Here is a 115,343-nt window from a genome sequence, read left to right on the forward strand (position 1 = left end):
CCAGAGCCAGAGCCAGAGCCAGAGCCAGAGCCAGAGCCAGAGCCAGAGCCAGAGCCAGAGCCAGAGCCAGAGCCAGAGCCAGAATTACAGCTACAATACTCGGAGCCAGAAACGTACCAGTTTCAAGAAACATATCCGCCAGAGTTGGAAGCTCCAAACCTGGAAGATGTTCAAAGGCTATTAAGTCAGCTTGAAGCAAGCAACCCAGTGGCTGAGTTGGATATTGATAGTATTCTTGAACAAAATACGATTGATATTGCAGCAGAGATAAAAGCGGCTGAGCCTGAGGTACAAACCTTTAGTGAGGTGCCTGAGCTTCAGGGTGTTGAGGAAATACAAGACTGGGTGATTGATGAGCCAGTTTTTGAGGAAGCGCAACCAGAGGTGGATGAACCTCACGCAGTGATCGAACAAAGTATCAATATAGAATCGAACGTCGATACTGAACTCGAAACACAAGCAGATTCCGATATACCAACGGTCTGGGAAAGCACGAAGCGAAGTGAGGACTTCCAAGTTCTTTACTTTGATGTGAATGGTGTCACGTTTGCTGTACCTCTTGATGAGTTAGGTGGTATTCATCGCATTAGCGAGCTTAACCATTTGATAGGAAAACCCGCCTGGTATTTGGGGCTACAAACAAATCGCGAGCAACAGTTTGATGTCGTCGATACCGCGAAATGGGTGATGGCAGATAAGCTTCGTGATGATAGCTATAAAGATAACTACCAATATGTCGTCATGCTTGGTGAGAGCATGTGGGGGTTGGCCAGTAACCAATTAATGGGGACGGAAACGCTTAATATCGACAAGGTTCGCTGGCGTGAGCAGGCGGGTAAACGCCCTTGGCTAGCGGGCATGGTAAAAGAAAAAATGTGTGCCTTAATTCATGTCCAGGCGCTCATTGACATGCTAAACGCCGGTTTAGATGTCAAATCACTGAATTAGATTTAAGTCGGGAACGACATTAACGAGGATTAACTATGTCTCAAGCTTTTGAAGTAGAAGTGAAGAAAGATGCATCGAATGACGAAGTTCTTCAGTGGGTGACGTTCCAGCTAGAAGAAGAAACGTACGGCATCAACGTAATGCAAGTTCGTGAAGTACTTCGTTATACTGAAATTGCCCCTGTTCCAGGTGCACCAGATTATGTACTTGGTATCATCAACCTACGCGGTAATGTAGTTACTGTTATCGATACACGTTCACGTTTTGGCCTGATGGAAGGCGAAGTCACCGACAACACTCGTATTATTGTGATCGAGTCTGAGCGTCAAGTGATTGGTATCTTAGTAGATAGCGTGGCAGAAGTCGTTTATCTGCGTTCTTCTGAAATTGATACGACGCCTTCAGTTGGTACCGACGAGAGTGCGAAGTTCATCCAGGGTGTGAGCAACCGTGACGGCAAGCTTCTTATCCTTGTGGATTTGAACAAGCTGCTAACAGATGACGAGTGGGACGAGATGGCTCACCTTTAATGGCTGAATGATGATGGCTGAAGAGACTCTTTTATCTGCCCCATTCCTTGCGGGTGGCGTTGCTTTTATCGTGTTGGTATTGGTTGTTTTGCAACTGCGGATTCGCTCGGGGTTACAAAAGCAGTTAGATCAACAACGAGCTCAATCTCGACACGCAGATAAAGAAGTGCAAAAGTTGAGTAAGCAGTTACTCGAAGTGCGCTCGGTTGTTGTTGGTCTTGGACAAAAAGTGACCGAGCAACAAGACATTATTCAGCACTTAAACGAGAGAATTCGCGAACTCGAACACGCTGATACTGATGGTCGCTTGTACAGTCGCGCTTCTAAAATGGTACAGCTTGGCGCTGATATCAACGAGCTGATTGAAGAGTGCGAACTACCAAAAGCCGAAGCTGAGTTGATGCTTTCACTGCAGAAGAAACTGGCGGGGAAAGAGAAGATTCCACCATTAAGTGGTCAGCCATCAGATGACTCAGAATATCCAACGCGTGGACGTCGTCGACGCTAAAGGTTATCAAGCGAAAAAAAGAGGCGTTATTACGCCTCTTTTTTTGTTTTTAGCCTCTAATGCTCTTCTTAAATACAACCCTAGACAACCTTCAGTCGATCTTGCTCTTAGTTCTGGCCTCTCAAATTCAAAATGAGCGCTTATAACTACTTATAGTTAATTTTATTAAAGTGTGATGATTAATTAACAAAAATACATGAACTTACATGTAACCTAGCCCTCTTATCCTGTTTTGTCATAACTAAGCTGTGCTAATATAGCGGCTCGTTCATTTTTTAGTTGAAGCTCTATGTTAGAAGTGTCTAACCTGACAGCAATCCGTGATGAAAGGGTTCTGTTTGAAAACCTGCAGTTTGAAATTAAGCCTGGTGAATTGGTCCAGATCGAAGGGCGTAATGGTACTGGTAAAACTACATTGCTACGGATTGTGACAGGGTTAGGTGATAGAGAAGAAGGTGTCATTAAATGGAAAGGCGAAGAGGTTGAAAAATCTCGTGATGTTTTCCATCAAGATCTGCTTTTCTTAGGACATCAAACAGGAGTGAAACGAGAGCTTACCGCATTAGAAAACTTACGTTTTTATCAATCTATTCAAAATAATCGCTCTTCAGACGAAGAAATCTTCATCGCTTTGACTCAAGTAGGATTAGCTGGTCGAGAAGATGTGCCTGTAGCACAACTTTCCGCAGGTCAGCAACGACGAGTCGCATTGGCAAGGTTATGGCTCAGTAAGCAAATTTTATGGATCTTAGATGAGCCGTTGACTGCCATTGATAAGCAAGGTGTCAAGGTGCTTGAATCTTTGTTCGCAAGTCATGCTGATAATGGCGGTATTGTTGTGTTGACGACGCATCAAGATATGTTTGCGGACAGCCCGAAACTTAGAAAAATAAAGCTGGGTGACTGATATGATTTCCTCGATGACCACCATCATTCGTCGTGAGCTCCTAATCGCATTTCGCCGTCAGGCAGACATTCTGAACCCGCTGTGGTTCTTTATTATTGTCATTACTCTCTTTCCTCTGAGTATTGGACCAGAACCTAATTTGTTAGCACGTATTGCAGCGGGCATCGTTTGGGTTGCCGCATTGCTGTCCGCCTTATTATCATTAGAGCGTCTATTTCGTGATGATTTTCAAGACGGTGCACTAGAACAAATGATGCTAATGCCGATTCCATTGCAACTTGTCGTGGTTTCAAAGGTCATAGCACATTGGTTGTTAACAGGGTTACCTCTGATTTTAATTAGCCCATTATTGGCGGTTTTACTTTCGCTCGACTTCAATACTTGGCTATCGGTTGTATTAACCTTGATGATCGGTACACCAACACTAAGTTTTATTGGCGCCATTGGTGTGGCGTTGACTGTTGGGTTGCAAAAGGGTGGCGTTCTTTTGAGTTTGCTTATTCTTCCGCTCTACATCCCAATTTTGATTTTCGCAACATCGGCAATTGATGCTGCGGCACTCGGTATGGCGTATAACGGTCAACTAGCGATTTTAGGTGCGATGCTAATGGGGGCGATGACATTAACGCCTTTTGCCATCAGTGCCGCATTGCGAGTTAGTGTTAACTAACTCAATAAAGTGCCAATGAAGCGGCGCTTGATCAAAGAATTATTATTAAAGCACTGCTACGGTCTCAACCCTTTAGACAGTGTCCCTGAAGTAAGAGTGAGAACAAAACATGTGGAAATGGCTACATCCTTATGCCAAGCCAGAAGCAGCTTATCGTTTGAGTGGTAAGTTTCTGCCTTGGTTTTCTGTATTGGCCCTCGTATGCTTATCGGTTGGTACGGTTTGGGGGCTTGCATTTGCGCCTTCAGATTACCAACAAGGTGACAGTTTCCGAATCATCTACATTCATGTCCCATCAGCTATTTGGTCTATGGGCGTTTATATGTCGATGGCGATCGCTGCATTTATTGGCCTAGTATGGCAAGTTCGCCTATCTGATATGGCGGCACTTGCGATGGCTCCGATTGGTGCAGTATTTACTTTTATTGCTCTACTTACAGGTGCTGTTTGGGGCAAGCCTATGTGGGGCACTTGGTGGGTATGGGATGCCCGTCTTACATCTGAATTGATTCTTCTATTTCTCTACCTTGGTGTGATTGCGCTTTACCATGCGTTTGACGATCAAAAAACCGCCGCAAAAGCTGCTGGTATTTTAGCGATCGTAGGCGTAGTAAACCTACCTATCATTCACTTTTCCGTGGAATGGTGGAACACGCTTCATCAAGGTGCGACGATCACGAAATTTGAACAACCTTCTATTTCATCCGACATGCTTTGGCCGTTATTGCTGAACATCTTTGGCTTTGCGTTCTTCTTTGGTGCCGTGACGATGGTCCGTTTTCGTAACGAAATCATCAGTAAAGAAAGTCACCGCCCTTGGGTGCGCAAACTCGCAACAGAACAAACTCAGTGAGGTAACTGATTATGCATTTTGAATCTCTGAGCGACTTTTTTGCCATGGGTGGCTACGCATCATACGTATGGAGTGCGTTTGGTATTACTTTCTTATCCATGCTGATTCTTCTGATCACTAGCCTTCGCCGCGGTGATGCATTATTGAAAGAAGTGAAAGCAAAAATTGACCGTCAAGCTCGTATCGACGCAGCGAAGAACATGGAGAACACCTTATGAACCCGAGACGTAAAAAGAGGCTAGGTATTGTACTAGCGATCTTTATCGGTATTAGTGCCACCATTGGTTTGATACTTTATGCGCTTAACCAAAATATGGACCTTTTCTACACTCCAACGGAATTGGTTAATGGTAAGCCAGATGGCACCAAGCCAGAAGTAGGCCAGCGTCTGCGTATCGGTGGAATGGTGGTTGTGGGCTCAGTTCGTCGAGATCCTAATTCTTTGAAAGTGAGTTTTGACCTGCACGATGTCGGTCCGAAAGTGACGATTACCTACGACGGTATTCTTCCTGACTTGTTCCGTGAAGGGCAGGGTATTGTTGCTCAAGGCGTACTGAAAGATGCCACGACAGTTGAGGCATTTGAGGTCCTAGCGAAGCACGATGAAGAATACATGCCACCAGAAATTGCAGAAGCGATGAAGAAAACGCATGAACCGCTTCAATACAGCACCGAACAGATACAAGGAAGCGGCCAATGATTGCTGAAATCGGTCACTTTGCTCTCATTCTTTCGCTTGCAATGGCAGTGCTGTTGAGCGTATTGCCATTGTGGGGAGCATCGAATAATAACACCATGCTCATGAACACAGCGCGACCGCTATCTTGGTCTATGTTCCTGATGCTGTTGTTCTCTTTCGCCATTTTATGTTGGGGATTTTATACCAACGACTTCACGTTACAGTATGTAGCGAGCAACTCGAATAGTCAGCTTCCTTGGTACTACCGTTTAACCGCAGTATGGGGTGCGCACGAAGGTTCACTGTTGCTATGGGTGTTAATCCAAGCTGCTTGGACTGTCGCTGTAGCGACGTTTAGTCGTGGTATGCCGCAAGAGTCGGTTGCACGTGTACTTGCTGTTATGGGAATGATCTCAGTGGGTTTCCTACTGTTTATCATCCTAACGTCAAACCCATTCCTACGTACGTTACCGTTCTTCCCGGTTGACGGGCGTGACTTGAACCCTCTGCTTCAAGACCCTGGTTTGATTGTTCACCCGCCAATGCTTTACATGGGCTATGTTGGTTTCTCGGTTGCATTCTCTTTTGCGATCGCATCCCTAATGACCGGACGCCTTGATACGGCTTGGGCTCGTTGGTCTCGTCCTTGGACAACCGCAGCATGGGTATTCTTAACACTTGGTATCGCACTAGGTTCTTGGTGGGCTTACTACGAACTTGGCTGGGGTGGCTGGTGGTTCTGGGACCCAGTAGAAAACGCATCATTCATGCCTTGGTTAGCGGGTACCGCATTAATGCACTCTCTTGCCGTGACAGAAAAACGCGGCACATTTAAAGCGTGGACGGTACTATTGGCAATCTCTGCATTTTCGTTGAGTTTGTTGGGCACCTTCTTAGTCCGTTCCGGTATTTTAGTATCGGTGCACGCGTTCGCGTCTGACCCGTCGCGCGGTATGTTTATTCTAGGCTTCCTCGTTTTCGTTATCGGCGGCTCTTTATTGCTGTTTGCCGTAAAAGGGGCAGCAGTGCGTGTACGAGGTAACTTCGACTTAGTCTCACGTGAAAATGCGCTCTTAGCCAACAACGTATTACTTATCGCCGCTCTTGTTGTGGTGTTAGTGGGGACACTGTTGCCGCTCGTACACAAGCAGCTTGGTTTGGGGTCGGTCTCTATCGGTGCGCCATTCTTTGATATGCTATTTGCGTGGTTAATGATGCCATTTGCTTTCCTGCTTGGTATTGGCCCTCTTATTCGTTGGAAGCGAGACAATTTATCTAAACTTGTGAAGCCAATGCTCGTTTCAGGTGTGCTTGCTTTCGCCTTGGCCGCGCTATGCGTGTACCTGTTTGCCGATTTCTTCTCAACCATGGCTTACATTGGTTGGGTGATGGCGATTTGGATTATTGCGATGCATGGCTTTGAACTGTACGAGCGCGCAACGCACCGTCATAGCTTTAGTGAAGGTGTTCGCAAGCTGCAACGTAGCCACTGGGCAATGATGTTGGGTCATGTTGGTCTGGCGGTATCTGTTATCGGTATTGCGATGGTACAGAACTACAGCATCGAGCGTGATGTACGTTTAGCACCTGGCGAACACTTCCAAATTCAAGGCTATGATTTCTACTTCTCAGGCTTGCGTGATAAAGATGGTCCAAACTACGATGGCTACATCGCAGACTTTGAGATCACACATGATGGCAAATACGTGAATACGCTTCACGCAGAGAAGCGCTTCTACCGTACGGCTAAGTCTATGATGACTGAAGCAGCCATTGACCGTGGTATTAGCCGCGACCTATACATTGCAATGGGTGAACGTTTAGACGACAACCGATCTTGGGCTGTTCGTATTTACTATAAACCGTTCGTTCGTTGGATTTGGGCTGGCTCTTTGATTATGGCATTAGGCGGCGCACTAGCGATTTCTGATAAACGCTACCGCTTCCGTAAATCGCCGAAGAAAAACGCGAAGTCAAAAGAGCAGGAGGCATAACATGAATAAGAAAATCTTATTTATTCCGCTTGTCGCTTTCATGATTCTAGCGGGCATTTTCGCAACCCAATTAATGCGTAACCAAGAGGGCGATGATCCAACTAAATTGGAGTCGGTTTTGGTTGGTAAGCCTGTTCCTGAATTTCACTTAGAAGATCTGGCTGAGCCTGGAAAACAGTACGACCAATCAATTTTTAAAGGTGAACCGTTGCTCTTGAACGTTTGGGCAACGTGGTGCCCAACGTGTTATGCAGAGCATAAATACCTAAACGAATTGGCGGGTAAGGGCGTTAAGATCATCGGTATGAATTACAAAGATGATCGTAATAAAGCAATAGGTTGGCTGAATGATCTCGGCAACCCGTACTTGATCAGCCTATTTGATGGCAGTGGTATGCTTGGCCTTGACCTTGGCGTTTATGGTGCTCCAGAAACATTCATTATTGATGCAAATGGTGTGATTCGCTATCGCCATGTAGGGGATGTAAACCCACGTAATTGGTCAGAAACACTGGAGCCGCTTTACAACAAATTGGTTGAGGAGGCGAAGCAATGAGAAAGCTAATTCTTGCCGTTTTTGCTGCGATGACATTATCTCTTGCTGCTCATGCGGCCATTGAAGTGTACGAGTTTGATAATTTGGAACAAGAACAGCAGTTCAAAGAGTTAAGCCATACGCTCCGTTGCCCTAAATGTCAGAACAACACGATCTCGGATTCTAACGCTGAACTTGCTCAGGACTTACGCCATAAGGTGTACGAAATGACCAAAGAAGGTAAGTCCAAAGATGAGATTGTTGATTACATGATCGCCCGTTACGGTAACTTCGTGACTTACAACCCACCATTTACGGTCGCGACTGCGATTTTGTGGCTAGGGCCACTCGCTGTAGTACTGGGTGGTTTTGGTTTGATTGTACTGCGTAGCCGTAAATCTAAAGTTAAGGCAAAAGCGAGCAGTGACGAGCAATGGGATGAGCAAAAAGAAGCTCGTTTAAAAGCATTGCTTGAAGAAGAGAACAACGGAGATAAGAAGTAATGACACTATTTTGGATTTCCACCGTTGCTCTCACGCTTATTGCTTGTGCGCTGGTGGCTTTGCCGCTGCTTAAACAAAAAGCGAACAATGATGATGTGTTACGCGATGAGCTCAACAAGGCATTTTATAAAGACCGACTATCTGAGCTTGCAGAAGAAACTGACGAAGGTCTTGTTGAAAGTGAAGACGAACTGATTTCTGATCTAAAGCAATCACTGCTTGACGATATCCCTGGTGATAAAGCGCAAAAAGAAACCAAGGTTTCTCCAATCGCGGTTTTAGTTCCATCGGTAATTCTGACAGTGGTGCTGAGCTATGGTTTGTATTATAAATTTGGCGCGTCAGACGATATTGTTCAATGGCAAGAAGTGTCTGCAAATCTACCTGAGTTATCGAAAAAGCTGATGTCGGCTTCTTCTGAGCCGCTGAGTGACGATGAAATGGCGGATTTGACCCTAGCCCTTCGAACTCGCTTACATTACCAGCCGGAAGACTCGACAGGTTGGTTACTGCTAGGTCGTATTGCGTTAGCAAATCGTGATGTCACCACGGCTATCGATGCGATGGAAAAATCGTACCGCCTAGAGCCAAAAGACCCAGATGTGATGTTGGGTTATGCACAAGCTCTGATGCTGTCTCAAGAGGAAATGGATCAAGCGACGGCTCGCTCATTACTCGGCAAGCTGATGCAGCAAGACTATGTCGATCTGCGTGTGTTTTCTTTGTTAGCGTTCGATGCGTTTGAGCGTCAAGACTTCCCGGCAGCCATCAAGTACTGGGGAATCATGCAGCAAATGATTGGTCCAGAAGATAGCCGCTACGAGATGTTGTCACGCAGTATTGAGAGTGCTCGTAAGCAAATGGGCGAAGCGGTTTCACCGGATAAGAGTGTAGCAGTGACAATTAATGTGGCACCAAATGCTCGGTTGGATCCAAACGCAGTTCTGATTGTGTCAGTACACCGTTCAGATGGCTCCCCGATGCCTGTGGCTGCTGCTCGTTATCCGCTAGGTACTTTCCCTCGCACAGTCGTATTAGATGATGGCAATGCCATGATGCAAGGGCAAAAGTTATCTTCACTCGATAAGCTAATCGTCCGTGTGCGTGTAGATTCTGACGGTAACGTAGCAACGCGTGATCAAGATTGGCACGGAGAAAGTGACGTCGTTGAATTTGGCGCACCAGTAGAAGTGACCATTGATCAGCAGTATTAATTGTTAACATCTGTCTCTGAAACATGACAACGAGGTAGAGTCAGTTGCCTTTAGTGGTATGACTCTAAACGATCGAGTAGAATACCGAAGGCCAGCGATTGCTGGCCTTTATTTATTCCCATATCTGAGTCATCTTTACTATGTATCCTGCTCAACATACGTACAATGGTTAATCGGGGTGACTTAGGTACATTAATAGTCGTTATGGAAAATAAAATGTATAACAAGGGTAAATCTACCTTCTTGTTGCTGTTAGCCGTTGGACTGGTTGGCTGTTCAAGTGCGCCTGATGAAGCAGTAACAGGACAAGAAACAAATCAAACGACTTCTGATGTGTATGACCCGTTGGAAGGCTTTAACCGAACCATGTGGGAACTCAACTACGAATATTTAGATCCGTATTTGGTTCGTCCTGTATCACTTGCGTATGTAGAATACACGCCAGTTCCTATTCGTTCTGGTATCGCTAACTTCTTATCGAACTTAGATGAGCCAGCAAGCATGGTTAATAACTTAATCATGGGTAATGGTACGAAAGCCGTGGACCACTTTAACCGTTTTTGGATTAACTCGACGTTCGGTATTTTCGGTTTATTCGATATTGCAAGTGCCGCGGGTATTACGAAGTACGACGAGAAAGCGTTCAGTGATGCGGTAGGCCACTATGGTGTTGGAAATGGTCCTTACTTCATGGTTCCAGGTTATGGTCCGTATACCTTACGTGAAGTGACAGATACCGTAGATAGTACGTATTTACCCCTCTCTTATCTCAACTTCTGGGCGAGTTTGGGTAAGTGGGCGTTTGAAGGAATGGAGAAGCGTGCTTTATTAGTACCGCAAGAAGCTCAGCTAGACTCGTCGCCGGATCCATATATTCTAACTCGCGATGTTTATATCCAGCGTCAAAACTTTAAAGCAGAAGTTGAAACGGTAGAAGAAGTTAACATCGAAGAAGAAGAGTATTTAGACGAATACCTAGAAGACTTTTAAGCGTTGTTCTTCACAATAGAGAAATGAAAAAAGGCTTAGCTGATGCTAAGCCTTTTTTGTATTTTGCAGCTTGGTTAGAAACGGTAGTTTGCTTGAACACCGATTAGCCAAACATTACCCGTAGTTTCGCCTACGAATTGGCCACCGACTTGTTCTGCAGTGTCGTCTGACTTGTAACCACGAGACTCAACGATTGGTGCGTCTTTCGCAAAAATATAGGTGAAGCCAGCGTCTAGGCTGAAGTCTTTCGTCCAATCGTACGTTGCGCCAATACTTAGCCAAGTGCGGTCAGTTTCTGGAATAGTGATCGTACGGTTTTTGTCGCTTACTGCTGAAGTATCGTATGCAATACCAGTGCGTAGCGCTAGCTTAGGATCAAGCTGGTAAGTGGCACCAACAGCAAAGCGATAGTTGTCTTCCCAGTTTTCTACTTTAACCATATGCGTGCCAGCAGTATCTAGACGTGCTTCCAATTTCTCGAAAGAGCTCCAATCCGTCCAGTTAACGCTTGCGTGTAATGCAAGTTGGTCTGTTACTTGGTGGAAGCTTGCCAACTCAGCCGTTGCAGGCAGGTTTAGATACATGTAGCCGTTGTCGCGTTCAGAAGTACCGAAGCCAAAACCAAGACCTTCAGCATGGCCTTCAAGCTTCAGTTCAACTTCAGATTTGTACGCGAATCCGATACGGTTATTTTCATTGATCTGCCATGCTGTACCAACTTGCCAGCCCCAAGCGGTATCGTCACCTTCCATGTATTTTAGAGCGGTACCTTGAGGAACACTGATTGGTTGATTAGTTTCAGGGTTTAACCCTACAACGTTATTCTTAGGAGCTGCTGCGCCAAAGCTGCCTTCGCCGATGATGTAACGGATACCACCACCAACGCTGATTGATTCATTGACTTTGTAAGCTGCGTTCAAGTTCGCTTCCATTGTCGTTACGCTTGCTTCGTTACCGAAGTGCGAGGCACCAAAGCCTTTACCTAAATCGGTTTCCATGCCGTAGTTGGTGCCAAATGCCAAACCAATCGCGAATTTCTCATTATATTGGTGTGATAGGTAGAAGTTTGGAATGATTGCATCATGTGCGAAGTCATCTGAAGATGCAGAAGAAGTGCTACCGTGGAAGTTTACATCACCTTCAATATCAATATTTGGGTTCACATAGATTGCACCAACGGACACTTGAGTGCCTTCCAAATAAGTTAGCATTGCTGGGTTACGCCATTGTGCACTTGCGTTGTCAGCCATTGCTGCTTCACCAGCATATGCTCGACCTAGGCCTGTTGCAGAATATTCAGCAAGTTGGAAACCTGCTGCGTTAGCCATGCCCGTTGCGCCAAGTAGGCTTAATGCCACTGCTGTTGATAGAAGAGTCTTGTTGGTTTTCATTCGAATGTTCGCTGATTTATTTATAACGTGGGACGAAAGTTTAAAGGTAGAGTTTTTACTTTAGAAATGAAAATCCAGTATAAGCAGTCATTTGGAATATTATGCTTTCAAGTGTTGATTGGGTGGTTTAATTATCTAACTGTGAAAGGCTTGTAAACGGAATTCAGCGAACAGCTGTGCGTCCTAATTGTGAGATTTAGATACACGTGTTCACTCAAATTGAGTGGGCAATAAATCGCAGATATGAAAAAAGGCTGGAAATCCAGCCTTTTATATAAAGTATTTTTCTACTAACTAACAGCGAAGCGTTTAGAAGCTACGGCTGTATTGTAAGCCGAATAGAATAGCATCAGCGCGTGTTGTTGCTGACAAGCTCGAGATATTTTGAGGGCTTTGAGCGTCACTTGGGTTGTACATTGGGTTAGGTGTTGATTCATTTACCTCAACATCTTTACCCATTAGGTACGTAAAGCCAAAGTCGACATTTGATTTACTATCAATGTGATAAGTAAAGCCGGTAGAGAACCATTGGCGATCTGAGTCAGGAACGGAAACAGACGTTAAGTCAGCTTGGGCGCTCGTGTCGTACATGTAACCAGCACGAAGTGTCCAGTTATTACTTAGGTAATATGTACCACCAATCGAGTAGTGCCAAGCATCTTGCCACTGGTACTGTTTATCGTACGATGAGCCAAGAGGAGAGCCTTTTAAGTTAGAGAATTCAATTTGATCGAAAGTTTCCCAGCCAATGTATTGGATACTGTAGTGTACAGCAAACTTAGTGTCTTGAATTTTGTGGAAGCCGGAGAACTCGGCCATATCTGGTAAAGGTAGTGTGATTTTTTGACCTTTATCGTCTTTTGCTTCCATTTCTGGACTATGACGGTATGCAAGACCAAATCGATTGTTTTCATCTAGCTCGTACACAGTACCAACATTGAAACCTACAGCCCAACCATCAGCTTCGTCTACATCGACGAGTGTGCCTATTGCAGCATGTTCACGCTTCATTGTACCTTGGCCGTAGATTAAATCTAAACCAGCACCAAAGCTCCATTGTTCATTGAGACGGTAAGAACCTGCAAGGCCAAAGTTTACGCTCTTAACATCAGTTAAGCCGCCATATTCTTTTGCCGCAAAGCTATTGTCGAATTCTGTTTTAGTACCGAAATTAGAGTATGCGTTTACGCCCCATGCAAACTTGTCATTTACAGGAACGATTAGATGAATGTTCGGTGCAATAGAAGTATCGCCAGCGTCGTCATAGTTTGAGTCGACAGGCTTGAACAGTGTTGGTGCTACTTGGCACGTTGAACCACAATATTTCGCATCTTTCACTTCAATCATTGAAGTAATGCTTTCGAAACCTAGCGACAGTTCCATTTTATCAAACAGAGCCATTGCTGCTGGGTTACGAGCCATTACTGCTGCATTATCTGCGATTACTGCATCACCAGCAAATGCACGGCCGATGCCAGTTGCTGATTGAGCGTTGATTTGGAAACCCGCTGCCATCGATTGACCTGAGGCAAAAGCTACCGTTACTGCTAGGAGAGTCTTTTTAAACAGACGCGTGTTCTGAGTCATTTGTTTTTCCTTATTAGATTCGTCTCTTTGGACGATAAATTGAGCTTTTGCTCAGTGGCGCAGATAGTAGTATCAATAGTTGCTTGGACAAATCCGACCATTGGATAAAATTGAATAAAAATTGCAGAAATGATGTCTAAAAGACGGGAAATTGCACTTAAAATGCATAATTTAGAGTTTAAGCTCTAAATGCGATAGGGGTGGTGAATGTTTTGTGTTCAATTTATACAAAAATGCCGCTAAATAAGATCATTTAGCGGCATTTAACCTTTTGAAGGCTGGAAATCGTCGAAGTTGTTACATTGGCTTAATCATTGATGCAAGAGTCGTAGCGATCGCATCAATATTTTCACCTTCTTCCCCGACTAAAATCAGGCTTGAACTCCCGACGGGCTGAACGATTCCGGTCATGCCATCCTTACTAAAGTCGGTACTTTGTTCGCTTGGAATACCAGTAATAAATAACGTTACTTTACCTTTTGGACCTTGGAACACCATATGCACCGCATTGGATTCGCCAAAACCGCAGTGGTTTAGGTAGTAAACGTGATATGGAAAGTTTTCACTAAACTGGTAATGAAATGGCGACATTTTCGCATTAATTTGCGAGCTCGGTACATCCTCATCAAGATGACGAACAAACGGTTCTTCATGAATAACGTGTTTCATTGCGGTATCCGCTAAACTGGCTTGTGCTGGAGACACCAAAACATTTCCCCAGTTTACTTGGCCAACTAATAATCCTGCGGTGAACGCAATAGAAGCGGCAAGTGCCATTGCTTTGCGGACAAAGTTTGGTCTGACGACCTTCTCTTCATCAAGTGCACTCGACGTCTGGCTAAATAAAATCTTATCTGCGAGATCTTCGGGTACATCCACATTCATGGCTTGTTTAATTTTTACATCGAGATCCAAAACGTCATCAACAAACTTATTGTTGGCGTCGCTACCAGCTAAAGCTTGCAGAATCTCTTCATCCTTTTGTTTTGGATCCGACAAAATACGACGACGAAATTCTAAATCATCCATTCTTTTGTCCTCTCTTAGTATCTTGAGAATCCAACATCTCTTTAAGTTGATTACGAGCGCGAAATAGTCGAGTCATCACTGTGTTTTTATTTAAATCAAGAATGTCGCCAATTTCTTCTCCACTGAAACCACCGACAACTTGGAGAAATAAAGGCTCACGATATTCAACATCGAGCTTCATGATCTGTGCCTGCAGCCATTCTTGCTGATGATGTGAGTCATCGCTGACTTTAGCATCATTGCCGTAATCATCGATATCAACTAAATCAAATTGTTTACGTTCGAAGCGGCGCGCATTTTCTCGTCTCAATATTGTGATGAGCCAAGACTTGGCAGCTTTTTCGTCTTGGAGGCTATCGAGTGACTTCCAAGCTCTAAGACAGGTTTCCTGAACTAGATCTTCCGCGACCGCTTTATCTTTGCACAACCAATATGCGTAGCGGTACAAGTCACGATGATACCCTCGGACGAGCGCTTCGTATTTTCTTTGCTTGTCCATATCAGAGTTGACCGGACTGTTGGAATTTTTCTTTCCAAACATTTTTAATATGGCCACAGGAGCCTCCATCCTCGCTCTGTGAGTTTCTTATTTGTTCTGAGCATGACTTTACTTGCTTCATCGCTTAGCGGTTTTGGTTGCAGGATTTGTCATGCAACCCCTTTGACACAATAAGCCATGTGGTTACCTAAAAGTGTATACGCAAATGTCAGATATCATCGAACACGAATTGATATATATTGTTAACAATATCATCATTAGTAATCAATGGCTTGGATAAGTTCACTCGATGGAGCATTAAAAGGGACTTCTGATGGTGGATTCTTGAATTGTTTTGAATCAATAATCGCTTTAGGTGAGCTTAAAACTCGTAAAATCACTATAAAATTGATCTATTTCAAAATATCAAGCAGTGAAGGGGTTATAGTACACCTTGTCATCTCGTTAGTCATTGCGACTAACATGTTGAGCAAGATGACACTTCCTTTTGAAGGCTGACTTTACTTTCTCCTAATCAGGAAACTGATTACTTTTCAATTGGCGTAAGTTAATTGTTTTATAGATATTCCGACCACACAGTTATGTGTGGTTTTTTTTTGCTTCGATTTTACTTTCCGTATACCTCTTACCGTTTTAACTCTCTATAGTTAACCATTAGTAATCGCATAAGAATCAAAGAAGTAGAGTAATTGAACTACTTGCTTCACGTTTATTTAAACGCACGTTTGATAAATTTAACAAATTCATTACAATGCATCAGGTCAGACCTCTTGTATTTAAGGAGAAACAATGGGCAAGCAGGAAGTAAAAACACGCAATGGTGAGCGTGTCGCTATTGTCGCGGGGCTTCGAACTCCCTTTGCTCGTCAAAGCACGGAATTTAGCCAAGTGCCAGCGGTCGATTTAGGGAAAATGGTAGTAAGCGAAATGCTTGCTCGAACAGATATTGATCCGAAGCTAATCGAACAAGTGGTATTTGGACAAGTAGTACAAATGCCTGAAGCGCCAAACATCGCACGAGAAATCGTGTTAGGCACTGGTATGAACATCCATACTGATGCATACAGTGTGACTCGAGCGTGTGCGACGAGTTTTCAAGCGGCGGTTAATGTCGCAGAAAGCATCATGGCGGGAACCATCGATATTGGTATTGCTGGCGGTGCAGACTCTTCTTCCGTCCTGCCTATTGGCGTATCAAAGAAACTGGCCGCTAATCTGCTTGCTCTTAGTAAGACAAAAACAATGGGTCAGAAGCTTAGTATCCTCAAAAACTTGAGCTTTAAAGACCTGATGCCAGTGCCACCAGCAGTAGCAGAGTACTCTACGGGTTTATCCATGGGACAAACTGCAGAGCAAATGGCTAAAACACATGGTATTTCTCGCGCAGAACAGGATGCGCTTGCACATCGTTCTCATACGCTGGCTTCTCAAGCTTGGAAAGAAGGAAAAATCCAAGATGAAGTGATGACGGCTTTCCCTGAACCATACAAAAAGTGGATTTCGGAAGATAACAATATTCGTCATGACTCAACGGTTGAGGGATACGCGAAATTGCGACCTGCGTTTGATCGTCAGTATGGCAGTGTTACGGCAGCGAACAGTACGCCATTGACTGATGGTGGTGCGGCAGTGATGTTGATGCGAGAAGGTAAAGCGAAAGAGCTCGGAATGGAGATCCTTGGTTACATCCGAGGTTATGCATTCTCTGCTATCGGCGTGGAAAAGGACATGCTGATGGGTCCGACTTATGCCACAGCGAAAGTGCTTGAAAATACAGGCTTGGAACTGTCAGATTTGACGTTGATCGACATGCACGAGGCCTTTGCTGCTCAAGCATTGGCGAATGTGAAGATGTTTGCTTCCGATAAGTTTGCTCAAGAAAACCTTGGTCGCTCAAAAGCGATTGGTGAAATTGACATGGATAAGTTCAACGTGCTTGGCGGATCAATTGCTTATGGTCACCCATTTGCTGCGACTGGTGCGCGTATGATGACGCAAACCCTACGAGAGCTAAAACGCCGTGGCGGTGGTATTGCATTGAATACCGCATGTGCTGCTGGTGGTCTTGGTGCGGCAATGATTCTGGAGGTTGAGTAATGAGCGAGCAAAAAGCATTTAGTCTAAAGGTTGATGAGCAAAATATTGCTTGGTTAGCCATCGATGTTCCTAATGAAAAAATGAATACGCTGCAGGCGGCTTTTGCTGACGAAATGAAAGAAATTTTTGCTCAGCTAAAAGACTCCAGTGGTATTAAAGGGATGATCATCCACTCCCTAAAACCGGACAATTTTGTTGCGGGCGCAGATGTTAGAATGCTAGAAGCATGCACCACAGCAAGTGAAGCGGAAGCCTTAGCAAGGCAGGGTCAGGAGTTGTTCCAGCAGCTATCGGACTTACCGTATCCTGTCGTTGTGGCCATTCATGGCACATGTTTGGGCGGTGGTTTAGAACTGGCTCTTGCATGTGATTATCGTGTTTGTACGGATTCTGACAAAACGCGTTTAGGTCTGCCAGAAGTACAACTTGGTTTATTGCCAGGTTCTGGTGGTACTCAGCGTCTGCCACGTTTGATTGGCCTGTTACCATCGTTGGACTTGATCCTGACGGGTAAACAACTTCGTGCGAAGAAAGCTAAAAAACTGGGCGTTGTGGACGCCTGTGTGCCTGACACCATTTTGCTCGACGTAGCAAAACAGTTTATCGACAAAGGTAAAAACAAGGGTCCGAAAAAGCTATCGACGAAAGAAAAGGTGATGTCTGGTAGCGGGCTAGGGCGCAAGTTTGTATTTGAGCAAGCTGCGAAGAAAACGAATCAAAAAACTCGCGGTAACTATCCAGCAACGGTTGCAATTCTAGAAGTTATTCAACATGGCTTAGAGAAAGGCTTCGCTAAAGGCCAAGAACTTGAAGCGAAGCGCTTTGGTGAGCTTGTGATGAGCTCAGAGTCAAAAGCGCTCCGTTCGATCTTCTTTGCCACAACAGAAATGAAGAAAGAAAATGGCACGGATGCGAAACCAGCACCAGTTCATAAAGTTGGTGTGCTTGGTGGTGGTCTGATGGGCGCCGGAATCAGCCATGTGTCTGTTGCAAAAGCAAAAGTACCTGTTCGCATCAAAGATGTTAGCAACGATGGCGTTTTAAATGCGCTCAACTACAACTACAAGTTATTTGAGAAACAGCGCAAACGTCGCATTCTATCCAAGGCCGATCTGCAAGCGAAAATGCTGCAACTGTCTGGTGGTGTCGATTTTACCAGTTTTAATCATATTGATGTCGTAATTGAAGCCGTTTTTGAAGACTTAGATCTTAAGCAAAAAATGGTGGCGGACATTGAAGCAAACGCTAAGACAGAAACTATCTTTGCGACCAATACTTCTTCGTTGCCTATCCACAAAATTGCAGAAAAAGCAGAGCGTCCAGAAAACGTAGTTGGTTTGCATTACTTCAGCCCAGTAGAAAAAATGCCTTTGGTGGAAGTGATTCCGCATGAAACGACGTCAGATGAAACCGTTTCAACAGTTGTTGCACTTGCTAAGAAGCAAGGTAAAACCCCGATCGTAGTGAAAGACAAAGCGGGCTTTTACGTGAACCGCATTCTTGCTCCATACATGAACGAAGCGGCGCATATTTTGTTGGCTAACGAACCGATCGAAAAGATTGATACGGCGTTGCTTGACTTTGGTTTCCCTGTCGGCCCGATTACCTTACTGGATGAAGTCGGTGTCGACATTGGCGCGAAAATTATGCCGATTCTGGTTAATGAGTTAGGTGACCGATTCAAAGGCCCGGATGTGTTTGATATCTTGTTAAATGATGGACGTAAAGGACGCAAGAGTGGTAAGGGCTTTTACACTTACAAGGGCAAGAAGAAAGATGTCGACAAATCGATTTACAAACTGCTTAAGCTCGACCCTGAATCTAAGCTAAGCGATAACGATATTGCGTTGCGCTGTGTGCTGCCAATGCTGAATGAAGCGGTACGTTGTTTGGATGATGGCATCATTCGCTCGCCACGTGACGGTGATATTGGCGCGATATTTGGTATTGGTTTCCCACCGTTCTTGGGTGGTCCGTTCCGTTACATGGACCAATTTGGCATTAAAGAGCTCGTAGAGAAAATGAATGAGTTTGCATCGAAGTATGGCGATCGTTACGCGCCATGTGATGGTTTGCTTACTCGAGCTGGTGAAGGGACAACGTTCTATTAAACGTTGCTTCGGTAGAGAAAAAGGCTTGCCAGTGGCAAGCCTTTTTCATAAAGAAGAAATGGTTACTTCTTCTTGTCTTTCTTATCTTTATTGTGGCCTTTACCTGGGTTGTCGTCCCCGTGAACGCTGCTGTTACCTTTTTTGTCTTTATCATTCCACTGCTTTGAAGAGCAATCATCTGATTTGATGGATACATTGTCTCCGCTAAGGCGCACACAGTCGTCACTTAATTCGAAGCCATCGCCTTTGACTGAGATTTCAGCGTAAGCAGATGCCAATGGCAGTATAAGAGCCACTAGTAAAAGTGCTTTTTTCATGATTACCTCATTAAGTTATTTTTAGTGCGGTAATTAGAGATAAGCCGCAATGGCGTAATTTCAATTTTCTGCCAATTATGGTGCCGATTCAATCTATGAGACCGACAACCTCATGGGTTTGTAGGTACATTCTAGTAATCGACAATTTTATTTCTGAGCAACTAGATCACCCCAAGCCGCAATCTTTTGGCCGAAGTTGGAACTCTTCAATCGATCCTATTTCTTGTCCTAGATGGATGCGCGGAGCCTCCGAATGCGCTTGACCTTGAGAGTGCATGATCAAACGATTTGCAGTACGAGGTTTCAATTCGTTCACAACGAAGCGAATCATGTCTGCGCGCGTCAGCTTCTTCAACTCCGTAAGTACCTTGTCACGTTGGTTAAACTCAGTGTCTTTGTTTCCTATTGCAACCCAAAGACGTTGAGCTCGTCCTCGAAGAGTGGTGTCAGGCGTTGCTATTTGGTTCCACAAGCCGCGCTTACTGCTGTGCCATTGGTAATCGTTTAACTCTAACAACACCATATAAAAGGCATTTAAAAACTCATCGATTGAGGTAACCAGCTCGGCAGGTGCTGCATTAGGTGACTGCACATACAGTACAATACCAGGGTGACGATTTAGCGGCATATTGCCAGTGCCTACCATGTAACCTAATTGCTGCTTGGTACGGATTTCGTGGAAAAACGTTGCCGACATAAGGTGATTGGCCAATGAGTATAGCGCGATACTGCGAGGCTCAATATCCTCGCACTGGTGGTAAATAACGACTGCGGAATCTTGCTGATTACAATGCACCTCACGTTGAAAACTGCCATTTTTACCTAGCATAATGAGCGGACGAAGTGCTTCTTCATAACGTTGCTCGTTCACTCTTAGAGCATCCTTTAAGGTCGTTGCCATGTCATGGGCTTGCTGGCGTTGCCAGTCTCCGTAGACAAACATTTCGACGTGCAGTTCTGCAAGAATGGATTCTACGAATACCGAGAGTTCATCGACTTCGATTTCTTCTAGCGCTTCGACTAAGGTTGCGAAAGGCGGGTTATTGGGTTGAAGTAACCCAGTAAGTGCGTTAAACAGCTGAGAAATAGGGCGATCTTGTGAAGCATTTCTCCAGTTTCGTAACAGTTGTTGTTTGATGGTTTCAAAGCGAGCAGGGCTGAAATCTCGAGAAGCAAAACGGTGCAGAATCATTTCCAGCAACTGAGGCAGCTTTTGACTGAACCCAGAGAGGGTTAAGGTCACGCCACCTTGGTGAGCGTACATGTTGTAACCCATCCCTGCGATTTCTGCTTGATAGGTTTCTTTTGCTAGCGAATCGAGGAACATCTCTACACATAAGCGCGTTTTGACGATGTTCTTTGGTGATGCAACGGCATGAGAGCTGTCGATAGCGACATAAACGACACCTTTAGGCACGCGAAATTCGTCATCTTGCAAATGCCACAGCCGAAACCCTTCGAGATCCTCAATCAACTCTGGCAGCGAATCACCATTTTCGAGTGGCATGGGGTCGAGGTCGTAGCAAATATAAGGGTTCTTTTTCGGTAAGACGAATTGCCAGCTTGGGTCGATTTGTTGATAGAAACGACGTTGGTCCTCACTAAAAGGTGTGACGGAGTACGGGGTAAAGTACCATTCGGCAGTACGGTTGTATTCCAGGCCTTTAGCAATCAAAGTGACGCGTACATTATCGATGGTTAAGTATCGCAGCAATGAACGCTGTAACTCCTCATCGTAGCCCGCCATTTTGTAGTCACCATAAACCGTGTCTTCCGGTTGATAGTGCTGCATGTTGATCACCAGATGGCTGACGAGATCCATTGGGCGCGATGGCTCTTGGAAGCGGAAAGCCGATTCTAATACCGCTTGTTTTTCGAGATAGCGCCATTCATCTAACCCGTCTTGTTTGATCATCGAGAGGTATTGAAAAACAGCTTGAACGATATCATCAACATGATCTAAGCCGTTTGGCGTCAGGGTGCAGCTTACGGTAAAGTCTCGGTAGTTACTGCCACTCGCGCCGCCGCCCGCTGAGAGAGAGGTAATCCAGCCTTTTTCTTTGAGTTGAAGCATCAAACTGCCTTCTCCTTCATAACCCAACAGGTGAGCAAAGTAGGAGAGTGGCTTCACGCTATAATGCGCATCCATTCCCGGCATGGGGAATGTGAGAATCAGTTTACGGAACTCTTTGAGCGGCTCGACTTGAACCAAAATGCCCGTGCTTTCCTCAGTGCCTATCGGTACATCAATCGATTTTCCACGAAGGTGGTGATTTGGGATGTCGGCAAACATGGTTTCTACCCAAGCTTGCTGTTCATCGAGCGACTGTGGCCCAAATAGAGTCAGTGTCATCAAATCGGCGGAATACTGAGAGTGGTGAAACTCCACAATTTCGTCGCGGATGGATTTACCATCTCGGTCGCCAAGAGTATCTAAGTTTCCGACAGAGAATTTTGAAAACGGGTGCTCTGGATTGATGACTTCTTTGTTAACTTGATACAGGCGACGAGAATCATCATTGAGTTTGAGCTTGTATTCGGAGTCGACAGCCTGGCGTTCTTTGTCTAATGCTTCTTCGTTAAACAAAGGTGCGGTAAAAAATTGGCTAAATCGATCTAAGGCACTTTCAAAGGCATTTGGAGCAATATTGAAAAAGAAACAAGTGTGCTCTGTACCAGTCCAAGCGTTGTTTGTTCCACCGTGTTGGCTAATATAGCTTTGAAACTCGCCCACTTTAGGGTATTTTTCCGTACCCAAAAAAAGCATGTGTTCTAAATAGTGTGCCAGACCTTGGCGATCGTTTGGGTCGTCGAAGTGTCCAACGTTCACTGCCAGAGCAGCTGCCGACTGTTGAGCTGTATCGGAATGAATCAGCAGTACACGCAGTTCATTGCTCAAGGTAATGTAGCGGTATTGATTTGAATCGTTAGGACTTAGATGCACGATGCGTCTCCAGATTTCGCATTACAGTAATTTAGGCTCCCCTCGCGGGGGGCGCAAAGTTTGCGTTTCGACAAATACTGCTTGCCGTATTTTTGTTATTCGTAGACTTCTGCACAGGCCCATCGCGTTTGCGTATGGGGAAGAACTGTTTGAGTGAATGCTCTGAACTCATTGCACAGTTAAATAGTGTGATGAACTGAGTACATTCTTTTAATAGATTGTTAAGAAAGTCGCTATCTTTAACAAGCGAATTGGTATAATGAACAGATAATTATATCAGTATTTTTGTTTCGTCATTGTTAAAGTTAGCCCCGTCTATCTAATAAAGATAGCAGTCAACCTTTTGGTAGCGTTAGCTATCCCTAGGAAATAACATGAAAATATTCATCATGCGTCACGGTGAAGCCGAGCATTTTGCAGATTCAGACGCAGCACGACAATTGACCCCAAGAGGCAGAGTCGAATCAGAAGCGGTTGCGAGAGCCTGTAAAGAACAGGGTTTTGCGCAATTCGATAAAGTGTTGGTGAGTCCGTACATTAGAGCTCAACAAACTTGGCAAGAGATCAGTGCGTATTTCTCTGCAAAAAGCATTGAAACTTGTGAAGATATTACACCTTATGGCCAGTCCGAGCATGTCTTCGATTTCGCAAGTGCATTAATCGAAGTCGAACAATTGGACTCGCTTTTGTTCGTATCGCATTTGCCTTTGGTCGGTTATCTGACTTCAGAGTTTGTAAAAGACATGACACCACCGATGTTTCCTACATCAGGGCTAGTGTGCATTGAATATGATTTACAAACACAAAATGGTGAAGTGCTTTGGCATATTACGCCATAAGTGTCTAAACCAAAATAAGCGTTTGCAAATTAGAGACAGAATAAGAAAGGCAGGAGATCCCTGCCTTTTCGTTTCGTCGTGTCTACAGCAAGCCTGTTACTTTTCAGGAATAGAAAGCAACACTAACAACGCACCATCACCACCAAATTCTAGTGGCGCTTGGTGAAAAGCCATAACGTCAGGATGCTGTGCTAACCAAAGTGGGGCTTTCTGTTTCAGGATGTGTTTCCCAATACCATGTTGCACACACGCACAATGAATCTCGTTTTTGATGCAATAGGCTATCATCGCACCAAGCTCGCGTTTTGCTTCTTGCTGTGTCATGCCGTGCATATCGAGGAACACGTCCGGTACATACACGCCACGACGTAGACGTTTGACTTCATAAGTGGAGACGTCGTCACGTGCATAACGAGTTGGACCTTCATCGTTTAATAGAGGGACAAACTCGTCTGAAAAGTAAAATTCAGAGTCACTCGCTTCACGGTTGGAGCGCTTGATTTCTTTTTGCTTAGTATTTTTTTTTGGTTGCTGGATTATGGTATCCTGTCGCAACTTTTTTACGCCCTGTACTGCTTCCTGAAACAAGGCGAAATCGTCATCGTTCTCGGTGTCTTTTTTGCTCATTAGGTAAACAATTTCATTAATAAACTTTATTGGCAGTATTGTAGCGCTTTTCGGAGGCAATTTTGGATAAGATTTTTGTAGAAGAAGCGGTATCGGAACTGCATACCCTTCAAGATATGATTCGTTGGACGGTAAGCCGCTTTAATGCAGCGAACCTGTTTTACGGTCATGGTACTGATAATGCGTGGGATGAAGCTGTTCAGCTTATCCTGCCAACCTTATACTTGCCGATTGATGTGCCTCCGCACGTATTGAACTCTCGCCTAACGACAAGCGAGCGTCTGCGTATTGTTGAGCGCGTAGTAAAACGCATCAACGAGCGTACGCCAACAGCATACCTAACAAACAAAGCATGGTTCTGCGGTCTTGAGTTCTTCGTTGATGAGCGTGTACTTGTGCCACGCTCTCCTATCGGCGAATTGATTCAAGCGGAATTCCAACCTTGGTTGGTGGAAGAACCTACGCGCATCATGGACCTATGTACGGGTTCTGGTTGTATTGCGATTGCTTGTGCGCACGCTTTCCCTGAAGCAGAAGTGGATGCGATCGACATCTCTACAGATGCTCTACAAGTGGCTGAGCAAAACGTACAAGATCACGGTATGGAGCAGCAAGTGTTCCCAATTCGCTCTGATTTGTTCCGTGATCTTCCAAAAGAGAAATACAATCTAATCGTGTCCAACCCACCATATGTGGATGAAGAAGACATGAACAGCCTGCCAGATGAGTTCACGCATGAGCCTGAGCTTGGTTTAGCCGCGGGTACGGATGGTCTAAAACTAGTGCGTCGTATTCTTGCTAACGCGCCAGATTATCTAACAGATAACGGCATTCTTATTTGTGAAGTCGGAAACTCAATGATTCATATGATGGAACAGTATCCAGAGATTCCATTTACTTGGATTGAGTTCGAGAACGGCGGTCATGGCGTATTTATGCTAACGCGTGACCAGCTGGTTGAGTGTGCAGAAGAGTTTAAACTGTACAAAGACTAATAGAGTCTTGCACTAAACATCAAAACACCGAGCTTTATGCTCGGTGTTTTTTTTATGCATACCTCGCCGATATTAACTCTTTACATCAAAACGTAATAAAGCCACTATGAATCCACGAAGAATTGGAAAGCAGCTATGCTCTGTTTTGAGAGAGCGTGGCGATAAAAACTTGAGGAAGTAATGGCAGGAAACAGTATCGGACAACATTTCCGAGTGACGACATTCGGGGAAAGTCACGGTATCGCACTGGGATGTATCGTAGACGGATGTCCTCCGGGGTTGGAAATTACAGAAGCAGATCTACAAATCGATCTCGACCGCCGTCGTCCAGGCACATCACGTTACACCACACAACGTCGTGAACCGGATGAAGTTAAAATTCTTTCTGGCGTTTTTGAAGGCAAAACCACGGGCACATCGATCGGTTTGCTAATTGAAAACACCGATCAGCGCTCAAAAGACTACTCTGACATCAAAGATAAGTTCAGACCGGGTCATGCTGATTACACTTACCACCAAAAATACGGCATCCGCGACTATCGCGGTGGCGGCCGTTCTTCAGCTCGTGAAACCGCAATGCGTGTGGCGGCTGGTGCAATCGCGAAGAAATACTTAAAAGATGAGTTTGGTGTTGAGATTCGTGCTTACTTGTCACAAATGGGTGATGTATCTATCGACAAGGTAGATTGGAGCGAAATCGAGAACAATGCATTCTTCTGCCCTGATGCTGACAAAGTAGAAGCGTTTGACCAACTTATCCGTGACCTGAAAAAAGAAGGCGACTCTATTGGCGCAAAAATCCAGGTTGTGGCAACTAACGTGCCTGTTGGTCTCGGGGAACCCGTATTTGACCGTCTGGATGCAGACATCGCGCACGCACTAATGAGCATCAACGCGGTGAAAGGCGTAGAAATCGGAGACGGTTTCGAGGTGGTAAACCAAAAAGGCAGTCAGCACCGTGATACGCTTGCTCCTGAAGGTTTTGGTAGTAATCATGCGGGTGGCATTCTTGGTGGTATCTCGACTGGTCAAGACATTGTCGCAAACATTGCGCTTAAGCCAACATCAAGTATCACTGTGCCGGGTGAGACCATCACAAAAGAAGGTGAACCAACTCAGTTGATCACCAAAGGTCGTCATGACCCATGTGTGGGTATTCGTGCTGTGCCTATCGCAGAAGCGATGCTGGCTATTGTGGTGATGGATCATTTACTACGCCACCGTGGTCAAAACCATGGCGTAACAACTGAAACACCGAAGATTTAAGAGCTTTGTGTCATTCCAGCGAGCTATAGCGAGACTAGGAATCTAATTTCAGCACGATGAAAAGAGAAAGAAACATCTCTGACAACAGAGTGCTCGGATAATAGATCCTGAATCATGCTCCTTCGTCGCTGTTCAGGATGACTGAATATAAAATTATGCCACTCACTGAATCGCGGGTGGCACAATTTTATCAGGCAACCTTTTTTGTTTAAGTAGTTTTTGCTTAATGAATCGAGCCTTCGGTTTCCAAATGGAAAGAAGGCAGACGCCACTTAAAGCGTACCGCAGCCATACGCAACATGTAACCAGTAACCAGTGTAATAATAGTGGCAGTGACATCGGGAACATTGAATTCTAATAGCGCTAAGTACATTCCTGATGCGATAAGAGCGACAGAAGCGTAAAGCTCTTCATGCAGTACCAATGGTGTTTGGCGACAGATTAAGTCGCGAAGTAGCCCACCGAATACACCAGTTACTAACGCTGAAACCATACAAATACCAGGGTGCAAGCCCATGCCCATCGCAATTTTTGTTCCGATGATACTAAACACGATTAAACCTAATGCATCGAGGCGAATGAACAGACCTTTCAGCTTAATCACCCATTTCGCTAAACCTGTTGTTAGCACACCTGCAACACACGTAATTGCAAGGAACTCTGGGTTTTTTACCCAACCAAGAGGGTAGTGGCCTAATAGAATGTCACGTACGGTGCCACCACCAATGGCCGTTGCGCTGGCCACCAACATAACACCAAACCAGTCCATCTTTCTTCTACCAGCACTTAACGCACCTGTCATGGCTTCTGCCGTGATACCAATGATATACAACACACTTAGCAACATAGGGAAACACTCAACGTAAAAAGTCACTACGTTCTACGAGAATCAGCGTAGGCGAAGTAACAACACTTACAAACGGTTCTATCTCTCTTAAAAAGTGATTAAAACCAGCAACATGCTTGTAATCAAACGGCTTAAAAATAGCGGTTTGAACGGCATCAAAATAAGGCGAGAGTGTAGTGGTAAATAAGTACGCTGACGAATGAGAAATTGTATGGAGAAAGCGACCTTCAGATAAATTCAACTAATAACCAAAAATGTGGGGGTGCCTTTACCTCATAACTAAAAACAGCGACAATATGCAGCGCATGTCAAACTGAAGTACAAACTCGACGATGACCCACGAATACCAAGACTTAATCACCATTTTTAATGACACCTTTTTAGAACAATTTAATACGAAATTAGAGTTAGGTGGTGATGAGCCTATTTATCTTCCTGCTGATGATGAACACCCTCATCATCGGATTATTTTTGCTCGGGGTTTTTACGCCTCTGCTTTACACGAGATCTCGCATTGGTGTGTGGCTGGTCCAGAGCGTCGTTTGCTGGAAGATTTTGGTTATTGGTATGAACCTGATGGGCGAACAGCAGAAGTTCAAGCGGAGTTTGAGAAAGTTGAAGTGCGACCTCAAGCTTATGAATGGATTCTGGCACAAAGCGCTGGCTTCCCTTTTACGGTGAGTTGTGACAATCTACACGGCGATTTTGAACCAGATAGGCTCGGCTTTATGAAAAAAGTGCATAAAGAAGTGCTAGGTATTTTGGACGTTGGCTTGCCTTTGCGAGTGAAAATGCTTTCTGATGCCCTGCGCGCATTTTATCAAACTAAGCCACTGGAAGCGTCGGACTTTTGCGTTAAATAACCACTAATAACCTCAGAGATACACCATGATTATTGAATTTGAAGAAAAATTACTGGAACTGATTGATGCTCGAATTGAAACAGCATCTGACGATGAATTGTTTGCTGGTGGTTATTTACGTGGTCACATCTCTTTATCCGCGGCGTCTTGTGAAGAAGAAGGGATTAGCGATATTGCTGAGCTGAAGTCACGCATTGAGAGCAGCTTAGAAGATTCGCGTACCGAGTTAAGCCCGGCCGATCGCGTGATTGTCAGTGATTTGTGGCAAGAGCTCCAGGCTCAGGCTTAATCCCTAAGCAGCGTTCTCCCTTTATTTAATCCTAGTCATTTACTACTTCGAAAAATTCGAACCTCTCAATAAAATTTTTGTGGTTGTAGCGAAACTGTTCAACTTTTATTCTGATCAGCATAAAACGTGAACAAAGGATTACAACCATGAAAATTGTCGCATTTGGTGCATCTACCAGCTCTACCTCAATCAACAAACTACTTGCTACATACGCAGCAAATCAAGTCGAAGGCGCTCAAGTGAATGTTCTAGACTTAAACGATTATCAAGCGCCAATGTTTAGCGAGGACAAAGAGAAAGAAATAGGTCAAGCTGAAGGGGCTGTCGCGTTTTTACGTGACTTGGCGGAGGCTGACGCTCTCGTTGTTTCCTTCGCAGAGCATAACGGTTCGTACCCAGCGGCTTATAAAAACTTGTTCGATTGGGCGACGCGCATTGAGCGTAATGTATTTCAAAACAAACCTGTCGTTTATTTAGCAACTTCCCCAGGTCCCGGTGGTGCACAAAGTGTTCTTGCGGCGGCGACAGGTTCTGCTCAATTTTTTGGCGCGGATGTAAAGGCATCGTTATCTGTGCCGAGCTTCTACGAAAATTTTGACGTGGAATCGGGTAAGGTTGTAAACCCAGAAGTGGCAGAGCAAGTGAAACAGGCAGTTGCACTGCTGAAGTAATCTCAGTACGAGCAACTTAGTGAGTTAGCGATTCCCGACACGTATCTGTGTCGGGAATTAAAACGAGAGAATACTCTTACAGCTCGGTAATGGCTTTGCCTTTTCTTAGTTTACGAACCCACATTCGACTTGGGTGAAGTTCGGTCAATACATCAACCGGTAATGGCAGCGGGTCCCCACAGATCTGGGAGGCCAACACTTCAGCTAATAATGGTGCAGAGCTCAGTCCACGAGATCCTAAACCTAAGAAGCAGAATAGGTTAGGGTACTGATGAATGGTTTCTACCTCTTCTGCTTTTTGATTTTGTAAGTTGGCGTATTGCGTTTTGATCGTCTCAAAGTCACCCACATTCCCGACAAATGGTAAGTGATCTCGGCTAACACAACGAATACCTTGGCGAGATTGATTATCAGTGATATCTACCTCTTTTGCCCATGTTTGATTTGGTACACATTTCACTAGCTTTTCCGCATTATCTTTTTGGGCGTTTTCATCAAATTCGTAGTCAAGGTGACTGCGGTCGTAGCTTGCACCGATACACAAGTGTTGATTACTTGGGTTAACAGGAGTCATGTAACCGTCGTAACACAACACCGTTTTCAGCTGACTCAGCGTTTCGGTTGCTGGCGCATGACTGACTTGTCCTTTCACCTGCCCCATTGGGAGGGAAGCGGTTTGACTCAATGTCTGGAACTCATGGCCGTTCGCAATCACAACCGTTGAGTGCTCAAATGTTTGACCACTCGCCGTTAGTAGCCAGAGCAGACGCTTTTCATCCCAATCTAATGCCTCAACATGGTGTTCAAACTTCGTTGAGAGTAACGACGTCTGCTCCAATTGTTTAATTAACCCACGAGTTAACTCGGCAGGGCACAGCCACCCTCCCATTGGGTAGTGCACAGATGCCATATCAATAGGTAACCCGATAGTGTTCGCAGTCTCCTCGGCGGACAGCTTGTGAATGAGCTCTGGTGTGAAGTTACCCGTAAGTATTTTCTCCAGTTTGTCTGTGGATTTGTCGTCCCACATCAACTGAGTCACGCCACACCAGTCATGATCAAAATCGATCTCTTGTGCTGCTTGTTCAACAAACTGACGTGCGAACAAAAATGCAGGAGCAAACACTCGTGAAACACCCGTGTGCGGGCCATTAAGCAGTGGATAAACGGCTCCTTGTCGATTGCCTGAAGCTCCTTCGGCTGGTTGAGTGTCTTTGCAGTAAAGCGTGACGTTTTGGCCACGACGAACCAACGTTTTCGCTAACGCCGCGCTGGCTATACCACCACCAATGATGGCAATCGAATCAAGATTGCTAGATGCTGTGCGATTGAACCAAGGGAGATGGTTCGACTGCTTTTCACGTTGCTCCATAGAGCCGGCGATCATTTCTCGCTTAGTGCCGAAACCTTTCACCTTTTTCATTGTAAAGCCAGCTTCGTTCAAACCACGACGTACAAAGCCTGCTGCGGTAAACGTGGCAACTGTACAATCTTGCTTGGCTAGCTTTGCCATGTTGTTGAACAGGCCTTGGTTCCACATCTCTGGGTTTTTGCTTGGCGCGAATCCATCTAAGAACCAAGCATCAATCAAACCTTGTTCGTTGTATGGGACTTGCGGCATGCAGTCTTTAATGTCACCAAACCAAAGGTCGAGTGTGATTGCGCCGTCTTCTAAAACAATGCGATGACACTCCGGCACAGCGGCAGGGTAGTGCTTTTGTAACTTTTCCGCGTATTCAGCTAGCTCAGGCCAAGCTTCATGCGCCTTCTTTAAATCGGCTTTGCTTAATGGGTATTTTTCAAAGCTAATAAAATGCAGCTCTTTCAATGTTGCGTCCGGATGCTGACGACGAAACTCACGAAACCACTGGCATACTGCTAAGAAGTTTAATCCCGTGCCAAATCCTGTTTCACCAATGACAAAACGTCTTTGGTCAAATTCCTGCCATCTTTCTGGGAGATGATTTTGTTTTAAGAAAACGTAGCGTGTCTCTTCAAGACCGTTTACGTTAGAGAAGTAAACATCATCAAATTGGTCTGAAACCGGAGTACCAGCTTCGTTCCAACCAAGTTCTGCGTTTTTTATTGAAGTCATAATGGTGCAAATTTGTGATTTGGCGCGGTAAGAATGGGGCGATTGTACGAATTTATGGGAAAGCTGACCACTTTTGTTGACTATCTTAGTTATCATCTAGCGGATTTTTGAATTATAGGAATGTCATAATGAAACGAGTCGTAATCACCGGTATGGGTATTGTTTCAAGTATCGGTAACAACGTCGAAGAAGTTCTAGCGTCTCTTAAAGCGGGCAAATCTGGCATCACTGCATCTGAGCAGTTCAAAGAACACGGTCTTCGTTCGCAAGTATGGGGTGACCTAAAAATCAACCCGGCGGAACACATCGACCGTAAGCAGATGCGCTTTATGGGTGATGCGGCTGCTTATGCATACCTATCAATGGAGCAAGCAATCGCAGACGCTGGTCTTACAGAAGAACAGGTTTCAAACGATCGTACCGGTATCGTTGCAGGTTCTGGCGGTGCTTCTGCATACAATCAAACGGTAGCGACAGACACGATGCGTGCAAAAGGCGTAAAGCGAGTTGGTCCTTACATGGTTCCTCGTACAATGTCTTCTACTGTTTCTGCCTGTCTTGCTACGCCATTTAAGATTCGTGGCGTGAACTACTCAATGAGCTCTGCATGTGCAACATCTGCACACTGTATCGGTCATGCTATGGAGCTTATTCAACTAGGCAAACAAGATATTGTTTTTGCTGGTGGCGGCGAAGAGCTAGATTGGTCTCAAACTATGATGTTTGATGCGATGGGCGCACTGTCAACCAAATACAATGACACGCCAGACAAAGCATCTCGTACATACGATGCAGACCGTGACGGTTTTGTTATCTCGGGCGGCGGCGGCATGCTGGTTATTGAAGAACTAGAGCACGCACTGGCACGTGGTGCGAAAATCTACGGTGAAATCGTAGGTTACGGTGCGACATCAGATGGCTACGACATGGTAGCGCCATCAGGTGAAGGCGCAATTCGTTGTATGAAGATGGCGATGCAAGACGTTGATGGTGTGGATTACATCAACACGCACGGCACATCGACACCAGTTGGTGACGTGAAAGAGCTTGGTGCTATCCAACAATTGTTTGGTGAGAACAGCCCTGCAATCTCTGCAACAAAAGCAATGACTGGCCACGCACTCGGCGCAGCGGGCGTGCACGAAGCAATTTACTCAACACTTATGCTAGACAAAAACTTCATTGCTCCAAGCATCAATATTTCAAACTTGGACGAAGCAGCACAAGGTCTGGACATCGTGACAGAAGCACGTGATGCAGAGCTAACGACCGTAATGTCAAACAGCTTTGGCTTTGGCGGCACAAACGCAACTTTGGTTATTAAAAAGTACCAAGGTTAACTGAATTTGTTGGCGCCTTGCGAGAGTACTGTAAACGCCAACAATCCAGTTTCCAGAGCTTGATCAGTCACACTGATCGAACAGACGCAGACTCTATCCCATGGAGAGCGGGATAGGATCCTTTTGTTCTGGAACTTTGCCCGGCTATTTAGCCGGGCTTTTTCTTTTCTCTGTTTCTGCTTTTCTCTAGGCTTCCCGTCAATCGATTCTATAGGAGTTACCTCCTTGAGGTTTATTGGTGTTATATCTTGAGATTTTTCGGGAAAAGGGCACAATCGCTTTAGTTTCGCATCTTGCGAATAAACGAACTCTTACAAATGGATGTTAGAACGCTGGCGCTATGAAAATTATTGTTGATGAAAATATGCCGTATGCTGAAGAACTATTCAGCCAACTCGGTAACGTAATTCTAAAACCAGGTCGTACACTGACCGCCGATGATTTAGTGGATGTTGATGCCCTAATGATTCGCTCAGTCACCAAAGTGAATGCTGACCTGATCAGCAAAGCAAACAAGCTGAAGTTTGTTGGTACGGCCACGGCAGGCATGGATCATGTTGACCAAGCACTCTTAAAAGAGAAAGGCATTTTCTTCACTGCGGCGCCAGGGTGTAACAAAGTGGGTGTGGCGGAATACGCGTTCAGCGTGATGATGGTGCTCGCTCAGCAACAAGGTTTCTCGGTATTTGACAAGACGGTAGGTATTATTGGTGCAGGCCAAGTAGGTAGCTACCTAGAGAAATGTTTGAAAGGCATGGGTATTAAAGTTCTCATCAATGACCCATTCAAACAAGAGGCTGGTGATCCTCGTAGCTTTACTCCGTTGACAGAACTGATTGAAAGCTCAGACATCATTACACTACATACGCCAATCACCAAAGATGGCCCATACCCAACGCATCATTTGATTGATGAGAAGGTATTAAATGGTCTCCGCAGCGATCAAATTTTGATTAACGCGGCTCGAGGTCCCATCGTTGACAACGCTGCTTTGAAGCAACGTCTTTTGAAAAATGATGGCTTTACAGCGGCACTCGACGTATTTGAATTTGAACCAGAGGTTGATATGGAGCTTCTGCCTCTGCTAGCATTCGCAACCCCTCACGTTGCAGGCTACGGCTTGGAAGGGAAAGCTCGCGGTACAACGATGATTTTCAACAGCTACTGTGAGTTCTTAAATAACGAATTACGTGCGCATGCCAGCGATTTACTGCCAACCGCGCCTGTTCCTACTATGGTATTGGACAGAGCTTGGGACGAAGCAACACTGCATAACATCACGCAGTTAATCTATGATGTGCGTAGAGATGACGCTCTTTTCCGCCGTGAAATCAGTAAGCCAGGCGCTTTTGACCTGATGCGTAAAAACTACTGGGATCGCCGTGAATACAGCGCTGTCACGCTAGTGGGTAACAAAACATGTAACCTTGCTCCATTAGCAGAACTAGGTTTTCAGATTGAGGTAAGTCAATGAGCCAGCAATATAATGTTGCCATTTTAGGTGCGACCGGTGCGGTCGGTGAAACAATTTTGGATGTGCTTCAAGAGCGCAAATTCCCAGTAGGCGAAATCTTCCTACTCGCGAGTGAGCGCAGCGAAGGCAAGACTTACCGCTTCAATGGTAAAACGGTACGCGTTCAAAACGTAGAAGAGTTTGATTGGTCTCAAGCGCATATCGCACTGTTTTCTGCTGGTGGTGAGCTATCAGCCAAGTGGGCTCCAATTGCCGCTGATGAAGGCGTGATTGTTATCGACAATACATCACACTTCCGTTACGAGTACGACATTCCTCTTGTTGTGCCAGAAGTAAACCCAGAAGCGATTGCAGAGTTTCGTAACCGTAACATCATTGCGAACCCGAACTGTTCAACCATCCAAATGCTGGTGGCACTAAAACCAATTCACGATGCGGTGGGTATTGAGCGTATTAACGTATCAACTTACCAATCGGTGTCTGGTGCAGGCAAAGCGGGTATCGATGAGCTAGCAGGTCAAACGGCGAAGCTGCTAAACGGTCTGCCTGCAGACAAGAAGCAATTCTCTCAACAGATCGCGTTTAACTGTATTCCACAAATCGATCAAATGATGGAAAACGGCTACACCAAAGAAGAAATGAAAATGGTGTGGGAAACACAGAAGATCTTTAACGATCCATCAATCACAGTCAATCCAACGTGTGTACGTGTTCCTGTATTCTACGGTCACGCAGAAGCACTTCACATTGAGACTCGTTCACCTATCGATGCACAAGAAGTCGTTAACTTGCTTGAACAAACTGACGGTATCGAAGTGTTCCACGGTGAAGACTTCCCTACACAAGTTCGCGATGCGGGCGGTAAAGACCATGTAATGGTTGGCCGTATCCGTAACGATATCAGCCATCATAGCGGAGTAAACCTGTGGGTTGTTGCTGATAACGTGCGTAAAGGCGCGGCAACTAACGCGGTGCAAATCGCAGAAGTTCTGATCCGCGATTACTACTAAGTCGTTTACAATTCATTTCAAAGCCTCGCACAGTGCGAGGCTTTTTTGTACGAACGAAACAAAATAGTGTGAGATTAGTACGAATATGGCGAGAGCCACACATTTTTTATTCTCAACGCTATAGTTTTGCATGCGATATCCGATATATTTAACCGATCACCATTTCAAATTGTATTTAGCACAAAACTGAGCCTTCTATGCGTCAAAATTATAAGCGTTTGTTAGCAGCCCTTGTGTTGATGAGCGCGACTCAGACATCATCAGTGGTTCAAGCCGAAGGAATTCGTCTTGTTGGACCGTCTGGTGAAGTGCAATCATCTCCGAGCTATGCTGAAGATATTGAGCGAGCATTACCTGCTCCTCCTGCGAATACTCAACCGTCACGTTTCTTTGGTCCGACTGGTGAAAATCAAACACTATGGTCGATCGCTTCAGAATTACGACCTTCACGCGGTGTTACCGTTCAACAAACGCTTCTTGCCATTTACCGAATTAACCCTCAAGCGTTTGAGAACCAAAACATTCATGAATTGATCCCAGGGAGTCGGCTACGAGTACCTTCTCTAGAGCAAGTGCAAAGCGCGACCACAGCGCAAGCTGTTGCGATTATGAAGGCGCATGAAGCTAAGTTAAAACAGCCGAAGCCGACAAATAGAGCGACGCCAGCACAACGAGTCACCGAGCAACCAAAGCCACAAATTAAAGTAGAACCCAAGCCTGCGGCTAAGCCAGAGACAGTGGCTGCAACGGAGCCAAAACCAACTCCGAAAACAATACCCGTCATCCCTGCGCCACCAGTAACCACCTCTCCGCAGGGAGAAAAGCAGGTCAGTGCGCTAAAGGACAAACTTCAAGGCTCACAAAGTGAATTAGAGTCATTAGAAGAGAAGAACCATCGTCTTCGATTGATGCTGTCAGAAGTGCAAAGCGAAGTCGAAACTTTGAAAAGCGAACTGAATGACGAAGAACGCATTCGCTCAGAAGTCGAGAAACTGCTTGCTGAAGAGCGCCAGCGCCTTGCTGAACAACAACGCATGCAACCAAGCACCATGGACAAAATTTTGTCGAATGGTTGGCTTGTTGGTCTTGCGGCATTAATTCCTGGTGCTTTGCTCGCCTTGCTAGTCGTTATGCTGCTTGGTCGACGCTCTAAAGCGAGAGAAGAAGCGGCTGCACAGGAACAGCAAAACGTTGATCCTCTTGCGGCGCCAATCGGTTTAGCGGCGGCGGATGAGCTGGATGAAGAGCTCACGCTTGATGATGAATTGTTTGCAGATGAAGATATCAACACACAGTCTTTACAAGAAGAGAAGTCAGATTTAGAAGAAGACGTCTTTGCTAACCTCGACGATGAAGAACTTGATTTCAATCTGGAAGGGGACGATGACCCATTTGCAGATATTGGCGATGACGGTGACCTAGATGTTGGTCTGGATGAGTTTGAGTCATCGAACAATGGTATCCAAGTCAACGGCGAAGAAAAAGCGCTTGGTTTAGAAGAAATGGAGCGAGCCTTAGATGAGGTTGCTCCAGAACTAGAAGTGCTCGATGACGATGAGTCTGGCTTCGATCTTTCGGATGATGCGAATGAGAAATCAGACTCGCTTTCAGACGATGCATTTGCCGAGTTACTTGCAGCCGATGAGCCGTCAGAAGAGTTACCAAGTGACACTGTCGACCAGGATATGCTTGATGACTTGTTTGCTGAACTTGGCAACGATGACTTCGATTTAGATACTGATGAGCCTGAGTTAAAACAGCCCGTTTCGGATGATGACTTTAGTGTAGGAGAGGCATCTGACGACGATATCGATAAGCTATTGGCCCAGTATGAACAACCGGCTAGTGAATCGGAAGTTCGAGAAGCTGACGCCAATGAAGGTCCTGTTCTAGATGAAAACAGTACAGAGCTACTCGATGAACTCATTGATTTTGATGAAGATGACACAGACGAGTTTGATCCACTAAACGAGCTAGAAGCAATCTCTGGTTTTGAAGGTGATGACTCGATCGAAGAGTTAGACGCAGATAGCACAGACTTACTGGATGAACTCATTGATGATGTTACCTCTGAACTTGATGAAGAGACTGAAGCTGATTTAGATCCGTTTGATGATCTGATTCGAGAGGACGAGAGCCCAGAGCAGAATAAATCGGAAGAGGAAGAGTTACTGAAATCACTTGGTTTTGGTGAGTCAGACGCCGGCGAAAAGCCATCTTCCGTAGTTGAGTCAGAACAAACTCATGAAGATCCGGATATTGAGTCTGGGTTGGACATCGACGCTTTATTAAGTGAAAGCCAACCAGACACGCAACAAGCTGCAGAAGAGCAACCATTAACCGAGCCAGAAGCTGCTTCAGAGCCATTTAGCAGCGATGAATTTCTTGGTGATTTAGAGGACCTCTCACCAGAGAATGATCCTTTAATGAGCGAGCTAGACGACCTATTTGAGTCAGACAGTGAAGAACTTCTGCCAACAGAACAAGAAAAAGCGGATTTTTCTGCTGAACTTGACGCTCTATTTGATAGTGAAGATGACTTACCGCAGCAAGTTGAAAAAACACAAGCTGAGATAGAGGAAGCTTCATCACTACAACAAGAGGCTACCGATACTGATTCAACACAAGAACCATCCGTGGAGTCCGATGCTGAGGTACAGCCTCACGTTGAGCAAGAGGAAGACATTCCAGCCTTCACACCGACACCAAATACAATAGAAAATGAATTCGGTGTTCCACAAGAAGAAGATTGGCTACTGGATGAACCTGAATTGGAGCCGGAAACTGAGTCGACCAACGATTCAGAAGAAGAATTCAATTTTGATGAGCTAGATCTTCCAGAATTCAGCGAAGAAGATGCTCTAGCATCTATGGCTGGCGAACCTGCGTTAGAAACGTCCGAGTCCGTTGAACCAGAACAAATTGAAGCCGACTTGCCAGCTGAGTCCGAAGAAGAGTTCAATTTTGACGAGCTGGATCTTCCTGAGTTTAGTGAAGAAGACGCATTGGTGTCTATGTCGGATGAGCCGGAGTTAGAAACGTCCGAGTCTGTTAAACCAGAGCAAGTCGAAGCTGACTTACCAGCTGAGTCCGAAGAAGAGTTCAATTTTGATGAGCTGGATCTTCCAGAATTCAGTGAAGAAGACGCATTGGCGTCTATGACGGATGAGCCGGAGTTAGAAACGTCCGAGTCCGTTGAGCCAGAACAGGTTGAAGCCGACTTGCCAACTGAGTCCGAAGAAGAATTCAATTTTGATGAGCTAGATCTTCCAGAATTCAGCGAAGAAGATGCTCTAGCATCTATGGCTGGCGAACCTGCGTTAGAAATGTCCGAGTCCGTTGAGCCAGAACAGGTTGAAGCCGACTTGCCAGCTGAATCAGAAGATGAATTCAATTTTGATGAGCTCGATTTGCCAGAGTTCAGTGAAGAAGATGCACTGGCGTCTATGGCTGGCGAACCTGCGTTAGAAACGTCCGAGTCCGTTAAGCCAGAACAAGTTGAAGCCGACTTGCCAACTGAGTCCGAAGAAGAGTTCAATTTTGATGAGCTCGATTTGCCAGAGTTCAGTGAAGAAGATGCACTGGCGTCTATGGCTGGCGGACCTGCGTTAGAAACGTCCGAGTCCGTTGAGCCAGAACAGGTTGAAGCCGACTTGCCAGCTGAGTCCGAAGAAGAGTTCAATTTTGATGAGCTCGATTTGCCAGAGTTCAGCGAAGAAGATGCCTTGGCGTCGATGGAAGAAGAGCCAGAATTACCGAGCTCTGAGACTGCAGATATAGAACCAATCTCCGGTGAGGATGAAGAGTTAAGTTTTGACGACCAAGATCTTCCAGAGTTCAATGAGGAAGATGTTCTCGCGTCAATGAACGAGGGTGCGCCAGAGAGCCCTAAGGTTGAAGCAGAGACATCGAGACCAGCTATTCAAGCCGATAACGATCATGATGCTTTGTTTGAAGTATTTGCGCAGCAAAACGGCTTTGATACTGACCCAGAAGTGCAGTCAACAGCGACAGAGGGTGAGCCGCTCAGTAATTTGGATGATGAATCATCAATGGCTAACCTTCTTGCGGAAGACGCAAACTCAGAAGTATTTGAAGGTAAACTAGACAGTGACACCATCGCAAGTGCAGGTATGGATTTTGAAACCATGCTTGATGTTGGAGATGATTGGGATGGCTTTAAACCCGCTGCTGATAACGTAAGTTCTACTGAAGAAGTGCCTGAGGACCAGCGTGATGTTTGGAATTCGAGTGATGCACTAAGTCAGCCAGAGATCGCGCAAGAAAACTGGGCAGAGCAAAGCGACTTGGATGACTTCGACCCGAAGAAAAATCAATTTATGACGATTGATGAATTGATGGCTCAGGTCGACAGAGAAGGAGGTGAGTTCGAAGAAGAAGACCTTAAGCTCGATGTCGGATTGAACGAGTTTCCAGATGTTATCGGCGAGATCGGCGATATTGACGTAGATAGCAATGCTGAAGCTGCTGGGAAACTGGATTTGGCTAAAATCTATCTCGAGATGAACGATTCTCAAGGGGCGATTAAACTACTAGAAGAGGCGATTGTTTACGGTGAGGATGATATTCGCCGCGAAGCAAAAAGCCTGATTGATGCAATTAATGGCCGATAAACTGAAACAAAAGGGTAGCGTTTGCTACCCTTTTTGTGTCCCGTTAGTATGATGCTACCTTTATATCACCCTTGGTGAAACTGGCAACTTGAGGTGACTTGAGTATATACTTCCCGCCCCATTTTAGAGTTCGAAGGTTAAGATGAGAATCGCATTAGGTATCGAGTACAACGGTACAAACTACTTTGGTTGGCAGCGCCAAAGAGAAGTGAAAAGTGTCCAAGAAGAGCTAGAGAAAGCATTGTCCGTCGTCGCTAATCACCCAGTTGAAGTTCAGTGTGCTGGTCGGACAGACGCAGGCGTGCATGGCACGGGACAAGTTGTGCACTTTGATACCAACGTTACTCGAAAAATGGTAGCTTGGACCATGGGCGCAAACGCGAACATGCCAAGCGATATAGCGGTTCGTTGGGCTAAGGAAGTTTCAGATGATTTCCATGCAAGATTCTCAGCGACAGCGCGCCGTTATCGTTACATTATTTTCAATCATGCTTTACGTCCAGGCATCTTAAACTCGGGGGTTAGTCACTATCATGGTGAGCTCGACGAGAAAAAAATGCATGAAGCAGGGCAGTTCCTACTCGGCGAAAATGATTTTACGTCGTTTCGCGCGGCGCATTGTCAGTCTCGCAGTCCATTTCGAAACTTGATGCATCTGAACGTTACGCGCCATGGAAACTATGTGGTTATTGATATTAAAGCCAATGCGTTCGTGCATCATATGGTTCGTAATATCACGGGTAGCTTGATAAAAGTTGGACGTGGCGAAGAGAGTCCTGAATGGATCAAGTGGTTATTAGACGCCAAAGATCGCAAACTAGCGGGTGCGACAGCGAAAGCGGAAGGTCTGTACCTGGTAGATGTAGACTACCCAGAAGAGTTTGGGTTACCTGAAGTGCCGATCGGTCCACTGTTTTTACCAGATAATTTGAACTAATTTTACAAACTTATTTCAAAATATCGGTAGTGTTTACATTGAATGTGAACGGAAAACATACGCTATTTACGATATCAAAAATAGGTACAACCAGTTTTTTATCTACAGTAGCTGCAAGATATGGTTTAATCCGTCGGTATTATGTCGAATTTATATCTTTCGCAATGAAGCGGAAGAGTTGAGAGAAAAGGTCTTCCATGAGTTGGCTTGAAAAGATTTTAGAGAAAAGCAATCTAGTAAGTTCACGCAAAGCTTCTATCCCAGAAGGTGTGTGGACTAAATGTACCTCTTGTGAACAGGTTTTATACCATGCTGAACTAGAGCGTAACTTAGAAGTTTGTCCAAAGTGTAACCATCACATGCGTATGAAAGCGCGTCGTCGTTTGGAAACATTTTTAGATGAAGGTAATCGAGTTGAATTAGGTTCTGAACTTGAGCCACAGGATAAACTGAAATTTAAAGATTCTAAGCGATACAAAGAGCGTATCTCTGCTGCACAAAAAAACAGCGGCGAGAAAGATGCGCTAGTTGTTATGCAGGGTGAATTGCTTGGTCTGCCGCTTGTGGCGTGTGCGTTTGAATTCTCCTTTATGGGTGGTTCAATGGGTTCAGTCGTTGGTGCTCGCTTTGTGAAAGCCGTAGATGCAGCCATTGAAAATAACTGTGCGCTTGTTTGTTTCTCAGCAAGTGGTGGTGCTCGTATGCAAGAGGCATTAATGTCTCTTATGCAAATGGCAAAAACCAGTGCTGCGCTTGAGCGTTTATCAGAAAAAGGTCTGCCGTTTATTTCGGTTCTAACTGACCCTACAATGGGTGGTGTATCAGCAAGTTTGGCTATGTTGGGTGATATCAACATCGGTGAACCTAAGGCCCTGATTGGCTTTGCTGGTCGTCGTGTAATCGAGCAAACAGTGCGTGAAGATCTTCCTGAAGGTTTCCAGCGTAGTGAGTTCCTACTTGATCACGGTGCTATTGATATGATCGTTGACCGTCGTGAAATGCGTCAGCGTGTGGGTGGTCTTATCGCTAAGATGACTAACCACAAGTCTCCTTTGGTGGTTTCGGTTAACGAATCTCCAAATGAAGAGCCATATTCTGTACCAGAAGCGGACGAAAAAGGGTAAAGTATCAACTAACATAAAAACCAAAGAATTTAATGGTTAAAGTTAGATGACCCAAAACCCAATTCCTCAAGCCACATCTTCATTAGAGATGTGGCTTGATTATTTAGCAAATATTCATTCCTCAGCAATTGATCTAGGCTTAGACCGTGTCCAAGCGGTAGCAAACAAAGCCAATCTTACCAAACCAGCTCCAACCGTAATCACCGTTGCCGGAACCAATGGCAAAGGCTCAACGTGTGCGTTAATGGAAGCCATTTTACTTGATGCTGGCTATTCAGTCGGTGTTTATAGTTCTCCGCACCTGATTCGTTACAACGAGCGTGTACGCATTAATGGCGTTGACGTTGTAGATGCCAAGCACTGTAAAGCATTCGATTATGTAGAAAAGCAGCGTGGTGATGTTAGCCTTAGCCTCTTTGAATTCGGTACGCTTGCTGCGCTACGTATTTTCCAAGTAGAGAAAGTTGACGTTGTCTTACTTGAAGTAGGACTTGGCGGCCGTCTAGACGCCACTAACGTTGTTGACCATGATGTTTCTGTTATTACGAGCTTAGCGATCGATCATGTGGATTGGCTTGGTGATGACATCAATGTTATTGGTTTTGAAAAAGCGGGCATTTACCGTTCAGGGAAGCCAGCAATTTGTGGTCAACCGACGCCACCAGCGACCGTGGCGGCTCATGCTGACGATATTGGTTCTGAGTTCTTCCAAGTAGGTATTCAGTACGATTACCAACTAACTGATAATGGTTGGAAATGGAGCAGTGGGGCATTTGAGTTAGAGGATTTACCAATCCCATCGCTACCATTACAAAATGCAGCCACTGCACTGATGGCACTAGGGGCTTCGGAATTGCAAATCACTGACATAAATATTGTCAATGGCTTGAATAATGCTCGTTTGGCGGGGCGTATGCAAGTACTGCATCACGAACCTGAAATAGTCCTTGATGTCGCTCATAACCCGCACTCTGCTGAGTATTTGGTAGAAAGAGTGAAGCAACAATATCTGGGTAAGAATATCCATATTGTGGTTGCAATGCTGCATGACAAGGACATTAAAGCAACCATTGAAGCTCTAACTCCAGTTGCAACACAATGGTATCCAGCGTCGCTTACTGGACCGAGAGCGGCGACCGCTGATGAATTGTGCCAATACTTACCTGATGGGCAAGTTCATTTTGAAAACCCTGTTGACGCCTTCGAGAGTGCGAGAAGCCACGCAAAGACAGGAGACGTTATTCTGGTGGTTGGCTCATTCCATACCGTCGGAGAGGTATTGGAACATTGGCAATCAAATAATAAATAAGTAAAGGTATTTTGATGGCAAGTAAATTCCAAAGTCGTTTAGTCGGCACCATCATTCTAGTCGCAGTCGGAGTCATTGTTCTTCCCGATGTGCTAGATGGTAAGAAACTGCACTACAAAGAAGAATTTGCCAGTATTCCTATCAAACCAGAACTTGATAGTGATGTGGAAAACTTCGAAATATTAGAGCCAGTGGAAGACGACATTACGTTACCGGATTCTCCGGTTGAAGCTGTAGTGCAAGAACGTGAGGATGCTCAAGTAGCCGTTTCTGAGCCCGAGCCAGTGCCAACATCTAAACCTGAGGTCATCAAACAACCAGAGCAAGTTGAGGTCGTCACTCGTCCTGTTCAAGAGAAAAATCAATATGAAGATTCAGCTTGGATCATTCAGTTGATGGCACTTAAGAATCACGAAAATGCTGTCGCGCTTGTCGCGGATTTGCAAAAGCGTGGTTATCAAGCTCACACAAAGAAAGAAAACGAGTTTACGAGAGTGATTGTTGGCCCTGATGTGTCAAAAAGTAAACTTGAACGACAAGTTCAAGAATTACAAAAAATTACAGGTTCAAAAGGTCAATTGCTTAAATTTAAGCCATTAAATCCATAAGAAAACGTTTGCGTCAGCATTTTTTCTGTTAAAATGCGCGCCAACTTAAGATGAAGAAAAGATGAATTGGATAGATTTTATCATTTTAGGTGTGATCGGATTTTCAGCTCTGATCAGTTTAGTTCGCGGTTTTGCTAAAGAAGCTTTGTCTTTGGTGATTTGGTTCGGAGCGTTTTTTATCTCCAGTAATTACTATGCCAAATTAGCGGTGTACTTCACCAACATCGAAGATGATATGTTTCGTAACGGAGCGGCGATTGCGGCGTTATTTGTCGCAACCTTGGTAGTTGGTGCAGTGGTGAATTACGTCATTGGTCAACTGGTACAAAAAACAGGGCTATCAGGTACGGACCGAATTCTCGGGATTGTATTTGGTGGTCTACGCGGAGTCTTAATTGTTTCTGCGGTGCTGTTTTTTATGGATGCGTTTACTGCATTCCCAAGCTCGGATTGGTGGAAAGATTCACAGTTGATCCCTGAGTTCAGCCGTATCATCGCCCCATTCTTCGAGCATTTACAAGCAACATCAAGTTTTCTGTCTGGCACTATCTAGTAGTGCCAGCTACTGTCGCAAATCGAGGATTAGGACATGTGTGGTATTGTTGGAATCGTGGGCACAACGCCTGTAAACCAGTCTATTTATGACGCGTTAACGGTGTTACAGCATCGTGGCCAAGATGCCGCTGGTATTTGTACCATAGAAAGCAATCGTTTTCGTCTGCGTAAGGCGAACGGTTTAGTCAAGGATGTATTTGAAGCAAGACACATGCAACGCCTGCAAGGCGAGGTCGGAATTGGTCATGTTCGTTACCCTACAGCAGGCAGTTCAAGCGCTTCAGAAGCTCAACCTTTCTACGTAAACTCTCCTTTCGGTATTACACTTGCCCACAACGGTAACTTGACTAACGCTAACGAAGTTCGTCAGAAGCTGTTTGAAAAAGATCGCCGTCATATCAATACCACTTCAGACTCTGAAGTATTACTAAATGTACTGGCGCACGAAATTGACTCAGTAAAAGGAAATGTCACGACCGAAGACGTATTCCGCGCAGTCACCAATGTTCATCGCACAATTCGCGGTGCTTATGCTGTGACCGCCATGATCATTGGTCATGGTATGATTGCATTTCGTGACCCACACGGTATTCGCCCGCTCTGTTTAGGTAAGCGTGAAGTTAACGGCAGAGCAGAGTACATGGTTGCGTCTGAATCGGTGGCATTGGATGCGGTCGGTTTTGATTTCGTCCGTGATGTTGCACCTGGTGAAGCGATTTACGCAACGTTTGACGGTGAGCTTTACACGAAGCAGTGTGCAGATAATCCTAAGCTGAACCCTTGTATTTTCGAGTTCGTGTACTTTGCTCGTCCAGATTCGTTCATCGATAAAATTTCGGTATACAGTGCTCGCGTTGAAATGGGTAAAAAGCTGGGCGAACGTATTCGTGAAGATTATGCAAACCTTGATATCGATGTTGTCATTCCTATCCCTGAAACGTCTTGCGACATTGCACTGCAAATCGCTCAAGCGATCGATATCCCTTATCGCCAGGGTTTCGTGAAAAACCGTTATGTTGGACGTACGTTTATCATGCCTGGCCAGCAACAACGTAAGAAATCAGTACGTCGCAAGTTGAATGCTATTCGTTCGGAATTCAAAGGCAAGAATGTGTTGCTGGTGGATGACTCTATTGTTCGAGGTACAACGTCAGAGCAGATTATTGAGATGGCTCGTGATTCTGGTGCCAAGAAAGTGTACATGGTCTCAGCGGCTCCTGAAGTTCGTTTCCCGAACGTATACGGCATTGATATGCCAAGTGCTACAGAGCTTATTGCCCATGGCCGTGACAACGATACAATTTGTAAGCAGATTGGTGCCGATGCGCTTATTTATCAACGTCTAGAAGATTTGGTAGAGGCTGTAGGTCTTGGAAACCAAGACATTACTCAGTTCGATACTTCCGTGTTTAACGGCGAATACGTAACGGGTGATATCGACCAACAATACCTAGATTTCTTAGATGGTCTTCGTAATGATGATGCGAAAACACAACTTGAAATCCAACAGGATTTAGCAAACCTAGAGCTTCATAACGAAGGCGCATAGGATGCGCTTTCTTAAGTCGTAAAAAAACCAGAGCTTCGGCTCTGGTTTTTTGTTTTCGCTATCTAGTTAGTGAATGTTATAAGCGATCACAAAGTCAATAAAGAGGCGAACTTTCTCTGGCAGGTGGTCTTTGTGGTTGTAAAGCATATAAATGTCGCGCGGGTTTGCACTCCAATCTGGCAGTACGCGTACCAAATCGCCGCTCTCGATGTACTCTTTGATCATTACATCTGGCATTAGTGTGATGCCTAAACCTTCGGAACAAGCGCTGCGCACCACATTGAGCGCGTTTGCTTGAAAACGACCACGATCAACATTCACCACAGACTCGCCTTTGCTATTAATCAAGGTCCACTTAATAAGTGGGTACCCTTTTAGCAATGAATGGTTAGATAGCTCTTCTGCATGGTGTGGCGCAGGATTCGAGGTTAGATAGTCAGGGCTTGCAACGAGAATATCCTTCACTTCGCCAATCTTACGCGCGATGAGGCTAGAGTCGCGTTGCGGTCCCACTCGAAAAATTACATCCCATTCAGTAGGGTCAAGCTTGTCCGCATTATTCTCTGTCGTTAGCTCAATGTTGATGTCCGGGTACTGCTTCATAAAGCTGTTGAACATCGGCATCATCATTCGTTTAGTTAAGTTGTAAGGCGCGGATATCTTAATCTTGCCGGATGCTCCTCGGCAGTCGTCAGTGATTTCCTCTGCTGCGGTTGTTAGCCTTTGTAGTAAAGGAGAGCACTCATGGTAAAAACGTTCCCCTGCTTCAGTGAGCGAGAGTTTGCGAGCATGACGGTTCAATAGTCGAAGATTGACAGAGTCTTCTAGCGCTTGAATGCGTCGGGTGATGGTCGCAACCGGGATCATGGTTTTTCGCGAAGTTGCGGTGTAGCTCCCATTTTCGACAACCAGTCGAAACAGGTTTAAGTCATCTAATTTCATATTTCCAGACACATTAAATTACCGATTACGGTTAATTTATAATTAACTTTGTGATCAAAGCTTGCTTTAAGTCAACATGTTGCATCATTTGAACACAGCAACCCTGTTTGAGTAAATACTGTTATACGCCGTAATATTTGTATTAATGCAGTTTCCGAGCTAAGTTTTATAACAAGGCGAAGCGGCCTCAGGTCTTGCTGTGACACGTTTTGCTGGAAGTAAACACAACAAAAATAATGACTTAATAATAAATCTGTTTTTTTGACTGAGCTTTGTGAGGGATAAAGGTATGTTTAAGACTCACAGTCAAACGGCAATGGTCTCGGCACAGGAAGTGATTAATCAAAAACTAATAATGTTGGTGGACGATGATCCAATATTTCGTAAAGTAACCAATGCCTATTTAGAAAGTCAGGGTTTTAAAGTAGTAGAAGCAGAAAACGGCCTAGAAGCGCTTCAACAACTCAGGGAATGCCAACCCGATCTTATCTTATGTGATTTATCGATGCCGGTCTTAGATGGTATCGAGTTCGTCGAAGAAGTTAGTCTCGAATACCCATATATGCCGCTTATCGTGGTATCAGGCACGGATGAAATGTCCGATGTCGCGAAAGCGTTGCGATTTGGTATTAAAGATTTTCTTCCTAAACCGATAGGTAATTATGAGCACCTATCTCAGGCGATAGAGAATACGCTAGAAGATACCGATAGCCACTTCTCAGAACAACGTGACTTTTCAAGTCAGTGGTTCAGGGTTGATGATGGTGGTGAAATCCCGGATGAACAAGAGCTGTATTGGCATCTGGAATATTTGCAACAGAATCCGAGTGCGGCAAGAGATTTACTGCAAGCTCTATTGCCAGAGAAGGATGCTGCTCAGGGAGATTGGCGCTGCTCGTACCGTTTATTGCAATCGACGGATGTGATGCCCTTGGTTTTCGATTATCGTTGGTTAATGAATGGTCAATTTGCGTTTTATCTCGTTGATTCTGCTTCCCAAGCTAATGATGGAGTTGCGACGACATTGCTCGTTAGGGCATTGTTTGACGATTATCTCCGTAACTTGAAAAGTTTCAGTGCTGATCTCAAGGACATGGTAGGGATCATTGAAAAAGGAATTGAGTGTTCGGAGTGTGCGGGTGCAGTCAATGCTGTGTTTGGTGTCGCCGACCTCGCTTCATCCTCGGTCTCTATATTGCCTGCGGGTTTAGATAGCCATTGGTCTGACGGAAATACGAATCAACACATCGCAGCAGGTAACCGTTTAGGGGGAGGAAGTATGAAAAACTTCATCACCCGCGATTTACCGCTTAGTGTTGCAGGACAGTTGTCTATCGGGTGTTTAGGTTCTTCAAGTTTTAGTTTAAGTATTACCCGGAAATCCCGACTAGTATAATTATGACTTGCAAACCAATAAGCAGCGTCCTTACGCTGCTTATTATCTTTTTAGAACCACCAAAACAACATACGTTTAGTTCAATAACCTTACTTTTTACTGGTGTTTAGATTTGGCTGTTTAATGTATAGTCAGCGCTTAAAACAATAATGACCCATTTGTGCAACGATAATTTAACGCTGTGCCTTGGGAGAAGCAAAGTCAACTAGTGAGAAGACACATCATGGCAGACAAAGATTTTAAAGAGCCTTATAATATTTTTTACTTTTTAGGTTTTATTGCAGTTCTTTTGATCCCAACACTTCCTGCAACGCTAACCTGGCTTCGTGTAATGAATGGTTACGCAGGCTTTTAATCCTAGCTATTTTGTACCGGAGTTCACCATTCGTATTAAGCGTTACTTTTTCAATACTGTTGGTGGACTCTGTATTGTGCTCGGCATAGCCGGCATAGCCCTTCCACTTTTACCCACCACACCTTTTATTTTGCTTGCTAGCGCATGTTTTATGCGTGGTAGCCCCGCATTTCATCAATGGTTACATAACCACAAAACGTTTGGACCCATTCTCGACAATTGGCATAAGCATCGGGCTGTTACTTCAAAAGTAAAAAAGCGTGGTGCGATTTTTATTGCGCTTAGTTTCATGGTTTCAATCGTTGTTGTCCCCCTCGTTTGGGTAAAAATTGGTCTTTTAGTGATGCTAATCGTTTTACTCAGCTGGTTTATGCGTCTGCCTGTGATTGAGTTGGTTGCTGACCGAGAAGAAAATCACTAAGATTGTAGAGAATAGTGTGCCCGCTCTTCGAGTGGGCGTTTGTATTTTCAGCGCCTGTGACTTTTACGAAAATAAGCACATAGTGGTGAAAACCTATTGTTCGTTGCCCTCGTGATACTGCGATTAGAGAGGGCGATGAGCCAATCTAAGTAAATCGGTATTATGACTACAGAAACAATTTCACTGATCAAATCTAGCATCAAAAGCATCCAAGACTACCCAAAGCCAGGCATTCTATTTCGTGATGTGACGAGCCTTCTTGAAGACGCGAAAGCATACCAAGCAACGATCAACTTACTTGTTGAACGTTACAAAGATATGGGCTTTACCAAGGTTGTGGGTACGGAAGCTCGTGGCTTTCTATTTGGCGCGCCTTTAGCGCTTGAGCTAGGTGTTGGTTTTGTACCAGTGCGTAAACCAGGCAAGCTACCACGCCCTACTGTTGCTCAATCTTATGAGCTTGAATACGGCGTTGATACACTAGAAATCCATACAGATGCCATCGTTGAAGGCGACAAAGTACTGGTTGTCGACGATTTATTGGCAACGGGCGGTACTATTGAAGCGACGACTAAGCTGATTCGCCAACTGGGTGGTGAAGTTGAGCACGCTGCGTTCGTTATCAACCTACCAGAAATCGGTGGCGATAAACGTTTAGAAGCACTAGGTCTAAACGTGTACAGCATCTGCGATTTTGAAGGACATTAATACATTCAATGAGTTATTTAGCTTTAGCGCGAAAATGGCGTCCTAATCAGTTTGACCAAGTTGTCGGACAAAAACATGTCCTGACGGCGTTGGAAAACGCACTGGCGCAAAACCGTTTACACCATGCTTATCTGTTCAGCGGGACTCGTGGTGTGGGTAAAACGAGTATCGGTAGGCTGTTTGCCAAAGGCTTGAACTGCGAAACCGGCATTACCGCGACACCTTGTGGTAAGTGTGATACTTGTCGTGAAATTGATGAAGGTCGCTTTGTCGATCTTCTTGAAATCGACGCAGCATCACGTACTAAAGTTGAAGACACTCGTGAACTGTTAGACAACGTTCAATACAAACCTGCTCGTGGACGTTTTAAAGTGTACCTCATCGATGAGGTGCACATGCTATCGCGTCACTCTTTCAATGCGTTGTTGAAAACCCTGGAAGAGCCGCCAGAGTATGTGAAGTTCTTACTCGCGACAACCGATCCACAAAAGCTGCCTGTTACTATATTGTCGCGTTGTCTACAGTTCCATCTCAAACCGATCAGCGTTGATGATATTCATCAGCAACTTGACTACATTTTGGGTCAAGAGCAAGTATCGGCAGAACCAAAAGCACTGGGTATGATTTCACATGCTGCAGATGGCAGTATGCGTGATGCTCTCAGCTTGACCGATCAAGCAATTGCTTTAGGTAACGGTGCGGTGCAAACCGATATTGTCAGCCACATGTTGGGGACGATTGATACCGACCAAGCGATTCACTTACTAGAGTCAATCAGCAGCAAGCAACCTCAACCAGCCATGGATAAAATCCAGCAATTAGCAGCAAATGGTGTTGAGTGGGATGGTTTGTTGCAGCAAGTCGCAACACAGCTTCATCGAATTGCGATGTATCAAGCGCTGCCAGCGTCGCTAGACCGAGCGCAGCCAGATGCAGAAAAAATCGAGTTGTTGAGTAAAGCTCTAAGCCCGCAAGACGTTCAGCTTTACTATCAAATTGCATTGAAAGGTCGTGAAGATTTGACCCTCTCGCCAAATGGGCGAGTCGGTCTGGAAATGATTGTGCTGCGTATGATGGCGTTCCGCCCATCAAGTAACAGTGGGGCAAATGTTGTTTCCAGTAACTGCGAATCAGCTTCAGCCCCAGTTCAAAGTGCCAGTCAATCAAAGACTGTACCAGCTCAGACAGTAGCAGCTCCTCGAGCTCAGCAGCCGAGTCCAGCACAAAGCTCACCACAAGTGGCGCCTCAACCTTCATCCAATTCACAACCTGAATATCACGCGAGTGGATATGAGAGGGTTCCGCCACAGTATGATATGGCGCCGCCGATGAGCGAAAACCCTGCACCGCAGCATGAAACGCCACCTCAACAAGTGCAAGAGAGCGTTTCAACATCGGCGCGCGGTGGTCTAAGCGGTTTACGTCACCAATTACGTTCTCAGCGTCAAGGCCTACAACAGAACACTCCTCAAAATGGTGGCTCAAAAAAGCCTAAAGCGGCATCTGCACAACCAGAATCGGTTATCGACCGAGTAGCGCAATTGCATGGCAATTCCGCGCAGGTGTCGCCAAACTCAGCTCCGAAGTCGACGGAGCCACAAGTTGAGGAAGCGTATCGCTGGCGTCCAAGCAAGCCTGTTGAGACAAAAGTAAATACAAAACTGACACCTACGCAGCTCAAGCAGGCACTTGAGCATGAGAAAACGCCTGAAATGGCACAAAAGCTCATCGATGAGTCATTAGAACATAATGAATGGGCGAAGCTAATCAGCTTAATGGAGATCCCTAAGCTGGTAGAGCAACTTGCGCTAAACTCTCATTATAGTAAGGAAGGAACAACCGTTTCGTTACTATTGAGAAGCAGCCAAGCTCATTTGAATACTGATAGAGCTCAAGCCGAATTGCTCAAAGCACTTAATACCGTGTTAGGTGAAGAGTGCCACATGAGCATCGAAATAGGGGAGAGTGGAGAAACACCACTTGAACTGAGAGATAGGCTCTACCAAGAGAAATTACAGCAAGCGCTGAACAGTTTAGAAAACGATCCAAATGTTCAATTTATTGAACGTCGTTTTGCTGCAGAGCTTGATAAAGATAGTGTGCGCCCTATCTAATAATCGAATGGAATGGGGTTGAAAACCCAAAGGTATAACCCCATTAATTGATGCAACACCTCATTAAACCAGAGAGATAAACATGTTTGGTAAAGGCGGTATGGGCAACCTAATGAAGCAAGCCCAGCAAATGCAAGATCGCATGCAAAAGCTTCAAGAAGAAATCGCGAATATGGAAGTAACTGGCGAGTCTGGTGCTGGCCTAGTTAAAGTTACTATCACTGGTAGTCACAGCGTACGTCGTGTTGACATCGATGAAAGTTTGATGGAAGACGACAAAGAAATGCTTGAAGATCTGATCGCTGCGGCGTTCAACGATGCAGCCCGTCGTGTTGAAGAAACTCAAAAAGAAAAAATGGCTTCTGTAACTGGCGGTATGCAACTACCACCAGGCATGAAAATGCCATTCTAATCTGCTGATATTTAATTAAGCGGACTTTTAATGCGTACCAGTCATATGCTGGAACAATTGATGGAGGCCTTACGTTGTCTACCTGGGGTTGGCCCCAAGTCAGCGCAGCGTATGGCCTTTCATTTGTTACAGCGCGATAGAAAAGGCGGTTTGCAGCTTGCAGATGCGCTGAGTCAGGCAATGACAGAAATAGGTCATTGTACTGAGTGTCGAACCTTCACCGAAGAAGAAGTCTGTCACATTTGTACCAACCCAAAACGCCAAGAAAATGGTCAAATTTGTGTGGTAGAAAGCCCGGCAGACATCGCAGCCGTTGAAGCAACAGGCCAATATTCTGGTCGGTATTTTGTTCTTATGGGGCATTTGTCGCCATTAGATGGTATTGGTCCAAGTGATATTGGATTGGATGTCCTTGATTACCGCTTACGTCGCGGTGATATTACCGAAGTGATTTTGGCGACAAACCCAACAGTTGAAGGTGAAGCCACTGCCCACTACATCGCAGAGCTATGTAAAGAGCACCAAGTTGATGCCAGCCGCATCGCGCATGGTGTGCCTGTCGGTGGGGAGCTAGAGCTTGTTGATGGCACGACGTTGTCACATTCGCTATTAGGTCGACACAGAATTTAATAAAAAGCCGCTGAATTCAGCGGCTTTTTTGATTTTGGGAGTTAGGAACGATTAATCGTTCGATTCTTTACCAAGAAGATTTTTGTAGATAACCGCACCAAGCACGCCACCCACAATAGGAGCAATCCAGAACAGCCATAGCTGAGAAACCGCCCAGTCACCCACATATACTGCGACTGCCGTGCTACGAGCAGGGTTTACTGACGTATTGGTGACAGGAATGCTGATCAGGTGAATGAGAGTCAAACACAGGCCAATTGCGATAGGTGCAAAGCCTTGTGGCGCACGTTTGTCTGTTGCACCCATAATGACAATCAGGAACATCATCGTCATGACAACTTCAGTCACAAGTGCAGCGATCATCGAGTATTGGCCTGGAGAGTGTTCACCATAACCATTGGCGGCAAAGCCAGAACCCACAACATCGAATCCTGCTTGTCCAGATGCAATAACGTAAAGCACGCCACCTGCGATAAGCCCGCCGATCACCTGTGAGATGATGTAGGGAGCAACGTCTTTTGTCTCAAAACGACCGCCTGCCCAAAGGCCAACTGTCACTGCAGGGTTCAAGTGACAACCTGAAATATGACCGATAGCAAATGCCATCGTCAGAACGGTTAAACCGAATGCCAAAGAAACGCCCAACAGACCAATACCCACTTCAGGGAAACCCGCAGCCAACACCGCGCTACCACAGCCGCCTAACACTAGCCAGAACGTGCCAACAGCCTCAGCCAAATACTTATTCATGTTCTTTCCTGATCTTTAATTAAATGACCCGCTGAACATAGTCGAGAATTGTCAATAAATTGTGAGGGAGATCGCGCGAAAACCGCAAATGGAACGCTATGTGGCAAGAGTTCTCAAGGGTGAGATAAAAAGCAGAGGGGGAAAGTGCTAAATCTTGAGTTTGCTTTGATTACTGCCGCGGAGAGAAACAACCGAGGTACTAACTTTAAACGTGTGGTCTAGAGTCGCATTACGTCAATTGTTCTAATTCAGTGATGTTGTCGAGTGCTTCTTGATTGGTGTTGCCGCATACAATCGGACACGGTTTAAAATCGTGACAGACTTTAGGGCGTTCAGGCTTACCAAATAGCTTGCACAAATTGTCGTCGTTGAGTTGCACACAACGAACACCTGCAGGTTTGCCCTTCGGCATTCCTGGTATTGGTGAAGAGATACTTGGCGCAATACAGCACGCTCCACATCCTAATCGACAATCCATAATGTAAACCTCTTAAAAATTAAGGGGGCAATTATGGTCATTTTGACGTGGATTGGAAGAGTGAAGAAAGAAAAAAATAAAAGGGCGCGCTTAACATTACGCTCCCTTTTTGGTTTTTTGCTTTTAAATCATCGTGATTATTTTAAGAAACGGTTATAAACAAACAACAGAATAAATGCGCCTAGTGTTGCGGTAATGATACTACCAATGTTGACGCCAGTGGCTCCGCCGAAACCGAGAATGCCGCCAAGGAAGCCACCTACAAATGCCCCTGCAATACCAAGTAACATTGTTGCAATCCAACCGCCCCCATCTTTTCCTGGCATGAGCCATTTAGCAAGTGCGCCGGCGATTAAGCCCAAAATAATCCAAGAAATAATACCCATGAAAACTCCTTAATGCCTTCTTGATCAATTGAGTAATGGAAACTTGTTTAAGGATAGAACAGTAAAACGAAAGTAGTTGAATATCTCCACCGTTATGTGGGAAGGATGCAAGATCTTCTCAAAACTTGAACTTTTGCGTTGAGAAGAGTATAAATCGCCCCCTAAATTCCCTTGGTGAGACCTGAAGTATGAGCACTCCATTTTGGCAAAGTAAATCGTTAGAGCAGATGACAGAAGAGGAATGGGAATCTCTCTGTGATGGTTGTGGCAAATGTTGTTTGCATAAGCTGATGGATGAAGATACCGATGAAATCTACTATACCAATGTGGCTTGTAGCTGGCTGAACAGTAAAACGTGTTCATGTAAGGATTACCCAAACCGTTTCACTTCGGGTGAAGAGTGCACCAAGCTGACCCGAGAAGACATCGACGATTTTACTTGGCTGCCACACACGTGCGCTTACCGTCTGTTGGCAGAAAAGCAGCCTTTACCAGAATGGCATCCGTTGATTACCGGCTCTAAGTCCGCAATGCATGCGGCTGGGGAAAGTGTCCGTAACAAAGTTGTTTACGAGATTGATGTGGTGGATTGGGAAGACCATATTTTAAATCATCCCAACCGTCCTTAGTCGAATAAAAACAAGCCTTTCATTGATTAAATGAAAGGCTTGTTTGCTATTGGGGCTCCCAACTTTGACGTCTCGCTAACGAAATGCTGCTCAGTTTATTATTTAGTGTTGTAAACTTAGGAGTATGATTTCAACGCTTTACACTTCTATTCCTGATTGTTTTGATCAGGATTGTTCCCTATGAGGTAAACATGACGTTTCATTTCCCCCAGAAACTGCGCCTGACATCTTGGGTGACATTATTCGCACTTGCCGTCATTATGTTCTCCCCAATGGCTGTTCATGCGACTGCTACTGACGATATCCAAGAGCCTTCTGCTGCCGAAATCTCGATTGACAACTTGAACCGAGAGATTGTGGATTTATCCCAAAGCCTCTCGCAAGCGAGTGGCGACGAGCGTGATGCCCTTCAACTGCAACTATTCCAAAAGAATGAAGAATTGAGAAGCCAGTTAGCGTCAGCGATTGAACGTGAAACTATCTCTCGCGACAAGCTGATCTTGCTAGTTAAAAAACAAGAACAATACTCTGAGGACGCGACGAACTATCTATCGGAAAAAATAAAGAAAGTCGTCGAGGATTTAAATAAGGCTAAGGATGAAGAGAAGCTTGCTCTTGTTAATGATTATCGAGAGCTACAGCGTTATCTTGATGTTAGCTTCGATTCGAGCTGGCAAAATCTCGCTTGGTTGAAGGAGCTAGGGGCCCAAAACGAGCGCGCAGAAGCGGAACTAAAAGATAAAATTGATAAACGTATGCGCTTACTGTCTGCTTCAATTGAGTACTTGAGTCAGCAAAGTGAGATCATTGGTTCCCAACTTTCGTCTAGCCCAGAGTCGGAAAAAGCGTCGTTGCAACTTAGTCAGCTCATTACTAAACAAAGGCTAAATATTGCGACAGAAAGCTTACGCAACCTGATTTCAATTGGTGATAAAGTCGGTTTAGAAACGTCTGAATACAAACGCCAAATTTTTGAAGTGACGGGTAATATCACCCATGATTTACTGAATACCAAAGTTGTGTGGTCAATACTGAGTCACTGGTCCAACTCGGCACTGGATTGGTTTGCCGAGAATGCACCGCAGCATATCTTCCAGTTGTTTGTTTTTGCGCTGATTTTATTGATCGCTCGCGGACTGGCTAAGTTAACGCGCAAAGTGGTCCGTAAGGCAGTTGCATCGAAAAACTTAAAACTTTCCCACTTGATGCAGGACTTCTTTATCTCGATGTCCGGCAAATTCGTGTGGGTGATCGGTATCATGGTGGGCTTATCTCAGCTTGGTTTGAACCTAGCGCCAATCCTAACCGGTTTCGGTATTGCTGGTGTGATTATTGGTTTCGCGTTGCAAGACACGTTATCCAACTTCGCGGCGGGTATGATGCTGCTTATTTATCGCCCATTTGATGTTGGTGATTTTGTGTATGCTGGCGGTGTGGATGGCAAGGTAAGCCATATGAGTTTGGTGAACACCACAATCCGTACGTTTGATAACCAAATTATTATTGTGCCTAACAGCAAAATCTGGGGAGATGTGATTAAGAACGTCACGCATGAACGCATTCGCCGCGTGGATATGGTGTTTGGCATTGGCTATGCGGATGACCTCTTAAAAGCGGAGTCAGTATTGTCTGATATCATTACCTCTCACCCTTCGGTACTTCGCACTCCAGAGCCAATGATCAAAGTTCATACATTAAATACGTCTTCTGTAGATTTTATTGTGCGTCCTTGGGTAAAAACGGATGATTACTGGGATGTATACTGGGATGTGACTAAAGAAGTGAAACTACGCTTCGACCGAGAAGGTATTTCGATTCCTTTCCCACAACAAGATGTGCATTTGCATATGGTGGAGAAGCAAGACGCTTAATCACAGGTCCCAACTAGTGGAAGGCACTCTAGATAGAGTGCCTTTTTTGATCTTCGGTTAGCGCTATAGTTACAGTTCGTTAAAGAACACCAGTTTCGGCTCGCATTCTAACAAGTTGTCGATCTGGCTAATCAAAAGAGCAAAGTGTTCTGTTTTACCATGAAGCTCAAATGCTTGTTGGTTTTTAAATTGCTCCTGAAAAACGAAGTGGCATGTATTGTCTTTATCTTGGAACAATTGATAACGAACGCAACCTTCTTCATTGCGAGTAGGTTCAAGCGCTCGGGTAAGTACCTCTTTTAACTCTTGTTCTTTTCCCGGTTGTGCATGAAAGGTAGCCGTCAAGTGAATCATAATGTTTACTCTTTTTGTTATAGGTAACGCCCTTGGCGTTGCAGGAACTCAATTTTGTAACCATCAGGGTCGGTTACAAAAAAGAACGTTGCTAAATGCTTTTGTTGATGGTCAAAGGCTTTGATGTCACCAGTTTCAATGCCGAGAGATTTAATGCGTTTGTGGGCTTGTTCAATGTCCTCCACGCTGACGGCAAGGTGGCCGTAGCCTGAGCCGTGAGTGTAGGGCTCACTTTGGTCATGATTGTGCGTCAGTTCCAATTCAAAGCCAGTTTCTTGGTTGGCTAGATAGGTTAGAGAAAAGCCATCAAAGATGTATTGATCAGCGACTTCTAGTTCAAGTACGTCACAGTAAAATTGTAGAGAGCGGTCCAGATCACTTACTCGGATCATGGTGTGAATCATTTTTGTCATAGGTACTCCTTGATAGTCCGCATAGGTTAGCGATTTCAAAAGGAGTCTGGGTAGTACTCTAGTACGACAAATTAGAAGATGCTCAAGGGTTTATAATACGGATGCACAGCCTAGGATGGTTATTGGTCGGTTGGTTGCTATTAACTGTTAAGTTGCGCAAGTGCTTGACGAGTGGTCTCTTGAGGTTGGCGGGCGTAAGTGAGGCAAGCGCATCGAAGTAAGGAGGCAAAGTTGTTCACTTCACCATTGTATTCGAGTGCTTCTTGATAAACAGTGCTTATGAATTTAGGAACCGTCATGTTTTGAGCACTAGCGATTTCCTCAAGAATTGTCCAAAAGCTCGCTTCAAGTTTTACACTGGTCGCGTGACCATCAATACGGATAGAGCGGGTGATGAACTGATAGTTGTCTTGGGGTTGCTTAGCAAAGATTTCGCACATTTTCTTTATTCATATAATTAAAGACCCATAATTATTGTGGTGTACGATTTAAAACGTCAACTGTTTTCATGCATAAAAAAACGCTCCCTTGCGAGAGCGTTGAAACATCACGAGTTGTGAAGTAAGTGCAAGTTGATTATTTAATTTGTTGCTTCAAGTACTCGCCTAGTTGCGAGTGGTGCATGATTTTTGATACCGGAAGGATAGTTTCTGCAGGTCCCCAAGCAAATACGTTGACAGGAGTATGCGTATGAGTACCCGTCCCCCATACTGTGTTTTGCTTTGTTGCATGCTCACGCGCTAGCAAGTTGCCACGGTCGTTGTAAGGAAAGAAAGCATCAAAGTCATTGATTGTCGGTACGTTCTCTTCGCTTAAGTATTTGTGTCCAGCGAGTCGGTATGGATTTGGTTTACTTGCTAATACGCGTTCTGCTTGCTCAGGCGTAATCGAAAAATCGCTATTTGCGTTCACGACTTCCGCAAACTTCTCTGGAGTTTGCTCTTTCTTATCAAGCGCTTGGAACTCACTGATCATGCCGTAGTAACTTTTCTTTTGGTTGTATAAACCATCGAGGATCTCGAACTGACCAAAGTTGAAGTTTGGCGCGTAATCCTGATTTTTGAATGCTTCGCCGTCGCGTTTTTGTGGTTTAGGCAAGTTTGCTGATGAGTAGCTAAAGCCAAAAGAGCCGGTTTCGTGGTCAGCAGTAACAATGATCAGGGTGTCATCACGGCCTTTTGCCCACTCATAAACTGAGTTTACCGCTTCATCGAATTTAAGCATTTCATGCAGCATCGTACCTGCATCGTTACTGTGGCCAGCCCAGTCAATTTGGCCGCCTTCAACCATCAAGAAAAAACCGTCTTTGTCTTTTGAAAGAATGTCGATTGCTTTGGTGGTCATTTCTTTCAGCGATGGCTGCGTGCGTTTTGGATCGTTTTTGCTTTGACTGTAGGCAATACCATCGTTCATGCCCGAGTAAGCAAAAAGTCCAAGTAATTTGTCACCTTTAGCTTGTGTGAGCATATCGCGGCTGAAAGCCAGGTTGTAACCTTGGTCTTGCGCCTCAGTAAGCAAGTTGCGCTCATCTTTACGTTTCGACTTTAGGTAGACATTACCTTCAGTGAGCTTTTCAAGTTGCTCGTATGTCTCTCCCTTGTCGTTTGTCGACTTTGGAATCCAATGACGAAGTCCCCCAGACATCATCACGTCTACGCCTGTTTCGAGCATATCCGCCGCAATACTGTTTTCTAGGGAGCGATGTGGTTGATGAGCGGCAAATGCTGCTGGCGTTGCGTGGGTCATACGCGTATCAGAGACGAGCCCTGTTGCTTTACCTTTACTTTTGGCTTTTTCCAAAATAGTTTCGACATGGTTGCCTTGGCTATCAATGCCAATGACTTCAGAAGCGGTAGGGATTCCTGTCGCTAGCATCGTAGCTGAGCACGCAGAGTCGACGACAATTGCGTCTTCTGGATTGGTCAGTGATGATCCAATCACACCTTCTTGAGCGAGTTTGTATAACGCTGTGCTTTCGCCTTTGTAAACCGAGTTAGGTGCGTGTTTTGCGTAGGTCTCGAGTAAACCAACTTGTTGAGGACCCATGCCGTCGCCGATCATCAAAATGACGTTTTTGATTTCAGCTGAGAGTGCGTTGAAAGAGAGGGTAGATGCAGCCACTGCCGTAACGATTGGAGATACTAAGCGCTTCATTATATTTTCCTTGTTTATTGAAAGCGCAGGCATTAAAGCAATGATTTATGAAGGTTTTGTGTCGGTAATAAAAGTTTAACCAAATTGTCGTTTTTGTTTGGTTTTGCAGAAAAAATGAGTCGCTCTGTAACGTTCGTTAGTTTGGAAAGAAGAAAGCCCACAAACGTGGGCTTGGATTACGCTTAGGAGTTGAAAGCATGGACTAAAGTTATCCATTCAGTGCCTTCACAAGAAACCTAGTTTAGGGAGCAATAAACGAGCATGTATTATCGGGCCACAAGAGCGGTCGAATTCACTTACGTTTGCATCATATCGTTCTTTGGCCTATTAAATTATGGGCTGCAGTAAGTGTTTGGTTCAAATAGGATTTGTTGTCGTGACGATTATCAGACTGGTTATCAGACTAATGCCAGTATGATGCCACCAACGGTAAGTGCCGCAGAAAGGTATTGACCCGCAGAATATGAGCCATCCTCTTCTTTCTCGATTTTATCGGGGTGATCCATGCCAAGCGCACCATGCGTGAAAGATTCGACCTTTTCACCAACAGATTTATCTTCTGCTTCTATTTTCTTGCTGTCGTGCTCGATTTGTTGCAGAGCGGCAAGTAGCGCTTTGCCTTCGGTCGAAAGCGTCACCTTATTGTGTTCGACTTTCAGCGGCGAAGCACTAGTTTCTTCTTGTGCAATACTTGCTTGTTTAGAGGCGACAGATTGTTTGGCATAGCTATTAACAGAAGTGCTTCCTACTGGATTCATCGAATACTCCTTGGAACATCGACACTCGGTCACTGAGTGCGGGTAAAAAGCAGTTATATTTTTATCGGCGGCAAAGTTTATTTCTGAAGCTATTTGGATAAAAACAGGTCTGCTTTTGCCGCTTCTAGTTTCTATTGGTGATCATTAGCAAAAAATAGACCAGCAGGAAGCAGACCCTTGTCACTCGATGAACTCGGAGCGGTGTGATGATGCAACGCAACGGCAAGGTAGTAACTTAAATTGAAGAGCAGCTACTTACATTGAAGATCGTTATTGCGTTTAGTTAGATGTTGATATGCCGCCATGCGGTGAGCATCTTGTACATACCGTACTGGTGGTGCGAGAACCTCTAACTGATAGTCAGTATTATCAGAAAGCACGTTATCTGTTGGGCTAATTACAACCACTTTTAAGCTCGGGTTGCGGCTTAAGATTGATGCTGCCGTACCCAACCCTTGCTCGGTGTGAAACTTGCCTGCAACATGGACAACCTGAGCGCCTGGGTTGTCGTCTAGGTAGCTAACGATAGATTCCGCCATAGTTTCATCCCAAGTAACTTGAGCTGCAAACTGTTTTTCCGTCTGCTCTGGCTTACCGTGATGCATGGATGCCATGAACTTTTCTTTGTACGGACTACTACCAGTGTTGATGGCTTGTGCAATGAACATCCGCTGATCATCATCGAGCTTGTTAATGTAATCTAGCCCTTGTCGACCAATGCATCGGACAATGCTCTTTGGTGCATTTGCTGCAATGACCGGGAGATTTTTCTGCTTAGCAAACTCCACGAGAGGGCGATAGTCGCTTTCATAATTGGGCCAAGCGTTGGCTTGTTTCATTAAGTACTGTTCGCCGATCTCCCCACGTAGGTAAGCGTCAACAACAGGTTGTTTGTCGCGGGTAAATTGTTCCATAGATAACGCGAGTGAGCGGTCGTAGGACGTAAGTTGTTTGAGCATATCGGTTTGAAAGCGATGAACGCCGGCGTGTGTGTGCCATTCACCAATAAGAATGACATCTGCTTGTTGCAGCTCAATTGGCAGTTTGCTTAGAGCGATGTGCTCGCCAGAAGGGGTGTATAGTTGGTAGTCGTAAAAACTAGTGACTTCCGCTGAGGTTGCGTGAGAGTCGGTGTGCGTATATGAAGAGCAACCAGTAAGTAAGCCTGCAAAGAGCAAGCTCAAAGTAGAAAAGCGCATTGAAAAGCCTCCAAAAATGTCCGGATGATATTAATGGAGGCTGAGCAATGAATCAATATAAATGATAACTATTTGCGTTTGTTGTTTTTTTGACTTATTAATCGAGTGTTTTTTTGCGATATACACGCAACATAAAATCAGCCTCACATTGGAAAAGTGTAGCGGATTTCAACTCTTCACGAAGAGCATCGGTTGCTTTCCATGCGAATGGCGTCATTTGCAATAAATCGATTGCGGCTCCGTTTTTCAAGTCCATAACATAGTTAAGATGCTGCTGGTGCTCTAATTCAAACCCTTCAATATGTTCTGGTTCTTCATTGTGAAGACGAACTTCTTGATAAATGCGCTCACGCAGTTGGTATAAGTGGCGGCTAGCAGGAGTAACCGTGACAACAACGCCGTCGTTTTTTACAACGCGCTGCAGCTCCTCAGCTTTACACGGGGCATAAATGCGCAAAATGGCATCTAAGGATTCATTTGCTAAGGGAAGTCGGTGACTAGAAGCCACACTAAAGTTGCAGTGCGTGTAACGCTTCGCCGCGTAACGAATGGCAACTTTGGAAATGTCTAAGCCATAAATCGTGGCATGGTTCGCTTGTGTTTCTATCGTCTTTTGTACTTGATCTGTGTAGTAACCTTCACCACAACCAATATCTAATAATTGATGGGTGCTCCCCTCTGTGTATGTTGCACACAGCTGCGCCACTTCTTGGCGCATTGGGTTGTAGTAATCTCCTTCAAGGAATCGACGACGAGCTTGCATCATCTCTTTGTTGTCACCAGGATCTTTAGAACGTTTGTGGTGCGCTGGCATCAAGTTAACGTAGCCTTCTTTTGCTAAGTCAAACTGATGATTGTTTTCGCACTTAAACGTTTTTTCATTTAACGCTAGAGCTTGGTGGCATAGAGGGCATTGATAGTTCATGACGATCTCGAACAGAAAGTAGGGCGGCAAATTCTATCAAAAAGCGTGGTATCAAGTGAAACAAAAAGAGCCGACTGGGTCGGCTCTTATAAAGTATTAGTGGAAGAAGTCGACTTGCTCTTTCAAGTTTCGTGCTTGTTGTTGAAGTTCAATGGCACTTTGCGAGGTTTTTGCGCCCGTGTTGCGGCTTTCTCGGTTAAGTTCACTGATAGAATGGGCATTTGCTGCAATTTCTTGTGAAACTTGAGCTTGTTCTTCTGAAGTCGCTGCAATGGCGTCGGCTTGAGAGGCTATCGACTGCACCTGTACTGCGATGGCTTCTAATGCTGTGCCCGCGTCTTGTGCTTTGTCCAAGACCTGGTTTGCACTGCGTTGGCTGTCTGTCATCATATTAACTGCATTATGAGTCGACCCTTTTAGTTTCTCGATAATTTCCACGACATCCTGAACTGAGCTTTGGGTTCGGTGCGCAAGTGTGCGCACTTCATCTGCTACAACTGCGAAGCCACGGCCTTGCTCACCTGCTCGTGCTGCTTCAATGGCGGCATTCAAGGCAAGTAAATTGGTTTGCTCAGCAATTTCATCAATCATTTTAGTGACGGTTTGAATACTCTCGCTATCGCGATTTACTTGCTCGATAGCCGTTGCTGATTGATCCAATTGATCGTTAAGTTGAGCAACGTCGATACATACGCCTTCAACAATCGCGAGACCAGATTGACTATCAGTATTTGCTGAGCGTACGTTTTCCGCAATGCTTTCGACTTGTTGTGCGACAGATTGAGCGGAAGAGGCCATTTCTTCAATCGCTGTCACAACTTGCTCGACTTCTTGTTGTTGTCGGTCGGCTTGGGTCAAATTGCTATGTGCATCGTTGGCAACGCTGGTGGAGTTGCTCTCCACTAAGTCGCTTGTTGAACGGATCTTACCAACGAGTTCATTGAGCTGACTTGCCATACTGGCGACACCCGAGCTCAGGTTCGTAATTTCATTCTTTGATGCTTTACGAGACGCTGGAATGTTCAAGCTGACTTCGCCGCCCGCTAAGCGAGTCATGTATGAGTTTAGAGTCGTGAGAGGTTGTAAGCTGCGATTCAAGAAAAGCGTCAGTACAACAAAAGTAATGATTGCCGCTACCGAAGAAATGATGGCAATGAGTGTGAGAAGCGTGTCGCTACCTTTTGTAACTTCTTTGATAAACGTACCGCCTAGCAGTTTCCAATTCCAACCTGGAACCTCTGTGTAGACAAGATACTTTTCGCCTACGTTACCTTGGTACTCGAAAGGGTAGCGAATTAATCCACTAGATTGTTCGAAAATCTGACCAAAAGGCTTGTGACCATTGTAGTCGGCGACTTCTAGTATTGACGAATCTGAGCCGCTTTTTGCTGGATGAAGTAGGTATTTACCAAGATTGTTGTCGTCGTTATCAACGATAATGGTGTAACCAGTGTCGCCCCATTTTATCTCTTCGAGTGCATCGAATAAGGTTTGTGTCGCTTGGTCTACTGGTAAGCCAATAAACGATAGGCCTGCTACCTTTCCTGTCGCATCTTTGATTGGGGCATAGTAGGTAATGTAGCGCTCGCCATACAATTTAATTTGAGCGTAATACGGTTGTCCTGCTTTAAGTTGCTGATAACCAGGATGGTTGATGCCTAGCGTGGTTCCGACCGCTCGCTGACCTTGTGGATCTTTTAGGGAGGTGGACACCCGAATAAAGTCGTCACCCAATGGTGCGAATAGCGTTGCTATAGCGCCGGTATCACGTGTGAAACTGTCGACCAACTTGGTGTCATTAATTAAGCTTTCACTGTATTGAGTGATGTTTGGTACTTCATGTCCCATGAAGTCAACCGTGTAATTTTCGACATAGACACCGGCAAGGTAGCCATTGCGAAAAGTAGATTCGAGGACTTTAGCGGTGTGCAGGTAAGCATCGAATTGGCCAGCAATGGTTTTTGCCATTGATTCTACTTTAGATTGGTGTTCTTTCAGTGTGCTTTCCAATAGAACATCGGAAGCGTTGCGGTAAACAAGCGCTGCAATACTGCTGAAAGCAATGAATAGACACAAAGTGATCACCAGTTTCAACTGGAATCCGACACTTTGATTTCGGTATCTCTCTAACATAGACTAATTCCTGATATTTTTATTATTTATGAGTTTTGTATCGGTATGCTATCGGTTTATATGATCAATTTTTTTGATATTTATTAATGAAACCGTCAAAAGTGACCAGTAACCAATAAGTTAGTAAAGATAGGACCATCTAAGCAGAGCTTTTATTACAAAAAAAGCCGGGTATCCCGGCCTTTATATGGTGATTCTTACTGCGCTGAAATGACAGTGACAAGTTCATGTGTCTCACCTGGTTGGAGGGTTTGACCTTGCTCAATACTTGGTGCATGAACAGTAGACTCCACACACAACATGGTTTGATAACCATCGTCAGCCATGTCACCCATGCTTTGCGCACCTTCTGCCCAAGGGTTCCATAATACTGCTGAGTTGTGGCCTTGGTTGTGTACGCTTAGCGTACGATCCAATACCGGGTCTTTTACCAAAATTTTCGCTTCTGGTTGCGTGTAAACGCGGTCAATGGTGTCAGTTAGTTGTAGAACATTACTACCTTGGCATACCGCATCAGCTTTCAAGCTATCAATGTACTCGGCACCCATGCCTGTCGTTTGTGCTTGCTTAATGTCTCCAACGTTTAGGTAAGTATGTAATGCGCCAGAGAAGGTCCAAGCCTCGTCATCAATGTTCATGACTTTGAGCGTCACTTTTAGCTCATCGCCCACTTCAATCACCAAACGAGCGTCAAACATATGGGGCCAAATATCGTGGATTTCTTCTGTCGGGAACAGAGCAAGTTCAACAATCACACCGTTATGGTTCTCACGATGTTCAACCAACTCCCATTCTGCGGTGCGGGCAAAGCCGTGAGCTGGAGCAGCAATACGCCCAAACCAAGGCCAACAAACCGGAATACCACCGCGAAGAGCAGCTTTACCATCGAAGACAGCTTTTTCGCTCATCCAGATCAGATCTTCTTGACCTTTAGGCGTGAACGACACGACATGACCACCGTGTAGCGAGATGCCTGCCGTTGCTTTGTCATGAATCACGCGGACGATTTTTATCTGATCAACTTCAACGATAGTGACGTTATCAGATAGCACCGTTAGGGCTGGGAGAGTTTTTAAATCCATGTGTAGTTTCCTATCGCTGGGGAGAGCTTTTAGACGCGCTTCGCACATTAAATGCAACATCGAGCCTGTATTCTCTCAAATTCCAGATACAAAAAAGGCGACTCTAGAGCCGCCTTTTCTTTAACGAAGTTATTCGCTAATTGCTAACTTTCTAATTACTTAGAGATGTGAGCGATTAGGTCTAGAACTTTGTTTGAGTAACCGATTTCGTTGTCGTACCAAGATACAACCTTAACGAATTTGTCAGTTAGCGCGATACCAGCTTTAGCATCGAATACTGAAGTGCAAACTTCGCCGATGAAGTCTTGAGATACAACTGCATCTTCAGTGTAGCCTAGAACGCCTTTTAGTTCGCCTTCAGAAGCTTCTTTCATCGCTTTACAGATGTCTTCGTAAGAAGCACCGTTAACTAGGTTAACAGTTAGGTCAACTACAGAAACGTTAGCAGTTGGTACGCGGAAAGCCATACCAGTTAGTTTGCCGTTTACTTCTGGAAGTACAACGCCTACAGCTTTAGCAGCACCAGTTGAAGATGGGATGATGTTTTGAGAAGCACCACGACCACCGCGCCAGTCTTTAGCAGAAGGACCATCTACAGTTTTTTGAGTTGCTGTAGTTGCGTGAACTGTAGTCATAAGACCAGATTCGATACCGAACTTGTCGTTAAGAACTTTAGCGATAGGCGCTAGACAGTTAGTAGTACAAGAAGCGTTAGAAACGATGTCTTGACCAGCGTAAGTGTCGAAGTTTACGCCGTTAACGAACATTGGAGTAGCGTCTTTAGAAGGACCAGTTAGTACAACTTTTTTCGCGCCAGCAGTGATGTGCTTACGTGCAGTCTCGTCAGTTAGGAAAAGACCAGTTGCTTCAGCTACAACGTCAACACCGATTTCGTCCCATTTTAGGTCTTCAGGGTTGCGCTCTGCAGTAACACGTACAGTTTTACCGTTAACGATTAGGTTACCGCCTTCAACTTCAACAGTACCGTTGAAACGGCCGTGAGTTGAGTCATACTTAAGCATGTATGCCATGTAATCTACATCGATAAGGTCGTTAATACCTACTACTTCGATGTCGTTGCGCTCTTGCGCTGCACGGAATACGAAACGACCGATACGGCCAAAACCGTTAATACCTACTTTGATAGTCATTATAGTTGCTCCACAACTTAATTTCTGATTAAAGATAACTGGTAGTAAAATTACAGAATCCAGTAAACATCTGCAAGTGATAATCGGACTTAACTTGTTTAAAGTCAAAAAAAAGCGACGCTTTTTTTAACAATTCTTTGCAAATGTACGTTTTTTAAACTTTTAACTGATTCTTCTGTAGCCCAGTTGGCGTAATATAACTGGTGAGATAAGTGCTCTTATCAAATTAATTACTCATGGTGTCCTGGTGAGAAAGTATGTGCTACAAGTGTTAAGAGAAGCAAGTTTTTTGCTAAAAAAGTCAATACCAAGAACAGTAAATAAGGAGCCGAAAGTCGTGGAACAAAGCGGGAAAAAAGTGACGAAGTCAGATGAACAGTGGCGTGAGCAACTGTCTGATGAAGAGTTCCGTATTTGCCGAGAGCAAGGTACAGAGCCTCCTTTCAGCGGTAAGCTACTGCATAATAAGGAAACTGGTGTTTATGCTTGTACTTGTTGTAATGCCCCTCTCTTTGTCTCTGATAACAAGTATGACTCTGGCTGCGGATGGCCAAGTTTTGATGCGCCTATCAACGATCAAGCGGTGCGCTATTTAGAAGATCTAAGTCACGGAATGGTACGTACAGAGATTCGTTGTGCAACGTGTGATAGCCATCTAGGGCACGTTTTTGAAGATGGCCCACAGACCACAGGAGAGCGTTTTTGTGTTAATTCTGTGTCGTTAATTTTCAACAAATCAGAATAATAACGACAAAATTGTGCTCGAGATTGTTTTATCCTTTCAGGATGATTCAAGCTCAACAGTGATCTGAGTGTCGCTCGACTTAAATAAAAACTCCCGCTCATTGCGGGAGTTTTTCGTTTATATCTCACTGGGTATCATTGTTGGGGAATAGATACCTTTCTCTATGGCTTTCGCCACCGATTCGGCTAATTCATCCAACTGCTTATATCGCTCTGGATGACTGAAATTGAACATACGTTGGAGCTGCTTTTCATCAGCAAGCGGTACGTCGAATCTCTTCGCGACCATTGCCCATAGATACGCTTGCTCTTTGTCTCCAAGCCCTTGATGAATACTTGCCATTGACTTGAGAATGACCGGATTGATGTTGTCTTCATCAGATAAAGACAACGCGTTATTAAGAAGCTCCAGGGTTTTCTTGGTATCTCGGTTGGTATAAAAAGTGGCTAATGCATATTGCATCTCAGCATTATTTAATTGGGGAGACCCTTCCATTTGTAAAAATGCGCGCCGAGCTTGAGTATCTCCCGTTTGAGACCATAAGAAATACAAAGTAGCCGGGTCTTCTGAACCTTTTAACTCGTTTACAATGCGCTCTAGCTCATCAATACTGTGTACCAATGCATTAAAGCGTTGTCTTTTGAGAGCACTTTGATCAATAGGGGTGATCTGGGAGGCGAGTTCTAAGCATTTCCTATATTCAGCGACCAGACCGTATTCGATGATTTGGTTTGCTTCCGATGGGTTTTTCAATTGCTCAAACCGATGCCAAACCAAATTTGTTCTTGGAATTCGACATTGGCCGTCATCCATATTGAGCTGCTCGCAACGCAGTTCTGGTGTTTTTTGGCACAACTCTTCGGTTGTCACGTTACCTTCAAAACAGCCCGATAGCACAAAACATGCGAGGCTGAGAAGTAACCAGTTTGTTCTTTTCATGGCTTTGCTTGTGATCCGTTACACCAATTCATTTTCGTATTCTTGACTCAGTTTCTTAACCCGTTATGTTCTGTAAATAGAATGTAATAAGAAGGTACACTATGGACGCAGAACAACTATTACAAGCGATGACTCCAGAAGTTTATGATCGCTTAGTCTATGCAGTAGAAACGGGAAGATGGCCTGAGGGTACAACACTTTCTAAAGAGCAGCGAGATTCGTGTATGCAAGCTGTGATGTTGTATCAATCAAAACATAATACTGATGCGCAGCATATGACGGTTGCAGCCGGTGGTGAAATCAGTTTTAAATCAAAACAAGAGCTTAAAAAACAATTCAGCGGAGAAGAGAGCGATATTGTTCGTGTGAATCCGAACATTGATTAATCCTTACGCCTTATTTCTCAAAATTTTATTATTTTGATTTTGAAAGAAAAAAGCCCAAATTGTATTGGGCTTTTTAGATCGCAGAAAGCTTGAACTTACAGGCTCATTTCACCACGCAGTACTTGTTGCATTCTCTCTTTTACTTCTTCGTAAGAAAGGTTTTGGCTTAGAAGGTAGTGTAGTTTTGCCAGCGCCGCTTCGGGCGTCATGTCAAAGCCACTGATAACACCAGAGTCTGCGAGCGCACAACCTGTGGCATATCCGCCCATATTCACTTTACCTGCCAAACACTGAGTTAGGTTTACGACAATAACGCCGCGCTCAGAGGCTTCTTTCAGGTGACCAAGCAGCTCAGGGTTCTGAGGAGCATTACCGACACCAAAAGTCAGAAGAATCATCGCATTCACGGGCTGACGAAGCGTGTTGCGGATAACTTCGTGTGAAATACCAGGGTACATGGTGATCACACCGATTGGTTGTGGCGTGATGTTGTGAACCTTAAACTCACCTTCTGGTTGTGCACCAACGGTTACGCTGTTGCTAACTTGAATATTGATCCCAGCTTCCAATAGTGGAGGAAGGTTTGGTGAAGTAAAGGCATTAAAACCGTCTGCATGAGATTTTGTGCTGCGGTTACCACGCATCAATTGATTATTGAAGAACAAAGTTACTTCGTTGATCGGGTAGTTTGCCGCAATATGTAGCGCGTTTAATAGGTTTGCTTGGCCGTCAGAACGCAGCTCTGCGAGAGGGATTTGTGAACCCGTTACAATCACTGGCTTACCAAGGTTTTCAAGCATGAAAGACAATGCTGACGCTGTGTACGCCATGGTGTCAGTACCATGTAGGATAACGAAACCATCGTATTTGTCATAGTTGTCACGAATATCATTCGCAATCTGCTGCCAGTCAGCAGGTGTCATATCTGATGAGTCAATCAGAGGGTCGTATTCGTGGATGGTGTAATCCGGCATTTCAGGACGATGGAATTCGGGCATGCTTGCTAATTGCTTTTCCATAAAGCCAGCAACAGGCACATAGCCGTGGTCGGATTTTTGCATTCCGATGGTACCACCGGTGTAAGCGATGTAGATGTGTTTTCTAGTCATCGTTTTTTCTTCGTGTAGGGGAACAGAGGCGGGGATTATATACCTAAATAACCTTGAGATGCGAGGCTATACGCACAGCATCAGAAAGTCATCTGAGGAGATGCAAAGCCTAATAAAAAGGGCACTTCAAGTAGAAGTGCCCTTTGTAATATTGATGGAAAAACTACTGCACTTGGCAGTTCAAACAAAATGCGTATTGACCTTTAGGATCGTTGAAGCTTTGGAGCAAGCTTGCGTCTTGTTCGAATTGTTGAGCTACGGGTTGAAGACTTTTTGGTAGCAAGCTTGTTGCATCAATACCTAGAGAGACTTTTACCTGTTTCATAAACTCTTGTAGAAATAGTTCAGTAGGTGAAAGAGGCTCTTCTACCCAGTAAATGCCGTAATCGGTTACGTTCGCTAGTTTCGCCGCTAGCTCTACAGCATCATCAAAGTCACCCATTTGATCGACAAGACCAAAGGATAGTGCATCTTGGCCAGTCCAAACTCGACCTTGAGCAACTTTGTCAACTTCCTCTAGAGACATATCGCGATTCTCGCCAACTAGAGAAATAAAGCGCTTGTAACCGTGTTCGATACCTAATTGGAACACTTGAGACGCGCCCTCAGAAAGGCCAGTGGTAATACCGTCACCTGAGAACGGCGATGTGCCAACGCCATCAGTATTAATACCTAACTTGCTAAAGCCTTTTTCAAACGTGGTGATGACACTAAATATACCAATGGAGCCCGTCAAGGTTGTTGGCTGAGCAACGATTTTGTCTGCGCTCATTGAAATCCAATAACCACCAGAAGCGGCCAAACTCGACATGGATACAACAACCGGCTTACCTGCTTGCTTCAGAGCTTCTACTTCGTTACGAATCACTTCAGAAGCAAAGGCACTGCCTCCTGGACTATCTACTCGTAACACGACCGCTTTCACTTTTTCATCATTGCGTGCTTGACGCAGCAAACTTGCGACCGTGTCACCACCAACAGTTCCGCGAGGTTGTTGACCGTCCATAATCGCGCCACTGGCTAGAACAACGGCGATGTCGTGTTGAGGTAGTGTGTAATCAGGACGAATCGTTGCAAGGTAGTCGTAGTAACCAATCGCGTTGTAGCTGTCTTTGCCGTCGCTACCAAACTGTTTTGCAAATAGAGTGCGAATGTCTTGGCGTGTAGCAAGTTCATCCACTAGCCCCAATTTGACTGCGAGCTGAGCAATATCGCCATTTACAGACTTCATCTCGTTAATCAGCTCATCCATGGTTGGATTAAGCACTTTCGCATCAATGTTTCGGTTTGTTGTTACGTCATCAACAAAAGCACTCCACAATTGAGTAACCCAACGTGTTGCTGACTCTTTCGCCGCATCGGACATGTCATCACGAATAAAAGGTTCGATAGCGGATTTATAAGTACCTACGCGAAAAACATGAGTAGAAACGTCAAGCTTTTCAAGTAACGTTTTGTAGTACATTGAGTAAGCGCTGTAACCTTTAATCAATACACCACCATCAGGTGCCAGATAAACTTTGTCAGAGTAACTTGCCAAGTAATATTGGCTTTGGTTGTAGAAATCACCTACGGCGTAAACGGGTTTGCCTGACGCTTTAAATTCGTTCAACGCTTTCGCGATGTAACGTAGTTTCGTGAGATTTGTTTCTGGCATGTCTCGTAGTGCTAGCACTAATCCAGACACTTTAGGATCGTCTTTCGCGTAGCGAATAGTATCAACGATATCGAAAAGGACGTTTTCTTTCGGTAACTCATTACCCAAAAGGGAACCAGCAAAAGAGTCCATTGGGTTTACATAACGTCTTTGTTCGACAATTGGGCCTGAAAGGTTCATCACCAATGCAGATTCTTTTTCGACGACAGGTTGACCGTCTCCGGTATAAGTAAAGGCAAAGTAGAAAACGGCAATCATCAGCAAGAAAATTAGGTTTGCCAGTGCGAGTCTGATGAAAGTGATACTTTTCCATATCCCTTTAAATATCAAACCAATAAATTTGAAGAGTTTTTTCATCTTGTCTCCATAACGAGATAGTTACGCCGAGTCTAACAAAGTATGGGTTCTTATCTCTAAGATCTCAAAAGATAACATTTTTTTAGCTTATCACGACCACTCAACAATTGGCATATTTTCACACGAGATTGATCGGTGTTACAAAAATGTAAACGCTTGTTTGATTTTTTGGTTGAGCAGGCTTAATCTGGTCAGACCATGATAATAACAATGGATGTTAAGTGATGTCTGCCATGTACCCAAACCTATTAAAGCCACTGGATCTCGGTTTCACACAATTACGAAACCGAGTTCTGATGGGATCAATGCACACGGGCTTAGAAGAGCACAAAGAAGGATTACAGAAGCTCGCTGCTTTTTATGAAGAACGCGCGAAAGGCGGTGTCGGACTGATTGTAACCGGAGGTTTTTCTCCTAACTTACGCGGTCGTTTACACCCGTTGAGTGCTGAATTCAGCAAGCCAAAACATGCTAAAGCCCATAAAGTTGTGACAGAAGCGGTGCACAAGCACGGTGGTAAAATTGCGTTGCAAATTCTCCATGCTGGGCGTTATGCAATGCATCCATTCTCGCAAAGTGCATCTGGCATTAAAGCGCCGATTGCAAAGTTTGCTCCGAGTGAAATGAGCGACCGCCAGATAAAGAAAACCATCGACGCGTTTGCTAATAGTGCGGAGTTAGCACAGCTTGCTGGTTATGATGGCGTCGAGTTAATGGGCTCGGAAGGTTACTTGATAAACCAATTCTTATGTAAACGTACTAATATGCGTTACGACGAATGGGGTGGCAGCTATAAAAAACGTATGCGTTTTCCGCTAGAAATTGTTAAAGCGGTACGCAAGGCGGTGGGTGACAAGTTCATCATCATCTTCCGTCTTTCTATGCTGGATCTTGTCGAGCAGGGCAGCACTTTTGAAGACGTTATCGAATTGGCGAAAGCACTTGAAGAGGCTGGCGTCACGATTATTAATACGGGTATCGGTTGGCATGAGGCTCGAATTCCGACAATTGCGACTCAAGTACCACGCGGTGCGTTTACATGGGTTACGGAAAAAGTTAAACCTCACGTTTCGGTTCCTATTATCACTTGCAACCGTATAAATACGCCAGATGAAGCAGAACGCATTTTATCTTCCGGTCATGCCGACATGGTTTCGATGGCGCGCCCATTCTTGGCCGATCCTTACTTTGTTGCTAAAGCCGAACAGGAAAAAGCGCAGCTTATTAATACGTGTATTGGTTGTAATCAGGCGTGTCTAGATAACGTGTTTAAAGGTAAACGCGCCAGTTGCTTAGTGAACCCTCTAGCGTGCTATGAAACCGAAATTGTTGTTGAACCAGCCTTTAAAAAGAAAAACATTGCAGTTGTTGGTGCTGGACCTGCGGGCTTGGCTTGTGCGACCACACTGGCTGAACGTGGCCATAAGGTTGATTTGTTCGAAAAGAACGACCGCATCGGTGGTCAGTTCCGTCTTGCGATGCAGATCCCTGGTAAGGAAGAGTTTCGAGAGACGATACGATATTTCGCTAACCGTATTGATGAAACAGGCGTGAATCTGCACTTATCGACGGAAGCGAACTATGACTTACTCACAGAATACGATGAGATAGTGATGGCATCGGGTGTTGAGCCACGTAAAGTCAATATTGATGGAATTGATAACCCAGAGAAAGTCGTCGACTATCAAACTCTCATTCGAGACAAAACGCCAGTCGGTGAGAAAGTGGCTATCGTTGGTGCTGGTGGCATTGGCGTAGATGTCGCGACCATGCTCACAGAGCCAGTTGGACAAACGTTGGATGACTGGTTGCATGAATGGGGAATCGACAAGGAGATGTCTCAGCCGGGTGGTTTATACCCTTATCCTGATGCGGTCAGCGATAAAGAAGTCTGGGTGCTTCAGCGTCGTAAAGGTCGTGTAGGTAAAGGTCCGGGTAAAACAACAGGTTGGATCCATAAACGTACCCTTGAAAAACGTGGCGTACATTTAGTCGGTGGCGTGTCTTACGATAAAATTGATGATCAAGGTTTGCACATTCATGTAGACGGAAGCGCGCAGGTACTTAATGCAGACAAAGTTATCATTTGTGCTGGGCAAGAGTCTGTACGTCCGTTTGAAGATAAATGGTCTGAACTTGGAGAGAAGATTCATATCATTGGCGGAGCTGACCATGCGGGTGAACTTGATGCTGTGCGTGCGATTCGTCAAGGTGTTAAATTGGCGGTAAAACTCTAGCCTTTTAATGTGTGTTTACCATAAAAGCTGCGCTTTGAGCGCAGCTTTTTTGTATAGAACTAGTCACTGATATCTGGCAGTTGTTTGGCCATTACCACGCCAGCAAAAGTAATAAAAGAGAACACTAACACCACAGCTGAAAGGCTCAAGAAGTTCGACATAACACCAAGAGAGCTCATTAGAAGCAGCATTATCCCAACCACTGTGTTACTCACGGCTACATAGCTCGTCCGTTTGTCACCTTCTGCGATATCAACTAAATAGGTTTTTCGTCCGACTCGTATTCCGTCGTGGGCAATACAAACACAAAAGTAAAGCAGAGGAATCACGAATAGGAAGCTTTGGCTAGCGGTGACCCATGTATCGTAAACAAATAACACAACACCAAGTAGCGCGCTCATCATTGCGCCTATGACCATCACACTGCGGCTAGAGCGATCGGACATTCTTCCCCAGAAAGGACCTGACACAAAGGAGGCTAAGCCACTCGCAAACATAAAGAGAGCTAGCACCCAGAGCTGTCCACCCAGAGATTGCTGTGCCAGCACAACGTAGTACGGTGCACTCAGCGCAGAACATAAAAATAGTGTCCGCGTGATAACGAATCGACGAAAGGTCACGTCTGTCTTAAGTAACGCGAGTTGTTTAAATGCTTCGAGGACGCCATTTCGACCACCGTCTACCTCACCGGCATACTCATTAATTCGCGCATAGACTAATGCCGCGATGAGCCATATGACGCCCGCTAAGCCTAAACTCAGACCGTAAAAGCGCTCTGTCGGCTCTACGTCCCATAACCAGGCTAGTGCCAGAAGGCTAGCGAAAAGCAGCGTAACCAGGCCAGCAGCGCTTGAAGACCAGCCGTTGACTTGACCTCGTTGGTTTTTAGGGATGGTTTTGCCCAATACATCTTTTGATGCGACGGAATTTAAACCGCGTGAGAGGCTGAAGATCACAAGACATGCAATCACACCATAACCCGCAGCTGCTCCTGTTAGAGTTAATGCGACCAATCCGATTGCAAATATGGAAAGAGCCTGCAAGATGCTGCCAATTACCCAGACCCATTTTCTTACTGGAATGCGTCGGATGTAGTGCGCGATGCTAAGTTGTGGGATAAGGGATCCTGACTCACGAATAGGAACCAGCCAACCAATTAAGTAAACCGGTGCCCCAATACTTTGTAGTATCCACGGCAACGTGACTTTAGGGTTGATTAACGCATCGCCGGCCTTCGTTAAAAACTGAGCGAGAATGATTTTAAGAAAGTTGCCGGGAACTTGATGACAAGCTGATTCAGGAATCGCCTTACAGGCACGGGCATCTTCGTCATTAACGATCTTTTCGTAAATGCTGTTTTGTTTGTCCTTGTTCATCAACCTGCCTATGTTCAACTTATTCATTTCGCGAATAAATTAACATTAAACCCAGATTGATGTTAAGTGAAGCACGTTATCAAGCCCACAGAAAACCGGTTGTTATTCGCAGGAGCAGATTGTGCTAAAGTGGCGTAAACAAAATAACAACGATATTCAATAAGGATTCTTTCATGGACGCTCTCGATCTTTTGCTCAATCGCCGATCTATCGCGAAGTTATCCGCGCCTGCTCCAGAAGGTAAAGCACTTGAGAACATCATTCGTGCTGGCCTTCGTGCGCCTGACCATGCGGGATTAACCCCTTGGCGTTTCGTTATCGCACAGGGCGATGGTTTGAAAAAACTGTCAGATATATTGGTAAAAGCGGCAGAAGCTGAAAATAGTGATGAAGCGGTGGTCGAAAAGGTAAAGAATGCCCCATTTCGCGCACCAATGGTGATCACGGTGATTGCTAAAGTAACAGAACATGAGAAAGTACCAGCACTAGAGCAACACTTATCTGCGGGATGCGCTGTACAAGCGATGCAAATGGCAGCCGTAGCGCAAGGCTTTCAAGGGTTTTGGCGCTCAGGTAAGTGGATGTTCCATCCAGAAGTTCATCAAGCATTTGGTTTAGAGGGTGACGATGAGATTGTTGGTTTCTTGTACTTAGGCACGCCCGGTTGTACACCGATGAAAGTTCCTGAGCGTGACCTTTCTCAGTTTGTTGAATTCCTATAACTAAAAACTTAAATAAACTGACTGTTTATTTATACAGTTTTTCTTGATTTATTAGGGCTACATTCGATAATGTGGCCCTAATTATATTTATTTCCAAAACGTTATGTCTCGTCTGTTTATTGCTGAAAAACCAAGTTTAGGCCGTGCGATTGCCGCTGCACTGCCAAACCCTCAAAAGAAAGATCAAGGATTCATCCGCTGTGGGAACGGGGATATCGTTACTTGGTGTATCGGCCACTTACTCGAACAAGTCGAACCCGACGCTTACGATGAGCGTTATAAAAAGTGGAATATGGCAGATTTACCAATTGTTCCGCAGCAATGGCAGCTCAGACCGAGGAAAAGTGCAAGTAAGCAATTAACCGTGATTCGTAAATTGCTCAAAGAAGCTAACGAAGTCATTCATGCAGGAGACCCAGATCGAGAGGGTCAGCTGTTAGTTGATGAAGTTCTCGACTATTGCAAGTTATCTAAAACCAAGAAGGAATCCACACAGCGTTTGCTGATTTCCGACTTGAACTTACCTGCGGTTAAACGTGCTCTCAGTTCTATGCGCAGTAATCGCGAGTTTATCCCACTTTCAGTTTCAGCATTGGCCCGCTCTCGGGCTGATTGGCTGTATGGTATGAACATGTCTCGTGCTTATACCTTGCTTGGTCAAAAAGCAGGGTATCAAGGTGTTCTCTCGGTAGGGCGAGTGCAAACGCCAGTTCTTGGCTTAGTGGTGCGTCGTGATGAAGAAATCGAAAACTTTGTCCCGAAGGACTATTTTACCCTACATGCTCTGATCCCATATCAAGATGCCAATGGTACTTTTGATATTCGTGCTCGTTGGAAGCCAAGTGAGGCATGCAAGCCTTGGCAGGACGAAGAAGGTCGAGTGTTAAACCGTAAGTTGGTGGAAAATGTTGCAAACCGTATCGCAAGTCAACCTGCAAAAGTGACGGAGTCGGAACAAAAGCAAACCAAGCAATCAGCACCATTACCTTATTCGTTATCTGCTTTACAGATCGATGCCGCGAAGCGCTATGGTATGAGTGCGCAACAAGTACTAGATACTTGTCAGGCATTGTATGAAAAGCACAAGCTGATCACTTACCCGCGTTCAGATTGTCGCTATTTACCAATGGAACACTACTCACAAGCAGGGATGGTGACAACTGCTATTGCGAATAACGCAAAAGAGTTGCAAGGTGCCGTTCAGGGAGCAGACTTAACATTAAAGTCCAAAGCCTGGAACGATAAAAAAGTGGATGCGCACCATGCGATTATCCCTACACCGAAGCAAGCTAATGTGAATGCGCTTTCCGGCAATGAGATGAAAGTGTATCAATTGATTGCGCGCCAGTACCTCATGCAGTTCTATCCGGCGGCGGTTTACGCAGAAGCGAAATTGGTTTTCGATATCGCTGGTGGTACGTTTGTCGCGAAAGGTCGTCAGTTAGTTTCGCCGGGTTGGAAAGCGCTAATGGGCAAAACTGACAAGGAAGATGAAGGTATTGATGCCGTGCCACCGCTACCCGAAGGCACCGTGTTAACTTGTCGTGAAGGGGAAATAAAAGACCGAAAAACCGAGCCACCAAAGCATTTTACCGAGGCATCGCTGTTACAAGCGATGACCGGGATCGCCCGTTACGTTGCGGATAAAGAACTGAAAAAAATCCTTCGTGACACTGATGGGCTAGGCACGGAAGCGACTCGCGCTGGTATTTTGGACACGCTGTTCAAACGCCAACTGCTTACGCGTCAAGGTAAGTCAATTCTCAGTTCTCCTGCGGGAAGAGGTCTCATTCATGCCTTGCCAGAAGATTCAACATACCCTGATATGACGGCTCATTGGGAGCACCAGTTACAAGGTATGGCAGAGAGAAATCAAGCATATCAGCCGTTCATGCAAGCACTGGAACAACGCATTGATAGCTTGATGGCACAAGTAAAAGCAGGGCCTATCCCTGATTCATTACGTCATCTACCCAAGGTGGAACGTCCTGCGTTTAAACGTAAAAAGCGCAGTTATTCAAAGAATGGTGGCGCGACTAAATCTCGTGCAACCAAAGGTAAGCAGGCATAGGACAAGCGCGGCGTAATTAAACTCCGCGCATGCTTGAAAATAGATTACTCGAACAGATCACCGTGGTTTTGGATCGCGCCTCTTACTTCACCTTGAGTTAACACGCGTTTGTCCAGTACCTCTTTCACCTGGTTGCCCAAGTCAACTAATGTATCTCGATTCGCTTGAGTTTGGCGTTTACCAGCACTTCTCAAGCAGTAATTTAGTTCGTGCTCTTCGCTAAAATTAACCAAATCCCTATCTGCTGCCATCGAGCTTTCTCCTTATTTGTTCTACTTTTTCCTAAGTCTGGATTGGATGTAGATAAATTCAAGTTAGATTGCGCGAATTATGCTGGTGGATCACTGATGAACATTATGTTTGCCAACCAAGTCACGATTATGAAGCCTGGCTTTGATGGTATTTGGTTTAGTGATGGTTGTGTCTTAATGCTGCTACCAAGGTAACTCAGTACCATCGTAGTTAATAAATCGACCTGAAAGCTGCGGTGTGCTCAGTTCTATCACGTTCGCTAGGCCTTGCGCGGAGGTTTGCGTATCTATCAAAGCATTTGGCCCGCCCATCGCCGTTTTTACCCAACCAGGGTGAAGCGCCAAAACAGTAAACCCTTCAGGTGTTAAATCATTACTTAAGCTTTTAACAACCGAGTTAAGCGCCGCTTTCGATGAGCGATAAATATAGCCGCCGCCGGACGTATTTTCGGTCATACTGCCGACTTTTGATGAGATACAAGCAATCTTTTTCATCTTGCCTTGTTGTAAGCGAGGGTAACAGTACTCAACCAGTTTTAACGGAGCAATGGTGTTTACTTCGAAGACTTTACGCCATGCTTCTAGGTCAGTATTTCCAAAGCCATATCCCTTGGGGCCGTAATATCCTGCATTATTGATGAGTAAGTCGATGGCAGGGAGTTTATCGGCAAGCTTAGCGACTTGTTCGTAGTGCGTGACATCCAGTTCGTGCAAAACCAGATTACTGAATTGTGAGGCTAGAGTTTGTAGTTCTGAACTGTTCTCTAAGGAACGGCTAGTAGCATGTACTTGGTGGCCTTGCTTCAGGTACAGCTCAGTTAAGCTAAGGCCAATGCCGCGATTTGCTCCGGTAATAAAGACGGTTTGACTCATACAAACACCTATGTTTTTTTGATTTCAGTTGAAAGTCATTGTGTTAGCTAAGCACAATAAAATCAACCAACCACCACGCACCAACAACAAGAGATGAAAATAGGGACAGAGCACAAAGAGAGCCAAACAGTGCGCCGAGAATAGCAAAGAAAGTAGAATTCATATGTATATTAAATTTAATTGATATTGAAAATTATTATCAATTAAATTGCGTTTTATTCAACCCTTGAAGTTGATACTATTTCGTTACCATTGTTATTAAGAATTTCTCATGCTGCCATTTATCTACCACCCGATTTATTCTCAACTTGAGTTGCCAGAGGGGCATCGTTACCCAATTATGAAATACCAGTACCTCTATGAATCGGTATTGGTGCATATAGAGAAAGATAACTGGAAAGAGCACACGCAGTTTTTCCAGCCCGAAGCATTAACTGTTGGGGAAGTAAAACGTGTTCATGACGAGGAATACGTCGAGTTGCTTGTTAGTGGAAACATGCCAGCTGCGAAGATGCGCCGAATAGGTTTTCCTTGGAGTGAGTCTCTCATTACCAGAACGCTAACTTCAGCAGCGGGCACGGCTCTGACCGCAAAAAAGGCACTTGAGTACGGTGTGGCCATTCATTTGAGTGGTGGGTATCACCACGCACACAAAGAGTTTGGCAGTGGTTTTTGTTTATTTAATGACTTAGTGATCGCGGCCAGGCAAGCGCTCGAAGTCGAGCATGTCGATAAAGTATTGATCATTGATAGTGATGTTCACCATGGGGATGGAACAGCAACTTTATGTGACGATGAGCCAGATATCATCACGCTTTCTTTCCACTGTGATAAAAACTTCCCAGCGAGGAAGCCTCAGTCTGACCTCGATGTGCCTTTGGTGCGAGGGACAGGTGATGAGGATTTTTTAATGGCGTTTAAAGAAGTGGTCGATATGGCACTTAATCTTCATCGCCCTGATTTAGTTATCTACGATGCTGGTGTCGATATACATCAAGACGATGAGCTTGGATATTTTGATGTGTCGACTCAAGGGATTTTAGAACGTGATAGATTTTTAATGCAAACAGTGAAATCTCGAGGTATCCCTGTCGCAGCTGTCGTTGGAGGTGGATATCGAACGAATCATGCTGACCTCGTCCCAATCCATTTGCAGCTTATCAATGCCGCTAAAGAAGTCTTTATTGATGAGTAGATACAACTAGATGTAAATATCAAATTGATTCAACACTGGAACGAACGAAAAGGGCATTAATTTTTTGTGGGTTCTTTCGGAGTGTGGCGGAGTGCTTAGTTGCGTTCAAGAAGTGATAAGTGATTTGTACAAATCTTTTAAGTCTGGAGATGCGAAAAATCCCGCTAATTTCTTAGCGGGATTTTTCTAAAAGTGGCGGAGAGATAGGGATTTGAACCCTAGATACGCTATTAACGTATGCCGGTTTTCAAGACCGGTGCTTTCAACCACTCAGCCATCTCTCCGTTGTTGAGGCGAATAATATAAGGCTTTGAAAATGTTGTAAACCCCTAGTTGAACTGATTGGATGTTTACTGCGCAAATTTGTGGTTTGTGTTGTTTAAATAAACAAAAACTCCCCCAAAAAGGGGAGTTTGAATAGTATATGGATTGCTAGGTATTAATCGTTTTTAGAATAAAAACGCTGTAACTCAGTTAAACCTTGCATCAAAACTGGCAACTTCGGTGCATCATCTCGAAGTCGTTTGTAGTTTTTGTCATACAGCTTGTAGTTGCCAAACTTATCGATCACTGTGGTTTGTGAGCTAGTAATTAAGGCAAGCTCGCGAGTATCGCCCGCCAAGATCCAGCGACGACGGCTTTCATCGAATAGGTTGCGACCACTACTGTAATCATATGGGTTGGAAGATACGCCGAGCATATCTTGCAACAGTGTAACCGAGAGGTCCAAGTGGCTTGTGCTGTGATTAAACTCGCCAGCCAGCATTCCAGGCCAATGGATCACCATCGGAACTTGTAATTGATAACGGCTGTAGTTGCTGTTTGCTCCCCAGCTGTTCGTATTGGTTTCGTTAAATTCACTACCGTGATTAGAAGTGATGATTACGATGGTGTTTGTCAGTTGTCCCGTCGTTTCTAGTTCATCAATAATACCGGCGATAGTTCTATCCGCCGACTTCACTGCATATTCATAAGCTTTTTTGAATCGCTCACTTGCGGGCATTTCTTCGTCATTATTTGAAGGAATCGATTCAAAATTATCAACGGTGGTGACTTCGATGTAACTAAACCATGGCTGACTTGCTTTCTCTGCTAACCATGTATTCCAGTTTGCGATAGATTGTTTATCGGTATGAGCTTGCGTGCCATCTAGGTCTTCCGCTAAGTTCAAGTCGCGGAAAATAATTTCTGAGTAGAGATCATCTTCAAACCCACTGCCACTGAATAAACCAAAGTTGTAGCCCTGATCTTTCAGTACATCGAGCAATACTGGGGAAGCACCTTGCGCCTTGATGCTTGATGCATAACTGGTCGGTAAGCCATAGAACAAACCAAAGGCCCCGTATGTATCATTACTTGAGCTGTAATGATTACGGAAGTTCTGATTGTTTTCAGCAAACTCATAGAGGTTAGGCATCTCTTCTTGGTTAAGCGCATCCGCTCGTAAATTGTTTATGCTGATCATCAACACATTGAGCTTATTAACTCGGCGGTTAAACTCAAGCTTTTCAAGAGGATAGTTGACTAACTCTACGTTGCCTTCGTTTTCTGCTAAACGTTTTAGGTATTCCTCACGGTCAAGTAGACCATGTTTTTCCATAAAACTCTTCGCCGTCATCGGGTAAGACAACGGGAAGTTTGAACGCTGGCTAGTAATTGGGTTGTAAAAATACGCATCTGCCCAAATGTAAACCAAATGGCTGGTCATAAAGCTGAGGAAAAAGACGGCCGCGAGAGGGCGTCCTACGTGCTTATGAGATAGTTTGCGCTGTTTTCGCCATACCCATTCGGATAGTGCGAGTTGAATAAGGAAGATCAGCGGCATCACAACAAATAAATGTTGTAGGTCAGTGCTGAGCGCACTTTTGTCTTCGCTGAATAGTAACTCCCAGACAACGGGAGTTAAGTGCAAATTGATCGACTGATACGCTTGGGTATCAATTAATAATATGGTTTGCCCAAAGGTTGCGAAAATCACTGCCACCAAACGGAACAACTTCCGCGATGGCAGGATAAACGTCAACGGGAATAGAACAAGCAAGTAAAGTGCGAAAACTAGAAAGCCAAAGTGACCAACCCAAGAAACCGCCAGATAAAACTGACCAAGTAACGTCTCGGGCCAAGGAGACTGAACAATGTAGCGTGTGCCTATCAACATCGACGCAACGATATTGAAGAATGCAAACCAGTGACCCCAACCAACTAGTCGAGATACACGTTCGCCGTATGAGTTTCCGCTGTCTACCATGTATGTGTTCTATTGTCCGTGATTAGTGTGTTTTTGGTGTTTCTAAAGAAGACATCAGCGCCTGAGCAAATTTTTCAGCAATCGCTTTGCGTTGTGAAGCAGCAACACGTTGATTTAAGACATTGGTTGCGATATTTCCGGCAATCATTAGCGTCAACTCAGGAGAAGCAGCATGTTTTTCAAGAACTGTTGCTACTTCAGCAAGAATTTTTTCTACTTGCTCGTCAGTATATTTAGATGTAATCGGCATAAAGACTCTAATAATGATAGTAAAAGCGGCTTATGATAACCTACAATGCCCATCAACTAAAACCTTGTAGCAAGATAAAATCACTATGAGTCTTCATCTTTCAAACGTTATTCTGCATCAACTGTGCAAAAACGATCAGGACGAGCTGGTTGTAAACTTTCGTCCAGCATCATTAGAGAACGATGCATCTACAGAAAACTTAGTCGCTGAGCTTCACCGAGTATTCCATTCTAAAGCTGGTAAAGGTTTTGGCGCTTTCCAGTCAGACAGCGAATTTCAATTTTGGCTTCAAGAAATGCGCAAAGGAGAGCGAGATTTTTACGACTTCTCACAAATTAGTGCAAATCGCTTGAAAGAAGAGTTGATTAAGTACCCATTTGCGGATGAAGGTATCTTGGTTTTCGCAGAGTATCAGAGTTTAGCAACGGACTACTTGTTCATCGGTATCCTACCAATGAATCAAAGTTTAAAAGTGACCGAAGGTTTGGACATCAGTGCGACAGATTACTTAGATATCACCAAAATGGATATTGCCGCACGCATCGACCTGTCGAGCTACGAGACCGACAAGGAATCCAATCGTTATCTGCAATACATTAAAGGACGCGTTGGCCGTAAAGTGGCGGACTTCTTCCTAGATTTTCTGCAAGCGGATATTGGCTTAGATACTAAACAACAAAACTTAGTGTTGATGCAGGCGGTGGATGATTTTTGTGCTGACTCGAAGCTAGAAAAGCAAGAAGTGAACGAGTACAAGAAACAAGTTTACGACTACTGCAATGAGCAAATTAAATCCGGTGATGAAGTTCAAATCTCAGAGCTTTCCGGAGAGCTTCCTCAAAGCCAAGATGGCACGAGCTTTATGGATTTCACCAAAGAGCAAGGGTACGAACTTGAAGAGTCTTTCCCAGGTGATCGTGCGACGGTTCGCAAACTGACTAAATTTGTTGGAGCTGGTGGTGGTTTGAATATTAGCTTCGATAGTCTCTTACTTGGCGAGCGTATTTTTTATGATCCAGAGACGGATACCTTAACGATTAAAGGGACGCCTCCAAATCTAAAAGATCAGTTAAGTCGCAATTAAAATCATATCGTTAAATAAAGAGAGCAAACGGCTCTCTTTTTTTATGTGAATAAGAAACATCCATAGTATATGCTTGTAATTAATGGAGATATGCGAGGGGCAAGTGTTGCTGAAGCTAAAAGAAGGAATACGGCGGTTTGTTTGGTTCTGGTTCGTTTTGTGGTGTGTTTTAGCACTTGGCATTTGGCTGCAAGCCAAACAAACGATTCAAACGATTTCGACTGTAAATGAGTTAGGAAGTAAAGTTGAAGAAGTCAGGCACTTTTTTAACTTCGATCTGCCTTACCGTGTTAAACACGTCGACCAAATTTCACTGAAACTTCAGTTGGCTTATGCAGTTCGCTTACAGCTTGAAAGTGAGTTTTCTGAAGGGAAAATCACACCAGACATCACTCAATTGCTTTATACGACCGACCGATTTTTAGAAAGTGCTCGAGCTTTTGTAAGAAGTGACAGTGAATTGGTTTCGTTAGCAGAACAGTTACGAAGCAGCCGTGCTCGAACAGAAAACTCTGATCAAATTCAGGCAATGTACTATCGCTTAGGTGCGCTTGTTTTTGAGTCTGTCTTTAGTGACTCTGCAACGAATAGCGATACTTACCGTGACTTAGACCGACTTTTTATTGAATCAGAGACGCTCTCTCCCGAAGAGCGAAGTGCTCTTCAGCGCCAGCTTGCTCAAACCTCAAGCGCACTATCTGCTCAGGCACAGGGCAGTTATTTATCCAATCAACTGCTTAATCCAGATTTCCCGAACCAGTTAACTTCGATAAATGATCAGTTGGAACAGAAGCTAATGACTTTTATTGTTTGGTTGTCTGTAATCAGTGGTTTGCTCCTTTTCCTCATTTCATGGGGAGCCTTCTCCCCAAAAACGATTCAACCGATACCACTACCCAGAACCGATGATAAAAAGTCAGAGCAAGTTGGCGATGATGAAAATGGAGCTAACGCTGTTCCCTCAGCTCAGTCAGAAAATTTTCAAAACGTCCAAATGAACGAAGAAAGTTGTAATGAGGTGAATTCATCACAAGTGGAAGTAGTGGAACGTGAGCCGTACATAGATATCAATAAAATGTTAGATTCTCTGTCTGGTGACGAGGGCGCTGTGCGGATGTTACTGGAGGTCTTTATTCAGGATCACTCTGGCGATGGCACTAAAATGTATCAGCTGTTAGAAGAGGATAAAGAGCAAGCGCAAAGAGCCGCACACAGTCTTAAAGGGGTCTCAGGGAGTTTAGGTGCAATGCCATTGCACTGTATTTCGGGTGATATTGAACTGTTGATTAAACAAGGGCAAAAAGTGCCGGAAGAGAAGTTGGCATGTTTAGATGATGTCCTAAAACAAACCATACTTTTTGCTAATAATGTACTCAATAGTGAAAAGATAACAGAAGCGCTAACAGATTGATATTGCTCTGACTTAATGTCATAAGAGTTGAGGTAATAAAGGCTCGAACTATATGACTTAGTTCGCTTTATTCCCGTTCTATACAATTTGTTAAAGGTGTTTTCATGTCCGTTCGCCGAATGTCTTCAATGATGTTGATAGGGCTGGTTATGATGCTTTCAGGGTGCTCCCTGCTCGAAGTCAAGATCGAGAGTCAAACCGTCCCTCTTACCAAACAAGAGCTCAATATGCGTCTTTTGACTCGTGAGTATGCGCAGCAGTTTTTTGCTCAGGTTGAGCAAGCAGCAGATGCACTACACGAACAATATGAGCCTCATGATAAAGTTCATCAATATTATATTTTACTTTGGAAGATAAATGCTGAAGAAGGCATCCAAGCTTCTGCGTATCAAGTGTCCCCAATGGCTGCACTGATTGATACATGGACTTTCACGCTACAAATGGAACAGTTCTTTACTACCGCTTCTGGTAATGAGCTCTTTGCGTCTGATGAGGCCAAGTTAGTTTCCGTTTATTTAGCGAAAGAGGTAGATAAACTGGCTCAATCTTTATTGAAGAAAGAAGCATACATCAAGACACAAACGTTTGTTGCAGAGTTCGCCAAGCAGCATCCATTCGCTGATTTAAGCATGATTAGGACTCCGGCTTACCGTAAGTGGTTAGATGCAAACCAAATTAGCGAAGAGGAAGCCGTTACAACGTTAGGCACGATGCCAGAAGCACTTGGGGATGTCTCTGATCGTCTAAGTCTGGTATCAGAACAGACACCAAAAATAATGACGTGGAAAGCGCAGTTGTTGGCCTTGAATAGCTCTGCCAGCATCGAAAAAGTCAATGCGGCGCTCAATAGTTTGCAAGTTACCGCTGATTCGATGAGGGATTTTATCGATAACAACCCAGAGTACATGCGTTATTTGGCAGAACAAATGGCGCTGGAGTTACAACCTTTGGTTGACGATATCGATCAAAGGACGGAGGCGCGTTTATCTCAGTTGGGTGAAGAACGCCAAGCTATAGAGCTGATGGTTGCCAGAGAGCGCCAAGAAATCGCACAGATCATTACCCATGAGCGCGAGAAGTTTGCTCAAGATATGGATCGAGTGTCGCAAGAGGTTGTGAATCTCGCCATGACTAAGCTGATTGAACTTGTCAAAAGTACCATCATCTACTTTATTCTGTTCATTGCCGTTATATTCTTTGCACCGCTTGGATTGGGCTATTGGTTTGGGAAGCGTGCAGCCGTGAAAACGCCAGTCAAACAAAGCTAACGATTTGTTTTGGAAATAAAAAAAGAGCGCTTTAAAGCGCTCTTTTTTAGTATTGAATTCGGAAGGGAGGTTCTTCCTATCTCTGCGAAGTTAAGCGGTTTGCTGCTTTAATTCGCCTTCAGCTTCTTCAACTGCTTCTGCTGTTGGTTCGCACTTATCAACAAACCAACCCATGTAAGAAGTGAAGATCGTTACGATGATACATACAAAACTCAGCCACATGAACGGGGCATAAGACAGTGTAGCAACACCCAAAATACTGGCCATGTAGATACCGTTGTCACTCCAAGGGACCATACCTGAGGTTAGCGTGCCGCCAAATTCTGCGTTACGAGACAAATTCTTACGTTTGTAGCCTAGACGGTCATAGTTCTTCGCACAGATTTTTGGGGTCAGAATAAGTGAAACGTACATCGCTGAACCAAATACGTTGCCCATAAAGGCCGTACCAATTGTGCTTGTTGCCAATGAACCTGCACTTTGAACGCGTTTTTCAAACAGCTTCGCGATAGTCTCTAGCACGCCTACTTTATCTAGTAGACCGCCAAAACCAAGGCCGAATACGATAACCGCTACCGACCCAAGCATTGAAGACATGCCGCCACGGTTAAGGATTGAGTCAATGAAATCTACGCCAGATGAGATTGCAAACGGAGCCCAAGCCGTGTTGAACGCGGTTAGGAAATCGACATCTTGGATCATCACTGCCCAAATAATACCTAGCAGAGAACCAAAACTGATCACTGGGAATGAAGGCATACGCATCGCTAGAAGTGACAATACGATGATCACAGGAACAAATGAGTAAGGGGTGATGTAGAACTGCTGTTCCATCGCTTTAATGACAGAGTCTACCTGGCTCATGTCAACTTGACCTGCGTAGTGGAAGCCAAATGCAGTAAACATAATGCCTGTAATAATGTAGCTAATGAGTGCTATCGGCAACATGCCTTTAATATGTTCCATCACTTCAACGTTAGACATAGATGAAGCAAGGATTACTGAATCCGATAGAGGCGACATTTTGTCACCAAAGTAACAGCCTGAAAGTACGGCACCTGCAGTGATTGGCGCAGGAACACCAAGACCTTGACCGATACCCATCATTGCAATACCTGCTGTGCCAGCAGCTCCCCAAGATGTGCCAGTCGCTAGCGCAGTCAATGAACAGATGATCATGGTCGCGAGCAAAAAGATGGAAGGGTGGATTGCTTTAAGGCCGTAGTAAATAATGGTTGGAACAATACCACCAGAGATCCAAGTACCTACAAGCGCGCCAACGGCCAAAAGGATTAAAACGGCTCCAAGTCCATTGGAAATGCCATTTAGTGCTGCTTTTTCCAGATCTTTATACTGATGGCCAAGCTTTATGCCCAATATCATGACAATGAACCAACCGATGTATAGCGCTAGCTGAATCGGTAGGTCTAGCTTGGCTGTGAACGAAAATGCCAGCAGGAGAAATAAACCGAGCGAGATAAATACCTGTATCAAGCTTGGTAGGCGTGGTGTAACTTGCTTCATATGTGCCTCTGTCAATCTTGGAGCAATAGAGGAAGGCGCTCCTTGTTGTAATCGCGCATAACATACATTAACAAAAATTATATTTCGAACATTTGGTGTTTTATCTTGATGTTCGTCGGTAAAAACGTTTTCTTGTGAAATTAACTGTTATTTTGTTTTAACTTTTTTGGTTTTAAATGTTGTGTAATGTGAAATTATTGTGCTTCATGTGTTATTTTCTCATTGAGTGGTAAGACCAATTAGGGGGCTAAAGTACTTTCCCTACTTGAAAAATGGTTAAAACCGCAAACCAAACACTAAAAAATCTCGTGTAACCCGGTTTTTCAGAGGAAAAGGTTAAAAAACGCGCTTATTTACAAAATAGGGGTTGAGATTTTGCTGTGAAAAATTAACTATGGGGTAGGTTTTTTAATACATGGAGAGTTAATACGATGAGAGTTGGTTTAGTTGGTTGGCGCGGTATGGTTGGTTCAGTCCTTATGCAGCGTATGGTTGAAGAGAAAGACTTCGACCTAATCGAACCAGTATTCTACAGTACTTCTCAAGTTGGTATTCCTGCTCCTAACTTAGGAAAAGACGCAGGCTTACTGCAAGACGCGTATGATATTGAAAGCTTAAAACAGCTTGATGCGGTAATCACCTGTCAAGGTGGTAGCTATACAGAAAAAGTTTTCCCTGCACTTCGTCAGGCTGGTTGGAAAGGCTACTGGATTGACGCGGCCTCTACGCTACGTATGGCTGAAGATTCGATCATCACACTTGATCCAGTGAACTTAAAGCAAATCCAACAAGGCATCCACGGTGGCACGAACACATTTGTCGGTGGTAACTGTACGGTTAGTTTAATGCTAATGGGGCTAGGTGGTCTATTTGAGAAAGGCCTTGTTGAGTGGACAAGCGCAATGACTTACCAAGCCGCATCTGGTGCTGGTGCGCAAAATATGCGTGAATTGATCTCGCAAATGGGCGTTATCAATGACTCTGTTAGCTCTGAACTTGCAAACCCATCAAGCTCTATCCTAGATATCGATAAGAAAGTCGCGGATACAATGCGCAGCGGCTCTTTCCCTACCGATAAGTTCGGTGTGCCACTAGCTGGTTCGTTGATCCCATGGATCGATGTGAAGCGCGATAATGGTCAGAGTAAAGAAGAGTGGAAAGCGGGCGCCGAGGCGAATAAAATTTTGGGTTCTCAAAGTTCACCTGTTCCAATTGACGGTACTTGTGTGCGTATTGGCGCGATGCGTTGTCACTCTCAAGCACTTACTATCAAGCTTAAACAAAATGTACCAATGGACGAAATCGAAGAAATCATCGCCACTCATAACGATTGGGTGAAAGTGATTCCTAACGACCGTGACATCACTGCTCAAGAGCTAACACCGGCAAAAGTTACGGGCACAATGTCTGTACCAGTAGGTCGTCTACGTAAGATGGCAATGGGTGATGATTTCCTAAATGCTTTCACTGTTGGTGACCAACTGCTTTGGGGTGCTGCGGAGCCATTGCGTCGTACTCTGCGAATTATTCTGTCTGAGAAAGCATAATCACATCAATCCTTTATTTGATGACAAAATAAAAGAGCTCCTTAGGGAGCTCTTTTTTCATGCGTCGTCTTCCGTTCGAACGACTCTTTTGTCTGGATCGGCTAGTTCACTACCACAATGTTTACAGTAAATTGCGTCAGAGTCGTGCCCTGCGTGGGAGCAGTTTGGGCATTTCACCAATACTTTGTGCGATTGCATCTCTTGGTGCAGTTCGGCAGTGAAAATACCTGTAGGTACCGCCAAAATGGAATAACCCAGTAACATGGTGAGTGATGCAAGCCCTTTACCTAGGTCTGTTTGAGGGACCAAGTCACCATACCCAACCGTTGTGATGGTCACGATCGCCCAATAAATACTTTTAGGAATGCTAGTAAATCCGTTTTCAGGTCCTTCAATGATAAAAATCAATGAGCCGAAAATCGTTACCATAATGGCGACGGAACTAAAGAAGATAAAAATCTTTCTGCGCGCCATAAGCAGTGAACGTAAGAGGATATTGGACTCTTGGAGGTATCGGACTAACTTGAGTATGCGGAATATTCGCATCACTCGCAGCGCCCTGATCACACCCATAAACGAAGCGGATGGGAAGAAGAGTGCTAAATAAGTGGGCAAAATCGCAAGTAAATCGACGACACCATAAAAACTCTTTGCGTAGGCGGCAGGTTTGGGGGAGCAATAAAGCCTTAGAAGGTATTCAATCGTGAATAGGCCAGTAAATGTGTATTCAATAAACTTCAGCTCTTTTTCCCACTCGGCCCGAACGGAGGGTATCGAATCTAACACCAGTACGATTAACGAACTGATGATCGCGATAATGAGAGCAATATCGAACGTTTTACCAGCTTTGGTATGAGTACCAAAAATGGTGACATATAGAGTATGTTTAAGAGAGTCAGTCGTCATGACAAAGCGATCCATTGTTGAATCGCTCTATCATACAATTTTATAGAAACTCAGGCTAATCCTGGAAATAAGTTGCGTAAGCCATTCGCAATGAACTCTATGCCAAGTGCGCCCAATATCAAACCCATGATACGAGTAATGACGTTGATTCCAGTTTGACCTAGAAATCGTACGATCAATGGGGCAGAACGGAATAATAGCCATGAACAAAGGCAGAACAAACCAATCGTAATACTAATGCCCACGGTATCGAACATGCTTGGGTAGCGTGCACCATAAACAATAGTCGAACTGATTGCACCAGGACCTGCCATTAAAGGCATTGCAAGAGGGACCACACCAATCTGTTCACGACTGACGTATTCCGTTTTCTCTTGTTTGTTCTGCTTATCTTCCCCCAGTTTACCGCTCATCATCGAGAATGCGATGCTAAGTAATAGCAACCCGCCAGCGACACGAAACGAATCCAGAGAAATACTGAACATGTCTAACAGTAACTGACCAGCAAAAAGCGAAATGATCAGGATGATCGCAACAGCCACATTTGCTGTTGTTGCCGTATTGCGCTTTTCGTCGGGTGTCATATGCCCGGTTAGTGACACAAACACAGGCATGATACCAACAGGGTTTACTGCGGCGACCAAACCGAGAAAAAACTGCAAGAAGATAGCAAGTTCAAAAGTTTGCATGTTGCGTACTCATCAAAGTTCACATTAGTGAAAAGGAGAAGGGGTAATTTGGGCGTAATGTAAGGCAAAAGTTAGGTTGTAAGAAATGAAAAAAACTAACGCATTCCCTGCCATTTAAGTGAGAAAAACTAATTCTTTAATAAACTGTATCTAATCTGGAAAGGAAATGTTACGTATAAAGTTGCTGATAAATTGCACTGTTTTATATAAACGTTAACATTCGCACATTTTTGATAAAAACCAAGGTGGTTTGTAGAGAGATGTATTCGGTTCGATATACTCTCAGTAGCACAAAGAATTGGGCCTACATGTAATTTTGTTGGTCAAAAATGAAACTTTTTTACAGGTTGTTGTAGTTTCTTTTATTTATTTGTCCATTTGCTTCTTTTTTACTCAATAAAAAATGAGAGTTAATTTATTTGTTTATCAGTGATTTATGTCATTTTGGTGTGATGAGGCACCACTTTGGTAGTATTTAGGTGGTGAGAACTGATCCAAGTCAATTTTTTTCACACTCTGAAATATTATACTCAGTCCTGAAAGCAATTTACTAAGACGTTTGTTTTCTAAGTGACTGATAAACAGTAAAAACGATAAGTAATAGCCTTAGTAAAAAGTTTTTAATATTTGTTAATTTTAGGAGATTCCCTATGCCTGTAACTAATATGGCTGAACTAGATGCAATGGTTGCTCGCGTTAAGAAAGCGCAAGAAGAGTTCGCTACTTACTCTCAAGAGCAAGTAGATAAAATCTTTCGTGCAGCATCGCTTGCAGCTAACCAGGCCCGTATCCCGCTAGCTCAACAAGCGGTAGAAGAATCTGGTATGGGTATTGTTGAAGATAAAGTAATCAAGAACCACTTCGCTTCTGAGTTTATCTACAACAAATACAAAGACGAACAAACGTGTGGCATCTTAGAAGAGGATGACAACCTAGGTACTATGACTATCGCTGAGCCTGTAGGCATCATCTGCGGTATCGTACCAACGACTAACCCAACTTCTACAGCGATCTTCAAATCTCTAATCTCTTTGAAGACTCGTAACGGTATCATCTTCTCACCACACCCACGTGCGAAAAACTCAACTAACGATGCAGCTAAACTCGTTCTAGATGCAGCAGTAGCAGCAGGCGCACCAAAAGACATCATCGGTTGGATCGACCAGCCTTCTGTTGAGCTTTCAAACGCTCTAATGAAACACGATGACATCGCTCTTATCCTTGCAACTGGTGGTCCAGGCATGGTTAAAGCCGCTTACTCTTCTGGTAAGCCAGCAATCGGTGTAGGTGCAGGTAACGTTCCGGTTGTTATCGATGAAACAGCAGACATCAAACGTGCTGTTGCTTCTATCCTAATGTCCAAGACTTTCGACAACGGTGTAGTATGTGCTTCTGAGCAGGCGGCAATCGTAGTTGATGAAGTATACGACGAAGTGAAAGAGCGTTTTGCTTCTCACAAAGCTTATGTCCTAAGCAAAGCAGAAGCTGATAAAGTTCGTAAAGTTCTTCTTATCGATGGCGCGCTAAACGCGAAAATCGTAGGTCAGCCAGCAGCAGCAATCGCTGAAATGGCAGGCGTTAAAGTTCCAGCAGACACTAAAGTTCTTGTTGGTGAAGGTCTGGGCAAAGTATCTCACGATGACGCATTCGCTCACGAGAAACTATCTCCAACTCTAGGTCTATTCCGTGCTGACAACTTCGAAGACGCGGTTGCTCAAGCGGTAACTATGGTTGAGATTGGTGGTATCGGCCACACATCTGGTCTTTACACTAACCAAGATACTAACGCTGACCGTATCCGTTACTTCGGTGACAAGATGAAGACAGCTCGTATCCTAATCAACATCCCGACTACTCACGGCGGTATCGGTGACTTGTACAACTTCAACGTTGCGCCATCTCTAACGCTAGGTTGTGGTTCTTGGGGTGGTAACTCTATCTCTGAGAACGTAGGTCCTAAACACCTAATCAACAAGAAAACTGTAGCGAAGCGAGCTGAAAACATGTTGTGGCATAAACTACCTAAGTCAATCTACTTCCGTCGTGGTAGCCTTCCAATCGCACTGGGCGACCTAGAAGGTAAGAAACGTGCATTCCTAGTAACTGACCGTTTCCTATTCAACAACGGTTACGCAGATGACGTAGTAAGCCTACTAAAAGCTCAAGGCATGGAAGTTCAAACATTCTTCGATGTTGAAGCTGACCCAACACTGTCTGTAGTAGAAAAAGGTGCGGCTCAAATGGCTAGCTACCAACCTGACGTTATCCTAGCGCTAGGCGGTGGTTCACCAATGGATGCAGCGAAAATCATGTGGGTAATGTACGAGCACCCAGAAACTCACTTTGAAGAACTAGCAATGCGCTTTATGGACATCCGTAAACGTATCTACAAGTTCCCTAAAATGGGTAAAAAAGCTGAGCTTGTATGTATCACTACAACTTCAGGTACTGGTTCAGAAGTTACTCCATTCGCGGTTGTTACTGACGACAAGACTGGTGCTAAATACCCACTAGCTGACTACGAAATCACGCCAAACATGGCAATCGTTGATGCGAACCTAGTAATGAACATGCCTAAGTCTCTAACAGCATTTGGTGGTTACGATGCCGTAACTCACGCTCTAGAAGCTTACGTTTCTGTTCTTGCTAACGAATACTCAGATGGCCAAGCTCTTCAAGCACTTAAGATGCTAAAAGAGTACCTACCATCAAGCTATGCGAACGGTGCAAATGACCCAATCGCTCGTGAGAAAGTACACAACGCAGCTACTATCGCTGGTGTTGCATTTGCGAACGCATTCCTAGGTGTTTGTCACTCAATGGCTCACAAACTGGGTGCTGAGTTCCACTTGCCACACGGCCTAGCTAACGCACTACTTATCTCTAACGTGGTACGTTACAACGCGAACGACAATCCAACTAAACAAACTGCGTTCTCTCAATACGACCGTCCACAAGCACGTCGTCGTTACGCTGAAGTTGCTGACCACCTAGGCCTAAGCCAAGAAGGTGACCGCACTGCTCAGAAGATTGAACGTCTACTAGCATGGTTGGATGAACTAAAAGTTAACCTAGACATCCCAATGTCTATCCAAGCGGCAGGTGTTGCTGAATCAGATTTCGTAGCGAAACTGGATGAGCTAGCGGTAGAAGCGTTCGATGACCAATGTACTGGTGCGAACCCACGCTACCCTCTAATCAGCGAACTTAAAGATGTGTTGATGGCTTCTTACTACGGTAAAGCATTTGTTGAAGGCGAAACTTTCGAAGGTACAACTGTTATCAAGAAGAAAGCAGACCAAGAAGCAGCAAAAGCAGCACCTAAAGCAAAGAAAGAAAAAGCTGACGCGTAATTAAAAAATCGAGTGAGCAAGGTTTTCGCTAGCACGAAACCTTAATCGGGAAAAGGTTAAAGCCCCAGTCAAGTGACTGGGGCTTTTTTATTTTGGTGCAGGAGTTACATCTGGCTCGGGAAAACAGAGTTGCTGTGTATGCTTACACTTCGGTCGCAACTACTCGGCCACTGAAGTATTCATTCGCGACGATGTATGCTGTGTTGCGGACTAGTTCGTCTTGGATCTCAGCCCAGTGCCTCTCGTTGAGCTCTTCTTTTGTATGATTTACCGAGGGAATAACGCCGCCCACTCGAATGTTGAATGGTGTGAGTTCTTTTGCCCAGCTGTGAGTAAAACCTGACACCAACGCCGCCATGCTTTCAACTCCCGTAAAGTCTTCATGGTTGTCATGAGAAATGACGTTAACAATGACGCCTTTCTTGTTTCTGGCTCGAAAGCGCTCTGCTCCTACTTGGCCGTAGGTATAAAGGAAGCGTGCCGCAGACGACAAGTGATCAATGTAAGTACTCATTGGTTCTGGCGCCATTAAGCCAGGCATAGGGGAGCTGGTCCAGCAATTAACAATCACATCTGGTGTCGCACGTAGCTGTGATTCTATCTGGTCAAACAATAAGTTAATGGACGTTGTGTTATCACTACACACATTCATCGCATACACTTTGTCAGTGAAAGCGCTGATTTGCTCATAGCTCGCTCTCAAAGCGCTAGAATTTTGGTCACAAAGAATCAACGTTGCTCCAAGGTGAGCAAAGTGATTTGCACAGGTTCTTCCTATAACCGAACCTGCAGACGTGACGAGAATAATTGATTCTTTGATATCCATAGCACCTTCACTGTATCCATATGTGAAAAACAATACACCAGTGGTTTGTGCTAATAGCATGGTTGAAATTCGTTGGGTTCAGTGTGAAAGGCTTCAAACTAACGCTTTCGAGTGAGGACTATTGTGCGGTAATTTGTAAGACGTCACATTTCTGACGTGTAGGTATTGCAAGCTATTGGATAAAAACCGGATCTCTATGCTTTAGCTTGAATTTGATGCTGACGTTGAGCCGTCACTAGCTGATTATATAGCCCAGCATCTGGGATCAGTTGTTTGTTGCGTTCGCCCAATCTGCGTCGCTCATGACCAGATAGGTTGTGATAAACCTCCTCTGGTAGGTTGAATGTGTCTTCAGGCAGGTAAGTCAGCGCATCTGGTTTTAGGTAATGGCTCAGCTTTGCGGAAGGCAATCCTGCATCGTGAAACTGTTTCGCTTGTTCAGCTGCGAGTTCATAGCTGCTGCTATCAGAACGAAGAGCTTGAGGTTGCGATAAACCCAATTGTTGGCGAAGAATACTGTCACTGGTGATGACTTCCTGGACCTCTTCAACTGGGACCACATCGCGAACATCATTAGAGAACATAGACAGAATCAGCGAGAAATCCGCACGACGACCTTCGTGTACGGCATGGTTAATACCATTACCGAACTGAAGTTCGTTGATAATTGCAGCTTTGTCTAACGTATGAATTTGCATGATGTTCCTCGCTCGATGCTCTGTTAACGGCGTGGATAAGAAAAACTTTAGTAAAAGAGGGAATTATTTAAAGGTGCTAGGGAAGGCGAAACAAAAAAGCCCGCTAAATAGCGAGCTTTTGAATAAGACTAAATTGAACTTAGGGGGAAGTATATTACTTCGCTAGGTTCTCAGCTACGAAGTCCCAGTTTACTAGAGCCCAGAAGCCGTTCATGTAATCAGGACGTACGTTGCGGTAATCGATATAGTACGCGTGTTCCCATAGGTCAACAGTTAGAAGTGGTGTTGTACCTTCTTCTGTTAGAGGAGTAGCAGCGTTAGAAGTGTTAACGATCTCTAGAGAGCCGTCAGCTTTCTTAACAAGCCAAGTCCATGAAGAACCGAAGTTGTTGATTGCTGAATCAGTAAACTTCGCTTTGAATTCTTCAAAAGAACCGAATGCTGCGTTGATAGCGTCTGCAACTGCGCCAGTTGGCTCGCCGCCCGCATTTGGAGCAAGACAGTGCCAGTAGAACGTGTGGTTCCAGATTTGCGCTGCGTTGTTGAATACGCCACCAGTAGAAGTCTTGATGATCTCTTCTAGAGTTTTGCCTTCGAACTCAGTACCAGGGATAAGACCGTTAAGCTTAACAACGTAAGTGTTGTGGTGCTTACCGTGGTGGTAGTCTAGAGTCTCTGCTGAGATGTGTGGTTCTAGTGCGTCTTTCGCGTAAGGAAGAGCTGGTAGTTCAAATGCCATTACTCGATTCTCCATTGATTTGAAAGGATGACCTTTCGATTGCTTCCAGTGTTTTTTTATAGCTATGTCGCCTTTAAGGCTGACTTGCTAAGTATTTTAGCAAGTTTTTACTTTATTAAAACCCCGATATGAAAATATTTTAAGAGGTTAGCAGTGGTGAAGTGCTGCATTGCTCGCCAATGAGCAACCTAAAATTAAGCCTTATTAATTATATGGTTTTTATTCTGTCGTTATTGAGTAGAATGTGGCAAATAAATAAAGTTCAAACCCATGAATGAGGAAGCGATGGAAACTATCGACAAAATCAAACAGCAGATCTCTGAAAACTCAATCCTGCTGTACATGAAAGGATCACCGAAACTACCTAGCTGTGGTTTCTCTTCTCAAGCGTCACAGGCACTAATGGCATGTGGTGAGAAGTTCGCTTACGTAGACATTCTGCAAAACCCAGATATCCGTGCTGAGTTACCAAAGTACGCGCAATGGCCAACTTTCCCTCAACTATGGGTTGAAGGTGAGCTTATCGGCGGTTGTGACATTATTCTAGAAATGTTCCAAAAAGGTGAACTGCAGCCTCTAATCAAAGAAGCAGCAGCGCGCGCTGAAGATCAAGCTGAGTAATTCGTAAATACTCACATTTAGCGATAGAATACGAAGGAGCCGTACTGGCTCCTTTTTCTTTTTAGGTTAGTGGAATGAACATAAAGCTTTATTATGTGCCGCCTCCTTGCCTAACCTTCCTATTCGTTGCTATCCCTTGCTATATATAGAGTGTAAGTAACTCTTCAATCCGACTGTGACCTATGAATAACGACAAAAGCTGACCTGTGCCGCCATTTTGTCGCCATTAACCTTGACAGGTGAGATACGAAAGAATCGCTTGGTGAACCAAACAGAGCGCCTAGATAAGTCACTAATGAGAAACGCACTCTACATTAGATTTAGAGCTCATTCGTTGTTTGATACTTTCCTTTTTCTTAGCTCCAGATTCAATTATTTCATTTGTAGTTTGCCTGATTTAATCGCTTTCATAATAGCGATTGAATCGTCACGAGATGGATCTGAACCCCATTTAGCCTCAGGATCATAATCGATTTGGCTGTTGTCACTTGCCAATACTCTAACTTTCTCTTCTTCACTAACTCTATCGAAGATAATCTCTGTTTCCGTACTTTCATCAAGGTTCATACGAAAAGTTCCTACATATCTGTAAAGATTAAAACCCAACGAATCACGGGCTTTTGCAAAAACTATAGTTTTTCTACTACCATCAGCGACTTCACGCTCTTTTTGTTTTTGTATAGATACTAGAGCCTCTTCATTATTGTTAAGCGCACGTTCTATGATTTTCTTCCCATCTGCGGTTAACTCGTTGTGCCATAGACCGTGCTCATAAAGTCTTGGAAACCAAACCATATCTTTTGAACCATCAGGAATTTGCCATGCTCCTCGTTGATAGCCTTTTCCCTTGAAACCAAAGCATCGCAGTGCTTCAATTTGTTTCTGGAAAACAATATTGCCTTTGATCGAAACGATACCTGACTCGATAACTGGTTTAGCAGAGTATCTGCGTTCAAAGTCCCACGGGCAGAATTCATTATTTGATATCTGTTCGTTTTTCAAAGCTAAAATTTTGTTAACAATAGAGTCTACGTCGGAACAAATTTCGTTGAGGGGACGGTCTTGTTTGTTGTTATCCGCTATTTTAATGCGAGTAATAAAATGCTCAGTTACTTGTATGATATCTAACTCTCGCTTCGAATCTGCGTCCCTCTGACCTTCATGAAAGCGTTCATCTATCTCTACATGGATGTTAAATTGGGGGAAATACAAATCCGTGAGAGCTCTCGTCCCATCAGGGAAGCGTACCAATTGCTGTGTAATAAATTCAATATCATCAGGTAAAGCGTGGATAATTCGTGTAACAATAAAAAATTCCCATTTCTTGTTACGAATCTTACTGATACTACGCAATATATATTCAGTTTTTGTTAGTTGCATACCTGCACCTTTCGTGTTGTTGAACTTAATCATTTACAAACACAAGCTACCACGTAATCATTTAATTGCATAAAGTGAAGTTTTGATGAAATAAGCACAATATAAGGTGAGGCAGGGAAAATCATGAGCCAGGCAGTTATCGAATACGATCCTTTGGTACCAACCGAGAAGCACCCAGAAGGTATATCTCTCTGGTGGTTAGCAATTAACATAGGTACAGATAAAGAGGCATACACTAGCTTTGTTTGTAAGCCTACCAAACGCCAAATTCGACAGTTTAAAAAGAAAAATGCCCAAGCTTTATGAACCTCTAACCCTAAATCTTTAGTGAACTTAGAGGATTAAACCTCACAGCATCACTCAAATGGTTTGGTGAAAAGTGCGCGTAAATCATCGTGTGATCGATATGCTGATGGCCTAGGATTTCCTTCAATACAAGAATGTTGCCGCCATTAGTCATAAAGTGGCTCGCGAACGTATGACGTAAAACGTGAGTCGCTTGGCCTTCTGGTAAGTGGGGAAGGGCCTTAGTCAGCCATTTGTACGCCACGCCGTAACCGCAAGTGAAAAGGCGGTCATTGGTTGGCTTATAGATTTGGTTATACAACTCTTCAGAAATCGGTACCGTTCTGTTTCGTTTGCCTTTGGTATTGTTGTAGGTAATGCGGTATTTCGTCAGGTTAGAACCCTTCAGATAAATTGCTTCCCTGATACGCGCACCAGTCGCCAGGCAAACCTTATATATCTTCGTTAGCTCATCACCAATCGGGCTTTGTTGAGCAACTTCAAACAAGTGTCGAATTTCCTGTTCGGTCAGGAACGCAAGTTCGGACTCTGGCTTTTTGATTGCCTCAATACCATCAACCGGATTAGGCAGTTTCCACTCTCCAAGCTTTATCAACTTATTAAACAACGCTTTGAGCAACCCAAAGTCCACATTATTCGAAGCAATGGAAAGCTCTTTGTGTTGCTGGCCACGACCTTTGTTAGAACGGCTAGAACGGTAAGTCGCGAGTTGCTTGGAATTTAGGTGTGACGCGATAGGATTGCCCAAGTCTAAAACCATACTTTCTAAACGCAGGCGAGTATGAACACCGGACTTGAGATTCTTACCATGCAACTTAAACCATAGTTCGACTAAATCAGATAATCGACGATGATCAGGTTTAGAGCCTAACCACGGCTTGTCATCCACTTCTTTCATCAAGTGGAGTTCAAAAGCAGTGGCTTCGCCTTTGGTAGCGAAGCGTTTACGAACGCGTTTCCCCGTTCTGCCTTGAGGATAGCATTCGCAAAGCCATGGCTTTTTACTGCCGTCTTTAAGGTTTCTGATGGTCATATGAACTAACTGATTATATATACAGGGTAATGTTAGCGCGAATGAAAGATTATATCTATCCTATCAATGCTAGTTTGAACACTCTAACCCTATGTTTTTTCTGCAGAAAAACAAACAATGGAATATAAAATAATCCATTTATATCAGCATGTTAGAGTTGATAATTATTAGGTTAAGGTGTTTCTATATGGTATATTTAAGAAAATAATTTCTGCAGTTCTAAAATGAATCAACTTAATTCTCATAACTTATCCCTTCGTGATTATCTCGAACTAGATGATAGCGCGAGGGATTCCGATGCTTTACGGGAAATGGTGGACTTAGACTTAATCGACACTGTTTTGAGAAAGTGCTTAACCATAGAAGACATGCGAGAGGCTGGAAGCTTTTTCACAGGGTCAACCTTAGCTAAAAAAGCTTTAGATAGCTTTACTATTCCAGTTAACAGTGAAGCTGTTGTTTTAGATCCAACATGTGGCGCAGGAAACTTACTTATCGTATGTTCAAGAGAGCTTGAAGTGAAGGCTACGTTATCTGCAACGCTCGAAATTTGGGGGCAGGTGCTTTGGGGGTTTGATATTCATGAGTCCTTTATTGAAACTACTAAATTAAGATTAATAGTAGAAGCTCTGTATCGAGGAGCACGCAAAGATTGCTGTATAGAAGATGCCTTTGATTTACTAAATCATATTCTTTGCAAAGATGCGATGTTAGTAGAAGCCAATGAACTTGAGCCAGTTACGCATGTGATAATGAATCCTCCATTTTCTGACTGGCCATCACCAAGAGACAATTATTGGAAAAACGGAAAAGTTAACGCCGCTGGAGTTATTTTTGACAAGTATTTACGCATTCTACCTACAGGTTGCCTTGTTACTGCAATCTTGCCAGATGTACTTCGCTCTGGCTCTAGATATGGAGGTTTTAGAGATTTTTTGAATAGTAAGCTTGTTGCTTCTTGTGAAGTTTGGGGACGTTTTAACACTAAGACGGATGTTGATGTTTTTCTGTTAATTGGTTACGTTTCTGACTTATGCACAAGTGAAATTCAGTGGTACGAAGAGCTAAATGACTATCTTAAGCTTTCTGATAAATATGATGTTCGTATAGGTCCTCTAGTTGCATATCGTGATCCCGAAGAAGGATGTGAATATCCTTACTTTCACCCCAAAAATAGTCCGACTTGGGGAAGAGTGGAGAGCAAAGATGTTAGAGAAAGAAGAAGGTTCAAAGGTACCGTCTGTAAGCCTCCATTTGTTGTAATTAAGCGTACGTCGAGTCCGTCTGATAGGTATAGAGCAGCAGCTACGGTCATAAATACGAAAGAGTTGACCGCAGTAGAAAATCATATGATTGTAGTAAGTCCAAAAAGTGGGAGATTGGCGGATTGTATTTCTTTGCTAAAGGTTCTTAAATCGTCAAAAACCAATGATTTTTTAAACAACAGAACTCGAATGAGGCATCTGACGGTAGGTGTCATAAAAGATATACCTTTGGATTAAACCGCATAAATTAGTTTTATGCGGTTTAATTAGCTTGGAGCAATCTGTTAGCTTGCTTTTTTAAGATAGAGTTTATTCTCTGCCGCGTTTCTGACTAAATTTTGAAAAGTTTCTATCATAGTTAAAAGTTCTGTTTCCAGTTCACTGTGCGCGTCTTCTAACTCCAATTCGTTTAGTCTCTCTCCATGTGCGATAGCATTACGACACTTTAACAATTTTGAATTTATAAAGTGCTCTTTTAGTTCATAAATAGAAGTATCTAACCCTAGTTGACCAAGGATATTAAAGACTACTTCATATTTAAGGTTTGATTCAGTATCAATAACAACACTTTCGTCTACATCAAATTTTTCGTCTCGTTCTTGAGTAAGGTAGTTAAAAATCTCCTGTTGGGAGGAAAAGCGCTTTATGGAGAAGCCTTGTTTGAACTTTTCACTTAAGCTCATCTGAACAAAATTATCAGTCATTTGTTTGTAGCTAGGTGCGACATGCTTAAGATAAAGAAGATAAACTTGAGCACAAAACTTAATATGTCCCTCCCAATGTGCATAAAGCATTGCAACAGAGGCACGCATTAAGATTGTTTTCTCATGCTTGCGACTAGCTCCGACCATTAACTTTAGCGTGGTAAATTCCTTTCTCCGCCATGCTAAGTCCTTGTCTAGTAGGTCTTCAAGCTCCCCTAAAGACCTAACTTTCATGCAAATAACTCCTTACCCAAGTCGGCCATAATAGTCATTCTCTCAATTGGTCGAGAGCGCTTATCTAGCACTGCAATAAACTTTTCATGATTAGTTAAAGCTTTTGATTGAGCTCTAATCAGCTCAATTATATCGTTATTTGACTTTTGGCTGTTTTCTACAAGGTAAGAAACTCCGACGGTAAGAGCCTCAAATACTGGTAGTGAGATGGCGCCTTCATGTCGATTTTTCTGATGGTTGTATTTTTTAAATGCGCAATCTTCTAACGCTTGATTCAGTAATTTGAATGTGCGAGTAAACGTCGCTTTCTCCTTATCAAGGTCTAACTTGGAATCAGTTTTGAGTAAGCGAGTCATTTCGGCGTTTAGATAAGGCGCTACATCAGAATGTTCTTTCTTGATATTTTCATCAGAATGGCGCTGTACTATAAAGCGAAGAGCTAGCTCTTGGTTGTAACATTCCTCATTTTGTTTTTCTGACAATGGAGTAGTGTTGATGAAGTTTTTATCACTAGCTAGATCTTTCAGCCAGGTGTAGCTATCTTCATTCAACATTAATAACATACAGTTACGAACTTCCTGATCTGATAGTTTTGAACCGCCGGTATTTAAACGTTGAAAAAGTTCAAACTTTGTATCGCCTTCACTTTCTCTTTTGATTATTTTTATGTCTAGCTTTTCGCGTTTAAACACTCGTTTGATATCAAGGTCGATTTCGGAGTTTGGCTCATGTGGGTTTTCCCATACTTTTCCTTCTAGTGCAGGTAAGTATTTGGTTGCAAGTAGTTTTAGAGGCTTAACTATCTCACCTTCTTGGTTTTTTAGTTTCCCCATAAATGAAAGAATAGTTGAAATACGTTGAAGGCCATCTACAACGTCCCAAACACCATCTCTTCTTTGAGCGACAAAAATAGATGGTAGAGGAATACCTAATATAATTGATTCAATTAGCTTGCTTTTTTGTTCTTCAGACCAACGGTAAACACGTTGAAATTCGGGATGTATGTCTAATTCGCCATCTTCATACAAGTTAACCAACTCCCCAATAGACATAGGGTAAGAGTCGGTATGGACCTGCATTCGAGCAGCATCTATTTGAGTTTGTAATTCAGACATAGTAGCCTCTAATCGTTAAAATTATTTGTGTTAGTAAGTATAATTGGTTGATCTCAAACGAAACCATTTTCATGAATTTATATTTCAGATAATAATTTGGCTTTTTGCTGTTGAAATTCTTCTTCGGTAAGGACGCCAGCATCTTTAAGTTCACCTAGTTTTTTTAGTTTATCAATAGCTGATTCTGCATTGCCTGAAGAAGTGCTTGGTTGGCTAGATGTGCTTGAACGACCGTCTTCGATTGCATCAACAAGAGCTTGGACAACTTCCTTTTCTTGCAAGCATTTAAATGTAAGGTCATCATGACTTGTATGAAGGCTAATCGTATAGTGGCCAAGAATAGATTTACGCTCGATAGAGGTAATACTTTTCAGCGGGATATTTTCTAGAACTTCGCCAAAAAATCCTTTTCGATAGAAATACACTTTCTCATTAGTGATGAGCAAGGCACCATTGTGTTGGGTTTTGTCACCAGAGCCCATCATTTCACCGATATAGCCTTCGCCAGTAGCGATAATCGTTTCACTCGGTTTTAGGTGTTTTTCTCGAAAAGCCTTCACGTGTTTACATTCTTTAGCCATTCTATTTCTCCTAGCCAAATAACAATCAGTCTTTTTTTGAAGTAACGGCCACTCTGCCCATTACTTTTATATCACTGTCGGATACTTCCATTGTTGTTTCGCCAAAAGCAATCGCAAGCTTCTTACCAGGCAGGCGTTGAATTTGGTTTATTGATAAGTTTCCGTCGATGTCGATTAGATACTTACCCGATACTGCGTTGCGAGTGTCTTTATCTACTAGATAAATCGCTTCGTTCGTTTCAACTTCCATAAGTGAATAACCACTTAGTCCGTAGCCATTGATACGACGTATAGAGTAAGGCACTTCGCCAGTATCAAGTAGTTCCCCGTTTGTGAGGCAAAAGCTTTCAAGGATGATTGTTCCTCTCTGCTCGCCTGCATACTGAGAGGGTAAGTGGCTACTCAAGTATGGAGCTTTAGCGCCGTTTGATTCTTCTTCGTCGATTCCTAATGCCAGCTTCTTAATTGGGATACCTTTGGCCAAATGAAGTCTAACTATAAGTTCATGCGAAGTTCTGTCATGAGTATTCCAAGCGCTAAAAGTAGCTTTAGGTACGTCAAATAATTCTGCCATCTCCAAAAGTGTTTTACAGCCAGTCACTTCTTTTAGAGTTTCCGTAAATGCCTCGCCTTTCAAATAATCGAATGGTGGAATCTTTTCCATTTTCATAGTTCGTATATGCTTTTGTGGATTCGATCTGCTTTTGTGTATTGACTAAATGCAAAAGTGGATCAAAAATGTATTTGTGTTTCGGAAGTCACGCCGACCAAAGCAAGAGACAGCCGAAGAAGATAGACATAAATACAAGGATATCACCATGTTAACGTACAAGATACCTCCACTAAGTCCATATGTGACTTACGAAGAATACTCTCGCCTTACTGGTTTACCTATGGGCACCATCAAACAATACGTGACTGAAGGTCGCGTCATCATCAAGCCCAAAGATAAACGCCGCGATAAGCCTCTGATTAACATGGTTGCCATGCACGAAATGGCGGCACGTGAAGCCATTGCTGCGCTAGGGTAAGTCATGGTTTTTACCTCTCATGTTCCAACTCAAACGCACTGTCCAATGTGGCTAGGTGTGTTCGCGTTGGTTGTCATTCTCGTACCGCCTTTCATGTAAGAGTGTGGATCATGGACGCAAATATAGCTATGTGCGGATTCCGCGAACGCAAACAGCGTTCTTTTAACGCTGCATGCTGCGACTTCGCCATCAATCATAATATGGAAAAGCTGGCTCCACGCATTGGCCTGACTGGGAGAATGTTGCGTAACAAGCTCAACCCAGAACAGCCGCACAAGCTGGACCCAGTGGATTTGGCATTGCTGAGCAAAGAATCCGGCGATTACACCATTGTGAACACACTCTTTGCTGACCTAGGTGTGGTGACGGTTCAGTTACCTCAAGACGGCGAAGAGAAGAACCTTTTAGAGCGCACACTACTTAACAGCCAATATTCAGGTGAGCTGTCTAGCGATGCAATGCACATGTGCAGTGCAGACCGTTTACCTCGCAGTCAAAAACGCAAAACCATAGCCAAGGTTCAAGCGGCCATCGGCAACTTGGTTTTGTTCGTCAATGATTTAGAAAACCGCACCACCGGCTTTCAGCCACTCATGCAAATGGGCACAGATTTCCTAGCCAACGGTGCGCCACTTCCAGGCTTAGCCTAAGGAGAACCTATGAGTCAGTTAGCTATTCAACAAGAACAACAAAAGCAAATCCCCAACGCCAGCGAGAGCATTGCTGCCTGTAAAGCGTTGTTCAATGGTTCCGCTACACGCGGCAAGTTGAAGCAGTTGTGGAACGGTATGCCACCACGCTTTCGCGGCTTGGTATTGATAGCCGGTGATCTGAAAGCCTCAGAGCACGTGCGAGAGTTTGAAAGCTTCAACGATTTGGAACTCCAAAAAATCCGTAACGGTATGCAGCAGATTAAAGAAATCGCGACGTTGTTCGATCGCAATCTTGGTGACGTTCGACGCCTCAAGCATTACCAATTCAGTAGTACGCATTGATTCTCCAAGCCTTTGCCCCTGTAACAGGGGGCTTTTTTTCGTCTTAGCGTAGGAGCATAAAAGATGAATCTAAATGAAGTCGCAAACAAACTCGCGATCCAAACAACTATTAATAGTCTGTTCGCTTTGGCGTTGGATAGCTCAGATGTCATCAGTATTCGTATCGAGTACTCATCAAAAATGAGTCTTATCAACGTGATTGTGTTTGATGAGAACACAACGAATAACGCTCACAACGTTGTATTGATTGATAAAGAGCGTGCGCTAGAAGAACTACTAAATATTGAAGATTACCTGATTGAACGCATTGCTATTCGTCGCGATAAGAAAGAACTGGAGCCTGATTTATGCAATATGCCGCAATAATGCTTTGCCCAGCTGGCGGTGTTATCCGCCATGAAGACACTCAAGAAGTTGCCAATGTAATGGTTGGCGACTTCGACTCGCTAGACCAAGCGATCGAACAAGCGTGTGTATCCCTCAGTTGCACTCATTTAACCAAAGGCGTTTTGAGCAAAGGCAATGGGAAAGGCGGCTTTATGTTGGTAACGACCCAAGAACTGGAGGCGGTATGAAAAATAAAAGGATCACTTCAGTTAGTGTCGGTGATGATGTCATTCAAATTTTGGAAGGACGAACAAAGACATATGAAAAGTGTGCTATTGCATATTTTGCTGGGCCGGAAGGATGGGGCATAACCATGACTATTCGACTCGAAGAGGTCGAAGGTTTTCTGAAGTCTCCTGATACACAGAGACTATTCGTTAAGTTTTCGAAAGAAAAATTAGGGATAGAGTATGAACCAGTCTGACCTTCTCTATATCGGCGGGGCAGTGATGCCCCTGGACCGAATCAAAAATAACGACGCCAGCTATAATGCTGGTTTTTTAGGTTCCAAAATTTACTCAGACCAAGAACAAGCGCTACTGGATAGCGGAATGGTCAAAAAAATAGCGATATATGACCGCGTTCCCAATCGAAAGTCTAAGCGTGAGCGAGATCTTCAAGAGCGAACTGACTTCTATAAATCTGTAAATTACCTCTCGGAACACGACCGCGAAGCGGCGGCGAGAATCGCCGAAGAGTATAGGCTAGTCAAAGGGCGCAAAAGTCCGACAGAGAAATTTCGCCACAGAAAAGACAAGCAAATTAAGCAGTTGATGAGTCTGAGCAAGTCTCTACGCCCTAAAAGTATCATCAGCAATGCCGACGCCAACTTTAGCCATGATGCTTTGTATGAAACGAACGAGCGCTCCAAACCTGCCATTCTCAATCAGAATGGAAAACGAGGACAAGCCGAACCTAAAAAGATTCCTATTTCAATGCAGTTAATGCACCGGTCTTGGAATGAAACTTATAAGTTTCAGGCGGTAACCGAAACGCCATCTAGTGCTGCGCCTTCGGAAAACAGTGGTGAGAGGTTCTCGGAAAAGCTGACGTCCCGTTCTGTTTCTAAAATATTTGAGGCAGGGGCTTACACTGCAGCTTGTCATGGTGGTTTCTCTACTTTTCTCACGCTGACTTTCACCAAGGCACAACGAATGGCCATATTCGGTGGAATGTTGGATGGAAGTGAGTGTGTCAGCATGGGGTCGCATCATCCAATAATCTATAAGCGCAACATGGTGACAGTACATCCTAAGCGTGGTGAAAAGAAAATTGACCAACCAATCACGGATATTGGTGGAGAATACTGGCTGTTTCCAACCTTAGATAGTAAGCGTGTTAAAGCTATGAACCAGGGCAGTGTCATAGCCGGGCCGTATTGCGATCTCAAACAAAAGCCCAAGCAAGAGTTCTCGATGGAAAAAACCTTAGAGACAACGATAGGTAAAGAAGTCTCTCGTTTTCTTGATGGCGCAAAGAAAATGTATCAACGCGGCTGGGTTGCGGATCATACCATCCAAGTTGACAAAGATAGTGGACGAAAGTACTGCGACTTATCTCAGGAGAAAGTTGCTAAACATGTTCAGCCCAGCGATGTTGGCCCGACTAACTTGCCTGCTGATTTCCATTACATATGGGTAGCCGAGTGTCCAGCCAATGAAGATGGAGAGCCTAATCCGCACGTTCATATTTTGCTACGTTGGACGGTACCAGAGCATCTCTTTAGTCCTTGGGCTAAGCGACTTGAAAAAATATGGGGGCATGGATTTGCGAAATTAGAGCGAATCAAAAAACCAAAAGCCGCCGGTTCTTACATCATCAAAGCAGTCGGTTATGCCGCTAAAGGTGAAAATGCTGACCAAGGGCTAATCAAGGGAAATCGATACAATATCGCGAAGTGCTCAAGAGCTCCTGCCTGGGAAACTCTTGCTTCGTTTGAAGCTGGCAATATGACCGCAATAATTAAGGAGTTGGGCTATAAACTTGAGCAATGGAAAAAGCCAATTAAGCGGCAAATCCGCAAGCTACGAAATGCCAAAGAGCAAACCATCAAAGCTAAAGCCATTGCCAAAAAGCAGCATAAACCTGAGGAGTACCAGAACAAGCTTTATCAGCGAATCATCCGTTTGGAGAAGAAGGCCGAAAAGCTGAGCCAGAACTTACATAGCAGGGGAGTGCATGTGAATACGAGCAATCGCTTCTGCATTACGTTTGAGGGAGAACTGGCTAAGGATAAAGTAGACAAGTTTATGGTTTGGGCTGCTGGTGCAAGAGGGTGGTCATTGAATTGTAGAGATCTGGACCTGAGCGATATAAAACAAGACGCGAGCCACTTCTATCAATCTGAATATCAGCGATTTAAGGAGAATCAGTCCTATTGGCAATCACTATTACATGAATCTATACCACACATGGAAGTTGATGAAAGTGAGCTTTCTTATTGGTATAGCATTACGGCAGATTATCTCGAGGGGCGGCTTTTCCCAATATTGAGTTAGTCCGGTTTGTGTCGCCATAAGAACCTAAAGGTTAAAGTAGTGAACCGTTATTTCTTAAAGTTGATTTAAAGTGCTATTGCTTGCATAAAAATCTGAGCTGTAGGCCACATAAAGGCTATTGATTATTTGCTCGTCAGTTGTGCGAATGTTATCCAACGGCTTTGTTTGTTCGAGGGATACGAGTATGAAGCATAATTTGAGTATAGTTGGACGAAAAACGAATCGTCCTAGTAATCCAACTGCAGCTGAGTTGGCCTTAGATCGTTTTGATGCGTTAGTCGACGATTTCTATAGTAAGTACCGTGTGGCTCCACCTGCGGGTGAAACTGAACAGCAAAGAGCAAAACGATTGCAGTTTGAAGCACAAGACTTGAGGTTTTTGAAAAAAATGAGGATTGAACTCATTGCTCATGCTCGAGTTGAAGATATGCAAGCTAAGTTGCAATCGTACTCTGCAGAAAACTTAAAAAAAAATGCGAAAGAGTTGTTCGTTGAAAAGCATCACCCGACGACGAAACTAGCTAATAACCTAACCGCTGCAGGAGAGCCTAAACCAACTAAAAACCATGAGCCTCACCATATCATTCCTGGCTCGGGAAGGTTTAGAAAAGCAGAAATGAGAGCCGCAAGATTAAATTTGCACATGCATAAAATTGGCATAAATGCGCCCGTAAATGGTGTTTGGTTAACAAATTATGCGAAACATACGGACTTTAACTGGGAAGCACCTAAGTCTCCGGCTCACCGTTCGATTCATACATTTAATTATGAAACTTGGATTAGTTCCAAATTTTCGAAGGGTATTCCGAGTAAACAGCACTTTGAGGCTAACTTACTTCGGGTCAAAATGGAGTTAAAGAGTGGCACCTACCCTAAAGAGGTCTTGGAAGCTAAGAATGAAGTTTGGAAAGGATGATGACTGTTTATAAAATTACAGATGATTTAACTAAGTTTCAGTCGGTATGTTCTGGCCCAGATGAAATCGCTACCCAGTTGGGGGATTTCGACTATTTTGAGAGAATCTTATTGCAGGCTGTTGAAAATAAATCTTTGAAAGATATTTGGAAGCCTGCGGAGGTCGAGTTTGAAGATGTATTAACCGATAACTCCGTATTGCCTGATATTAGCTTATGGTTACGAACATATCTTGTTTTATCGCCGAGGGCATATGAAGCTTTAAGTAGTTGCTTATTTGAAAGCGGGGATTTTTTACCTGTCAACTATCAAGGTGAACAATGGTATTTATATACATCGCTGACTTTTGGAAAAGAAGATAGACAAAAGTGTGTAGAGAAGATCTCATATGGAAGCCCTGATGGGTTAGAGGTTCTTGAATTCATTGATGATGATGTGAAAGATAAAGTGATCTTTAAATCAAGATTAGAAGGGGTCAGCAACTTATACTGTACAGAGAGGTTCAAAGCTATGTGTGAACAAAATCAGCTTAATGGACTCGTATTTTCTTCTAACCTGACAGATCCATTCAGTTAACGAATAACTTGATTTTAAACAACCCGTCCGCAAAGAAAGCAGAGCGAGAGCTCTGCTTATATTCAATATCAGAAACCTAGGGTTTAATTCTCGGAGTTCTGTCAATAACTGTACGGAACATCGCGAGTCACAGGTCAGCGATCAGCTATCCCGAATACTTGAACCAATGAAGGATAGGGCGACTTCACTACCAAATATTGATAAAACGGCACTAGCCGCACTGCTAAAAGGCAGCAGTTTACGCATTGATGATGAGACTAGTGTTCAAATCCGCGCAGCGGAGGTCGATGAGTACGGCAACGTTCGTCCAGCTCAGCTGGTTGAAGTTACCCGCACACCTGCAGAAAATAATAGTTGGATGAATTTTGAAGGTTGGGACCAGGCATTAGCCCAACCCGAAGAGAAAACTAAAGAGTACCAACAGCCCGACCTTTCGTTCTTCCCAGAGATGGAAGATGACTGGCCGTTGGTGTGAAAGTAGGTAATCTATTTAGTTTCTTGAGAGCTATCGTTTTCTTCTATTTTACTAACTTTAGGACGTGTTACTTTTTTACGCATGAATACACCAGCAAGAACGGCTACTGAACCAACAACACCAGCAGTGACTGGTTGTCCCGAAACCGCCGCATAAGTTATTGCCCCTATTGCAGATAGAGAGATAATCAGACCAGATATGATCCCTAAGACCGTCTCAATTGTATTTCCTCGCAAAGCACCTTTTTGCATTTGTCTGATATGCTCTGCGTCATTTTTGGCCATATCAAGAATATCGCGCGCTGCACCAGGACAAATATCTTCATATCCTTTCATTATATCAGGAGGAGGAAGAGGTCCAGAAAAGTGTGTTTGGGTGGTGACTTGGAGTAGTGCTCCTGCAACTTCGGGATGTTCACGAAGTATTCTTTCTACTTCAGGGGTCTTCTTTATGACTTCACCAACGCCAGGTTCTTCTTCTACAAGAACATCTAAAGGATTGGGAGGGAGTTCTGAACTCTGAGTAGAATCAGAGCCAGAGTTTTTGTTCTCTGGCTCTGGGGTTATGTCTGATTTGGTATTAGTCATTGTTGTCTTTGGATTCTTCGACTTCTGTCTTAAGTTCGTTTTCGAGTTTTTGCAGCTGTATTTTTAGCTCACTGATTTCATTTAGTAAGCTGTCTTTTTCCAACTCAAACTCTTTCAGGTGGATAACGATATTAATAAAATGCTTTTTATTGACAGTGCTTATGTCAGAAGAATCTAGATGTTGGTAAAAGTAGCTTTTAAACGAATCGTTTCTCGCACTACTTAACGCTTCATCTCCAATCTCTCTTTCTTCTAGCATACGGTCATATTTTAGTACGCTATTTGCAAGGTTCTTACCCACGTTACTCCATGCATCAACACTAGGTGAACGTTTAGGTATAAACTTGTTATAGTCAGTCTTTGGCCAAATACAGAATGACCTGGAAATGCCCTCTAAGAACGCACTCATGGTGTACTCTCCATATATCTTTGGCTTGTTAAAAAATGCATCATATTGCAATGGTGAAATAGAGTTTTTATGTGCTTTATACTGAACAATCGTAATCGAGACTACTAAAATGAGCAATAACTAGTGTGTCAATTTTTGACACTTCATTCGCAAAAAAGTGCTTGGATATAGCCACCTAGAATCGTAGCACTATAAGTTGTTAACGAAATTTTAGTTTCTTAAAACGATTAACCGCCAATATTATTTTAGATAGTTTGAGTGCAAAGATCGTGTTCTCAAATTTCTGGAAGATGCTTAAACATACATGGATAAACTCTACTAATACTTACTCCCTCTCTTGCCCAAAAGCAACCTCACTACGACGTTGACACCCAGCTTGCATAAATGCAAAACGGAAACAGAAAATTCTTAATGAGTGAATTATGTCTAAAAACCACTGTGGAAACCTGTATGGATATACAGTATATTTCATTGGTGATTAGTAAGGGTGTTGATATGTCGGATAAAAATCAAAACGATATCATGTTGTCTGCTTTAGAGATCGTCATTGATGGTGTAGCAAGTAGTGAGGCGACAGAGCGAACTCGAACGGCAGGTGCATACATAGCAGGCTTAATACTGGCGGATGCGAAAGGGCGGTTGGACTCTGAAAAACAAAAAGCCATCTTGAGTATTATCGAGATGGCTTGCGAAACGGAGAGTACTGCTTTTATGTCGAAGTAATTTACAACATAGATAGTTGGTGTTTGAGCTGTTGCCGTGCCTCTGGCGGCAACGCCTTACACAAGTTGAATGCCAGTTGGCTTGTCGTTTTTGCCGATGGGCTCAACGTATGGCTATAAGACAAATTCATCACAAATGTATGTCCACATTCTGGGTCACTGCAGCTGCAATACAAATCTGAATGACTGTTGGTTAAGCGGTTGGATTTTTGGATACGGCTTTTGCTTCCACACTCCGGGCACAACACTCTCATATAAAACACCTAGCTTATTGACTGACTTAATAATCATACGTCAAAAAGCTGTGTTTTTATACAGTTTTGGAGGCGTATTTAGGCCGTGTCTCCATGTATTAAATTGAAATTAAGGCGCAAGTGCTTAGGTACCTCGGGGTCTGAGTTCACCTCATCCATAATCAGCTCACACACCGGAATGATCTCATCCTTGGCGTATTCACTGCCTATCTTCGTTGGGTCGCCTAAACTGGTCGTACCCTGCGGAATAATCCCTGCTTTACCTACTGGGAAGCGGTGGCCGACAAGAATATCCTGCGCGGTAATATTTTTGATGCGCTCAAATTCATCTTTGGTGGCGATATCACCAACTGGAATCAGCTGAATCCCTTTCTCTTTGCCATTCGGAATGTTCACAAACATACTGCGGAAGTTACCCACGCCTTTAGAACTGGCGATCTTCTGCTTCAACATTTCTTCATCTTCTTCACTAAGGTTTGGGTCGGTGGCGTAGAAGATAAAACCCATGTGTGCGCCGTTCTTATAGTAGCGACGGCGGAACAAAGTCGCGTCTTTATTCAGCAAGCTGCTCTGAATGCTGCCTAAGTAATCCGCCAAACCGTAGATTTGTTGCTGCGGGTCATACTGAGGCAAGAAAATAACATCTTCCTTTTTATATTCGCGTTGCTGGTTGTCGCGTTCCAGAATGACGAAATTGCCGTTTTTGCGTCTGCGAAGGTACATGCCAGGTAATGGATGCAAACGAACCACACGTTTGAAACCATCGCGGATTTTAAGAAACGCAGCATCACCAAAGGTGAAGTAATCACGGCAAAAGGCTTGGATGTGTCGGCGGCGGGTCGCGCCTCCATTTAGGAAGCGCCCAGCTACGTAGTTTGCCCGAGCAATAAGTAGTGAACCGTGGTAGGCGTTGGCTCGGGCGATATCGGCCAAGCCACTGCGTGAAATAGGTGGTTCCCAATAGTTATCGGCATCGTTGTAGAACAAATCTGAATAGGTGGTCATCCAACTGTTTGAGTCGATGGACTCTGGTGAGGAGTCGATGTGATAGACCGACTCTGGCGCGTGTTCTTCTTGTTTGACTAAAGTGTTCATTTGCTCGGTCATGCTGCAGTGGCCCAGGTTGATTTAGTTGGTGTTGAGTGATCTAACGGCTCGTTAATGATGGCGTGAGAGATTGCCCAGAATGCATCGGCGTGTCCGGTCGTTTCGCTGCGTTCTGCTTTAAAGGTCATGGCGTTACCGCTGGCCGTTGGGACGCGCTTAATCGCCATAAACGCCATGGCAATGTCTTTGTGTTCGGCATCAAACTGCAGGCGTTTGGCTTCTACTACGTCAATCATCTTCATTACCAAGCGGTTTTTGTTTTCGTTGCTGTAGTGGATGGCGTGCGCTTCACGTGGGTATTTCTTCGAAATTAAGTCCCAAACACCGCCGCCAATACCCGTGGTGTCGACTCCGATGTAAGTCACTTTGTAGCGCTGAAAGACTTTGTCTATTTCTGAAACGTGATATTGGAAGTTCAGACCTTTCCAATAGTGTTTTTCTAATACACGGAAACGTTCGCCAGCTACGACAGGCGGAGCGACAACCACCAAACAGGCATTGTCACGGGTTCGGCTTGGGTCGTAACCTAACCAAACTTCCCTGTTGGCAAAAGGTCGTTTGTTATTTGGTTTAAAGTCTTGCCAGTGGGCGGCATCCACCATGCCTTTTTCAAGGTCAGAGAATTTGAAGACAGACAGCGAACCATCGACAAACACACACATAAACAGGTTTTTGAAGTCGTCACCACTGTACTCTTCGCGCAGTTCGTCAATGTCGAATAGGTCACAGCCACCGTTTGCCGCATCTTCAATGGTGACAACATAACGCCACTGTTTGTCTGGGCAGAGTCGGCCACCGTCTCGGAATTCATCAAAAGTCGGGAATTCAACGTGGGCGCGAGAGTCTTTACCTTTGCGCCACTGGTCTCCAGTCCAGAACGGGTAAGCCTGGTGCATTTTAGACGATGGCGTAGAAAAGTAGGTTTTGCGCCACTTCTTATGCGTCGCCATTGCCGAAGCAAGTTTGTTCAGCTCATCGAACTTAGGGATCCAGAAATATTCATCGACATAAACGTGGCCGTGGTAACTCTGCGCGGTCTTGCTGTTCGTGGACAAAAAGCGCAGTTCGGCACCGTTGGAGAGAATAAT

General features: G+C 44.3%; 113 protein-coding genes and 1 tRNA gene (1 of these 114 only partly in view). 65 read left to right on the forward strand and 49 right to left on the reverse strand.

The genetic code is table 11. The annotated features are described in order from the left end of the window. From R7P35_RS11265 to R7P35_RS11325, 13 genes are all read left to right on the forward strand, one after another. On the forward strand, positions 1–948 hold a 948-nt coding region (locus tag R7P35_RS11265), incomplete at its 5' end, for a chemotaxis protein CheW (RefSeq protein ID WP_206949301.1). A gap of 35 nt (positions 949–983) precedes the next feature. After that, positions 984–1,478: a chemotaxis protein CheW gene (locus tag R7P35_RS11270; RefSeq protein ID WP_005380507.1), complete on the forward strand. Its 495-nt coding sequence runs from the start codon at positions 984–986 to the stop codon at positions 1,476–1,478. 13 nt (positions 1,479–1,491) lie between these two features. Beyond that, positions 1,492–1,986, forward strand: coding sequence for a DUF2802 domain-containing protein (locus tag R7P35_RS11275; RefSeq protein WP_025767176.1), 495 nt, complete (start codon positions 1,492–1,494; stop codon positions 1,984–1,986). A gap of 289 nt (positions 1,987–2,275) precedes the next feature. Continuing rightward, entirely contained in the window at positions 2,276–2,893 is a 618-nt protein-coding gene (gene ccmA, locus R7P35_RS11280; RefSeq protein ID WP_005380511.1) for a cytochrome c biogenesis heme-transporting ATPase CcmA, read from the forward strand. Position 2,894: 1 nt separating this feature from the next. Continuing rightward, positions 2,895–3,563 carry a heme exporter protein CcmB gene (gene ccmB, locus R7P35_RS11285; protein WP_005380512.1) on the forward strand — a complete coding sequence of 223 codons (669 nt, stop codon included), beginning with the start codon at positions 2,895–2,897 and terminating at the stop codon, positions 3,561–3,563. A gap of 109 nt (positions 3,564–3,672) precedes the next feature. Next, positions 3,673–4,416 (forward strand): heme ABC transporter permease, encoded by a 744-nt coding sequence (locus tag R7P35_RS11290; RefSeq protein ID WP_005380513.1) that lies wholly within the window; start codon positions 3,673–3,675, stop codon positions 4,414–4,416. A gap of 11 nt (positions 4,417–4,427) precedes the next feature. After that, positions 4,428–4,634, forward strand: coding sequence for a heme exporter protein CcmD (gene ccmD / locus R7P35_RS11295; RefSeq protein ID WP_005380515.1), 207 nt, complete (start codon positions 4,428–4,430; stop codon positions 4,632–4,634). Further along, positions 4,631–5,116, forward strand: coding sequence for a cytochrome c maturation protein CcmE (gene ccmE, locus R7P35_RS11300; protein WP_025767177.1), 486 nt, complete (start codon positions 4,631–4,633; stop codon positions 5,114–5,116). The genes ccmD and ccmE overlap by 4 nt, the downstream gene beginning before the upstream one ends. Then, entirely contained in the window at positions 5,113–7,089 is a 1,977-nt protein-coding gene (locus R7P35_RS11305) for a heme lyase CcmF/NrfE family subunit (protein WP_017635943.1), read from the forward strand. The genes ccmE and R7P35_RS11305 overlap by 4 nt, the downstream gene beginning before the upstream one ends. A 1-nt stretch (position 7,090) precedes the next feature. Next, positions 7,091–7,645 (forward strand): DsbE family thiol:disulfide interchange protein, encoded by a 555-nt coding sequence (locus tag R7P35_RS11310; RefSeq protein WP_005380518.1) that lies wholly within the window; start codon positions 7,091–7,093, stop codon positions 7,643–7,645. Further along, positions 7,642–8,127, forward strand: a complete 486-nt coding sequence (locus R7P35_RS11315) for a cytochrome c-type biogenesis protein (RefSeq protein ID WP_005380519.1) — start codon at positions 7,642–7,644, stop codon at positions 8,125–8,127. Before R7P35_RS11310 ends, R7P35_RS11315 begins: the two co-directional genes overlap by 4 nt. Then, positions 8,127–9,341, forward strand: coding sequence for a c-type cytochrome biogenesis protein CcmI (ccmI, locus tag R7P35_RS11320; protein WP_042522520.1), 1,215 nt, complete (start codon positions 8,127–8,129; stop codon positions 9,339–9,341). Before R7P35_RS11315 ends, ccmI begins: the two co-directional genes overlap by 1 nt. A 216-nt stretch (positions 9,342–9,557) precedes the next feature. Next, positions 9,558–10,331, forward strand: a complete 774-nt coding sequence (locus R7P35_RS11325) for a VacJ family lipoprotein (protein WP_005380523.1) — start codon at positions 9,558–9,560, stop codon at positions 10,329–10,331. A 74-nt stretch (positions 10,332–10,405) separates the two neighbouring features. Here R7P35_RS11325 and R7P35_RS11330 read toward each other — a convergent pair whose 3' ends face one another. From R7P35_RS11330 to R7P35_RS11345, 4 genes are all read right to left on the reverse strand, one after another. Then, a complete protein-coding gene (locus tag R7P35_RS11330) occupies positions 10,406–11,722 on the reverse strand; it encodes an outer membrane protein transport protein (RefSeq protein WP_042522518.1) in 1,317 nt (438 codons plus the stop codon). Between the two features lie 309 nt (positions 11,723–12,031). Further along, entirely contained in the window at positions 12,032–13,309 is a 1,278-nt protein-coding gene (locus R7P35_RS11335; RefSeq protein ID WP_213904887.1) for an outer membrane protein transport protein, read from the reverse strand. Between the two features lie 297 nt (positions 13,310–13,606). Beyond that, on the reverse strand, positions 13,607–14,338 hold the full coding sequence (locus R7P35_RS11340; protein WP_017635939.1) for a DUF3379 domain-containing protein: 732 nt from the start codon (positions 14,336–14,338) through the stop codon (positions 13,607–13,609). Next, a complete protein-coding gene (locus R7P35_RS11345; protein WP_005380528.1) occupies positions 14,331–14,906 on the reverse strand; it encodes a sigma-70 family RNA polymerase sigma factor in 576 nt (191 codons plus the stop codon). Before R7P35_RS11345 ends, R7P35_RS11340 begins: the two co-directional genes overlap by 8 nt. A 720-nt stretch (positions 14,907–15,626) precedes the next feature. On the opposite strand from R7P35_RS11345, the gene fadI reads away from it, so the two are divergent. Continuing rightward, on the forward strand, positions 15,627–16,934 hold the full coding sequence (gene fadI, locus R7P35_RS11350; protein WP_005384447.1) for an acetyl-CoA C-acyltransferase FadI: 1,308 nt from the start codon (positions 15,627–15,629) through the stop codon (positions 16,932–16,934). Then, entirely contained in the window at positions 16,934–19,045 is a 2,112-nt protein-coding gene (fadJ, locus tag R7P35_RS11355; protein WP_213904885.1) for a fatty acid oxidation complex subunit alpha FadJ, read from the forward strand. Before fadI ends, fadJ begins: the two co-directional genes overlap by 1 nt. 62 nt (positions 19,046–19,107) lie before the next feature. On the opposite strand, the gene R7P35_RS11360 is transcribed toward fadJ, so the two are convergent. After that, positions 19,108–19,362: a CG2 omega domain protein gene (locus R7P35_RS11360; RefSeq protein ID WP_065274741.1), complete on the reverse strand. Its 255-nt coding sequence runs from the start codon at positions 19,360–19,362 to the stop codon at positions 19,108–19,110. Between the two features lie 166 nt (positions 19,363–19,528). Continuing rightward, positions 19,529–22,306, reverse strand: a complete 2,778-nt coding sequence (locus R7P35_RS11365; protein ID WP_053306685.1) for an insulinase family protein — start codon at positions 22,304–22,306, stop codon at positions 19,529–19,531. Positions 22,307–22,680: 374 nt separating this feature from the next. On the opposite strand from R7P35_RS11365, the gene sixA reads away from it, so the two are divergent. After that, complete coding sequence (sixA, locus tag R7P35_RS11370) at positions 22,681–23,145, forward strand: phosphohistidine phosphatase SixA (RefSeq protein WP_005380537.1); 465 nt, start codon at positions 22,681–22,683, stop codon at positions 23,143–23,145. Between the two features lie 96 nt (positions 23,146–23,241). Here the strand turns inward: sixA and smrB are convergent, their stop codons facing one another. Continuing rightward, positions 23,242–23,772, reverse strand: a complete 531-nt coding sequence (gene smrB / locus R7P35_RS11375; protein WP_005380539.1) for an endonuclease SmrB — start codon at positions 23,770–23,772, stop codon at positions 23,242–23,244. A gap of 62 nt (positions 23,773–23,834) precedes the next feature. Between smrB and prmB the strand changes: the two genes are divergently transcribed. Further along, positions 23,835–24,767: a 50S ribosomal protein L3 N(5)-glutamine methyltransferase gene (gene prmB / locus R7P35_RS11380; protein ID WP_005380541.1), complete on the forward strand. Its 933-nt coding sequence runs from the start codon at positions 23,835–23,837 to the stop codon at positions 24,765–24,767. 180 nt (positions 24,768–24,947) lie between these two features. Then, positions 24,948–26,033: a chorismate synthase gene (gene aroC / locus R7P35_RS11385; protein ID WP_033907375.1), complete on the forward strand. Its 1,086-nt coding sequence runs from the start codon at positions 24,948–24,950 to the stop codon at positions 26,031–26,033. A 223-nt stretch (positions 26,034–26,256) separates the two neighbouring features. Here the strand turns inward: aroC and R7P35_RS11390 are convergent, their stop codons facing one another. After that, complete coding sequence (locus R7P35_RS11390; protein ID WP_005380544.1) at positions 26,257–26,880, reverse strand: trimeric intracellular cation channel family protein; 624 nt, start codon at positions 26,878–26,880, stop codon at positions 26,257–26,259. Positions 26,881–27,212: 332 nt separating this feature from the next. On the opposite strand from R7P35_RS11390, the gene R7P35_RS11395 reads away from it, so the two are divergent. The 3 genes from R7P35_RS11395 (at position 27,213) to R7P35_RS11405 (ending at position 28,703) form a co-directional block, all read left to right on the forward strand. After that, positions 27,213–27,743 carry an elongation factor P hydroxylase gene (locus R7P35_RS11395; protein WP_005380546.1) on the forward strand — a complete coding sequence of 177 codons (531 nt, stop codon included), beginning with the start codon at positions 27,213–27,215 and terminating at the stop codon, positions 27,741–27,743. Positions 27,744–27,768: 25 nt separating this feature from the next. Next, on the forward strand, positions 27,769–28,032 hold the full coding sequence (locus tag R7P35_RS11400; protein WP_033907374.1) for a YfcL family protein: 264 nt from the start codon (positions 27,769–27,771) through the stop codon (positions 28,030–28,032). Between the two features lie 146 nt (positions 28,033–28,178). Next, positions 28,179–28,703 (forward strand): NADPH-dependent FMN reductase, encoded by a 525-nt coding sequence (locus tag R7P35_RS11405; protein WP_005380552.1) that lies wholly within the window; start codon positions 28,179–28,181, stop codon positions 28,701–28,703. Between the two features lie 76 nt (positions 28,704–28,779). Here the strand turns inward: R7P35_RS11405 and mnmC are convergent, their stop codons facing one another. Further along, on the reverse strand, positions 28,780–30,798 hold the full coding sequence (gene mnmC, locus R7P35_RS11410; protein ID WP_213904884.1) for a bifunctional tRNA (5-methylaminomethyl-2-thiouridine)(34)-methyltransferase MnmD/FAD-dependent 5-carboxymethylaminomethyl-2-thiouridine(34) oxidoreductase MnmC: 2,019 nt from the start codon (positions 30,796–30,798) through the stop codon (positions 28,780–28,782). Between the two features lie 128 nt (positions 30,799–30,926). On the opposite strand from mnmC, the gene fabB reads away from it, so the two are divergent. From fabB to purF, 10 genes are all read left to right on the forward strand, one after another. Continuing rightward, positions 30,927–32,138, forward strand: coding sequence for a beta-ketoacyl-ACP synthase I (gene fabB, locus R7P35_RS11415; RefSeq protein WP_005380557.1), 1,212 nt, complete (start codon positions 30,927–30,929; stop codon positions 32,136–32,138). 340 nt (positions 32,139–32,478) lie between these two features. Beyond that, positions 32,479–33,612 carry a 4-phosphoerythronate dehydrogenase gene (locus R7P35_RS11420; RefSeq protein ID WP_005380560.1) on the forward strand — a complete coding sequence of 378 codons (1,134 nt, stop codon included), beginning with the start codon at positions 32,479–32,481 and terminating at the stop codon, positions 33,610–33,612. Further along, positions 33,609–34,622, forward strand: coding sequence for an aspartate-semialdehyde dehydrogenase (locus R7P35_RS11425; RefSeq protein WP_005380562.1), 1,014 nt, complete (start codon positions 33,609–33,611; stop codon positions 34,620–34,622). Before R7P35_RS11420 ends, R7P35_RS11425 begins: the two co-directional genes overlap by 4 nt. A gap of 197 nt (positions 34,623–34,819) precedes the next feature. After that, positions 34,820–39,256: a FimV/HubP family polar landmark protein gene (locus R7P35_RS11430; protein WP_213904883.1), complete on the forward strand. Its 4,437-nt coding sequence runs from the start codon at positions 34,820–34,822 to the stop codon at positions 39,254–39,256. A 142-nt stretch (positions 39,257–39,398) separates the two neighbouring features. Then, positions 39,399–40,193, forward strand: a complete 795-nt coding sequence (gene truA / locus R7P35_RS11435) for a tRNA pseudouridine(38-40) synthase TruA (RefSeq protein ID WP_053304165.1) — start codon at positions 39,399–39,401, stop codon at positions 40,191–40,193. Between the two features lie 197 nt (positions 40,194–40,390). After that, positions 40,391–41,317 carry an acetyl-CoA carboxylase, carboxyltransferase subunit beta gene (accD, locus tag R7P35_RS11440; protein WP_005380583.1) on the forward strand — a complete coding sequence of 309 codons (927 nt, stop codon included), beginning with the start codon at positions 40,391–40,393 and terminating at the stop codon, positions 41,315–41,317. A gap of 46 nt (positions 41,318–41,363) precedes the next feature. Then, positions 41,364–42,626 (forward strand): bifunctional tetrahydrofolate synthase/dihydrofolate synthase, encoded by a 1,263-nt coding sequence (folC, locus tag R7P35_RS11445; protein WP_064354214.1) that lies wholly within the window; start codon positions 41,364–41,366, stop codon positions 42,624–42,626. Positions 42,627–42,640: 14 nt separating this feature from the next. After that, positions 42,641–43,234, forward strand: a complete 594-nt coding sequence (locus R7P35_RS11450) for an SPOR domain-containing protein (protein WP_005380588.1) — start codon at positions 42,641–42,643, stop codon at positions 43,232–43,234. A 61-nt stretch (positions 43,235–43,295) separates the two neighbouring features. Next, a complete protein-coding gene (locus R7P35_RS11455) occupies positions 43,296–43,787 on the forward strand; it encodes a CvpA family protein (RefSeq protein WP_005380590.1) in 492 nt (163 codons plus the stop codon). A 36-nt stretch (positions 43,788–43,823) separates the two neighbouring features. Then, positions 43,824–45,338, forward strand: a complete 1,515-nt coding sequence (gene purF / locus R7P35_RS11460; RefSeq protein WP_005380592.1) for an amidophosphoribosyltransferase — start codon at positions 43,824–43,826, stop codon at positions 45,336–45,338. 66 nt (positions 45,339–45,404) lie between these two features. Here purF and R7P35_RS11465 read toward each other — a convergent pair whose 3' ends face one another. Beyond that, positions 45,405–46,280, reverse strand: a complete 876-nt coding sequence (locus R7P35_RS11465; protein ID WP_005384959.1) for a LysR family transcriptional regulator — start codon at positions 46,278–46,280, stop codon at positions 45,405–45,407. Between the two features lie 289 nt (positions 46,281–46,569). On the opposite strand from R7P35_RS11465, the gene R7P35_RS11470 reads away from it, so the two are divergent. The 7 genes from R7P35_RS11470 (at position 46,570) to recR (ending at position 52,316) form a co-directional block, all read left to right on the forward strand. Then, entirely contained in the window at positions 46,570–47,676 is a 1,107-nt protein-coding gene (locus R7P35_RS11470; protein WP_005380606.1) for a response regulator, read from the forward strand. Between the two features lie 223 nt (positions 47,677–47,899). After that, positions 47,900–48,031, forward strand: coding sequence for a hypothetical protein (locus tag R7P35_RS11475; RefSeq protein ID WP_005380608.1), 132 nt, complete (start codon positions 47,900–47,902; stop codon positions 48,029–48,031). Continuing rightward, the gene (locus R7P35_RS11480; protein WP_044129468.1) at positions 48,012–48,452 is read left to right on the forward strand and encodes a YbaN family protein; all 441 of its coding nucleotides are present in this window, start codon (positions 48,012–48,014) and stop codon (positions 48,450–48,452) included. Before R7P35_RS11475 ends, R7P35_RS11480 begins: the two co-directional genes overlap by 20 nt. A 162-nt stretch (positions 48,453–48,614) precedes the next feature. After that, the gene (gene apt / locus R7P35_RS11485) at positions 48,615–49,160 is read left to right on the forward strand and encodes an adenine phosphoribosyltransferase (protein ID WP_005380615.1); all 546 of its coding nucleotides are present in this window, start codon (positions 48,615–48,617) and stop codon (positions 49,158–49,160) included. Positions 49,161–49,168: 8 nt separating this feature from the next. Beyond that, positions 49,169–51,274, forward strand: a complete 2,106-nt coding sequence (gene dnaX / locus R7P35_RS11490; RefSeq protein ID WP_025767187.1) for a DNA polymerase III subunit gamma/tau — start codon at positions 49,169–49,171, stop codon at positions 51,272–51,274. Between the two features lie 82 nt (positions 51,275–51,356). Beyond that, entirely contained in the window at positions 51,357–51,686 is a 330-nt protein-coding gene (locus R7P35_RS11495; protein ID WP_005380618.1) for a YbaB/EbfC family nucleoid-associated protein, read from the forward strand. A 30-nt stretch (positions 51,687–51,716) separates the two neighbouring features. Then, entirely contained in the window at positions 51,717–52,316 is a 600-nt protein-coding gene (gene recR, locus R7P35_RS11500) for a recombination mediator RecR (RefSeq protein ID WP_005380619.1), read from the forward strand. Between the two features lie 51 nt (positions 52,317–52,367). Here recR and aqpZ read toward each other — a convergent pair whose 3' ends face one another. The 3 genes from aqpZ to R7P35_RS11515 all read right to left on the reverse strand — a co-directional run bounded on the left by aqpZ (position 52,368) and on the right by R7P35_RS11515 (position 53,930). Then, positions 52,368–53,066 carry an aquaporin Z gene (gene aqpZ, locus R7P35_RS11505; protein WP_213904882.1) on the reverse strand — a complete coding sequence of 233 codons (699 nt, stop codon included), beginning with the start codon at positions 53,064–53,066 and terminating at the stop codon, positions 52,368–52,370. Between the two features lie 229 nt (positions 53,067–53,295). After that, positions 53,296–53,544 (reverse strand): YkgJ family cysteine cluster protein, encoded by a 249-nt coding sequence (locus R7P35_RS11510; protein WP_017820793.1) that lies wholly within the window; start codon positions 53,542–53,544, stop codon positions 53,296–53,298. Between the two features lie 137 nt (positions 53,545–53,681). Then, positions 53,682–53,930, reverse strand: coding sequence for a GlsB/YeaQ/YmgE family stress response membrane protein (locus R7P35_RS11515; RefSeq protein WP_005380625.1), 249 nt, complete (start codon positions 53,928–53,930; stop codon positions 53,682–53,684). A gap of 188 nt (positions 53,931–54,118) precedes the next feature. Between R7P35_RS11515 and R7P35_RS11520 the strand changes: the two genes are divergently transcribed. Both R7P35_RS11520 and R7P35_RS11525 read left to right on the forward strand, forming a co-directional pair. After that, positions 54,119–54,559 (forward strand): YcgN family cysteine cluster protein, encoded by a 441-nt coding sequence (locus tag R7P35_RS11520; RefSeq protein ID WP_005384948.1) that lies wholly within the window; start codon positions 54,119–54,121, stop codon positions 54,557–54,559. Positions 54,560–54,750: 191 nt separating this feature from the next. Then, on the forward strand, positions 54,751–56,430 hold the full coding sequence (locus tag R7P35_RS11525; RefSeq protein ID WP_005380681.1) for a mechanosensitive ion channel family protein: 1,680 nt from the start codon (positions 54,751–54,753) through the stop codon (positions 56,428–56,430). A 69-nt stretch (positions 56,431–56,499) separates the two neighbouring features. On the opposite strand, the gene R7P35_RS11530 is transcribed toward R7P35_RS11525, so the two are convergent. The 10 genes from R7P35_RS11530 to gap all read right to left on the reverse strand — a co-directional run bounded on the left by R7P35_RS11530 (position 56,500) and on the right by gap (position 66,599). Further along, on the reverse strand, positions 56,500–56,784 hold the full coding sequence (locus R7P35_RS11530) for a putative quinol monooxygenase (protein ID WP_005384942.1): 285 nt from the start codon (positions 56,782–56,784) through the stop codon (positions 56,500–56,502). A gap of 17 nt (positions 56,785–56,801) precedes the next feature. Next, positions 56,802–57,197: a VOC family protein gene (locus R7P35_RS11535; RefSeq protein WP_005380685.1), complete on the reverse strand. Its 396-nt coding sequence runs from the start codon at positions 57,195–57,197 to the stop codon at positions 56,802–56,804. Between the two features lie 140 nt (positions 57,198–57,337). Next, a complete protein-coding gene (locus tag R7P35_RS11540) occupies positions 57,338–57,637 on the reverse strand; it encodes a ribbon-helix-helix domain-containing protein (RefSeq protein ID WP_005384938.1) in 300 nt (99 codons plus the stop codon). 136 nt (positions 57,638–57,773) lie between these two features. Further along, positions 57,774–59,351: an alkaline phosphatase gene (locus tag R7P35_RS11545; protein WP_025767190.1), complete on the reverse strand. Its 1,578-nt coding sequence runs from the start codon at positions 59,349–59,351 to the stop codon at positions 57,774–57,776. 398 nt (positions 59,352–59,749) lie between these two features. After that, complete coding sequence (locus R7P35_RS11550) at positions 59,750–60,109, reverse strand: hypothetical protein (protein ID WP_005380688.1); 360 nt, start codon at positions 60,107–60,109, stop codon at positions 59,750–59,752. Between the two features lie 251 nt (positions 60,110–60,360). Beyond that, complete coding sequence (locus R7P35_RS11555) at positions 60,361–61,308, reverse strand: ChaN family lipoprotein (RefSeq protein WP_042522507.1); 948 nt, start codon at positions 61,306–61,308, stop codon at positions 60,361–60,363. A 97-nt stretch (positions 61,309–61,405) separates the two neighbouring features. After that, positions 61,406–62,233, reverse strand: a complete 828-nt coding sequence (rlmA, locus tag R7P35_RS11560; RefSeq protein ID WP_042522506.1) for a 23S rRNA (guanine(745)-N(1))-methyltransferase — start codon at positions 62,231–62,233, stop codon at positions 61,406–61,408. Positions 62,234–62,329: 96 nt separating this feature from the next. Beyond that, positions 62,330–64,366, reverse strand: coding sequence for a methyl-accepting chemotaxis protein (locus R7P35_RS11565; RefSeq protein ID WP_042522505.1), 2,037 nt, complete (start codon positions 64,364–64,366; stop codon positions 62,330–62,332). Between the two features lie 197 nt (positions 64,367–64,563). Continuing rightward, positions 64,564–65,448 (reverse strand): D-hexose-6-phosphate mutarotase, encoded by an 885-nt coding sequence (locus R7P35_RS11570; protein ID WP_213904880.1) that lies wholly within the window; start codon positions 65,446–65,448, stop codon positions 64,564–64,566. A gap of 155 nt (positions 65,449–65,603) precedes the next feature. Beyond that, on the reverse strand, positions 65,604–66,599 hold the full coding sequence (gap, locus tag R7P35_RS11575) for a type I glyceraldehyde-3-phosphate dehydrogenase (RefSeq protein ID WP_005380697.1): 996 nt from the start codon (positions 66,597–66,599) through the stop codon (positions 65,604–65,606). Between the two features lie 337 nt (positions 66,600–66,936). Between gap and msrB the strand changes: the two genes are divergently transcribed. Beyond that, the gene (msrB, locus tag R7P35_RS11580; RefSeq protein ID WP_042522504.1) at positions 66,937–67,344 is read left to right on the forward strand and encodes a peptide-methionine (R)-S-oxide reductase MsrB; all 408 of its coding nucleotides are present in this window, start codon (positions 66,937–66,939) and stop codon (positions 67,342–67,344) included. A 117-nt stretch (positions 67,345–67,461) separates the two neighbouring features. Here the strand turns inward: msrB and R7P35_RS11585 are convergent, their stop codons facing one another. Then, positions 67,462–68,283, reverse strand: coding sequence for a DUF2989 domain-containing protein (locus R7P35_RS11585; protein ID WP_042522503.1), 822 nt, complete (start codon positions 68,281–68,283; stop codon positions 67,462–67,464). A gap of 101 nt (positions 68,284–68,384) precedes the next feature. Here R7P35_RS11585 and R7P35_RS11590 point away from each other — a divergent pair, with 101 nt between their 5' ends. After that, entirely contained in the window at positions 68,385–68,669 is a 285-nt protein-coding gene (locus tag R7P35_RS11590; RefSeq protein ID WP_005380700.1) for a YeaC family protein, read from the forward strand. 95 nt (positions 68,670–68,764) lie between these two features. Here the strand turns inward: R7P35_RS11590 and ansA are convergent, their stop codons facing one another. Together ansA and sppA are read right to left on the reverse strand one after the other, a co-directional pair. Then, positions 68,765–69,778: an asparaginase gene (gene ansA / locus R7P35_RS11595; protein ID WP_017635822.1), complete on the reverse strand. Its 1,014-nt coding sequence runs from the start codon at positions 69,776–69,778 to the stop codon at positions 68,765–68,767. Positions 69,779–69,941: 163 nt separating this feature from the next. Further along, positions 69,942–71,792 carry a signal peptide peptidase SppA gene (gene sppA / locus R7P35_RS11600; RefSeq protein WP_064368684.1) on the reverse strand — a complete coding sequence of 617 codons (1,851 nt, stop codon included), beginning with the start codon at positions 71,790–71,792 and terminating at the stop codon, positions 69,942–69,944. Positions 71,793–72,016: 224 nt separating this feature from the next. Between sppA and R7P35_RS11605 the strand changes: the two genes are divergently transcribed. Next, on the forward strand, positions 72,017–74,029 hold the full coding sequence (locus tag R7P35_RS11605; protein ID WP_005380708.1) for an NADPH-dependent 2,4-dienoyl-CoA reductase: 2,013 nt from the start codon (positions 72,017–72,019) through the stop codon (positions 74,027–74,029). Positions 74,030–74,088: 59 nt separating this feature from the next. Here the strand turns inward: R7P35_RS11605 and R7P35_RS11610 are convergent, their stop codons facing one another. Further along, positions 74,089–75,405: an MFS transporter gene (locus R7P35_RS11610; RefSeq protein WP_017635823.1), complete on the reverse strand. Its 1,317-nt coding sequence runs from the start codon at positions 75,403–75,405 to the stop codon at positions 74,089–74,091. Between the two features lie 173 nt (positions 75,406–75,578). Between R7P35_RS11610 and R7P35_RS11615 the strand changes: the two genes are divergently transcribed. Together R7P35_RS11615 and R7P35_RS11620 are read left to right on the forward strand one after the other, a co-directional pair. Beyond that, the gene (locus R7P35_RS11615; protein ID WP_005380711.1) at positions 75,579–76,127 is read left to right on the forward strand and encodes an NAD(P)H nitroreductase; all 549 of its coding nucleotides are present in this window, start codon (positions 75,579–75,581) and stop codon (positions 76,125–76,127) included. 103 nt (positions 76,128–76,230) lie between these two features. Then, positions 76,231–78,198 carry a DNA topoisomerase III gene (locus tag R7P35_RS11620; protein ID WP_182039066.1) on the forward strand — a complete coding sequence of 656 codons (1,968 nt, stop codon included), beginning with the start codon at positions 76,231–76,233 and terminating at the stop codon, positions 78,196–78,198. A gap of 44 nt (positions 78,199–78,242) precedes the next feature. Here the strand turns inward: R7P35_RS11620 and R7P35_RS11625 are convergent, their stop codons facing one another. Together R7P35_RS11625 and R7P35_RS11630 are read right to left on the reverse strand one after the other, a co-directional pair. Next, on the reverse strand, positions 78,243–78,449 hold the full coding sequence (locus tag R7P35_RS11625; RefSeq protein WP_005380717.1) for a hypothetical protein: 207 nt from the start codon (positions 78,447–78,449) through the stop codon (positions 78,243–78,245). A gap of 183 nt (positions 78,450–78,632) precedes the next feature. Further along, entirely contained in the window at positions 78,633–79,322 is a 690-nt protein-coding gene (locus R7P35_RS11630; RefSeq protein ID WP_258461108.1) for an SDR family oxidoreductase, read from the reverse strand. Positions 79,323–79,593: 271 nt separating this feature from the next. On the opposite strand from R7P35_RS11630, the gene R7P35_RS11635 reads away from it, so the two are divergent. Next, complete coding sequence (locus tag R7P35_RS11635; RefSeq protein WP_017635827.1) at positions 79,594–80,517, forward strand: histone deacetylase; 924 nt, start codon at positions 79,594–79,596, stop codon at positions 80,515–80,517. A 193-nt stretch (positions 80,518–80,710) separates the two neighbouring features. Here R7P35_RS11635 and R7P35_RS11640 read toward each other — a convergent pair. The 3 genes from R7P35_RS11640 to R7P35_RS11650 form a co-directional block, all read right to left on the reverse strand. Beyond that, a tRNA-Ser gene (locus R7P35_RS11640) sits at positions 80,711–80,801 on the reverse strand. Positions 80,802–80,956: 155 nt separating this feature from the next. Further along, the gene (locus R7P35_RS11645) at positions 80,957–82,765 is read right to left on the reverse strand and encodes a DUF3413 domain-containing protein (protein WP_182039064.1); all 1,809 of its coding nucleotides are present in this window, start codon (positions 82,763–82,765) and stop codon (positions 80,957–80,959) included. Positions 82,766–82,787: 22 nt separating this feature from the next. Further along, the gene (locus tag R7P35_RS11650; protein WP_005380722.1) at positions 82,788–83,015 is read right to left on the reverse strand and encodes a YejL family protein; all 228 of its coding nucleotides are present in this window, start codon (positions 83,013–83,015) and stop codon (positions 82,788–82,790) included. 85 nt (positions 83,016–83,100) lie between these two features. On the opposite strand from R7P35_RS11650, the gene yejK reads away from it, so the two are divergent. The 3 genes from yejK to R7P35_RS11665 all read left to right on the forward strand — a co-directional run bounded on the left by yejK (position 83,101) and on the right by R7P35_RS11665 (position 86,778). Continuing rightward, positions 83,101–84,099 carry a nucleoid-associated protein YejK gene (yejK, locus tag R7P35_RS11655; protein WP_005380723.1) on the forward strand — a complete coding sequence of 333 codons (999 nt, stop codon included), beginning with the start codon at positions 83,101–83,103 and terminating at the stop codon, positions 84,097–84,099. Between the two features lie 82 nt (positions 84,100–84,181). Then, on the forward strand, positions 84,182–85,510 hold the full coding sequence (locus tag R7P35_RS11660; protein WP_080276925.1) for an Hpt domain-containing protein: 1,329 nt from the start codon (positions 84,182–84,184) through the stop codon (positions 85,508–85,510). Between the two features lie 104 nt (positions 85,511–85,614). Beyond that, positions 85,615–86,778, forward strand: coding sequence for a chemotaxis protein (locus R7P35_RS11665; protein ID WP_318092100.1), 1,164 nt, complete (start codon positions 85,615–85,617; stop codon positions 86,776–86,778). A 90-nt stretch (positions 86,779–86,868) separates the two neighbouring features. Here R7P35_RS11665 and nhaC read toward each other — a convergent pair whose 3' ends face one another. Further along, entirely contained in the window at positions 86,869–88,302 is a 1,434-nt protein-coding gene (nhaC, locus tag R7P35_RS11670; protein ID WP_005380726.1) for a Na+/H+ antiporter NhaC, read from the reverse strand. Between the two features lie 431 nt (positions 88,303–88,733). On the opposite strand from nhaC, the gene asd reads away from it, so the two are divergent. Next, positions 88,734–89,849 (forward strand): aspartate-semialdehyde dehydrogenase, encoded by a 1,116-nt coding sequence (gene asd, locus R7P35_RS11675; RefSeq protein ID WP_005380727.1) that lies wholly within the window; start codon positions 88,734–88,736, stop codon positions 89,847–89,849. A gap of 57 nt (positions 89,850–89,906) precedes the next feature. Here the strand turns inward: asd and R7P35_RS11680 are convergent, their stop codons facing one another. Continuing rightward, positions 89,907–90,770, reverse strand: a complete 864-nt coding sequence (locus R7P35_RS11680) for an ion transporter (protein WP_005380728.1) — start codon at positions 90,768–90,770, stop codon at positions 89,907–89,909. A gap of 35 nt (positions 90,771–90,805) precedes the next feature. After that, positions 90,806–91,444: a YchE family NAAT transporter gene (locus tag R7P35_RS11685; protein WP_005380729.1), complete on the reverse strand. Its 639-nt coding sequence runs from the start codon at positions 91,442–91,444 to the stop codon at positions 90,806–90,808. A 650-nt stretch (positions 91,445–92,094) separates the two neighbouring features. Here R7P35_RS11685 and adhE point away from each other — a divergent pair. After that, on the forward strand, positions 92,095–94,797 hold the full coding sequence (gene adhE / locus R7P35_RS11690; RefSeq protein ID WP_005380731.1) for a bifunctional acetaldehyde-CoA/alcohol dehydrogenase: 2,703 nt from the start codon (positions 92,095–92,097) through the stop codon (positions 94,795–94,797). Positions 94,798–94,939: 142 nt separating this feature from the next. Here adhE and R7P35_RS11695 read toward each other — a convergent pair whose 3' ends face one another. The 3 genes from R7P35_RS11695 to sodB all read right to left on the reverse strand — a co-directional run bounded on the left by R7P35_RS11695 (position 94,940) and on the right by sodB (position 97,060). After that, the gene (locus tag R7P35_RS11695) at positions 94,940–95,683 is read right to left on the reverse strand and encodes an SDR family oxidoreductase (RefSeq protein ID WP_005380732.1); all 744 of its coding nucleotides are present in this window, start codon (positions 95,681–95,683) and stop codon (positions 94,940–94,942) included. A 134-nt stretch (positions 95,684–95,817) separates the two neighbouring features. Then, on the reverse strand, positions 95,818–96,321 hold the full coding sequence (locus R7P35_RS11700) for a VC2046/SO_2500 family protein (RefSeq protein WP_033907342.1): 504 nt from the start codon (positions 96,319–96,321) through the stop codon (positions 95,818–95,820). Positions 96,322–96,475: 154 nt separating this feature from the next. Further along, complete coding sequence (gene sodB, locus R7P35_RS11705; protein ID WP_005396533.1) at positions 96,476–97,060, reverse strand: superoxide dismutase [Fe]; 585 nt, start codon at positions 97,058–97,060, stop codon at positions 96,476–96,478. Positions 97,061–97,345: 285 nt separating this feature from the next. On the opposite strand from sodB, the gene R7P35_RS11710 reads away from it, so the two are divergent. Then, on the forward strand, positions 97,346–97,681 hold the full coding sequence (locus R7P35_RS11710; protein ID WP_017635833.1) for a Grx4 family monothiol glutaredoxin: 336 nt from the start codon (positions 97,346–97,348) through the stop codon (positions 97,679–97,681). Between the two features lie 372 nt (positions 97,682–98,053). Here R7P35_RS11710 and R7P35_RS11715 read toward each other — a convergent pair whose 3' ends face one another. Beyond that, complete coding sequence (locus R7P35_RS11715; RefSeq protein ID WP_318092102.1) at positions 98,054–99,061, reverse strand: AbaSI family restriction endonuclease; 1,008 nt, start codon at positions 99,059–99,061, stop codon at positions 98,054–98,056. 123 nt (positions 99,062–99,184) lie between these two features. Between R7P35_RS11715 and R7P35_RS11720 the strand changes: the two genes are divergently transcribed. Next, positions 99,185–99,367, forward strand: a complete 183-nt coding sequence (locus R7P35_RS11720; protein WP_140052884.1) for a hypothetical protein — start codon at positions 99,185–99,187, stop codon at positions 99,365–99,367. A gap of 10 nt (positions 99,368–99,377) precedes the next feature. Here R7P35_RS11720 and R7P35_RS11725 read toward each other — a convergent pair whose 3' ends face one another. Beyond that, a complete protein-coding gene (locus R7P35_RS11725) occupies positions 99,378–100,400 on the reverse strand; it encodes a tyrosine-type recombinase/integrase (RefSeq protein ID WP_318092104.1) in 1,023 nt (340 codons plus the stop codon). A gap of 224 nt (positions 100,401–100,624) precedes the next feature. Here R7P35_RS11725 and R7P35_RS11730 point away from each other — a divergent pair, with 224 nt between their 5' ends. Continuing rightward, complete coding sequence (locus R7P35_RS11730) at positions 100,625–101,902, forward strand: N-6 DNA methylase (RefSeq protein ID WP_318092105.1); 1,278 nt, start codon at positions 100,625–100,627, stop codon at positions 101,900–101,902. A 47-nt stretch (positions 101,903–101,949) separates the two neighbouring features. Here R7P35_RS11730 and R7P35_RS11735 read toward each other — a convergent pair whose 3' ends face one another. The 4 genes from R7P35_RS11735 to R7P35_RS11750 all read right to left on the reverse strand — a co-directional run bounded on the left by R7P35_RS11735 (position 101,950) and on the right by R7P35_RS11750 (position 104,969). Then, positions 101,950–102,603: an MAE_28990/MAE_18760 family HEPN-like nuclease gene (locus R7P35_RS11735; RefSeq protein WP_318092106.1), complete on the reverse strand. Its 654-nt coding sequence runs from the start codon at positions 102,601–102,603 to the stop codon at positions 101,950–101,952. Continuing rightward, complete coding sequence (locus R7P35_RS11740; RefSeq protein ID WP_318092107.1) at positions 102,600–103,718, reverse strand: DUF262 domain-containing protein; 1,119 nt, start codon at positions 103,716–103,718, stop codon at positions 102,600–102,602. Before R7P35_RS11740 ends, R7P35_RS11735 begins: the two co-directional genes overlap by 4 nt. Before the next feature lie 77 nt (positions 103,719–103,795). Next, complete coding sequence (locus R7P35_RS11745) at positions 103,796–104,299, reverse strand: PH domain-containing protein (RefSeq protein ID WP_318092109.1); 504 nt, start codon at positions 104,297–104,299, stop codon at positions 103,796–103,798. A gap of 25 nt (positions 104,300–104,324) precedes the next feature. Continuing rightward, positions 104,325–104,969 carry a phage repressor protein CI gene (locus R7P35_RS11750; protein ID WP_318092111.1) on the reverse strand — a complete coding sequence of 215 codons (645 nt, stop codon included), beginning with the start codon at positions 104,967–104,969 and terminating at the stop codon, positions 104,325–104,327. A gap of 148 nt (positions 104,970–105,117) precedes the next feature. Between R7P35_RS11750 and R7P35_RS11755 the strand changes: the two genes are divergently transcribed. The 10 genes from R7P35_RS11755 to R7P35_RS11800 all read left to right on the forward strand — a co-directional run bounded on the left by R7P35_RS11755 (position 105,118) and on the right by R7P35_RS11800 (position 111,176). Then, a complete protein-coding gene (locus R7P35_RS11755) occupies positions 105,118–105,330 on the forward strand; it encodes a hypothetical protein (RefSeq protein ID WP_017821157.1) in 213 nt (70 codons plus the stop codon). Positions 105,331–105,440: 110 nt separating this feature from the next. Beyond that, positions 105,441–105,980: a phage regulatory CII family protein gene (locus R7P35_RS11760; RefSeq protein WP_140091999.1), complete on the forward strand. Its 540-nt coding sequence runs from the start codon at positions 105,441–105,443 to the stop codon at positions 105,978–105,980. A gap of 9 nt (positions 105,981–105,989) precedes the next feature. Further along, the gene (locus R7P35_RS11765) at positions 105,990–106,325 is read left to right on the forward strand and encodes a hypothetical protein (RefSeq protein WP_069515557.1); all 336 of its coding nucleotides are present in this window, start codon (positions 105,990–105,992) and stop codon (positions 106,323–106,325) included. Positions 106,326–106,388: 63 nt separating this feature from the next. Continuing rightward, positions 106,389–106,691 (forward strand): hypothetical protein, encoded by a 303-nt coding sequence (locus tag R7P35_RS11770; protein ID WP_149150495.1) that lies wholly within the window; start codon positions 106,389–106,391, stop codon positions 106,689–106,691. Further along, on the forward strand, positions 106,673–106,900 hold the full coding sequence (locus tag R7P35_RS11775) for a hypothetical protein (protein ID WP_104974954.1): 228 nt from the start codon (positions 106,673–106,675) through the stop codon (positions 106,898–106,900). The genes R7P35_RS11770 and R7P35_RS11775 overlap by 19 nt, the downstream gene beginning before the upstream one ends. Next, on the forward strand, positions 106,897–107,136 hold the full coding sequence (locus tag R7P35_RS11780) for a hypothetical protein (RefSeq protein ID WP_054576242.1): 240 nt from the start codon (positions 106,897–106,899) through the stop codon (positions 107,134–107,136). The genes R7P35_RS11775 and R7P35_RS11780 overlap by 4 nt, the downstream gene beginning before the upstream one ends. Next, the gene (locus tag R7P35_RS11785) at positions 107,123–109,210 is read left to right on the forward strand and encodes a hypothetical protein (protein WP_318092113.1); all 2,088 of its coding nucleotides are present in this window, start codon (positions 107,123–107,125) and stop codon (positions 109,208–109,210) included. The genes R7P35_RS11780 and R7P35_RS11785 overlap by 14 nt, the downstream gene beginning before the upstream one ends. Positions 109,211–109,394: 184 nt before the next feature. Next, positions 109,395–110,126: an AHH domain-containing protein gene (locus R7P35_RS11790; protein WP_017635458.1), complete on the forward strand. Its 732-nt coding sequence runs from the start codon at positions 109,395–109,397 to the stop codon at positions 110,124–110,126. Continuing rightward, positions 110,126–110,701, forward strand: a complete 576-nt coding sequence (locus R7P35_RS11795) for a hypothetical protein (protein ID WP_318092163.1) — start codon at positions 110,126–110,128, stop codon at positions 110,699–110,701. The genes R7P35_RS11790 and R7P35_RS11795 overlap by 1 nt, the downstream gene beginning before the upstream one ends. A gap of 166 nt (positions 110,702–110,867) precedes the next feature. Further along, entirely contained in the window at positions 110,868–111,176 is a 309-nt protein-coding gene (locus R7P35_RS11800; protein ID WP_318092116.1) for a hypothetical protein, read from the forward strand. An 11-nt stretch (positions 111,177–111,187) separates the two neighbouring features. Here R7P35_RS11800 and R7P35_RS11805 read toward each other — a convergent pair whose 3' ends face one another. Further along, positions 111,188–111,763 (reverse strand): DUF2335 domain-containing protein, encoded by a 576-nt coding sequence (locus R7P35_RS11805; protein WP_318092119.1) that lies wholly within the window; start codon positions 111,761–111,763, stop codon positions 111,188–111,190. After that, a complete protein-coding gene (locus tag R7P35_RS11810) occupies positions 111,756–112,172 on the reverse strand; it encodes a hypothetical protein (protein WP_318092121.1) in 417 nt (138 codons plus the stop codon). The genes R7P35_RS11805 and R7P35_RS11810 overlap by 8 nt, the downstream gene beginning before the upstream one ends. A gap of 450 nt (positions 112,173–112,622) precedes the next feature. Here R7P35_RS11810 and R7P35_RS11815 point away from each other — a divergent pair, with 450 nt between their 5' ends. Continuing rightward, positions 112,623–112,895 (forward strand): hypothetical protein, encoded by a 273-nt coding sequence (locus R7P35_RS11815; protein ID WP_318092123.1) that lies wholly within the window; start codon positions 112,623–112,625, stop codon positions 112,893–112,895. A 1-nt stretch (position 112,896) separates the two neighbouring features. Here the strand turns inward: R7P35_RS11815 and R7P35_RS11820 are convergent, their stop codons facing one another. The 3 genes from R7P35_RS11820 to R7P35_RS11830 all read right to left on the reverse strand — a co-directional run. Further along, positions 112,897–113,148 carry an ogr/Delta-like zinc finger family protein gene (locus R7P35_RS11820; RefSeq protein WP_079765352.1) on the reverse strand — a complete coding sequence of 84 codons (252 nt, stop codon included), beginning with the start codon at positions 113,146–113,148 and terminating at the stop codon, positions 112,897–112,899. Between the two features lie 78 nt (positions 113,149–113,226). Continuing rightward, positions 113,227–114,255, reverse strand: a complete 1,029-nt coding sequence (locus R7P35_RS11825; protein ID WP_206958097.1) for a phage portal protein — start codon at positions 114,253–114,255, stop codon at positions 113,227–113,229. After that, positions 114,252–115,343, reverse strand: partial view of a terminase large subunit domain-containing protein gene (locus R7P35_RS11830; RefSeq protein ID WP_318092124.1) — the 3' portion only. 684 nt of this gene lie beyond the right edge of the window; 1,092 of the gene's 1,776 nt are visible here — the last part of the coding sequence; the start codon falls outside the window, past its right edge; the stop codon is at positions 114,252–114,254. The genes R7P35_RS11825 and R7P35_RS11830 overlap by 4 nt, the downstream gene beginning before the upstream one ends.

It is taken from the genome of Vibrio sp. Vb0304, assembly GCF_033338995.1.
Taxonomy (GTDB): Bacteria; Pseudomonadota; Gammaproteobacteria; order Enterobacterales; family Vibrionaceae; genus Vibrio; species Vibrio alginolyticus.

Coding starts and splice junctions, on each gene's coding strand:
- R7P35_RS11270 (WP_005380507.1), top strand. CDS start 984: ATGTCTCAAGCTTTTGAAGTAGAAGTGAAGAAAGATGCATCGAATGAC.
- R7P35_RS11275 (WP_025767176.1), top strand. CDS start 1,492: ATGGCTGAAGAGACTCTTTTATCTGCCCCATTCCTTGCGGGTGGCGTT.
- ccmA (WP_005380511.1), top strand. CDS start 2,276: ATGTTAGAAGTGTCTAACCTGACAGCAATCCGTGATGAAAGGGTTCTG.
- ccmB (WP_005380512.1), top strand. CDS start 2,895: ATGATTTCCTCGATGACCACCATCATTCGTCGTGAGCTCCTAATCGCA.
- R7P35_RS11290 (WP_005380513.1), top strand. CDS start 3,673: ATGTGGAAATGGCTACATCCTTATGCCAAGCCAGAAGCAGCTTATCGT.
- ccmD (WP_005380515.1), top strand. CDS start 4,428: ATGCATTTTGAATCTCTGAGCGACTTTTTTGCCATGGGTGGCTACGCA.
- ccmE (WP_025767177.1), top strand. CDS start 4,631: ATGAACCCGAGACGTAAAAAGAGGCTAGGTATTGTACTAGCGATCTTT.
- R7P35_RS11305 (WP_017635943.1), top strand. CDS start 5,113: ATGATTGCTGAAATCGGTCACTTTGCTCTCATTCTTTCGCTTGCAATG.
- R7P35_RS11310 (WP_005380518.1), top strand. CDS start 7,091: ATGAATAAGAAAATCTTATTTATTCCGCTTGTCGCTTTCATGATTCTA.
- R7P35_RS11315 (WP_005380519.1), top strand. CDS start 7,642: ATGAGAAAGCTAATTCTTGCCGTTTTTGCTGCGATGACATTATCTCTT.
- ccmI (WP_042522520.1), top strand. CDS start 8,127: ATGACACTATTTTGGATTTCCACCGTTGCTCTCACGCTTATTGCTTGT.
- R7P35_RS11325 (WP_005380523.1), top strand. CDS start 9,558: ATGTATAACAAGGGTAAATCTACCTTCTTGTTGCTGTTAGCCGTTGGA.
- R7P35_RS11330 (WP_042522518.1), bottom strand. CDS start 11,722: ATGAAAACCAACAAGACTCTTCTATCAACAGCAGTGGCATTAAGCCTA.
- R7P35_RS11335 (WP_213904887.1), bottom strand. CDS start 13,309: ATGACTCAGAACACGCGTCTGTTTAAAAAGACTCTCCTAGCAGTAACG.
- R7P35_RS11340 (WP_017635939.1), bottom strand. CDS start 14,338: ATGGATGATTTAGAATTTCGTCGTCGTATTTTGTCGGATCCAAAACAA.
- R7P35_RS11345 (WP_005380528.1), bottom strand. CDS start 14,906: ATGGAGGCTCCTGTGGCCATATTAAAAATGTTTGGAAAGAAAAATTCC.
- fadI (WP_005384447.1), top strand. CDS start 15,627: ATGGGCAAGCAGGAAGTAAAAACACGCAATGGTGAGCGTGTCGCTATT.
- fadJ (WP_213904885.1), top strand. CDS start 16,934: ATGAGCGAGCAAAAAGCATTTAGTCTAAAGGTTGATGAGCAAAATATT.
- R7P35_RS11360 (WP_065274741.1), bottom strand. CDS start 19,362: ATGAAAAAAGCACTTTTACTAGTGGCTCTTATACTGCCATTGGCATCT.
- sixA (WP_005380537.1), top strand. CDS start 22,681: ATGAAAATATTCATCATGCGTCACGGTGAAGCCGAGCATTTTGCAGAT.
- smrB (WP_005380539.1), bottom strand. CDS start 23,772: ATGAGCAAAAAAGACACCGAGAACGATGACGATTTCGCCTTGTTTCAG.
- aroC (WP_033907375.1), top strand. CDS start 24,948: ATGGCAGGAAACAGTATCGGACAACATTTCCGAGTGACGACATTCGGG.
- R7P35_RS11390 (WP_005380544.1), bottom strand. CDS start 26,880: ATGTTGCTAAGTGTGTTGTATATCATTGGTATCACGGCAGAAGCCATG.
- R7P35_RS11395 (WP_005380546.1), top strand. CDS start 27,213: ATGACCCACGAATACCAAGACTTAATCACCATTTTTAATGACACCTTT.
- R7P35_RS11400 (WP_033907374.1), top strand. CDS start 27,769: ATGATTATTGAATTTGAAGAAAAATTACTGGAACTGATTGATGCTCGA.
- R7P35_RS11405 (WP_005380552.1), top strand. CDS start 28,179: ATGAAAATTGTCGCATTTGGTGCATCTACCAGCTCTACCTCAATCAAC.
- mnmC (WP_213904884.1), bottom strand. CDS start 30,798: ATGACTTCAATAAAAAACGCAGAACTTGGTTGGAACGAAGCTGGTACT.
- fabB (WP_005380557.1), top strand. CDS start 30,927: ATGAAACGAGTCGTAATCACCGGTATGGGTATTGTTTCAAGTATCGGT.
- R7P35_RS11420 (WP_005380560.1), top strand. CDS start 32,479: ATGAAAATTATTGTTGATGAAAATATGCCGTATGCTGAAGAACTATTC.
- R7P35_RS11425 (WP_005380562.1), top strand. CDS start 33,609: ATGAGCCAGCAATATAATGTTGCCATTTTAGGTGCGACCGGTGCGGTC.
- R7P35_RS11430 (WP_213904883.1), top strand. CDS start 34,820: ATGCGTCAAAATTATAAGCGTTTGTTAGCAGCCCTTGTGTTGATGAGC.
- truA (WP_053304165.1), top strand. CDS start 39,399: ATGAGAATCGCATTAGGTATCGAGTACAACGGTACAAACTACTTTGGT.
- accD (WP_005380583.1), top strand. CDS start 40,391: ATGAGTTGGCTTGAAAAGATTTTAGAGAAAAGCAATCTAGTAAGTTCA.
- folC (WP_064354214.1), top strand. CDS start 41,364: ATGACCCAAAACCCAATTCCTCAAGCCACATCTTCATTAGAGATGTGG.
- R7P35_RS11450 (WP_005380588.1), top strand. CDS start 42,641: ATGGCAAGTAAATTCCAAAGTCGTTTAGTCGGCACCATCATTCTAGTC.
- R7P35_RS11455 (WP_005380590.1), top strand. CDS start 43,296: ATGAATTGGATAGATTTTATCATTTTAGGTGTGATCGGATTTTCAGCT.
- purF (WP_005380592.1), top strand. CDS start 43,824: ATGTGTGGTATTGTTGGAATCGTGGGCACAACGCCTGTAAACCAGTCT.
- R7P35_RS11465 (WP_005384959.1), bottom strand. CDS start 46,280: ATGAAATTAGATGACTTAAACCTGTTTCGACTGGTTGTCGAAAATGGG.
- R7P35_RS11470 (WP_005380606.1), top strand. CDS start 46,570: ATGTTTAAGACTCACAGTCAAACGGCAATGGTCTCGGCACAGGAAGTG.
- R7P35_RS11475 (WP_005380608.1), top strand. CDS start 47,900: ATGGCAGACAAAGATTTTAAAGAGCCTTATAATATTTTTTACTTTTTA.
- R7P35_RS11480 (WP_044129468.1), top strand. CDS start 48,012: ATGGTTACGCAGGCTTTTAATCCTAGCTATTTTGTACCGGAGTTCACC.
- apt (WP_005380615.1), top strand. CDS start 48,615: ATGACTACAGAAACAATTTCACTGATCAAATCTAGCATCAAAAGCATC.
- dnaX (WP_025767187.1), top strand. CDS start 49,169: ATGAGTTATTTAGCTTTAGCGCGAAAATGGCGTCCTAATCAGTTTGAC.
- R7P35_RS11495 (WP_005380618.1), top strand. CDS start 51,357: ATGTTTGGTAAAGGCGGTATGGGCAACCTAATGAAGCAAGCCCAGCAA.
- recR (WP_005380619.1), top strand. CDS start 51,717: ATGCGTACCAGTCATATGCTGGAACAATTGATGGAGGCCTTACGTTGT.
- aqpZ (WP_213904882.1), bottom strand. CDS start 53,066: ATGAATAAGTATTTGGCTGAGGCTGTTGGCACGTTCTGGCTAGTGTTA.
- R7P35_RS11510 (WP_017820793.1), bottom strand. CDS start 53,544: ATGGATTGTCGATTAGGATGTGGAGCGTGCTGTATTGCGCCAAGTATC.
- R7P35_RS11515 (WP_005380625.1), bottom strand. CDS start 53,930: ATGGGTATTATTTCTTGGATTATTTTGGGCTTAATCGCCGGCGCACTT.
- R7P35_RS11520 (WP_005384948.1), top strand. CDS start 54,119: ATGAGCACTCCATTTTGGCAAAGTAAATCGTTAGAGCAGATGACAGAA.
- R7P35_RS11525 (WP_005380681.1), top strand. CDS start 54,751: ATGACGTTTCATTTCCCCCAGAAACTGCGCCTGACATCTTGGGTGACA.
- R7P35_RS11530 (WP_005384942.1), bottom strand. CDS start 56,784: ATGATTCACTTGACGGCTACCTTTCATGCACAACCGGGAAAAGAACAA.
- R7P35_RS11535 (WP_005380685.1), bottom strand. CDS start 57,197: ATGACAAAAATGATTCACACCATGATCCGAGTAAGTGATCTGGACCGC.
- R7P35_RS11540 (WP_005384938.1), bottom strand. CDS start 57,637: ATGTGCGAAATCTTTGCTAAGCAACCCCAAGACAACTATCAGTTCATC.
- R7P35_RS11545 (WP_025767190.1), bottom strand. CDS start 59,351: ATGAAGCGCTTAGTATCTCCAATCGTTACGGCAGTGGCTGCATCTACC.
- R7P35_RS11550 (WP_005380688.1), bottom strand. CDS start 60,109: ATGAATCCAGTAGGAAGCACTTCTGTTAATAGCTATGCCAAACAATCT.
- R7P35_RS11555 (WP_042522507.1), bottom strand. CDS start 61,308: ATGCGCTTTTCTACTTTGAGCTTGCTCTTTGCAGGCTTACTTACTGGT.
- rlmA (WP_042522506.1), bottom strand. CDS start 62,233: ATGAACTATCAATGCCCTCTATGCCACCAAGCTCTAGCGTTAAATGAA.
- R7P35_RS11565 (WP_042522505.1), bottom strand. CDS start 64,366: ATGTTAGAGAGATACCGAAATCAAAGTGTCGGATTCCAGTTGAAACTG.
- R7P35_RS11570 (WP_213904880.1), bottom strand. CDS start 65,448: ATGGATTTAAAAACTCTCCCAGCCCTAACGGTGCTATCTGATAACGTC.
- gap (WP_005380697.1), bottom strand. CDS start 66,599: ATGACTATCAAAGTAGGTATTAACGGTTTTGGCCGTATCGGTCGTTTC.
- R7P35_RS11585 (WP_042522503.1), bottom strand. CDS start 68,283: ATGAAAAGAACAAACTGGTTACTTCTCAGCCTCGCATGTTTTGTGCTA.
- R7P35_RS11590 (WP_005380700.1), top strand. CDS start 68,385: ATGGACGCAGAACAACTATTACAAGCGATGACTCCAGAAGTTTATGAT.
- ansA (WP_017635822.1), bottom strand. CDS start 69,778: ATGACTAGAAAACACATCTACATCGCTTACACCGGTGGTACCATCGGA.
- sppA (WP_064368684.1), bottom strand. CDS start 71,792: ATGAAAAAACTCTTCAAATTTATTGGTTTGATATTTAAAGGGATATGG.
- R7P35_RS11605 (WP_005380708.1), top strand. CDS start 72,017: ATGTCTGCCATGTACCCAAACCTATTAAAGCCACTGGATCTCGGTTTC.
- R7P35_RS11610 (WP_017635823.1), bottom strand. CDS start 75,405: ATGAACAAGGACAAACAAAACAGCATTTACGAAAAGATCGTTAATGAC.
- R7P35_RS11615 (WP_005380711.1), top strand. CDS start 75,579: ATGGACGCTCTCGATCTTTTGCTCAATCGCCGATCTATCGCGAAGTTA.
- R7P35_RS11620 (WP_182039066.1), top strand. CDS start 76,231: ATGTCTCGTCTGTTTATTGCTGAAAAACCAAGTTTAGGCCGTGCGATT.
- R7P35_RS11625 (WP_005380717.1), bottom strand. CDS start 78,449: ATGGCAGCAGATAGGGATTTGGTTAATTTTAGCGAAGAGCACGAACTA.
- R7P35_RS11630 (WP_258461108.1), bottom strand. CDS start 79,322: ATGAGTCAAACCGTCTTTATTACCGGAGCAAATCGCGGCATTGGCCTT.
- R7P35_RS11635 (WP_017635827.1), top strand. CDS start 79,594: ATGCTGCCATTTATCTACCACCCGATTTATTCTCAACTTGAGTTGCCA.
- R7P35_RS11645 (WP_182039064.1), bottom strand. CDS start 82,765: ATGGTAGACAGCGGAAACTCATACGGCGAACGTGTATCTCGACTAGTT.
- R7P35_RS11650 (WP_005380722.1), bottom strand. CDS start 83,015: ATGCCGATTACATCTAAATATACTGACGAGCAAGTAGAAAAAATTCTT.
- yejK (WP_005380723.1), top strand. CDS start 83,101: ATGAGTCTTCATCTTTCAAACGTTATTCTGCATCAACTGTGCAAAAAC.
- R7P35_RS11660 (WP_080276925.1), top strand. CDS start 84,182: ATGGAGATATGCGAGGGGCAAGTGTTGCTGAAGCTAAAAGAAGGAATA.
- R7P35_RS11665 (WP_318092100.1), top strand. CDS start 85,615: ATGTCCGTTCGCCGAATGTCTTCAATGATGTTGATAGGGCTGGTTATG.
- nhaC (WP_005380726.1), bottom strand. CDS start 88,302: ATGAAGCAAGTTACACCACGCCTACCAAGCTTGATACAGGTATTTATC.
- asd (WP_005380727.1), top strand. CDS start 88,734: ATGAGAGTTGGTTTAGTTGGTTGGCGCGGTATGGTTGGTTCAGTCCTT.
- R7P35_RS11680 (WP_005380728.1), bottom strand. CDS start 90,770: ATGGATCGCTTTGTCATGACGACTGACTCTCTTAAACATACTCTATAT.
- R7P35_RS11685 (WP_005380729.1), bottom strand. CDS start 91,444: ATGCAAACTTTTGAACTTGCTATCTTCTTGCAGTTTTTTCTCGGTTTG.
- adhE (WP_005380731.1), top strand. CDS start 92,095: ATGCCTGTAACTAATATGGCTGAACTAGATGCAATGGTTGCTCGCGTT.
- R7P35_RS11695 (WP_005380732.1), bottom strand. CDS start 95,683: ATGCTATTAGCACAAACCACTGGTGTATTGTTTTTCACATATGGATAC.
- R7P35_RS11700 (WP_033907342.1), bottom strand. CDS start 96,321: ATGCAAATTCATACGTTAGACAAAGCTGCAATTATCAACGAACTTCAG.
- sodB (WP_005396533.1), bottom strand. CDS start 97,060: ATGGCATTTGAACTACCAGCTCTTCCTTACGCGAAAGACGCACTAGAA.
- R7P35_RS11710 (WP_017635833.1), top strand. CDS start 97,346: ATGGAAACTATCGACAAAATCAAACAGCAGATCTCTGAAAACTCAATC.
- R7P35_RS11715 (WP_318092102.1), bottom strand. CDS start 99,061: ATGCAACTAACAAAAACTGAATATATATTGCGTAGTATCAGTAAGATT.
- R7P35_RS11720 (WP_140052884.1), top strand. CDS start 99,185: ATGAGCCAGGCAGTTATCGAATACGATCCTTTGGTACCAACCGAGAAG.
- R7P35_RS11725 (WP_318092104.1), bottom strand. CDS start 100,400: ATGACCATCAGAAACCTTAAAGACGGCAGTAAAAAGCCATGGCTTTGC.
- R7P35_RS11730 (WP_318092105.1), top strand. CDS start 100,625: ATGAATCAACTTAATTCTCATAACTTATCCCTTCGTGATTATCTCGAA.
- R7P35_RS11735 (WP_318092106.1), bottom strand. CDS start 102,603: ATGAAAGTTAGGTCTTTAGGGGAGCTTGAAGACCTACTAGACAAGGAC.
- R7P35_RS11740 (WP_318092107.1), bottom strand. CDS start 103,718: ATGTCTGAATTACAAACTCAAATAGATGCTGCTCGAATGCAGGTCCAT.
- R7P35_RS11745 (WP_318092109.1), bottom strand. CDS start 104,299: ATGGCTAAAGAATGTAAACACGTGAAGGCTTTTCGAGAAAAACACCTA.
- R7P35_RS11750 (WP_318092111.1), bottom strand. CDS start 104,969: ATGAAAATGGAAAAGATTCCACCATTCGATTATTTGAAAGGCGAGGCA.
- R7P35_RS11755 (WP_017821157.1), top strand. CDS start 105,118: ATGTTAACGTACAAGATACCTCCACTAAGTCCATATGTGACTTACGAA.
- R7P35_RS11760 (WP_140091999.1), top strand. CDS start 105,441: ATGGACGCAAATATAGCTATGTGCGGATTCCGCGAACGCAAACAGCGT.
- R7P35_RS11765 (WP_069515557.1), top strand. CDS start 105,990: ATGAGTCAGTTAGCTATTCAACAAGAACAACAAAAGCAAATCCCCAAC.
- R7P35_RS11770 (WP_149150495.1), top strand. CDS start 106,389: ATGAATCTAAATGAAGTCGCAAACAAACTCGCGATCCAAACAACTATT.
- R7P35_RS11775 (WP_104974954.1), top strand. CDS start 106,673: ATGCAATATGCCGCAATAATGCTTTGCCCAGCTGGCGGTGTTATCCGC.
- R7P35_RS11780 (WP_054576242.1), top strand. CDS start 106,897: ATGAAAAATAAAAGGATCACTTCAGTTAGTGTCGGTGATGATGTCATT.
- R7P35_RS11785 (WP_318092113.1), top strand. CDS start 107,123: ATGAACCAGTCTGACCTTCTCTATATCGGCGGGGCAGTGATGCCCCTG.
- R7P35_RS11790 (WP_017635458.1), top strand. CDS start 109,395: ATGAAGCATAATTTGAGTATAGTTGGACGAAAAACGAATCGTCCTAGT.
- R7P35_RS11795 (WP_318092163.1), top strand. CDS start 110,126: ATGACTGTTTATAAAATTACAGATGATTTAACTAAGTTTCAGTCGGTA.
- R7P35_RS11800 (WP_318092116.1), top strand. CDS start 110,868: ATGAAGGATAGGGCGACTTCACTACCAAATATTGATAAAACGGCACTA.
- R7P35_RS11805 (WP_318092119.1), bottom strand. CDS start 111,763: ATGACTAATACCAAATCAGACATAACCCCAGAGCCAGAGAACAAAAAC.
- R7P35_RS11810 (WP_318092121.1), bottom strand. CDS start 112,172: ATGAGTGCGTTCTTAGAGGGCATTTCCAGGTCATTCTGTATTTGGCCA.
- R7P35_RS11815 (WP_318092123.1), top strand. CDS start 112,623: ATGGATATACAGTATATTTCATTGGTGATTAGTAAGGGTGTTGATATG.
- R7P35_RS11820 (WP_079765352.1), bottom strand. CDS start 113,148: ATGAGAGTGTTGTGCCCGGAGTGTGGAAGCAAAAGCCGTATCCAAAAA.
- R7P35_RS11825 (WP_206958097.1), bottom strand. CDS start 114,255: ATGACCGAGCAAATGAACACTTTAGTCAAACAAGAAGAACACGCGCCA.